Annotated in this window: 110 protein-coding genes, 2 tRNA genes and 1 rRNA gene (1 of these 113 running past the window's edge); 44 read left to right on the top strand and 69 right to left on the bottom strand. The window is 37.0% G+C overall.

Annotation, left to right across the window (positions count from 1 at the left end; translation table 11 throughout):
* The 23 genes from rpmD to rpsL all read right to left on the bottom strand — a co-directional run.
* A protein-coding gene (rpmD, locus tag HCO57_RS11760) for a 50S ribosomal protein L30 (RefSeq protein ID WP_136951213.1) crosses the window boundary here: on the bottom strand, positions 1 to 96 show its 5' portion. Its footprint begins 84 nt before the window's first position; the window shows 96 of its 180 coding nt (coding positions 1-96); the start codon lies at positions 94 to 96; its stop codon lies beyond the left edge, outside the window.
* A 4-nt stretch (positions 97 to 100) separates the two neighbouring features.
* The gene (rpsE, locus tag HCO57_RS11755) at positions 101 to 625 is read right to left on the bottom strand and encodes a 30S ribosomal protein S5 (protein WP_136951214.1); all 525 of its coding nucleotides are present in this window, start codon (positions 623 to 625) and stop codon (positions 101 to 103) included.
* 5 nt (positions 626 to 630) lie between these two features.
* Complete coding sequence (gene rplR, locus HCO57_RS11750; RefSeq protein ID WP_136951215.1) at positions 631 to 984, bottom strand: 50S ribosomal protein L18; 354 nt, start codon at positions 982 to 984, stop codon at positions 631 to 633.
* A 12-nt stretch (positions 985 to 996) separates the two neighbouring features.
* Positions 997 to 1,539, bottom strand: coding sequence for a 50S ribosomal protein L6 (gene rplF / locus HCO57_RS11745; RefSeq protein WP_167989183.1), 543 nt, complete (start codon positions 1,537 to 1,539; stop codon positions 997 to 999).
* Between the two features lie 22 nt (positions 1,540 to 1,561).
* Entirely contained in the window at positions 1,562 to 1,960 is a 399-nt protein-coding gene (rpsH, locus tag HCO57_RS11740; RefSeq protein WP_167989182.1) for a 30S ribosomal protein S8, read from the bottom strand.
* A 21-nt stretch (positions 1,961 to 1,981) separates the two neighbouring features.
* The gene (gene rpsN / locus HCO57_RS11735; RefSeq protein ID WP_136951218.1) at positions 1,982 to 2,251 is read right to left on the bottom strand and encodes a 30S ribosomal protein S14; all 270 of its coding nucleotides are present in this window, start codon (positions 2,249 to 2,251) and stop codon (positions 1,982 to 1,984) included.
* 1 nt (position 2,252) lies between these two features.
* Positions 2,253 to 2,804: a 50S ribosomal protein L5 gene (gene rplE / locus HCO57_RS11730; protein WP_136951219.1), complete on the bottom strand. Its 552-nt coding sequence runs from the start codon at positions 2,802 to 2,804 to the stop codon at positions 2,253 to 2,255.
* A 2-nt stretch (positions 2,805 to 2,806) separates the two neighbouring features.
* Entirely contained in the window at positions 2,807 to 3,112 is a 306-nt protein-coding gene (rplX, locus tag HCO57_RS11725) for a 50S ribosomal protein L24 (RefSeq protein ID WP_136951220.1), read from the bottom strand.
* A gap of 11 nt (positions 3,113 to 3,123) precedes the next feature.
* Positions 3,124 to 3,492 (bottom strand): 50S ribosomal protein L14, encoded by a 369-nt coding sequence (gene rplN / locus HCO57_RS11720; protein ID WP_136951221.1) that lies wholly within the window; start codon positions 3,490 to 3,492, stop codon positions 3,124 to 3,126.
* 2 nt (positions 3,493 to 3,494) lie between these two features.
* Positions 3,495 to 3,758 carry a 30S ribosomal protein S17 gene (gene rpsQ / locus HCO57_RS11715; RefSeq protein ID WP_136951222.1) on the bottom strand — a complete coding sequence of 88 codons (264 nt, stop codon included), beginning with the start codon at positions 3,756 to 3,758 and terminating at the stop codon, positions 3,495 to 3,497.
* 13 nt (positions 3,759 to 3,771) lie between these two features.
* Positions 3,772 to 3,963 carry a 50S ribosomal protein L29 gene (gene rpmC / locus HCO57_RS11710; RefSeq protein ID WP_136951223.1) on the bottom strand — a complete coding sequence of 64 codons (192 nt, stop codon included), beginning with the start codon at positions 3,961 to 3,963 and terminating at the stop codon, positions 3,772 to 3,774.
* A gap of 11 nt (positions 3,964 to 3,974) precedes the next feature.
* On the bottom strand, positions 3,975 to 4,394 hold the full coding sequence (gene rplP / locus HCO57_RS11705) for a 50S ribosomal protein L16 (protein WP_136951224.1): 420 nt from the start codon (positions 4,392 to 4,394) through the stop codon (positions 3,975 to 3,977).
* 20 nt (positions 4,395 to 4,414) lie between these two features.
* Positions 4,415 to 5,134 (bottom strand): 30S ribosomal protein S3, encoded by a 720-nt coding sequence (gene rpsC, locus HCO57_RS11700; RefSeq protein WP_136951225.1) that lies wholly within the window; start codon positions 5,132 to 5,134, stop codon positions 4,415 to 4,417.
* Positions 5,135 to 5,138: 4 nt separating this feature from the next.
* Positions 5,139 to 5,558 (bottom strand): 50S ribosomal protein L22, encoded by a 420-nt coding sequence (rplV, locus tag HCO57_RS11695; RefSeq protein ID WP_136951226.1) that lies wholly within the window; start codon positions 5,556 to 5,558, stop codon positions 5,139 to 5,141.
* Between the two features lie 6 nt (positions 5,559 to 5,564).
* On the bottom strand, positions 5,565 to 5,843 hold the full coding sequence (rpsS, locus tag HCO57_RS11690) for a 30S ribosomal protein S19 (protein ID WP_136951227.1): 279 nt from the start codon (positions 5,841 to 5,843) through the stop codon (positions 5,565 to 5,567).
* A gap of 10 nt (positions 5,844 to 5,853) precedes the next feature.
* A complete protein-coding gene (rplB, locus tag HCO57_RS11685; RefSeq protein WP_136951228.1) occupies positions 5,854 to 6,678 on the bottom strand; it encodes a 50S ribosomal protein L2 in 825 nt (274 codons plus the stop codon).
* A 9-nt stretch (positions 6,679 to 6,687) separates the two neighbouring features.
* A complete protein-coding gene (rplW, locus tag HCO57_RS11680; protein WP_136951229.1) occupies positions 6,688 to 6,978 on the bottom strand; it encodes a 50S ribosomal protein L23 in 291 nt (96 codons plus the stop codon).
* Positions 6,979 to 6,985: 7 nt separating this feature from the next.
* Complete coding sequence (gene rplD / locus HCO57_RS11675; RefSeq protein ID WP_136951230.1) at positions 6,986 to 7,615, bottom strand: 50S ribosomal protein L4; 630 nt, start codon at positions 7,613 to 7,615, stop codon at positions 6,986 to 6,988.
* 4 nt (positions 7,616 to 7,619) lie between these two features.
* Positions 7,620 to 8,237 carry a 50S ribosomal protein L3 gene (rplC, locus tag HCO57_RS11670; protein ID WP_136951231.1) on the bottom strand — a complete coding sequence of 206 codons (618 nt, stop codon included), beginning with the start codon at positions 8,235 to 8,237 and terminating at the stop codon, positions 7,620 to 7,622.
* Positions 8,238 to 8,404: 167 nt separating this feature from the next.
* A complete protein-coding gene (gene rpsJ / locus HCO57_RS11665; protein WP_010519396.1) occupies positions 8,405 to 8,710 on the bottom strand; it encodes a 30S ribosomal protein S10 in 306 nt (101 codons plus the stop codon).
* Positions 8,711 to 8,721: 11 nt separating this feature from the next.
* Positions 8,722 to 10,848, bottom strand: coding sequence for an elongation factor G (gene fusA, locus HCO57_RS11660; protein WP_167989181.1), 2,127 nt, complete (start codon positions 10,846 to 10,848; stop codon positions 8,722 to 8,724).
* 8 nt (positions 10,849 to 10,856) lie between these two features.
* Positions 10,857 to 11,333 carry a 30S ribosomal protein S7 gene (rpsG, locus tag HCO57_RS11655; RefSeq protein ID WP_167989180.1) on the bottom strand — a complete coding sequence of 159 codons (477 nt, stop codon included), beginning with the start codon at positions 11,331 to 11,333 and terminating at the stop codon, positions 10,857 to 10,859.
* A gap of 19 nt (positions 11,334 to 11,352) precedes the next feature.
* Entirely contained in the window at positions 11,353 to 11,727 is a 375-nt protein-coding gene (rpsL, locus tag HCO57_RS11650; RefSeq protein ID WP_136951234.1) for a 30S ribosomal protein S12, read from the bottom strand.
* A 425-nt stretch (positions 11,728 to 12,152) separates the two neighbouring features.
* On the opposite strand from rpsL, the gene HCO57_RS11645 reads away from it, so the two are divergent.
* The 3 genes from HCO57_RS11645 to rlmB all read left to right on the top strand — a co-directional run bounded on the left by HCO57_RS11645 (position 12,153) and on the right by rlmB (position 17,549).
* Entirely contained in the window at positions 12,153 to 15,380 is a 3,228-nt protein-coding gene (locus HCO57_RS11645; RefSeq protein ID WP_167989179.1) for a SusC/RagA family TonB-linked outer membrane protein, read from the top strand.
* A gap of 1 nt (position 15,381) precedes the next feature.
* Positions 15,382 to 16,725 (top strand): SusD/RagB family nutrient-binding outer membrane lipoprotein, encoded by a 1,344-nt coding sequence (locus HCO57_RS11640; protein ID WP_136951236.1) that lies wholly within the window; start codon positions 15,382 to 15,384, stop codon positions 16,723 to 16,725.
* 86 nt (positions 16,726 to 16,811) lie between these two features.
* On the top strand, positions 16,812 to 17,549 hold the full coding sequence (gene rlmB / locus HCO57_RS11635) for a 23S rRNA (guanosine(2251)-2'-O)-methyltransferase RlmB (protein WP_167989178.1): 738 nt from the start codon (positions 16,812 to 16,814) through the stop codon (positions 17,547 to 17,549).
* Here rlmB and HCO57_RS11630 read toward each other — a convergent pair.
* Positions 17,546 to 18,277 (bottom strand): rhomboid family intramembrane serine protease, encoded by a 732-nt coding sequence (locus tag HCO57_RS11630; protein WP_167989177.1) that lies wholly within the window; start codon positions 18,275 to 18,277, stop codon positions 17,546 to 17,548. The genes rlmB and HCO57_RS11630 overlap by 4 nt on opposite strands.
* Before the next feature lie 79 nt (positions 18,278 to 18,356).
* Here HCO57_RS11630 and HCO57_RS11625 point away from each other — a divergent pair, with 79 nt between their 5' ends.
* A complete protein-coding gene (locus tag HCO57_RS11625; RefSeq protein WP_167989176.1) occupies positions 18,357 to 19,637 on the top strand; it encodes a replication-associated recombination protein A in 1,281 nt (426 codons plus the stop codon).
* Here the strand turns inward: HCO57_RS11625 and HCO57_RS11620 are convergent.
* From HCO57_RS11620 to radC, 7 genes are all read right to left on the bottom strand, one after another.
* The gene (locus HCO57_RS11620; RefSeq protein WP_167989175.1) at positions 19,634 to 20,476 is read right to left on the bottom strand and encodes a hypothetical protein; all 843 of its coding nucleotides are present in this window, start codon (positions 20,474 to 20,476) and stop codon (positions 19,634 to 19,636) included. The two genes, HCO57_RS11625 and HCO57_RS11620, sit on opposite strands and share 4 nt — an antisense overlap.
* 11 nt (positions 20,477 to 20,487) lie before the next feature.
* Entirely contained in the window at positions 20,488 to 21,963 is a 1,476-nt protein-coding gene (locus HCO57_RS11615) for a DUF5723 family protein (RefSeq protein WP_167989174.1), read from the bottom strand.
* Positions 21,960 to 22,496, bottom strand: coding sequence for a hypothetical protein (locus tag HCO57_RS11610; protein ID WP_136951242.1), 537 nt, complete (start codon positions 22,494 to 22,496; stop codon positions 21,960 to 21,962). Before HCO57_RS11610 ends, HCO57_RS11615 begins: the two co-directional genes overlap by 4 nt.
* 58 nt (positions 22,497 to 22,554) lie before the next feature.
* On the bottom strand, positions 22,555 to 23,244 hold the full coding sequence (locus HCO57_RS11605) for a YjjG family noncanonical pyrimidine nucleotidase (protein WP_136951243.1): 690 nt from the start codon (positions 23,242 to 23,244) through the stop codon (positions 22,555 to 22,557).
* The gene (locus HCO57_RS11600; protein ID WP_317171161.1) at positions 23,237 to 24,487 is read right to left on the bottom strand and encodes a polysaccharide deacetylase family protein; all 1,251 of its coding nucleotides are present in this window, start codon (positions 24,485 to 24,487) and stop codon (positions 23,237 to 23,239) included. Before HCO57_RS11600 ends, HCO57_RS11605 begins: the two co-directional genes overlap by 8 nt.
* A 114-nt stretch (positions 24,488 to 24,601) precedes the next feature.
* Entirely contained in the window at positions 24,602 to 25,144 is a 543-nt protein-coding gene (locus HCO57_RS11595) for an isochorismatase family protein (RefSeq protein WP_167989172.1), read from the bottom strand.
* A gap of 51 nt (positions 25,145 to 25,195) precedes the next feature.
* Positions 25,196 to 25,894: a RadC family protein gene (radC, locus tag HCO57_RS11590; protein WP_167989171.1), complete on the bottom strand. Its 699-nt coding sequence runs from the start codon at positions 25,892 to 25,894 to the stop codon at positions 25,196 to 25,198.
* Positions 25,895 to 25,977: 83 nt separating this feature from the next.
* Between radC and HCO57_RS11585 the strand changes: the two genes are divergently transcribed.
* The 13 genes from HCO57_RS11585 (at position 25,978) to HCO57_RS11525 (ending at position 35,046) form a co-directional block, all read left to right on the top strand.
* On the top strand, positions 25,978 to 26,421 hold the full coding sequence (locus HCO57_RS11585; protein ID WP_136951247.1) for a DUF1569 domain-containing protein: 444 nt from the start codon (positions 25,978 to 25,980) through the stop codon (positions 26,419 to 26,421).
* On the top strand, positions 26,422 to 27,003 hold the full coding sequence (locus tag HCO57_RS11580) for a Crp/Fnr family transcriptional regulator (protein WP_167989170.1): 582 nt from the start codon (positions 26,422 to 26,424) through the stop codon (positions 27,001 to 27,003).
* A 2-nt stretch (positions 27,004 to 27,005) separates the two neighbouring features.
* Entirely contained in the window at positions 27,006 to 27,722 is a 717-nt protein-coding gene (locus HCO57_RS11575) for a hypothetical protein (RefSeq protein ID WP_167989169.1), read from the top strand.
* 120 nt (positions 27,723 to 27,842) lie between these two features.
* Entirely contained in the window at positions 27,843 to 28,226 is a 384-nt protein-coding gene (locus HCO57_RS11570; protein ID WP_167989168.1) for a hypothetical protein, read from the top strand.
* A gap of 186 nt (positions 28,227 to 28,412) precedes the next feature.
* Positions 28,413 to 28,832, top strand: coding sequence for a hypothetical protein (locus HCO57_RS11565; RefSeq protein WP_167989167.1), 420 nt, complete (start codon positions 28,413 to 28,415; stop codon positions 28,830 to 28,832).
* Positions 28,833 to 28,910: 78 nt separating this feature from the next.
* Positions 28,911 to 29,324, top strand: coding sequence for a UPF0158 family protein (locus HCO57_RS11560; RefSeq protein WP_167989166.1), 414 nt, complete (start codon positions 28,911 to 28,913; stop codon positions 29,322 to 29,324).
* Positions 29,325 to 29,469: 145 nt separating this feature from the next.
* The gene (locus HCO57_RS11555) at positions 29,470 to 30,573 is read left to right on the top strand and encodes a hypothetical protein (protein ID WP_167989165.1); all 1,104 of its coding nucleotides are present in this window, start codon (positions 29,470 to 29,472) and stop codon (positions 30,571 to 30,573) included.
* A gap of 128 nt (positions 30,574 to 30,701) precedes the next feature.
* Positions 30,702 to 31,376, top strand: coding sequence for a hypothetical protein (locus HCO57_RS11550; protein ID WP_167989164.1), 675 nt, complete (start codon positions 30,702 to 30,704; stop codon positions 31,374 to 31,376).
* A gap of 804 nt (positions 31,377 to 32,180) precedes the next feature.
* Positions 32,181 to 32,870, top strand: a complete 690-nt coding sequence (locus HCO57_RS11545) for a DUF6624 domain-containing protein (protein ID WP_167989163.1) — start codon at positions 32,181 to 32,183, stop codon at positions 32,868 to 32,870.
* A gap of 168 nt (positions 32,871 to 33,038) precedes the next feature.
* Positions 33,039 to 33,551 (top strand): GNAT family N-acetyltransferase, encoded by a 513-nt coding sequence (locus HCO57_RS11540; protein ID WP_167989162.1) that lies wholly within the window; start codon positions 33,039 to 33,041, stop codon positions 33,549 to 33,551.
* A gap of 103 nt (positions 33,552 to 33,654) precedes the next feature.
* On the top strand, positions 33,655 to 33,993 hold the full coding sequence (locus HCO57_RS11535) for a YciI family protein (RefSeq protein WP_209066155.1): 339 nt from the start codon (positions 33,655 to 33,657) through the stop codon (positions 33,991 to 33,993).
* Between the two features lie 11 nt (positions 33,994 to 34,004).
* A complete protein-coding gene (locus HCO57_RS11530) occupies positions 34,005 to 34,526 on the top strand; it encodes an SRPBCC family protein (RefSeq protein WP_167989161.1) in 522 nt (173 codons plus the stop codon).
* Between the two features lie 118 nt (positions 34,527 to 34,644).
* Positions 34,645 to 35,046, top strand: a complete 402-nt coding sequence (locus HCO57_RS11525; protein ID WP_136951646.1) for a DoxX family protein — start codon at positions 34,645 to 34,647, stop codon at positions 35,044 to 35,046.
* Between the two features lie 59 nt (positions 35,047 to 35,105).
* Here HCO57_RS11525 and HCO57_RS11520 read toward each other — a convergent pair whose 3' ends face one another.
* Positions 35,106 to 36,458, bottom strand: a complete 1,353-nt coding sequence (locus HCO57_RS11520) for a UDP-N-acetylmuramate--L-alanine ligase (RefSeq protein ID WP_167989160.1) — start codon at positions 36,456 to 36,458, stop codon at positions 35,106 to 35,108.
* A gap of 76 nt (positions 36,459 to 36,534) precedes the next feature.
* On the opposite strand from HCO57_RS11520, the gene HCO57_RS11515 reads away from it, so the two are divergent.
* Both HCO57_RS11515 and HCO57_RS11510 read left to right on the top strand, forming a co-directional pair.
* Positions 36,535 to 36,846: a cupin domain-containing protein gene (locus HCO57_RS11515; RefSeq protein ID WP_167989159.1), complete on the top strand. Its 312-nt coding sequence runs from the start codon at positions 36,535 to 36,537 to the stop codon at positions 36,844 to 36,846.
* Between the two features lie 4 nt (positions 36,847 to 36,850).
* Positions 36,851 to 37,636, top strand: a complete 786-nt coding sequence (locus HCO57_RS11510) for an SDR family oxidoreductase (protein ID WP_167989158.1) — start codon at positions 36,851 to 36,853, stop codon at positions 37,634 to 37,636.
* On the opposite strand, the gene HCO57_RS11505 is transcribed toward HCO57_RS11510, so the two are convergent.
* The 8 genes from HCO57_RS11505 to HCO57_RS11470 form a co-directional block, all read right to left on the bottom strand.
* Positions 37,637 to 38,371, bottom strand: coding sequence for a LytR/AlgR family response regulator transcription factor (locus tag HCO57_RS11505; RefSeq protein WP_136951650.1), 735 nt, complete (start codon positions 38,369 to 38,371; stop codon positions 37,637 to 37,639).
* On the bottom strand, positions 38,368 to 39,441 hold the full coding sequence (locus HCO57_RS11500) for a sensor histidine kinase (protein WP_167989157.1): 1,074 nt from the start codon (positions 39,439 to 39,441) through the stop codon (positions 38,368 to 38,370). Before HCO57_RS11500 ends, HCO57_RS11505 begins: the two co-directional genes overlap by 4 nt.
* 23 nt (positions 39,442 to 39,464) lie before the next feature.
* A complete protein-coding gene (locus HCO57_RS11495; RefSeq protein WP_167989156.1) occupies positions 39,465 to 39,749 on the bottom strand; it encodes a hypothetical protein in 285 nt (94 codons plus the stop codon).
* 3 nt (positions 39,750 to 39,752) lie between these two features.
* Positions 39,753 to 39,941 carry a hypothetical protein gene (locus HCO57_RS11490; RefSeq protein ID WP_167989155.1) on the bottom strand — a complete coding sequence of 63 codons (189 nt, stop codon included), beginning with the start codon at positions 39,939 to 39,941 and terminating at the stop codon, positions 39,753 to 39,755.
* Between the two features lie 303 nt (positions 39,942 to 40,244).
* Entirely contained in the window at positions 40,245 to 42,554 is a 2,310-nt protein-coding gene (locus tag HCO57_RS11485; RefSeq protein ID WP_167989154.1) for an alpha/beta hydrolase family protein, read from the bottom strand.
* Between the two features lie 143 nt (positions 42,555 to 42,697).
* Positions 42,698 to 43,222, bottom strand: coding sequence for a DUF4136 domain-containing protein (locus tag HCO57_RS11480; protein WP_136951655.1), 525 nt, complete (start codon positions 43,220 to 43,222; stop codon positions 42,698 to 42,700).
* 58 nt (positions 43,223 to 43,280) lie between these two features.
* Positions 43,281 to 44,282 carry a GTPase ObgE gene (gene obgE, locus HCO57_RS11475; protein WP_167989153.1) on the bottom strand — a complete coding sequence of 334 codons (1,002 nt, stop codon included), beginning with the start codon at positions 44,280 to 44,282 and terminating at the stop codon, positions 43,281 to 43,283.
* Positions 44,283 to 44,307: 25 nt separating this feature from the next.
* Entirely contained in the window at positions 44,308 to 45,414 is a 1,107-nt protein-coding gene (locus tag HCO57_RS11470; RefSeq protein WP_167989152.1) for an adenylate kinase, read from the bottom strand.
* Positions 45,415 to 45,533: 119 nt separating this feature from the next.
* Between HCO57_RS11470 and HCO57_RS11465 the strand changes: the two genes are divergently transcribed.
* The 5 genes from HCO57_RS11465 (at position 45,534) to HCO57_RS11445 (ending at position 53,285) form a co-directional block, all read left to right on the top strand.
* Entirely contained in the window at positions 45,534 to 46,688 is a 1,155-nt protein-coding gene (locus HCO57_RS11465; protein ID WP_167989378.1) for a 5-(carboxyamino)imidazole ribonucleotide synthase, read from the top strand.
* Positions 46,685 to 47,176 (top strand): 5-(carboxyamino)imidazole ribonucleotide mutase, encoded by a 492-nt coding sequence (gene purE, locus HCO57_RS11460; RefSeq protein WP_010519358.1) that lies wholly within the window; start codon positions 46,685 to 46,687, stop codon positions 47,174 to 47,176. Before HCO57_RS11465 ends, purE begins: the two co-directional genes overlap by 4 nt.
* 80 nt (positions 47,177 to 47,256) lie before the next feature.
* The gene (locus HCO57_RS11455; RefSeq protein WP_167989151.1) at positions 47,257 to 49,287 is read left to right on the top strand and encodes a M3 family metallopeptidase; all 2,031 of its coding nucleotides are present in this window, start codon (positions 47,257 to 47,259) and stop codon (positions 49,285 to 49,287) included.
* Positions 49,288 to 49,489: 202 nt separating this feature from the next.
* Positions 49,490 to 52,885 (top strand): PAS domain-containing protein, encoded by a 3,396-nt coding sequence (locus HCO57_RS11450; RefSeq protein WP_167989150.1) that lies wholly within the window; start codon positions 49,490 to 49,492, stop codon positions 52,883 to 52,885.
* The gene (locus HCO57_RS11445; RefSeq protein ID WP_167989149.1) at positions 52,878 to 53,285 is read left to right on the top strand and encodes a two-component system response regulator; all 408 of its coding nucleotides are present in this window, start codon (positions 52,878 to 52,880) and stop codon (positions 53,283 to 53,285) included. Before HCO57_RS11450 ends, HCO57_RS11445 begins: the two co-directional genes overlap by 8 nt.
* Here the strand turns inward: HCO57_RS11445 and HCO57_RS11440 are convergent.
* Entirely contained in the window at positions 53,282 to 55,852 is a 2,571-nt protein-coding gene (locus HCO57_RS11440) for a toxin-antitoxin system YwqK family antitoxin (protein ID WP_167989148.1), read from the bottom strand. The two genes, HCO57_RS11445 and HCO57_RS11440, sit on opposite strands and share 4 nt — an antisense overlap.
* Positions 55,853 to 56,147: 295 nt before the next feature.
* On the opposite strand from HCO57_RS11440, the gene HCO57_RS11435 reads away from it, so the two are divergent.
* The 4 genes from HCO57_RS11435 to HCO57_RS11420 all read left to right on the top strand — a co-directional run bounded on the left by HCO57_RS11435 (position 56,148) and on the right by HCO57_RS11420 (position 59,593).
* A complete protein-coding gene (locus HCO57_RS11435) occupies positions 56,148 to 58,016 on the top strand; it encodes a sensor histidine kinase (RefSeq protein ID WP_167989147.1) in 1,869 nt (622 codons plus the stop codon).
* Positions 58,006 to 58,422 carry a response regulator gene (locus tag HCO57_RS11430; RefSeq protein WP_136951664.1) on the top strand — a complete coding sequence of 139 codons (417 nt, stop codon included), beginning with the start codon at positions 58,006 to 58,008 and terminating at the stop codon, positions 58,420 to 58,422. The genes HCO57_RS11435 and HCO57_RS11430 overlap by 11 nt, the downstream gene beginning before the upstream one ends.
* 383 nt (positions 58,423 to 58,805) lie before the next feature.
* Positions 58,806 to 59,360, top strand: coding sequence for a sigma-70 family RNA polymerase sigma factor (locus HCO57_RS11425; protein ID WP_167989377.1), 555 nt, complete (start codon positions 58,806 to 58,808; stop codon positions 59,358 to 59,360).
* 5 nt (positions 59,361 to 59,365) lie between these two features.
* Complete coding sequence (locus HCO57_RS11420) at positions 59,366 to 59,593, top strand: hypothetical protein (protein ID WP_136951665.1); 228 nt, start codon at positions 59,366 to 59,368, stop codon at positions 59,591 to 59,593.
* On the opposite strand, the gene HCO57_RS11415 is transcribed toward HCO57_RS11420, so the two are convergent.
* Positions 59,588 to 60,415 carry a hypothetical protein gene (locus HCO57_RS11415; RefSeq protein ID WP_167989146.1) on the bottom strand — a complete coding sequence of 276 codons (828 nt, stop codon included), beginning with the start codon at positions 60,413 to 60,415 and terminating at the stop codon, positions 59,588 to 59,590. The two genes, HCO57_RS11420 and HCO57_RS11415, sit on opposite strands and share 6 nt — an antisense overlap.
* Positions 60,416 to 60,543: 128 nt before the next feature.
* Here HCO57_RS11415 and gcvP point away from each other — a divergent pair, with 128 nt between their 5' ends.
* The 4 genes from gcvP (at position 60,544) to HCO57_RS11395 (ending at position 66,040) form a co-directional block, all read left to right on the top strand.
* Complete coding sequence (gcvP, locus tag HCO57_RS11410) at positions 60,544 to 63,384, top strand: aminomethyl-transferring glycine dehydrogenase (protein ID WP_167989145.1); 2,841 nt, start codon at positions 60,544 to 60,546, stop codon at positions 63,382 to 63,384.
* Between the two features lie 163 nt (positions 63,385 to 63,547).
* On the top strand, positions 63,548 to 64,606 hold the full coding sequence (locus HCO57_RS11405) for a 3-oxoacyl-ACP synthase III family protein (RefSeq protein ID WP_167989144.1): 1,059 nt from the start codon (positions 63,548 to 63,550) through the stop codon (positions 64,604 to 64,606).
* A 55-nt stretch (positions 64,607 to 64,661) separates the two neighbouring features.
* Positions 64,662 to 65,186: a methyltransferase gene (locus HCO57_RS11400; protein ID WP_167989143.1), complete on the top strand. Its 525-nt coding sequence runs from the start codon at positions 64,662 to 64,664 to the stop codon at positions 65,184 to 65,186.
* A 2-nt stretch (positions 65,187 to 65,188) separates the two neighbouring features.
* On the top strand, positions 65,189 to 66,040 hold the full coding sequence (locus HCO57_RS11395) for a glycosyltransferase (RefSeq protein WP_167989142.1): 852 nt from the start codon (positions 65,189 to 65,191) through the stop codon (positions 66,038 to 66,040).
* A 46-nt stretch (positions 66,041 to 66,086) separates the two neighbouring features.
* On the opposite strand, the gene pafA is transcribed toward HCO57_RS11395, so the two are convergent.
* Complete coding sequence (gene pafA, locus HCO57_RS11390; protein ID WP_167989141.1) at positions 66,087 to 67,760, bottom strand: alkaline phosphatase PafA; 1,674 nt, start codon at positions 67,758 to 67,760, stop codon at positions 66,087 to 66,089.
* 113 nt (positions 67,761 to 67,873) lie between these two features.
* On the opposite strand from pafA, the gene HCO57_RS11385 reads away from it, so the two are divergent.
* Positions 67,874 to 68,611, top strand: a complete 738-nt coding sequence (locus tag HCO57_RS11385; protein ID WP_136951672.1) for an MlaE family ABC transporter permease — start codon at positions 67,874 to 67,876, stop codon at positions 68,609 to 68,611.
* Positions 68,611 to 69,378, top strand: a complete 768-nt coding sequence (locus HCO57_RS11380) for an ABC transporter ATP-binding protein (protein WP_167989140.1) — start codon at positions 68,611 to 68,613, stop codon at positions 69,376 to 69,378. The genes HCO57_RS11385 and HCO57_RS11380 overlap by 1 nt, the downstream gene beginning before the upstream one ends.
* A 30-nt stretch (positions 69,379 to 69,408) precedes the next feature.
* On the opposite strand, the gene HCO57_RS11375 is transcribed toward HCO57_RS11380, so the two are convergent.
* Genes HCO57_RS11375 through HCO57_RS11365 form a run of 3 tightly spaced genes read right to left on the bottom strand, consistent with a single transcriptional unit; the run spans position 69,409 to position 72,555 of the window.
* Entirely contained in the window at positions 69,409 to 70,857 is a 1,449-nt protein-coding gene (locus HCO57_RS11375) for a DUF389 domain-containing protein (protein ID WP_167989139.1), read from the bottom strand.
* 3 nt (positions 70,858 to 70,860) lie between these two features.
* The gene (locus HCO57_RS11370) at positions 70,861 to 71,940 is read right to left on the bottom strand and encodes a mannose-1-phosphate guanylyltransferase (RefSeq protein ID WP_136951675.1); all 1,080 of its coding nucleotides are present in this window, start codon (positions 71,938 to 71,940) and stop codon (positions 70,861 to 70,863) included.
* 9 nt (positions 71,941 to 71,949) lie between these two features.
* A complete protein-coding gene (locus HCO57_RS11365; protein ID WP_167989138.1) occupies positions 71,950 to 72,555 on the bottom strand; it encodes a SprT-like domain-containing protein in 606 nt (201 codons plus the stop codon).
* Between the two features lie 118 nt (positions 72,556 to 72,673).
* Between HCO57_RS11365 and HCO57_RS11360 the strand changes: the two genes are divergently transcribed.
* The gene (locus HCO57_RS11360) at positions 72,674 to 73,528 is read left to right on the top strand and encodes a metallophosphoesterase (protein ID WP_136951677.1); all 855 of its coding nucleotides are present in this window, start codon (positions 72,674 to 72,676) and stop codon (positions 73,526 to 73,528) included.
* Positions 73,529 to 73,579: 51 nt separating this feature from the next.
* A complete protein-coding gene (locus HCO57_RS11355) occupies positions 73,580 to 75,961 on the top strand; it encodes a glycogen debranching protein (RefSeq protein WP_167989137.1) in 2,382 nt (793 codons plus the stop codon).
* 14 nt (positions 75,962 to 75,975) lie between these two features.
* On the opposite strand, the gene HCO57_RS11350 is transcribed toward HCO57_RS11355, so the two are convergent.
* The 6 genes from HCO57_RS11350 to porV all read right to left on the bottom strand — a co-directional run bounded on the left by HCO57_RS11350 (position 75,976) and on the right by porV (position 82,235).
* Positions 75,976 to 76,656: an SDR family NAD(P)-dependent oxidoreductase gene (locus HCO57_RS11350; RefSeq protein ID WP_136951679.1), complete on the bottom strand. Its 681-nt coding sequence runs from the start codon at positions 76,654 to 76,656 to the stop codon at positions 75,976 to 75,978.
* Positions 76,657 to 76,662: 6 nt separating this feature from the next.
* Entirely contained in the window at positions 76,663 to 77,709 is a 1,047-nt protein-coding gene (locus HCO57_RS11345) for a M28 family metallopeptidase (protein ID WP_167989136.1), read from the bottom strand.
* 77 nt (positions 77,710 to 77,786) lie between these two features.
* On the bottom strand, positions 77,787 to 79,427 hold the full coding sequence (locus HCO57_RS11340; RefSeq protein WP_167989135.1) for a pyruvate dehydrogenase complex dihydrolipoamide acetyltransferase: 1,641 nt from the start codon (positions 79,425 to 79,427) through the stop codon (positions 77,787 to 77,789).
* 4 nt (positions 79,428 to 79,431) lie between these two features.
* The gene (gene pdhA / locus HCO57_RS11335) at positions 79,432 to 80,430 is read right to left on the bottom strand and encodes a pyruvate dehydrogenase (acetyl-transferring) E1 component subunit alpha (RefSeq protein WP_136951682.1); all 999 of its coding nucleotides are present in this window, start codon (positions 80,428 to 80,430) and stop codon (positions 79,432 to 79,434) included.
* Between the two features lie 81 nt (positions 80,431 to 80,511).
* Positions 80,512 to 81,003 (bottom strand): cytidine deaminase, encoded by a 492-nt coding sequence (gene cdd, locus HCO57_RS11330; RefSeq protein WP_167989134.1) that lies wholly within the window; start codon positions 81,001 to 81,003, stop codon positions 80,512 to 80,514.
* 71 nt (positions 81,004 to 81,074) lie between these two features.
* Positions 81,075 to 82,235, bottom strand: coding sequence for a type IX secretion system outer membrane channel protein PorV (gene porV, locus HCO57_RS11325; protein ID WP_167989133.1), 1,161 nt, complete (start codon positions 82,233 to 82,235; stop codon positions 81,075 to 81,077).
* A gap of 329 nt (positions 82,236 to 82,564) precedes the next feature.
* Here porV and gldJ point away from each other — a divergent pair, with 329 nt between their 5' ends.
* The 3 genes from gldJ (at position 82,565) to HCO57_RS11310 (ending at position 86,014) form a co-directional block, all read left to right on the top strand.
* Positions 82,565 to 84,217, top strand: coding sequence for a gliding motility lipoprotein GldJ (gene gldJ / locus HCO57_RS11320; protein ID WP_167989132.1), 1,653 nt, complete (start codon positions 82,565 to 82,567; stop codon positions 84,215 to 84,217).
* 67 nt (positions 84,218 to 84,284) lie between these two features.
* Positions 84,285 to 85,559, top strand: coding sequence for a UDP-N-acetylmuramoyl-tripeptide--D-alanyl-D-alanine ligase (locus HCO57_RS11315; RefSeq protein WP_167989131.1), 1,275 nt, complete (start codon positions 84,285 to 84,287; stop codon positions 85,557 to 85,559).
* Between the two features lie 83 nt (positions 85,560 to 85,642).
* Positions 85,643 to 86,014 carry a thiol-disulfide oxidoreductase DCC family protein gene (locus tag HCO57_RS11310; protein WP_167989130.1) on the top strand — a complete coding sequence of 124 codons (372 nt, stop codon included), beginning with the start codon at positions 85,643 to 85,645 and terminating at the stop codon, positions 86,012 to 86,014.
* Between the two features lie 2 nt (positions 86,015 to 86,016).
* On the opposite strand, the gene HCO57_RS11305 is transcribed toward HCO57_RS11310, so the two are convergent.
* From HCO57_RS11305 to HCO57_RS11260, 10 genes are all read right to left on the bottom strand, one after another.
* Entirely contained in the window at positions 86,017 to 86,973 is a 957-nt protein-coding gene (locus HCO57_RS11305; RefSeq protein WP_167989129.1) for a hypothetical protein, read from the bottom strand.
* A 190-nt stretch (positions 86,974 to 87,163) separates the two neighbouring features.
* Positions 87,164 to 87,238 (bottom strand) — tRNA-Val (locus tag HCO57_RS11300).
* A 25-nt stretch (positions 87,239 to 87,263) separates the two neighbouring features.
* Positions 87,264 to 87,674 (bottom strand): 6-carboxytetrahydropterin synthase, encoded by a 411-nt coding sequence (locus HCO57_RS11295; RefSeq protein WP_136951689.1) that lies wholly within the window; start codon positions 87,672 to 87,674, stop codon positions 87,264 to 87,266.
* A gap of 127 nt (positions 87,675 to 87,801) precedes the next feature.
* On the bottom strand, positions 87,802 to 88,512 hold the full coding sequence (locus HCO57_RS11290; protein WP_136951690.1) for a gluconate 2-dehydrogenase subunit 3 family protein: 711 nt from the start codon (positions 88,510 to 88,512) through the stop codon (positions 87,802 to 87,804).
* A 2-nt stretch (positions 88,513 to 88,514) separates the two neighbouring features.
* Entirely contained in the window at positions 88,515 to 90,236 is a 1,722-nt protein-coding gene (locus HCO57_RS11285; RefSeq protein ID WP_136951691.1) for a GMC family oxidoreductase, read from the bottom strand.
* A 19-nt stretch (positions 90,237 to 90,255) separates the two neighbouring features.
* Complete coding sequence (locus tag HCO57_RS11280) at positions 90,256 to 93,546, bottom strand: VCBS repeat-containing protein (RefSeq protein WP_167989128.1); 3,291 nt, start codon at positions 93,544 to 93,546, stop codon at positions 90,256 to 90,258.
* Positions 93,547 to 93,691: 145 nt separating this feature from the next.
* Positions 93,692 to 95,179, bottom strand: coding sequence for a SusD/RagB family nutrient-binding outer membrane lipoprotein (locus HCO57_RS11275; protein ID WP_167989127.1), 1,488 nt, complete (start codon positions 95,177 to 95,179; stop codon positions 93,692 to 93,694).
* A 6-nt stretch (positions 95,180 to 95,185) separates the two neighbouring features.
* Positions 95,186 to 98,290, bottom strand: coding sequence for a SusC/RagA family TonB-linked outer membrane protein (locus tag HCO57_RS11270; protein ID WP_245167585.1), 3,105 nt, complete (start codon positions 98,288 to 98,290; stop codon positions 95,186 to 95,188).
* A 294-nt stretch (positions 98,291 to 98,584) separates the two neighbouring features.
* Positions 98,585 to 99,751: a family 10 glycosylhydrolase gene (locus HCO57_RS11265; protein WP_245167584.1), complete on the bottom strand. Its 1,167-nt coding sequence runs from the start codon at positions 99,749 to 99,751 to the stop codon at positions 98,585 to 98,587.
* A complete protein-coding gene (locus HCO57_RS11260) occupies positions 99,732 to 100,805 on the bottom strand; it encodes a carbohydrate-binding family 9-like protein (RefSeq protein ID WP_245167583.1) in 1,074 nt (357 codons plus the stop codon). Before HCO57_RS11260 ends, HCO57_RS11265 begins: the two co-directional genes overlap by 20 nt.
* 77 nt (positions 100,806 to 100,882) lie before the next feature.
* Between HCO57_RS11260 and HCO57_RS11255 the strand changes: the two genes are divergently transcribed.
* Both HCO57_RS11255 and HCO57_RS11250 read left to right on the top strand, forming a co-directional pair.
* Complete coding sequence (locus HCO57_RS11255; protein WP_167989126.1) at positions 100,883 to 101,998, top strand: sensor histidine kinase; 1,116 nt, start codon at positions 100,883 to 100,885, stop codon at positions 101,996 to 101,998.
* A gap of 3 nt (positions 101,999 to 102,001) precedes the next feature.
* On the top strand, positions 102,002 to 102,697 hold the full coding sequence (locus HCO57_RS11250; RefSeq protein WP_167989125.1) for a LytR/AlgR family response regulator transcription factor: 696 nt from the start codon (positions 102,002 to 102,004) through the stop codon (positions 102,695 to 102,697).
* Between the two features lie 63 nt (positions 102,698 to 102,760).
* On the opposite strand, the gene HCO57_RS11245 is transcribed toward HCO57_RS11250, so the two are convergent.
* The 6 genes from HCO57_RS11245 to nhaD form a co-directional block, all read right to left on the bottom strand.
* A tRNA-Val gene (locus tag HCO57_RS11245) sits at positions 102,761 to 102,838 on the bottom strand.
* 65 nt (positions 102,839 to 102,903) lie between these two features.
* Positions 102,904 to 104,115, bottom strand: a complete 1,212-nt coding sequence (locus HCO57_RS11240; RefSeq protein WP_167989124.1) for a bifunctional folylpolyglutamate synthase/dihydrofolate synthase — start codon at positions 104,113 to 104,115, stop codon at positions 102,904 to 102,906.
* A 2-nt stretch (positions 104,116 to 104,117) separates the two neighbouring features.
* Complete coding sequence (locus HCO57_RS11235) at positions 104,118 to 105,017, bottom strand: energy transducer TonB (RefSeq protein WP_167989123.1); 900 nt, start codon at positions 105,015 to 105,017, stop codon at positions 104,118 to 104,120.
* On the bottom strand, positions 105,017 to 105,403 hold the full coding sequence (locus HCO57_RS11230) for an ExbD/TolR family protein (protein ID WP_136951699.1): 387 nt from the start codon (positions 105,401 to 105,403) through the stop codon (positions 105,017 to 105,019). The genes HCO57_RS11235 and HCO57_RS11230 overlap by 1 nt, the downstream gene beginning before the upstream one ends.
* Positions 105,404 to 105,413: 10 nt before the next feature.
* The gene (locus HCO57_RS11225; RefSeq protein ID WP_136951700.1) at positions 105,414 to 106,106 is read right to left on the bottom strand and encodes a MotA/TolQ/ExbB proton channel family protein; all 693 of its coding nucleotides are present in this window, start codon (positions 106,104 to 106,106) and stop codon (positions 105,414 to 105,416) included.
* A gap of 57 nt (positions 106,107 to 106,163) precedes the next feature.
* On the bottom strand, positions 106,164 to 107,492 hold the full coding sequence (nhaD, locus tag HCO57_RS11220) for a sodium:proton antiporter NhaD (RefSeq protein ID WP_136951701.1): 1,329 nt from the start codon (positions 107,490 to 107,492) through the stop codon (positions 106,164 to 106,166).
* 226 nt (positions 107,493 to 107,718) lie between these two features.
* On the opposite strand from nhaD, the gene HCO57_RS11215 reads away from it, so the two are divergent.
* The 3 genes from HCO57_RS11215 to HCO57_RS11205 all read left to right on the top strand — a co-directional run bounded on the left by HCO57_RS11215 (position 107,719) and on the right by HCO57_RS11205 (position 115,147).
* Positions 107,719 to 108,861, top strand: a complete 1,143-nt coding sequence (locus HCO57_RS11215) for an acyl-CoA dehydrogenase (RefSeq protein ID WP_167989122.1) — start codon at positions 107,719 to 107,721, stop codon at positions 108,859 to 108,861.
* Positions 108,862 to 109,166: 305 nt separating this feature from the next.
* The gene (gene gltB / locus HCO57_RS11210; RefSeq protein ID WP_167989121.1) at positions 109,167 to 113,672 is read left to right on the top strand and encodes a glutamate synthase large subunit; all 4,506 of its coding nucleotides are present in this window, start codon (positions 109,167 to 109,169) and stop codon (positions 113,670 to 113,672) included.
* A gap of 8 nt (positions 113,673 to 113,680) precedes the next feature.
* Entirely contained in the window at positions 113,681 to 115,147 is a 1,467-nt protein-coding gene (locus HCO57_RS11205) for a glutamate synthase subunit beta (protein ID WP_167989120.1), read from the top strand.
* Positions 115,148 to 115,258: 111 nt separating this feature from the next.
* Here the strand turns inward: HCO57_RS11205 and rrf are convergent.
* Positions 115,259 to 115,343, bottom strand: a 5S ribosomal RNA gene (gene rrf / locus HCO57_RS11200); the annotation flags it as partial.

The following is a 115,343-nucleotide window of genomic DNA, read 5'->3' as shown; positions in this document are numbered from 1 at the left end:
GCCTAATTTCCTTAATCCCAATGCCTCTAGAGTTCTCTTTTGGTTCTGAGGTCTCTTGATTGCACTTTTTAATTGCTTAACTCTAATCTTAGCCATCGTATTATCCTTTAAAAACTTTATCCAGACTTACACCTCTCTGCTCAGCAATAGTACCCGCATCTCTTAGTTGTAATAATGCATCAAAAGTCGCCTTTACAACGTTGTGAGGATTAGATGAACCTTGAGACTTAGAAAGTACATCATGAATACCTACAGCCTCCAATACAGCTCTTACAGCACCTCCAGCAATAACTCCAGTACCCTGAGATGCAGGTTTGATAAACACTTTTGCACCTCCATACTTACCTTTTTGCTCATGTGGCAATGTAGCCTTATTCAAAGGAATCCTTACCAAATTCTTTTTTGCATCTTCTACAGCCTTGGCGATTGCAGTAGCAACTTCTTTAGATTTTCCAAGACCGTGGCCAACTACACCGTTCTCGTCTCCTACAACAACGATTGCAGAGAAACCGAAGGCACGACCACCCTTAGTTACTTTAGTTACCCTTTGTACACCAACAAGGCGATCTTTTAATTCTAAACCACCTGGTTTAACTAGTTCTACGTTTTTATACTTCTGGTACATATGATTTAGAATTTTAATCCACCTTCTCTGGCACCTTCTGCCAATGCTTTAACTCTACCGTGGTATAAGTTACCTCCACGATCAAAGGCAACAGTTTCTATACCAGCTTTCAATGCTTTTTCTGCTATGGCTTTACCAACAGCAGCAGCAATTTCTGTCTTAGTTCCGCTAAGCTCCAAACCTTTATCTCTAGAAGAAACAGAAGCCAATGTTTTACCTGCATTGTCATCTATTACCTGAGCATAAATTTCTTTATTACTACGAAACACGGATAAACGTGGACGAGCTTCCGTACCAAAAGACACTTTTCTTATCCTTCTTCTTATCCTTAATTTTCTATCAGTCTTTGATAATCCCATTATACCTTGTTATTAAGCTGATTTACCTGCTTTTCTTCTAATAATCTCTCCAACAAACTTGATACCTTTTCCTTTGTAAGGCTCAGGTTTTCTAAAAGATCTAATCTTAGCCGCAACCGCTCCAACCAGTTGTTTGTCATGAGATGTCAACTTCACGATTGGGTTTTTACCCTTTTCAGAAACGGTTTCTATCTTTACCTCTGGAGCTATATCCATTACGATGTTGTGAGAAAATCCTAAAGCCAAATCTAGTTTTTGACCTTGATTACTTGCTCTATAACCTACACCTACCAACTCTAGTTCTTTGGTCCATCCTTTAGAAACACCTTCCACCATATTATTGATTAATGCTCTATACAAACCATGCTTAGCTTTTAAGTCTTTAGAATCAGATGGCCTCTCTAAAACCACATTACCTTCCTCTACTTTTACTTCTACACCAGCAAAGTCTTGGCTTAATTCTCCAAGCTTACCTTTTACAGTAACTACGTTGTCCTTAATTTCAACGGTAACACCTTCTGGAATCGCTACTGGACTATTACCTATTCTTGACATCTCTCTAGTTCTTTTTTACTTTTTAGTATACGTAACACAATACCTCTCCTCCAACATTCTCTTGCTTAGCTTGCTTGCTAGTCATCACCCCATGAGAAGTAGATACAATTGCAATACCTAACCCATTTAATACCCTAGGCAGCTCATCTGCATTAGCATATTTTCTAAGACCAGGCTTACTTACTCTCTGTAATTTCTTAATTATTGGCTCTTTGCTCAATTTATTATACTTTAAAGCTATTTTAATGTTTCCCTGTACGGAATCATCTTCAAATTTATAGCTTAAAATATAGCCTTGATCAAAAAGAATTTTGGTCATCTCCTTTTTCAAGTTGGAAGCAGGAATGTTCACAACCCTATGACCCGCTCTACTAGCGTTTCTTATTCTTGTTAAATAATCTGAAATTGGATCTGTTAACATTTTTCTGTCTATTTATCTAAATTACCAACTTGCTTTCTTAACTCCAGGAATCAAACCTTTGTTTGCCATTTCCCTAAACATAACCCTAGAAATTCCAAAAGTACGCATATACCCTCTTGGCCTACCAGTTAACTTACATCTATTGCGCATTCTTACTGGAGATGCATTTTTAGGAAGTTTCTGCAACGCCTCATAGTCACCAGCCTCCTTAAGCGCCTTTCTCTTTTCTGCGTATTTAGCTACAGTTTTTGCCCTTTTTCTTTCACGGGCTTTCATTGATTCTTTGGCCATCTTAATTCTTTTTAAAAGGTAATCCTAGTTGGGTCAACAATGATTTTGCTTCTTTATCAGTTTCAGCAGAAGTAACAAAGGTAATATCCATACCATTAATTCTATTGATCCTGTCTATATTGATCTCTGGAAAGATGATTTGCTCAGTAACTCCCAAGTTATAATTTCCACGTCCATCAAAACCAGTAGCCTTAACACCTTGAAAATCCCTAACCCTAGGTAATGCCGAAGTAATCAACCTGTCCAAAAATTCGTACATACGTTCTCCTCTTAAGGTTACCTTAGCACCAATTGGCATTCCCTTTCGCAATTTAAAAGTAGCAACATCTTTCTTTGACATTGTAGCAACAGCTTTCTGCCCAGTGATATTACTCAATTCTTCTACAGCGTGATCTATCAATTTCTTGTCAGCTACAGCAGCACCAACCCCTCTACTAACCACAATTTTGTTTAGCTTAGGAACTTGCATTACATTCTTGTAACCGAATTCTTCAGTAAGCGCCTTAATTACACGCTCCTTGTATTCTTGTTTTAGTCTTGGAATATAACTCATGACTAGATAATTTCTCCTGTTTTTTTGGACACCCTTACCTTTTTGCCATCTCTAACCTCAAAACCAACTCTAACGGATTTACCGTTTTCAATTAGTGCTAAATTAGAAATATGGATAGGCGCTTCTTTTTCTACGATACCACCCTGTGGGTTTTGCGCACTAGGCTTTTCATGCTTTTTGACCACATTTACACCTTCAACGATTGCCTTGTTTTTCTCAAGGTCTACGCGCAAAACTTTTCCTTCAGAACCCTTGTGGTCACCAGCGACAACTGTTACCGTATCTCCTGTTTTTATCTTTAATTTCATCGTCTTAACTTTTAAAGTACCTCAGGGGCCAATGAAACAATCTTCATATACTGCTTATCTCTAAGTTCTCTAGCCACAGGACCAAAAACCCTAGTACCTCTCATCTCCCCTGCAGGGTTCAATAAAACGCAAGCATTGTCATCAAACCTAATGTAAGAACCATCCGGTCTTCTAACCTCTTTTTTAGATCGTACTACAACAGCAGTAGACACAGAACCTTTTTTTACCGTACCATTAGGCGTAGCCTCTTTTACTGTAACAACGATCTTATCTCCTAAAGATGCATATCTTCTTTTTGTTCCTCCAAGTACACGGATGGTAAGCACTTCTTTAGCACCAGTGTTGTCCGCAACTTTTAATCTTGATTCTTGTTGTACCATGATTACTTAGCTCTTTCTAGGATTTCTACTAACCTCCAGCATTTTGTTTTACTTAGAGGCCTTGTTTCCATAATTCTTACCGTGTCGCCTTCATTACAGTCATTCTTCTCATCATGGGCAACATATTTCTTGGTCTTCAAAACGAACTTACCATACATAGGATGCTTCACTCGTTTTACTTCAGAAACAACAATGGACTTCTCCATTTTGTTACTGGTAACAACCCCGATTCTTTCTTTTCTTAAATTTCTTGTATTTTCTTCCATAAGGCCGAATCCGTTATTGTAGTTCCCTTTTAGTTAACTCAGTTGCCAACCTTGCGACAATTCTTCTTGCTTTTCTAATCTGCATTGGATTTTCTAATGGAGTAACCGAGTGCGCCATTTTTAAATCCGCATATTCTTTCTTCAATTCAGCCAACTTCTGCTGAATCTCCTCTACCGATAATTCTTTAATCTCTGTTTGTTTCATCTCAGATCAGTTTATCCAGCGTAATCTCTGGCTACTACGAATTTTGTTTTTACCGGCAACTTTTGTGCAGCTAAACGCAAAGCTTCCTTTGCAATATCGTGTGGCACACCAGCAACCTCAAACATGATTCTACCTGGTTTTACAACTGCCACCCAATATTCGGGTGCACCCTTACCCTTACCCATACGCACCTCTAAAGGCTTTTTGGTAATAGGTTTGTCCGGGAATATTTTAATCCACAACTGCCCTTGCCTTTTCATATATCTAGTAGCGGCGATACGCGCAGCTTCTATTTGGCGAGAAGTAATAAAATGAGAATCCAAAGATTTGATACCAAACATACCATTAGACAACTGATGCCCTCTTTGGGAGTTCCCTTTCATTCTTCCCTTCTGGGCTTTACGAAATTTTGTTCTTTTAGGCTGTAACATCTTACCTGCTCTTTACTCTGTTATTTTCTACGACGTTGTCTTTTACCACCGTCTTGTTTTCCTCCTCCTTTGGAATTTCCTTTAGAAAGACCTACAAGTGGCGATAATTCTCTCTTACCATATACCTCTCCCTTCATAATCCATACCTTAATACCCAATCTACCATAAGTAGTGTGAGCCTCTTCTAAAGCATAGTCTACATCTGCTCTAAAGGTAGACAACGGAATTCTTCCATCCTTGTAAGTTTCTGAACGCGCCATTTCTGCCCCATTTAACCTACCAGAAATCTGAACTTTAATTCCTTCCGCATTCATTCTAATAGCAGCCGCTATAGCCATTTTAATAGCTCTACGGTAAGAAATTCTATTTTCTATTTGCCTTGCAATACTAGCAGCAACAAGGTTAGCATCCAACTCAGGTCTTTTAATTTCGTGAATGTTGATTTGAACCTCTTTACCAGTAATTTTTTTCAACTCTTCCTTCAATCTATCAACCTCTTGCCCACCTTTACCAATAATGATACCAGGTCTTGCTGTTGTAATTGTAACTGTAATTAATTTTAGCGTACGCTCTATAATTACTCTAGAAACACTAGCCTTAGCTAAACGAGCATTGATATAACGTCTGATTTTATCATCTTCCGCCAACTTATCTCCATAATCATTTCCTCCATACCAATTGGACTCCCATCCTCTGATGATTCCTAAACGATTTCCTATCGGATTAGTCTTTTGTCCCATATTCTTATGCCGTTGTTTCTGAAGTTATTGTATTCTTAGCACCCAAAACCAAAGTTACGTGGTTAGAACGCTTTCTAATCCTATGAGCTCTACCTTGCGGAGCTGGACGCAAACGCTTCAACATAGTACCGCCATCCACACGAATTTCCTTAACAATTAAATCCGCATCTTCAATACTAGCATCTTCATTTTTAGCCTCCCAGTTAGCAATAGCAGAAAGCAAAAGTTTCTCTAATCTTCTAGAAGCTTCTTTTTGGTTGAATCTCAAAATAGCTAAAGCCATTTCTACTTTCTTACCACGAACTAAATCAGCTACTAATCTCATTTTTCTAGGCGAAGTAGGACAGTTATTAAGCTTAGCAAACGCCATGCTTTTTTTCTCTTCCTTAATTCTTTCCGCCATTTGTCTCTTACGAACTCCCATAGCTTATTACTTTTTTCCTTTATTTTTAGCTCCAGCGTGTCCACGGAATGAACGCGTTGGTGAAAATTCGCCTAACTTGTGACCCACCATATTTTCCGTAACATAAACAGGAACGAATTGTTTTCCGTTATGTACTGCTATAGTCTGACCAACAAAATCAGGAGTTATCATTGAAGCTCTAGACCAAGTTTTAATTACAGTCTTCTTACCAGACTCAACATTTGCCTGAACCTTCTTTTCTAAACTAAAATGAACGTATGGTCCTTTTTTTAATGAACGTGCCATTTGTTATCTTTTATTTCTTTCTACGTTCTACAATATACCTGTTGCTATCCTTAGTTAAAGAACGAGTTCTATAACCTTTAGCTGGGATACCATTCTTAGATCTTGGGTGACCACCAGAAGCTCTACCTTCACCACCACCCATTGGGTGATCTACAGGGTTCATAGCAACCGGTCTTGTTCTTGGTCTTCTACCTAACCATCTACTTCTACCTGCCTTACCAGACACTAGCAATTGATGGTCAGAATTAGATACTGCACCAATAGTAGCCATGCAAGTCGCTAAAATTAAACGGGTCTCACCAGAAGGCAACTTGATTGTCACAAACTTACCGTCTTTCGCCATTAATTGTGCAAAAGTACCAGCACTTCTTGCCATCACCGCACCTTGACCAGGACGCAACTCAATACAAGAAATAATTGTCCCTAAAGGGATTTGCGACAGAAATAAAGCATTACCTATCTCTGGAGCAGCAGCATCACCAGAAACTATCTTCTGACCTACCTGCATACCATTTTGAGCAATAACATACCTTTTTTCACCATCAGCATACTGCACTAATGCAATAAAAGCTGTTCTATTTGGATCATACTGTATAGAAACAATTTCCGCTTCTACACCATGTCTCTCTCTTTTGAAATCGATTACACGATATCTTCTTTTATGACCACCACCTCTGTGACGCATGGTCATTTTTCCTTGACTGTTTCTACCTCCAGACTTTTTTAACGGAGCAAGTAAACTTTTCTCCGGCTTATCAGTAGTTATCGCGTCAAATCCGTTAACTACTCTAAAACGCTGTCCAGGAGTGATGGGTTTTAATTTTCTAACTGACATTACCCTGTTTTATAGATTACTATAGAAATCAATAATATCTCCTTCCGCAACATCAACAACCGCCTTCTTTCTCAAGTTGGTCTTACCATGTTGAATTCCAGTTTTTGTATACCTAGTCTTGCGGTTAGGACCATAATTCATTGTCCTTACTTTTTCAACAGAAACACCATAAGTTGCTTCTACAGCTTCCTTAATCTGCAACTTATTTGCAGTTGGATTCACGTAAAAACCATAGCGATTAAACAACTCGCTCTCCGCAGTCATCTTTTCTGTTATGATTGGCTTTATCAACACACTCATCTTGTTCCTATTTACTTAAATTCTCTTGAATTCCTTCTAACGCACCTTCTAAAACCACAATGCTATTTGCATTTAAAATTTTATAGGTATTTAATTCTGATGTTGTAACTACATCAGAACGCTTTAAATTACGAGAGGATAGATACAAATTACTATTAGCATCACCTAACACAACCAAAGACTTTTTATCCTGAATACCTAAAGAAGAAAGAAAAGCTTTAAAGTCTTTAGTTTTTGGGGTTTCAAAATTGAAATCCTCCACAACAACCAAAGCACTTTCTTTAGATTTAATACTTAAAGCCGACTTTCTAGCTAAACGCTTTAGAGACTTATTAAGCTTTTGACCATACAATCTTGGCCTAGGACCAAAAATTCTACCACCACCTCTAAAAACGGGAGATTTTATACTACCCGCACGAGCAGTACCAGTACCTTTTTGCTTTTTAAGCTTCCTAGTACTTCCAGCAATTTCTGCTCTCTCTTTCGCCTTATGCGTACCTTGACGTTGATGCGCCAAATACTGTTTAACATCCAAATAAATGGCATGTTCGTTAGGCTCTATTCCAAAAACATCATCGGAAAGTTCAACCTTCCTACCTGTGTCTTTACCTTTACTATCTAATACAGCTACCTTCATCCCCTTATTTTTCAATGGTTACGTAAGCATTTTTATGACCAGGAATTGCACCTTTAATAACAATTAAGTTTTTTTCTGGCACAACTTTTAACACTCTAAGGTTTTGAACAGTAACCCTGTCACCACCCATACGACCTGCCATCCTAAGACCTTTCACAACCTTAGAAGGAGTAGACGCAGCACCAATAGAACCTGGAGCTCTTAAACGGTTATGCTGACCATGAGTAGCTTGACCTACACCACCGAAACCATGCCTTTTAACAACACCCTGAAATCCTTTACCTTTAGATGTACCAACAACATCCACGAATTCTCCCTCCGCGAACAAGTCTACACCTACAGTATCACCTAATTTAAATTCCCCTTCAAAATCACGGAACTCGACAACTTTTCTCTTAGGCGATGCGCCGGCCTTTTTAAAATGACCTTGTTCAGCTTTGCTGGTACGCTTTTCTGCCTTGTCATCGAAACCTAATTGAAGAGCACTATACCCATCAACCTCTTCGGTTCTGACTTGGGTAACGACACAAGGTCCAGCTTGAATAACGGTACATGGAATGTTCTTCCCATTCTCGTCAAAAATGCTGGTCATGCCGATTTTCTTTCCTATTAACCCAGACATATTTATAATTTATTAATAATTCACTTTTAAATTCACACCGATATTTATCGGCAAAAAAATTGGGTCAAAAGAAAGTATCCTGTGACCCAGTTTATTTCTTTTTACCCGTTTTTCCTTCGCACAAAGCTCAGGACATGTAACACCTTTATCTTAAAAGGCGTGCAAAGTTACACTTTTATTTCGACTTCTACACCACTTGGAAGCTCTAATTTCATTAAAGCATCAATTGTTTTTGAAGAAGAACTATAAATATCAAGCAATCTCTTGTAAGAACTAAGCTCAAATTGCTCTCTAGACTTCTTATTAACGTGAGGCGAACGAAGCACCGTAAAAATCTTTTTATTTGTTGGCAACGGTATTGGACCAGTAACTACCGCACCTGTTGTCTTTACAGTTTTCACAATCTTTTCAGCAGACTTGTCCACCAAATTGTGATCGTAAGACTTTAATTTAATTCTAATCTTTTGACTCATCTTCTGAAAAATTAAGCAGTTACACCTTTAGCGGCTTTAATTACCTCTTCTGCAATATTAGATGGAGTTTCTGCGTAGTGAGAGAATTCCATTGTCGAAGTTGCACGACCTGAGGACAACGTTCTTAAGGAAGTTACATATCCAAACATTTCTGATAATGGAACATCTGCCTTAATTACCTTGGAGCCTGAACGATCAGACATGTTGTTCACCTGCCCCCTTCTTCTGTTCAAATCCCCAACAATATCACCCATGTTTTCTTCTGGAGTTAAAACTTCCAGCTTCATAATTGGCTCCATTAATACCGCCTTCGCTTTCTTAGCAGCAACTTTGTAACCTAACTTAGCCGCCAATTCGAAAGATAAAGAGTCAGAATCCACAGGGTGAAAAGAACCATCCTTAAGAGTAACCTTCATACTATCCATCTCAAATCCAGCTAAAGGACCATTTTTCATAGCCTCTTTAAAACCTTTCTCAACAGACGGAATATATTCTCTTGGTATATTACCACCCTTAATTTCGTTTACAAACTCAAGACCAGCTTTACCGTCTTCAGAAGGCTCCATAACGAATACGATATCCGCAAATTTACCACGACCACCAGTTTGCTTCTTATAAGTCTCTCTGTGATCAGCAACAGCCGTAAGCGCTTCTTTATACTCAACCTGAGGTTGACCCTGATTCACCTCTACCTTAAACTCTCTTCTTAAACGATCCACAATAATATCCAAGTGAAGCTCACCCATACCGGAAATAATTGTCTGCCCAGATGCTTCATCTGTTTTCACCTGAAAAGTAGGGTCCTCTTCAGCCAATTTAGCTAAAGCCATACCCAATTTATCTACATCAGCCTTAGTTTTAGGCTCTACAGCGATACCAATTACCGGATCAGGAAACTCCATGCTTTCCAATACAATAGGATGTTTTTCATCAGATAAAGTATCCCCAGTCTTGATATCTTTAAACCCTACAGCGGCACCAATATCCCCAGCTGAAATACGCTCTATAGCATTTTGCTTATTAGAGTGCATCTGATAAATCCTAGATATACGCTCCTTATTACCAGAACGGTTATTTAATACATAAGAACCAGCTTCAAGAGTACCAGAATAAGCTCTAAAGAATGCTAAACGCCCCACGAATGGATCCGTAGCAATTTTAAAGGCAAGAGCAGCAAATGGCTCTTTCGGATCCGGCTTTCTTGCAACCTCTGCACCTGTATCTGGATTCTCACCAACAATAGCTTCCTTATCTAATGGAGAAGGAAGATATCTACAAACAGCATCCAATAAGAACTGAACACCTTTATTCTTAAATGCAGAACCACATATCATTGGTATGATACTCATATCCATTACCGCAGCACGTAACGCAGCATGAATCTCATCTTCAGTTATTGAATTTTCATCTTCAAAGAACTTCTCCATTAAGTTCTCATCATATTCCGCAACAGCCTCAATTAGCATAGCTCTATACTCACTAACTTCAGCTTTCATATCTTCAGGAATATCGATTACATCAAAAGTAGACCCAAAGTTATCATCATGCCACACAATAGCACGATTCTTAACTAAATCTACAATCCCCCTAAAATCAGCTTCTTCACCAATTGGCAATACAATAGGAACAGCATTAGACTTCAACATTTCCTTAACCTGCTTACACACGTTTAGGAAATTAGAACCCTGTCTATCCATCTTATTTACAAAGCCCATACGCGGAACTTTGTAATTATCCGCCAATCTCCAGTTGGTCTCTGATTGCGGCTCAACACCATCAACAGCACTAAAAAGGAAAACCAATCCATCTAAAACACGTAATGAACGATTTACCTCTACCGTAAAATCAACGTGTCCAGGAGTATCAATTATATTAAAGTGATAACCTTTAGCATCAGCCGTAGGCTTACCTTGCTCTGTAGGAAATTGCCATGTACAAGTGGTAGCTGCAGAAGTAATCGTGATACCACGCTCTTGCTCTTGCTCCATCCAGTCCATTGTTGCAGCACCATCATGAACTTCCCCAATTTTATGGCTCACACCTGTATAAAATAAGATACGCTCAGTAGTTGTGGTCTTACCCGCATCAATATGCGCTGCAATTCCAATATTTCTTGTAAGTTTTAAATCTCTAGCCATTGGTCAAATTAAAATCTGAAGTGTGAAAATGCTTTATTGGCTTCTGCCATTTTATGTGTATCAACTCTTTTCTTCACCGCAGCACCTTCTTCCTTTGCAGCCGCTAGAATTTCAGAAGCCAATTTCAAAGCCATTGACTTTTCATTACGCTTTCTTGCATAACTTATCAACCACTTCATAGCCGTAGAAATTTTACGGTCTGGCCTAATTTGCATTGGAATTTGAAAAGTTGCACCACCAACACGCCTACTTCTAACCTCAACGTGCGGCATCACATTAGATAATGCATCTTTCCACAACTCTAAGGCTGTTTTTTCCTCATCAGTTTTCTTTTGATCAACTATATCAATAGCATCGTAAAAAACCTTGAATGCAACGGATTTCTTTCCGTCCCACATCATCATATTAACAAAACGTGTCACCAATTGATCATTAAATCTAGGATCTGGTAACAACGGTCTCTTTTTTGCCTGTCTTTTTCTCATCGCTTCTTAATAAAGTTGATTACTTCTTAGGGCGTTTAGCACCGTACTTAGACCTTCTTTGTGTTCTACCAGCTACACCAGCAGTATCCAAAGCACCACGTACAATGTGATACCTTACTCCAGGTAAATCTTTTACCCTTCCACCTCTTACCAATACTATCGAGTGCTCTTGGAGGTTATGCCCTTCTCCCGGGATGTATGCGTTCACCTCTTTACCGTTAGTCAACCTAACCCTTGCAACTTTACGCATTGCAGAGTTTGGTTTTTTAGGCGTAGTAGTATATACACGCGTACAAACACCCCTTCTTTGTGGGCAAGAATCCAAAGCAGCCGATTTGCTCTTCTTGGCAATTGTGCTCCTTCCTTTTCTTACTAATTGTGAAATTGTTGGCATTAAATTACTATATTTAAATACTTATAACCCTCTTTTTGAGGGCTGCAAATGTAGTAATATTTCTAAACTATTCAAATACAGTAGTCAATATTTTATTTTTACCCAAATTTTAAAATAGGCAAGCAAAACACAAAAACACCAATCCTTACCCTTCCCATATTGATTAACGATAGTTTTCAATAATTTCAATTCAAGAAGAATTCAACTATTTAGTTTTCATTAACACCACACAATACATCATAAAAGATAGCCTCTTTTATGAAATCCCTATTTTAATTGCTAAATATTAATTATTTACCAATTACTCCAGTCCCAAATTTTAAAAATTTAATATTTCTAAATATTCCTAAAATTTAATGAATATAGCTTGGATTATTAACATGAATTTAGGACTTTAGTCCCCAGCTAATTCAAATAATTTTAAAATGAAAACAAAATTAAGTGGAATTTTAACGCTACTCATGGCGTTAATTGTGCACATTTCGTTTGCACAAGAAAAGACGATTTCAGGTACGGTTACTGATGCCGATGGTCTTCCATTACCTGGAGTTAATGTCCTAGTAGAGGGTACTTCTAATGGAACCCAGTCTGACTTTGATGGAAAATACACCATCAATGCCAGTACTGGCCAAACATTATTGTTTACTTACATTGGACAGAAAAATGTACGAAAAGCTGTTGGAGCAGGAAATACCATTGATGTCCAGATGGTAGAAGATGCTCAGGCTTTAGAAGAAGTAGTTGTTACTGCCTTGGGTTTTGAAAAAAAGAAGGATGACGACATATCTTCATCTACTATTATCAAAACTGACAAAATTTCTAGATCTGGTGAACCAAACTTAGTACAAGGTCTTGCAGGAAAAACTTCAGGTGTTAACATAACACAGAACTCTGGAGACCCTGGTGCAGGGGCATACATTCAAATTAGGGGGCAAAACACAATTTTAGGAAATAGCTCCCCATTGATTATTGTAGATGGAGTACCAGTCTCCAATAGTGCTTTCGGAGCTGGCACCGCTGGTGTTGTACAACAATCAAGACTTAACGACATACCAGCTAGCGATATTGAAAGTGTTACGGTCTTAAAGGGTGCTGCAGCTGCAGCAGTTTGGGGTACAGGTGCAGCAAATGGTGTGGTAGTCATTAAAACAAAAAAAGGCAGCGGAATTGGCAAAATGTCTATAGATGTTACTAGTAGCTTAAGTGTTGATGAAGTTAATAGAGAACACGAAAAGCAAGGCATCTATGGACAGGGAGCAGGCGGCTCATGGAGCTCAAATGCCAATGGTCTATCTTGGGGTGATAAAATAGCTGATAGAACTGGTGGAAGTGATGTCTTTGATACATCTGGAGCTTACTTTGTTGGAAACCAAACAGGAAATACTTATTATCCAGTTACTACGAAAAATAGCCAAGAAGTTTTCAACGCTGTCAACAGAGACCAAATATTTAGAACTGGTGTAACCCAAAATTATTCGGCAGGTATTAGCTTTGCTGAATCTAATTCCAACACCTATTTAGGTTTAGCAAGAGTTGACCAAAAAGGTATTATTAATGGTCAGTCTGATTATGAGAGAAATACTGTTCGTCTTAACCATTTTAGAATGATGAGCGATAAATTTTCGATTAGATTCAATACTTCTTATGCCCACTCAAATTCTAACAGAATACAAACAGGTTCAAATTTAAATGGTTTATACTTAGGATATTTAAGAACATCTCCGGATTTTGACAACACCGATTACGAGGGCACTTATTTTGCATCAGCTAACGATCCTGTTGGCGCATCCAATAGTCATAGATCTTATAGAGCAAGACATCTAGGAGAGGCTTCCGCCATATATAATAATCCAGGATGGACTATTAATAATATATCCAATCCAAATACTGTAAATCGTTTTACCTTAGCGCCTGAATTGAATTATAATTTTAATGAAAGCTTAGGACTTACCGTTAGATATGGATTAGATTTCTATTTAGATAAGAGAAACACATATTTCCCTGTTAATTCTGCTGGGGATTTTTCTCAAGGTGCTTACTTTAGAGATGACTATTCCGAAAAAATCGAAAATTTAAATATTTTCTTTAACGGGAATTTTGAACTAAGCGAAACGTCCAATATTAATTGGATTCTTGGTTACATGTTAGAATCTACACGTTATAGTAGATTTAGTTCATCAACGAACATTTTCCTTAACCCTGATCCGGTTAGACAGCTAATGAGCAATGCTACCAACGAAAACATATTAGCTTCAGAATTCAATAGTTTGAACAGAAAAAATGGTGCTTATTATTCTTTTAACCTTGGGTATGGAGGTCTATTATTTGAAACAACAGGTAGGATGGAAAGAGCCACAACAGTGGAAGATTTGAACTTCTTCCCCTCTGTATCTTTAGGTTACGACCTGACGGAAAATTTAATAGATTCTGATTTTTTATCATTTGCAAAAGTTAGAGCCTCTTACGGTCAAATTGGAATCGAACCACAGTTATATCTTGCAAGAGACGTATTCTTCTCTTCCACAGCAGGAGCAGAGGGCTGGGGAGATTACTTAGACGGAGCAAATTACGGAGGAACTGTTAGAAGAGGTGCTGTAAGAGGTAATCCAGACCTAACAATCGAAAAAATCAAAGAATTTGAGGTAGGAGCTGACTTTAGATTTCTTGAAGACAGACTTAGTCTAGGACTAACCTATTATGATAGATTAACAACTGATGCAATATTAGAATTAGAATTACCTGCATCTACCGGTTATTCTTCTACGTATGAAAATGCAGCTGAAATTTCTAACAAAGGAGTTGAAGTAGATTTTAGTTACTCTATTTTAAGAAATGAAAATTGGAAACTGGACTTATTTGGTAACTGGACTACTTATAAGAATATAGTGGAAAAACTACCAAATGTATCTAGATATATTCTAAATGGATTTACATCTACATCTTCAGCGGTTGTAGAAGGGGAACCTTTTGGAGCTATCTACGGTGGACGTTATTTAAGAGACGACAATGGCACAATCCAGTTAGATGCGGACGGATTTCCTTTGATTGATGCCGAGCAAGGTGTCATTGGAGATCCTAATCCCGACTGGAGAGGTGGTTTGGGAATGTCTTTAGACCATAAAGGATTTAAGTTCTCATTCTTATTTGAAACAAGTCAGGGTAACGATATGTGGGGAGGAACCAATGGAGTATTACATTATTTTGGAATACACCCAAATACAGCAGTTGAATCTGTTGCTGAAGTAGATTTACCAAGATATTCAGGTGGATTTGGAGGAGTAATTCCAGCTGGAACAACTTTTAGAGGATCGGTTGCTGACTTTGGAGGCGGACCTGTGGCATTAGAAGAAGGATGGTATAGAACCAATGGAGGTGGATTTGGAGACCTCGATGAACAATTTGTTCAAGACGCTTCATGGACAAAATTGAGAGAGGTAAGTCTATCCTATTCTTTCCCGGAAAAAATGCTTGACAAGACTTTCTTAAAAAATTTGGAGGTAGGAATTGCCGGAAGAAATTTATTGTTAATTACTGATTTTGAAGGTGTAGATCCTGAGGTTAATCTAACAGGTGCCTCAAAGGGTAGAGGTTTGGATTACTTTACAAACCCCGCAACAAGAAGTATTATTTTAAATGTAAAACTTGGACTTTAAGATGAAAACGAAATTTTTATACATCATTACGGTATTTCTAATGCTTTCATCATGTGAAAGCGTAGTAGAAGATTTGAATGAAGATCCTAATAACTTCAATGACACTAGTTTGTCCCTAATTTTAAACCATGCAATTTTAAATGTTGTAAGCGTTGCTGAATCTGACATGGCCAGATATGCAACCATTTTTACCGATCAGTTTATGGGGGTAGACCGTCAATATGGAACTTTGAATGGATACAGTGTAACACAGTCCAATTTTGATGAGCATTGGGAGGATTTATACCAACGTGGTATTACCCAAGCGCAAATAGCTAAACAAAAAGCAATAGAGGCAAACAATACTGCTGCCGAAGGACAGGCTTTAATTCTTGAAGGTTATTATTTTGCAGAAGCTGCACTTCTATTTGGTGACGTACCATTTTCTGAGGTTAACAACCCTGAAATTGCTGACCCGGTTTATGAAAGTCAGACAACAGTTTTAAACGGTGCTATTAACCTAATCCAAGAAGGAATATCAAAAGCCAGTAGTATATCTGCTGCTAATAATGTATTCTCAACAAATTCATCTTGGGGTCAAATTGGAAATGCGTTATTAGCGAGATATTATCTTGCACAAAAAGAGTACGGTCTTGCAAATCAAGCCGCTAAAGATGCAAACTTTTCTTCCAACAGCGATGATTGGTCCATCAATCATTCTCCAGCAAATTTTGGAGAAAATCTATTTTGGCAATTTGAAGTTGAACAACGAGGTGACTATTTAAAAGTAGCTGCCCCTGGTGAAGATGATAATCCACCAAATTTTTCTTATATGCTTGAATTATTAGATGTTAACCATCCAAATTACAAAGGAAATTCGAAAACAACTGAAGCTGCTAGATATAGCTATTACGCAGATGGTGAAAGTATTAATACTACTGATGGATTTGCGGCACAAACTGCATCCTTTCCCGTTGTTTCTTTCGAAGAAATGCAATTGATAATAGCGGAAACTGAGATATTGGCCAATTCTGATAATGGGGCTGCTATCGATGCCTTGAACCTTGTACGTGCAAACAACGTAACAAAATACCCAGGAAGTCAATATGATCCTTACGTTGAAAGTGACTTTACAGATACAGAAGATTTGCACATTGAAATTTTAAAAGAAAAATTTTGTTCTGTAATTGGAGTTCCAACTTTCCATGACACAAATAGAACGCAAAACCTGATAGGTACAACCATTAAGAACAGTACTCAAACTACAATTCCACAGCGATTTTTATATCCATTAACGGAATCTTCTTCAAATGCCAATGCACCTGAAGTAATAGGTTTATACGTTCCTACGGCCGTTAACAACTAGTCGGACCTTATTATTATATAAAACCGCCTTTAACAAGGCGGTTTTTTTATTTCTCATTACAAACAATCTTCTACTATCTTTGCCCCATGAGCAAAGACCACATCATCTACGGAATTAGAGCTGTTATAGAAGCTATAGAAGCAGAACAAAGCATCAATAAAGTTTTCCTCCAGAAAGGATTAAAAGGTGAGTTGTTTTCTGAGTTAGAGTCTTTAATACGTAAAAAGGGTGTAAGCGCTTCTTATGTACCTTGGGAAAAACTAAATAGAATTACCCAAAACAATCACCAAGGCGCCATTGCGCAGATTTCTCCTGTAGATTTTCAAGACTTTAATACGCTTATTGAAGCTATTTTAGAAAAGAAAGAAAAGCCCCTATTACTGCTTTTAGACCAACTTACTGATGTTCGAAACTTTGGTGCTATCATACGTACTGCAGAATGTGTTGGTGTAGATGCGATCATCGTTCCTAAAAGTGGCTCTGCTCCTATAACTAGTGACACCATTAAAACAAGTGCCGGCGCTGCTTTTAATGTCCCTATTAGTAAAGTTGACCATCTAAAAGATGCTATATACTACTTACAAGGTTCTGGATTTAAACTAGTAGCTGCTACAGAAAAAACAGAGGATTCAATTTATGATGTAGATTTTAAAGAGGCTACCGCTATAATTATGGGTGCAGAAGACAAGGGGATATCTGATTCTATCTTAAAACTTGCTGACCAAAAGGCAAAGCTTCCTTTGATGGGGCAAATAGAATCGTTGAACGTTTCTGTTGCTTGCGGGGTATTCTTATATGAAGCTCTTAGACAACGTTTAGCTTAGTCCGCTTCTTCTTTATTGGGTTTGTATTCGTAATTTATGGATATTTCACTAAGTGGTTCCTCTGCTAATTTTTCTATAAAATTACCATCAGCATCAAAATGTTGTAGAAACTCATCCTCTTCTTCATTGTAGTCTTCTTTTTCCCAGTCGTACTTCTTTTTTTCAGGTAAACGCATCGTAACCAATTTTGCCAAGACCAAACCAGAAAGAAAACCAGAGAGGTGGCCTTCCCAAGATATCCCCTCTTCTACAGGAAATATATACCACAGCATACTACCATAAATAAAGACAACCGTTAAAGAAAGTGCAACTAGACGATAATACTTTTGAAATACACCTTTAAAAAAGATAAAACTTGCCAACATATAAATAAGTCCACTTGCCCCAATATGATAACTAGGTCTACCCAAAAGCCATGTCAAAATACCCGTAACAAGCCATCCAATGAATAAAACATGCCACGCTTTTTCTTTGTAGAAGTAGAATAAAGCTAAAGAAAGAATAAACAAAGGTAAGCTATTGTTAAACAAATGCTCCACAGAACCATGAATAAATGGACTACAAAAAATACCCCCTAAGCCTTCTAGCGTTCTTGGGTATACGCCTAGAAAATTTAAATTAACTCCCCATTTGATTTCTACCCAGAATACAACCCAAGCAGAAAACACCATTAAAAACGGTGGCAACAATTGTTCTATGGAAAATTTAAAATAGTTTTCTTCCTGCATACACTTCAACCCTTAAAAGTATACCAAAATCTGTAATTAAGATAAATTGTCATCCTTTTAAAAGTTCTAATTTTGTACAATGAGTGAACCTTTAGCAGAACGAATTAGACCAAAAACGCTTGAGGCTTATATTAGCCAAAAGCATTTAGTAGGAGAAAAAACAGGCTCTCTTTATCAGCAAATTAAAAGTGGTAATATCCCCTCTTTAATCCTTTGGGGACCTCCTGGTACAGGTAAAACAACTTTGGCCAATATAATTGCTACAGAAAGCAAACGCCCTTTTTACACCCTTAGCGCCATTAGTAGTGGGGTAAAAGAGGTTAGAGAAGTTATTGAAAAGGCAAAACAAAGTGGTGGACTGTTCACAACAAAAAATCCTATTCTATTTATAGATGAAATTCATAGATTTAGTAAATCGCAACAAGATTCTTTACTTGGAGCTGTAGAAAAAGGATGGGTTACTTTGGTTGGCGCTACGACAGAAAACCCAAGCTTTGAAGTTATTCCTGCCTTGCTGTCTAGATGTCAGGTTTATATTTTAAATCCTTTTGATAAGGAGGATTTAGAGGCATTACTCCACAGAGCACTTAAAGAAGATACCGTTTTAAATAATAAGGAAATAGAACTCAAAGAAACAGAAGCGTTATTAAAATTATCTGGAGGTGATGGAAGAAAATTGTTGAATATTTTTGAACTTATCATCAATTCGGAGGCAAGCAACAAACTTACTATCACCAATGAACTGGTATTAAGTAAGGTGCAAAAAAACACGGTCCTCTATGACAAAACAGGAGAACAACATTATGATATAATTTCTGCCTTTATCAAATCTGTAAGGGGTAGCGACCCAAATGCCGCTGTATATTGGTTGGCGCGAATGATAGAAGGTGGCGAAGACGTAAAATTTATTGCAAGACGTATGCTTATTCTTGCCTCTGAGGATATTGGCAATGCAAACCCTACAGCATTGGTACTTGCCAACGCTACTTTCCAAGCTGTGACTGCCATAGGTTATCCTGAAGCTCGTATAGTGTTAGGACAATGCGCAACCTATTTAGCCAGCTCTCCTAAAAGCAATGCAAGTTATATGGCCATTGGCAAAGCACAACAAACGGTAAAGCAAACTGGAGATTTATCCATACCCTTACACCTAAGAAATGCGCCAACAAAATTAATGAAAGATTTAAGCTATGGTAAAGATTATGCCTATAGCCATGATTATCAAGACAATTTTGTGAATCAAGAATTTTTACCAGACGAATTATCTGGAACTACTTTTTACAAGCCTGGCAATAATGCCAGAGAGAATGCTTTCCGTGATTTTTTAAAAAAACGCTGGAAAGATAAGTACGATTTTTAGAATTTAATATTCAATGGTTGAGGCCCTGCTTGGCCACCATCAAACTCTATAAACCATGTATTATCTTTTTTGTAAACCACCCCATTTTTACCTTCTTTTTCAACAATAAAAACATCTGGAGCTGCGGTCGACTTTAAAAAGTAAATTACCTGTGGTGTACTATCTACCAATTGATAGCCGCCTTGCTTGGGTTGTGCATATAAAATATCTCCAACCTCTTTTAAAATGGGCGTAGAAGTTGAACCTACCGCAGTAGTTGCAGTTTGCTCAATTCTTTCTATCGCTGATTCTGTCGCAACGGGAGTTTTAATAGTTTTAGCAGAATTATCAGCTAGGGTAATAACAGGTTCTTCTTGCACTTGCGTGGTAGTCGTTGTTGCACTTACACTAGGTGTAGAAGCAATTGTTCCCTTATCACCATTATAATTGTAAGGTATGCCTCTTAGCCCCTCTAAAGCTCTAGAAATTGCTTCTTTATAAGCTTCTTTAAATTCTTTTATCTTGCTTTTTCCTTCTAGACTAGTATATACTTCTACTCCATTACAATCTTTAAAAACCAGATTTAATTTTGTAGTGAACATAGATGAGCTGTCATCAATATCTGTGGTTACCCCAAGGCATCGATTCATTTTTAATTCTGGAGGCAATGCATCATCATACACAACCGTATACCCAAATTCCGTAAGATTATGTTTTATAAGTGTACTGGTTAAATACTGATTTTCTTGTTTAAAAGCTTCGAACTTTTTAGGTACGATAATATATTTATAATCATTGAATTGTGCGTAAAACATGCTGCTTGTTAACATTGCCACAAGCATTAAGATAGATTTTTTCATACTACATAGAATCAATTACTGTTCCAAGATAAAATATTAAATCCAAATTGAAAAGAAGCATAATGACTATCTGCGATATTACTATACGCTAAAAGGTTATCCCCTAATATATAGAAATTAACAGGACCTGCTTGGAAGTTTAACCCTAGACCTATATTAGACAAAGAATATTTATCTACCGTGTAGGTAGTTTTTAGGGCTAAGAAGTTCCCTAGTCTACGTTGATAAAAAGCTGTTAATGCTGCTTGTGGACCTTTAGGTCTGTTAATTACAAATAATTGCCCTCCTACGGCATTTTTATAATCACCAACTTGTTGGTCGTTAGCGGAACCTCCTCCCACGTTGTATGCACAACCACAATTATCTCTTCTGGTACGCCCGCCTCCGGTACTTTGCTCACCAAAATTATATCTAAAAGAAGAATATAATTTAATTGGTCTTAAAGATAACCAGCTAGCTTGATTGGTACTGTAATCTACCTGTTCTTCTAAATCGTCTATTAATTCTTGCCAAAGTTGGTCATTAAAATTAGCCAAGTCATCTGGTAAGCGTATCTCTAAACCTTCGTTAGACGCACTACCTACCACCTGATAATTTTTAACGGCATTGCTATGATACACAAAACCTAAGTCTAATAAGCTAGCTGTAAAATAACTGTTAGCTCCTAGGCTCTTGGTAAAACCTAAATCTACTCCTACCCCTAGATTACCGCCAAAAAGGGACCTAGAAACAAACCTATTCATTAAATCTACTTGGGTAGTACCTGTATCTTCATCAATGATATCTAAAAACTCTTGCAATCCAGAGGTTTTTAGCTCTACATTGGCAACCACAGAATTTCTTAGAATATTGTCTTGTCCTTGGGTTGTTTCAAAATAACCTGTATTCCCTTTAGATTTAAACTCTAATACACTTGAGTATAATTTTGCTCTTGCACCAACGGTCCAATCTTGGTCTAATTGCTTATTAACGCCAAAATGTAATACATTAACTACTTCACCTTGGGTAGTTAAATCGCTAAAATTGAACTGTCTATTGAGGTTATTCGCATTACCCTCAAAAGCCAAAATGGCTAAATCTTTAGGCCAAAATTGCGATAAATAGCCTTCGCCATACATTCCGAAGGAATAATAAATATCCGGATTATTTCTACTGCGAAAACCTGCATTAAATAGTTCTAACTGGCCGCTTAAACTAAACTCATCTCTTTCTGTCATAGAGTTTATAACGCGTTCTCTAACTTTGGCTGTAAAATCTATCCCATCATTAGCAAACAAATCGTTCACGGTAACCCCACTAGAACCGGCTTGTAAATTAAATGCCGATAAAACAGGCACGCCCACATGCCATTTAAAGGAGGTCTTAGTTCCTGGATTCAACAGTAAAGACTGCGGAATCTCGTTAAAATCATAAAGCAACTGCTTGTTCTGAGCGCTTATGGATATAAGTCCAAATGCTACAAAAAGTAATACTAGTAACTTTCTCATTCCACACTAAGGCTAAGAGCTGCACTAGATTTAAAAATTACCTTAGGGTCTGTTCCAGAGACCCCCGTAGTAGAATCTCCTTGGTTTTCCCCATTAATCCGTATGCTTTTTGTGTTTCTTAAAATATCTAAGCTTTTGCCACTAGGACCATAATTAACAATAGTCTCTAAAGTTGTTGTTGGGTGCGGTTCTAAAGAAAATGGTTGACTATCTAAAGGGTTACCAGCTTCGTCTAAAAACTCCACTATTATACGTAATGCTTTATTTGTAGTATTTTCTAGTTGATAGGTAAGTTCTGCTTCTACCACATTGTCTTGTATAAAAGACTCATTAAAAGCTTCAAAAGTAAATTCTTGAGAATAAAATGGTCCTACACCCGCTAAATCAATGGTATCTTCATTAGACTCAAAATAAAAAATACTGGAAGCTATGGTGGGTTCTAAAACCAAATCATCTATTTGGTCAAAATCTTGCTCCTCTGAACAAGAGCATAGCAAGAATAAAACTAAAAGTGAAGCAAATATCCTTTTCATGTGTACAACTATAGTTTTTTAAGCAACAATTATCGTGCCTACTTACCCTACTATAACTCTACAAATAAGTTTTTATTTCTTCTAGTTTGTAAATGATATCACAAATCTGATGCTCCTCTTCGCCATTGCTGTTAAAATGTAGGGTATGGAATCCTAAATCTTTGGCGCCCAGAATGTCTGCCTCTAGATTATCCCCAATCATTAAAGCGTTTGCTGGAGCAACCTTAGCCATATCTAAAGCCATTTTAAAAATTTTTGGATTAGGCTTTTTAACACCTGCCATTTCTGAATTAACTACCACATCAAAAAAATCTTGAATATTAGCATTTCGTAATTTCTTAGCTTGGACCTGTCCAAACCCGTTAGTGATAATATGCAACTTGTAATTAGGTTTTAAATAGTCTAAAACTTCTTGCACTCCTGGAAAGGTGTGGTTAAAAGAGGATAAATGTTCTATATAGCCTTCGGAAAGTAAATCTATTTCTTTGTCTGTAGCATTATATCCTACAGCATCAAAAGTTTTCTTTAAGCGTTGGTAACGTAGTTCTTCTTTAGCTACTTTTTCTTCTCTAAATAGCTTCCACATTTCAAAATTTATAGGCACATAGGCCTGTAGAAATACGGTTAAGTCTACTGGTATATTATGCTCCTTAAATATATGTTGAAATGTAAGTTCGGAGTTCTTTTCAAAATCCCACAGGGTATGGTCTAAATCAAAAAAAACATCGGTAACAATGCCTTTAAACATAATAGCGTTTTAATATATTCTGATACAAGCGCAACCAAGGTACACGTTGTCTTTCTCCAAACAATTCATTAGAAAATACCACAGTAAAATTACCCCTTACTTGTTTTACTTGTTGGTACATTTGGTCTAAGCGTTGTATTACTTCATCTTGTTTTTTGTATTTACGTAAAGCATAGTCCGATACCGCAAAAGGATGCACTTTAATGGGTTGTTGTACTTCTAAATTAATATCATAAAAATGGAATGGTGTGCATGTTCCGGCTCTAAAACCAAGGTGATGGGTATACCCCATAGAGAAATCATCTGTAAACTCTGCTTCTATTAATTCTCTGTAGGTATGTGGCACCAGCACCCTATTATAGCGCATTCTGGCATATTTTATAGGCCGATGTATAAGTTGACTTAATCTTGCTTTCTCTTCTTTTAACACCTTCAAATCTGCGCCAGCTGCCATAGAAGCACTTAAAGAAACCACACTGTAATCCGCAACCGATTTAATTAAGTATCTAAACTTACTACGATGAATGGAAATATTCTTATCGTGCTCAGAATATTCCGCAAACTGAAAAAAGAACATGGTTTTTATGCCCTTGACCTCTTTATGAATCTCCATAAGACGGTCAAAATTATCATAGGGGTCTTTTTTAGGGTTAATCCAAACCGCCATACGTTTTCCTAATCTACGCAATTGAAATTTAGATAAATCTTTGACCATACCTCCAATGCTTCTTCCCAATCCACGCATAGCATAAATATGAGAAGTGGTTACATTAATAATACTCGTAAAAGCGTAGATTCTTTGTTTATTTTCTAGTTCTGGAAACTTTTCTTTGAGAACAGCTAAAAACCGAAATGCCCAAATATCTACAACTGGTTTATCTAAAAATTGATGTTGAAATGCGATACTGGTTTCTGGTGGAAAACGCCCCAACGAATCCTTTACATGCGGTAAATACTCTTCATATCTACTCAACAAATAAAAACTAGCAGAGAAAATATCAAAAGGTATACCGCTCTTTTCTCCTGATTCAAAAAAACAGGGAACACCCTCCCAATCCTGTACCTTTATTTCAATATCGTTAATCCCTTGCTCAAACAATAAGTCATTGCTGCGTATAAAAAGTTCATTCTGTAAGGGCTGCTTAGTGTAAGTAATCTTAGGCCCTTTATGCTTTATAAAGTCTTCTACCTTAGTGGTAAAACCAACTTCCAAACCCAAGATTCTACCCAAAACCTGATTCATGGTATAGGTAAACCGTTTGGTTATTTTATGGGTATAAATTAATAGCATAGAGTGCTAAGGTACATTAAAGATTATTGAGAAAGAAGATTAGCCTTTCTAGAAAATAATACACGCCTACTCGGCTGTTAGTTCCGCTACCGTTTTTACCACTACGCTACCCTTGGTAGCTATCATGTCTTGCCACACCCAATTATAATGTGCTACTACTTGCTCCGCAGTAAGGTTTGGCCTATTGCCCGTAGTGTGCCCATCTGCCACGGCCACTACGTTAAAATCTTTAATTAAAGCAGATTGTAACGTAGAAGCTACACAAAAATCTGTTGCACAGCCGGTTATACACACTTCTTTTACGCCATTTTCTTTAAGAAGAGATTCTAAAGCGGTATTGTAAAATGCATCGTTAGCTGTTTTGTCTAAAAAAATATCGGTTGGTTTGGTTTGTAAGGCATCTAAATTCTCCCATGTATTAGAATTTTTTTCATAAGCACCACCTAACCCACCATCATGCTGAATTATGATAACTAGATTTTCTTCTTCTCTAAACTTAGCAGCTAAGGTGTTTATTCTTTTTACCACGCCAGCTTCATCTAAACGGGGTGTTTCTACCGTAAAAGATGCCTTTTGCATGTCTATCACTAAAAGTGCTTTTTTAGGCATTGGTCAGTTATTTCTAGATTAATTACAAAGGTAGCAAAGTCATGGTAGGTATTACAACACCCCCTCATCTGCAAAACTAAAATAAGCGGTTTGTGTTATGATTAAATGATCCAATACTTTTATATCTAGCACTTCCGCAGCCGATTTTAATTTTTGGGTAATTTGCTTATCTGCAGTGCTGGCTTTTAATGTGCCCGAGGGATGATTGTGCGCTAGAATAAGACCCACTGCACCTTGCTCCAAGGCATTTTTCATGACCAACCGTACATCTACCAAGGTTCCAGTAATGCCGCCTTTACTTAACTGCTCTTTAAACAACACTTTATTACTGTTGTTTAGGTAAACAATCCAAAACTCTTCATGAGGTAAATCGCCCAGCAATGGTTGCAACAATTCAAACACATCTTTACTACAGGTAATTTTTGTAATTTTTGCTGCTGCTTCTCCCCTACGTCTACGCCCTATTTCCAAAGCTGCAGCAATACTAACAGCCTTAGCTTCGCCAATCCCTTTAAATTGCATCAGTTGTTTTATGCTAAGTTTTCCCAATTCGTTTAAATTGTTATCCGCAACCGCTAAAATACGTTTAGACAATTCTACGGCAGACTCTTCCCTACTCCCAGAACCAATAAGTATGGCTATGAGTTCTGCGTCTGAGAGTGCTGTTCTTCCTTTAGCTACTAATTTTTCTCTAGGCTTATCATCGTCTGACCAGTGTTTTATGGAAAACGATTGTGCTTTTTCTTGCATGGGCTAAATATAACCGAAATTTAATTTTTGCCCAGATAATTTATCGCTATTTTGTAATTTGAAGCTCTAAATACCAACACCTTATGAAATCTATTTTTGATACCGAAGCTTACGAAGAACTAATGGCTAGAGCCGATAAACTAACCCCAGATTCCCCTCGTGGTTGGGGTAAAATGAGTGCCGCACAAATGGCTTGGCATTGCCAATACCCGCTACAACTAGCGGTAACGAATAAAAAGACTAAGGTGAACGGTAATTTTTTAGTTCGATGGTTTTTTAAAAAATCATTATATAATGATAAACCCTGGCGTAAAAATCTACCAACGGCGCCAGAACTTAAAGCTAAAGAAGAGAAAGATTTTACTACGGAAATTGAAAAGCTAAAAGCGCTAATAACCGATTGCCACGAAGTAAAAACAAGAGAAACATGGAATCCGCACCCACTTTTTGGCGCTTTTACCAAAGACCAATGGGGACAATTGGAGTATAAACATTTAGACCATCATTTTAAACAATTTGGTGTGTAAATGGATACTCACTGTTTCTTGCATCAAATTTTTAAGCCTGAGAATTTTTCAGTAGCAGATTTACAACTAATCACCGAACAATTTACGGAAGTTGACTTTGCTAAAAATGACACCTTGATTGAGAGTGGTAAACCCGCCAATTACTATTATTTCTTGGAAAGCGGTTATTTACGGTCTTCTATTTACGATACCCACGGTAATGATATTACCACCAAATTTTTCTGCCCACTGGATATTGTAATTGATTGGAATTCCTACTTTTTAAAACAGCCCTGTAAAGAGCGCATAGTAGCGCTTACAGAAGGCAAAGCGTGGCGCATCACCTTCAACAATTTTATGAAATTATTTCATATTGAAGCCTTTAGAGAAGTGGGCCGCACCCGATTAGTCAACAGCTATTTTGAGCTAAAAAGTCATTCCCTAGCAGTAATTGCAGAACCCGCAAAGGATAGGTATTTGCGTTTAATGCAGCAGCAACCAGCGTTGCTGCAACATGCCCCCTTAAAACATTTGGCAACCTATCTAGGTATTACGGATACGTCTTTAAGTAGAATTAGAAAAGAAATAGCAAAATCACCTTAACCATGATTACAGACCAAGTTCCGTTTGAGCTAAGCATTTTATTTTTAATTGCCTTTTTAGCTCCGCTAATCTTAATTGTGCAGCTGGTACGCCAGTATAGCAGTAACATCAATAGCGTATTGGTACTGTTGTTTTATCTCTTTTTTCTATTGGGCGTGCTCCTACTACAATACAACGGGTATTTTAGTGTGGTAAGCTTACCTCCCAGAATCATTGTATTAACCACGCTACCACTTTTAGCTTTTCACCTTGTAGTAATCCATCAAACCACATTTTATAAAAAACTAGTACAAAACACGCCATTAGCTGCTTGGGTACAATTGCACATTTTTAGATTAATTGGAGGTTTTTTTCTTGTGCTTTGGGCCTTGGACACGCTACCCAAAACGTTTGCGCTTATTGCTGGCACGGGAGATATTATAACCGCATTGAGTTCCCTTTATGTAGTTAAAGCCATAAAACAACAGAAAAGGTATGCCAAGCGCTTAACTTGGATTTGGAACACCTTTGGCCTATTAGATATACTTGCTACCTCTTTTACGGCGGTGTTATTGACCAAATGGAATATAAAAACGGGTACCATGGGAGTGGATATTCTTACCACCTTCCCCTACTGTTTTATCCCCGCCTTTGCCCCAGCCACCATTATTTTTCTGCATGTTACTATTTACAAAAAGCTATTGAAATGGGAAACTACTATGGATGTATCAAAACCGTAACTAAAAAAAGGAGCGTTTGCCAACTTAAATTTTAGTAGTTTTATACGAAAGAGGTATTCGTTAAACGACGGATATTTTGTTGTTGTGCGCAAGCCGACAAAACAATTCGGAATTTTAAAAATGACAGACGATTTTACACCACCAATTAAATCAAGAGCAACGGATGAGTTGTTACAAATTGTTGGAGCTCCCGATAAGTGGAATCCGAAAGCTGTTCACCTTGCAAATAATGAGTTAATTAATCGGAATGTTGAGTCGAAAAAAATCGAAACAGCAAAATATCTCTCAAAAAAGAGAGACCGAATTGAAAAGAAAAAAATGGCAAATGAAAGTTATCATATCTGTGATTTTATTTTAAGTCCATTTCCGACACTATTTGAGATTATTTTTTCGTGGGAATTAAAGAAGGATGGATTTGACCGAAAGGCAAGGCAACAGAAATATTTTAGAATTATAATTGGACTGATAATTTTGCTGTGTGTTGCCTACTCTTATCTAACTTGAATAACAAATAAAAAATGAAAAGCCAGCGCACAACAATGTATAACCGCAATTACGGCGGATTTGACTCGCGTCCAAATCCATCCGAAATTGCTACGGTCAGTGCTTAAACAAAATGTAGTACATTTAAGCCCGTAACTGACGGTTATACTAAAACGTTAGCAAAAAGCGATAAACCGAAACGCAGAAATGAAAATAAAATTTAAAAAGAAAAGATTGTACTTAAATCTAATTCTCGGATTAGTATGGTTTGCATTAGGAATTTTAAATCTGACAGAAGATGATAAAATAAGGTGGACAGATTATGGATATTTATTAGCTGGAATTTTATATATAGGACATTTTTTATACGATTTGACAAATCAATATCTGACTATTGAAAACGGAACTATTCGAAAAAATGGACTTTATGGATTTGGAAAACGGATAAACTTGAATGATATAAATTGGATTAAAAAATTTGCTGGAGATTACACACTGAAAACAGAGCAAAGGGAATTGAAAATCAATACAGAATTAATTGACAAAGACTCGCTAACTGAACTGAATAAAATACTAACGGAATTGAATTTACCATCTGAAAAAAACCCATTTGCCAACAATATATAACCGCAATTACTAAACCAAAAATAATCGCTAATTTAATCCTTAACTGACAGCTATACGAGACCGCCAACATATCAAAAAATGAAATTGAGCGAAGAAAATTTAAAAAAAATTAGTGAACTTCTAGATACCGGTATGGATTGTTTTTATCATCCACAAACCGGACAAATTGAATACCATCCAGATGTGAACCATCCTTATTTTGAGCCCGAACATTGGACCGATGTCATCCAAAGAATTGATAGTGAAAAGGAAAATTATATTCGATTTGAAAAAATGGATACAAACCAAAGTTTCAAGGTAATGGAAGACTTTGCCAAATCCTTGGAAGATTCCCTTTTTAAAAGCAAGTTGCTATTGGCATTGACCAAGCCTAAACCCTTTAGGAATTATAGAAATTTAATCGATGCGTCTGACTTTAGAAACCAATGGTTTGATTATAAGAATAAGATTTATATAGAATTTGTGAGGCAACAGGCCGAATTACTAAAATAAAAGCTAGTGCTACACACATATACCCTAATTCACTAGGGTTAAATTTGCTCCAATGCAAATCCTATTTTTTAAGTAACCTTTAGTTTTAAGACGTAATTTTCACTACGTAAAATTCCACAACATTTGCCACATTAAAAACTGCAGCATGAAACAACTTAAAATTATACTTCTCCTTTTTTTAAGTGCCTACGCTTTAGGACAAAAAGTGACTTACAACTACGTGGTAGATGCAACAGATGCAGAAGCTAATGAGGTTCTTAAGCTCTTTGAAAACTACTTAGCTTCTAATCCCCAGAACAAAGAAACAAACCCATATTGGAATTTTGAAGAACAAGAGAAACATACAAATTTTGACTTCTTGGAGGGTGAATTTCAACCATCACTTTACATGGGGTTTCCCGTTCATATTTTAAGCTTAACATCCATAAACGGCACCTATCAAATTAAAGCACAGTTTTCGTATTGCAAAGAAGATGGCAGCCCTTATGTTTTAGCAATAGCCAACTATTTTGCGAAAAAAGAAAATGGAACGTTTAAACTATTTAATGCCTTGACCATTAATAAAGAGACTTGGCAATGTACAACCGTTGGCATTGTGGACTTTTACTACCCAATATCTCATCAATTTAATTACGATAAGGCTGAAGAACTCAACGATTTTGTAAATATAACTTGTACGCACTTTGGTATACAACCAAAACCATTTGAATACTACCTTGCTCATGAATACGATGAAATCCAAAAACTAAAAGGCTTAGATTATTATCTAGGAATGGGTGGCCCCTCAAAACCAAGTGGTAAAGCTACTGACGATAAAGTGTATTGCGGAGGTTTAGGAGAATACTATCCGCACGAAGCTTTTCATGTTCAAATAGACGAGCACTTTCCAAATATGCATTTTTGGGCTTCCGAAGGCATAGCCACACTATTGGGTGGAAGTCGTGGAAAAAGCTTGGATTGGCATATAAAAAAAACAAACCGCTATTTACAGCAACATACAGAGATAGACCTAAACCAAATGCTTTTACTAAAAAACTTGGATAACGAAACCGCTTATCATTATGTAATAGGGGGGTTGATAGCAAAAAAAATAGTAGATAAGGGAGGTTGGGGTTTACTCACAAAATTTATGTCTAGCGGTAAAACTGATGAGGACTACTATAAAGCTATTGAAAAGCACCTAGGAATACCTAGGTTTCAATTAAACGACTATGTTAGAAAACAATTACAAATTGAGGCTAGACAGTAACAATTGTTTACCAAAACCTAAAGTTTAAAAATGTATTTTTTACCGCTTTAAAATTTAGTAGTTTTATACAAAAGAGGTATTCGTAAAATAACGGATACTTGGTTGTTATACGCCATATCGTTAAAATTATGAGAAAACTATTTTATTTCATTATCCTTCTTAGTCGTTTAGGGTTTGCACAAACTGGATTCATTGAAATAGAAGTGAAAGATTCTATTCATTTGAAGCCAATCCAATTTGAATATCAAGTAAAAATAAACTATGACAGTTTCGCCGATTATAGGGAAAGTTCAACTGGAATAACAGAATCAAAAAAAAAAGAAATTAGGTCAAAACTTGAGGAATTAGAAAGTTTCCTTAAATCTAAGAACTATGACTTTCGACCATTGAACGAAGAGAAATACCAAATAAATGGTTATTCTGGAATTTGGAACTTAGGCTTTTCCATTAGTCTATTAAAATCTAGCGAAATAGATAATCTTACCGCCGATTTGAAAAAATTTGATTTCATAACAGGTAATGTTGGACAAATAACATTCAATGAAAACGATTCGTGGGAAGAAAGACTTTTCGAAAAATTAGTAAAAAAAGCTAAGCTAAAAGCGAAAAAGTTTTCTGAATTAACTGGACAAAAATTAGGCAGAATTATCGAATTAAAAGAAGGAAAATTCAATGAAGATTTTGGACTTAATATTAAAGATATTTATCTAGTAGCAGCAATGGGTGCGGATTGGACAATGGAAAAAGACAAAATCTTCGGAAATAGATGGAAAACAGTTTCTTTCAAGTTCGAAACGAGATAAATACGACGTACAACAACGCCTATAAGTAATGCGGGCTAATGTTTTAGACGAAAGTGATTTTCTAACAACAACGCTCACAATTTTGTAAATTGATTTCCAACAATAAACCAATTCAAAAATGGTTCGTTTGGGTTCTTGCCAAATTGAAGACTAGCGCTTTTCAACCCCGAACTTTTCGTAGCCAAACCGTTGCCTTTCATTAACAAACAAACAGAAATAAATAAAAAATATAATGGAAAAAATCACAAAGTATCTATTCTTAATAGCTGGAATAATTAATGTTGGGTATTTAATTGGAACTTTTTTCGGAGGTCAAAGTCCGCTATTCAATAATATTAATATTTGTGTTCAAAGATGGCTTTTAGTAATTTTAGCTGTTGGGTTTATAAGTTCATATAAGAAATAGAAAACCAAATAATGATTGTAATGACTAAGGCTGCTAAATTTATTCCGTTTATATTATTAACACTATACCTTATATTCATAAGGAGGTTAGATATTGAATGGAATTTAAGATTAACGATTCTAATAGGAATGATTGTTATAAGTCTCATTACTCTCTTTAAGACAAGAGAAAATAGTATCCCCAAAAAAAACATTTGGTACTTGTTATTAGGGGTGTTGAGCACTATTCTGATATCAATATATTTTATCAAAGTGGCATAACATGGTATAAAGGCAATAGCGGTTGAGGCACATACCCTGACCGCTTTGTTTTTAAGCCAATATCTGCACAAATGGAAGGTTCTGTTTACTAAACCCGCTACTACGCTTATACTCACCGTTATGCATAATTGGAGAAAAATGAAATCCTTTAAAATTATTTTCTTAACCCTTTTAACATTAATTTCTTGTAACAGAAATGACAAAAAAGACAATTCTGAAAAGGAAAACATTAACCTTGAATTAAAAAGCACACTTGAATCCATTTTATTAAAAGACCAAGGAATAAGAGAAATTGTAAACGGAAACTTATCTGATAAAAGAAAAACTGAACTACTCACTCAAATGAACTTATCTGAAAATGATATAGACGGAAATAGAAAGTTCAACTTAATGCGTAAAATTGACAGTATCAATATAGTTGAAGTTGAAAACATTATAGACAAATTCGGATATCCAAGTAAATCACTTGTTGGAGAACCTGCTAATAAAGCTATATTTTATGTAATTCAACACTCGAATAAAATAAACAAATATCTTCCACTGATTAGAGAAGCCACAAAAAATGGAGACATCTCTCAAACTTCTTTAGCAATGATGGAAGATAGAAATTTAATGGAACAAGGGCTTGAACAGATTTACGGAACTCAGATAAAAGGACAAGCCAATAGGAAAGGTGAATGGATATATTTTCTTTGGCCTATTAAAAATGTGGATTCAATAAATGTCTGGAGAAAACAAGCTGGATTTGTGCAAACTGTTGAAGAATATTTAAAAGAAATGGATGTTGAATTTAAGTTATATGAAATTAACGAATTAAGTGAATTGTAAAAACTGGTTACAACATTGGATAAAAGTAATTGCTTGTTATCGTCTACTTTGGAAATTCCTACGGAATTTCCAACTTGGTGTGTACTTGTAAAGTTTAGTGCCAGCCCACGCAACTACTCATAGTGCTAACAGTTGGCTGTATGCTAAAAAAAAACCGTGCGACAGTAAATGAAAATCAGAAAAGTAAATATTCAGGATATTGAAAAACTAAAAGAAATAGGAAAATTAACTTTTGCCCAAACTTTTTCTTCAGAAAATAGCGAAGAGAATATGAAAGAATATTTGGAAAACGCATTTTCAACAGAAAAACTGGCTGCAGAACTAACGGACCAAAACGCTGAATTTTACTTTGCGGAACTTGACAAAAAAATAATCGGATATTTAAAAATAAATGTTGGAGATTCTCAAACCGAAATTAAAGATAAAAACGCACTCGAAATAGAACGAATTTATGTACTAAAAGAATTTCACGGAAAAAAAGTTGGACAGATTCTCTATGGCAAAGCAATTGAGTTGGCGAAAGAAAATAATGTGGAATATGTTTGGTTGGGAGTTTGGGAACAAAATCCAAGAGCTATCAGATTTTATGAAAAAAATGGATTTAAAGCGTTTGACAAACATATTTTCAGGCTCGGAAATGATGAACAAACTGACATTATGATGAAACTAAAAATAGACTAAATCCGGTAGCTAACAATAAACTATACTACTTTCTTGTCTTATGACAAGTTTTTTCTGTTTACGCTCTTCTAGTTTTGGCTCGTAATCATTTAAAAACAATCAAATGAACAACGAGACTTTATTTATGATGCTTTTTAAGTATCAACCAGACGCAGTAAAACTATCTTCGGAAGAAGAAGAAACAGTAGCTAATGCTTGGGGGCAATTTATAGGTACCATCGCCCTAAAAGAAAAATTAGTGAGCACCCATCAATTAGGGCAACCCTTGCAATATGTGGGCCATACCCCAAATAGCGGTATAACATCCAAGGAAATAATTGGCGGCAACATGGTAATTAAAGCCAATTCTATGGAAGAAGCTTGTGCTTTAGCCCAAAACTCGCCCATACTACAACTGGGTGGTTATGTAGAAGTAAGAACTATAATTCCAATGCAAGATTAAAAATGAAAAAGATGATGTATATCCTAATCGCCATATTGCTGACAGGTATTGTTTTTGTATTAATAGCTGCTAACGCTACCAAACATATTTACTTAGAAAACAGCATTACCATACAGGCTCCTTTAGAACGTGTATTTAATCAGGTACGGTATTTAGAAAAATTCCCAGAGTGGAGCCCGTTTTTAGAGGTAGACCCTAACCAAAAGATAACCGTAACCGGTACAGATGGTACTATAGGGGCACAATACCATTGGGTTGGCAACCAAGGTAAAGATATAGGCTACCAAGAATTAACAGCTATGGAAGAACAAGCCAAGCTGGTGTTTAAATGTACTATAGAAAAGCCCTATACGGCAGCACCCCAATTTACCTACCTATTTGTACCTGTCGGTAACGCCACCAAGGTTATTCAAAAATTTGAGCTAAAATCAGGAACTATGAATGCCATCTTCATGTGGCTGTTTGGAACAAAAAAGCAAATGCAACAATTAAATGCAAGAGGTTTACAGCTTTTAAAGGCCTCTGTAGAATAGCGTAAAACCATTCATCTATCCTTTTACGCCATTGACCTTCAGTAATGTAAATTACAACTACACCATACTTACTAGGGAGCTTTTACTGTGTAAATTGGTAATCCCAAACCTTACAGTTATGAATAATAAACTAATCTATCGGTTAAGCTTAGGCCTTTTTTGTCTGGCCATGTTAGGAGCAGTTGCCAATTCTATTGTTAATTACGATGTAGTGGCAGAAACTTTTGTAAAACTTGGATACCCTACCTACCTTATAGAGATTTTAGGTGCAGCACAAGTTTTAGGAGTAGTGTTGTTGGTTTTTAATAAAGGACAATGGTTTATAGAATGGGCGTACGCTGGGTTTTTCTTAAATCTAGTGTTAGGCTTTATTGCACACCTAGTGTCTGATTTTGGCAATGGTGCCTCCGCAGTACTCTGCTTAATACCGCTATTGGTCACTTACATACTTTACAAGCGTGTGGAGCAGACAGAGGAAGATGTAGAAGAAAAAAAATCGCTTGTTTGGCATAGAGTTTAAAAAGCAGTTCATTAAACTCTAAAAAACCCGTTCAATTGAGTCTGAACGGGTTTTATGTTTTAAAATAACTTAGAAACTTCTTTAAAGTCCAAACCGCCGTAATTACCAGAGCTCATTAAAAGCAAGACCATATTTTCCATCGGTTGCGAAAAAAGAAACTCTTTAAAGTCTGCTGGATCTGTATAAATGTTCAAATCTTCTCTTGCAAATGCCGCTGCAATATCTTGTTCAGAAACTTCTTCTAACTGTTTTATTTTTACAGCTTCTGGCGAATAAAAAACCACAGCTTCATCTGCTGCTTGTAAAGCCCCTTTGTATTCCTTTAAAAATTCGGCATTTAAACTACTATAGGTATGCAATTCTAGGCAAGCCAACACCTTTTTATTGGGGTATTGCTCTTTAACGGCGTTGGTTGTCGCTTTTACTTTACTGGGCGAATGTGCAAAATCCTTAAAAGCTACTGCATTTTTATTCGCTCCTATTTTTTCTAAACGCTTACTCGCCCCTTTAAAAGTTGAGATAGCCTCGTAGAAATCCACTTCATCTACCCCCATTTGTTGGCAAATCCATTTGGCACCGGCAAGATTGTTTAAGTTATGTTGTCCAAATATTTCTAACGGCATGGGGCCATCTTCTGTCTCTAAATACGTTGTGCCATCCGCTACCGTGTATGCTGGTGTTTCATAAGGAAATTTACGAATGGTATTCTCAGAAGCTTTTACAACATCTTTTACCGCTACATCTTCCGTATTATAGGTAATACTACCACCACGCACAATGCCATCTACAAAAATTTTGAATTGCTCCACATAGTTTTCGTAAGTAGGAAAAACATTAATGTGGTCCCAAGCAATGCCAGACAGTAGGGCAATGTTAGGTTGGTATAAATGAAATTTAGGGCGCCTATCTATGGGTGAAGATAAATACTCATCGCCCTCTATAACTATAAAATCGTTTTCCGTGGTAAGGTGCACCATTCTATCAAAACCGTCTAATTGTGCCCCTACCATGTAATCTACCGCTATGTTATTATACGCCAATACGTGTAAAATCATAGAAGTGATAGTGGTCTTACCATGACTACCGCCTATAACTACTCGAGTTTTGTCTTTAGACTGTTCGTATAAAAATTCGGGATAAGAATAAATAGTCACACCCAATTCCTTAGCTCGCAGTAACTCTGGATTATCTGGTTTGGCATGCATCCCTAAGATGACAGCGTCTAAAGATTCGGTTATTTTTTCTGGGTACCATCCAAATTCTAAGGGTAGCAAACCCTTGTTTTCTAACCGACTTTTAGAGGGTTCGTAGATGATGTCGTCACTGCCTGTTATCTGGTATCCTTTATGCTGTAAGGCTAAAGCTAGATTATGCATAGCACTGCCCCCAATAGCGATAAAATGTATTTTCATTGAATTCTAATTATAACCCAAAGATAACCAATGCGTCTTAGGATTATTTTTATCTTGATGGCTAAATAACACCAAAATGAACTTAAAAGACATAACTGCTAAAGAAATTATACCAGGTCTACATGGTAAATTAATCCATGGCGATGCGTTGAGCTGGGCCTTCTGGGAGGTTGAAGCTGGCGCCATAGTACCAGAACATCACCATATTCACGAACAAATTATGCATGTGGTAGCAGGCCAGTTTGATTTTAGCCTTAACGGTGAAAGCAAAACCTATGTTGCGGGAGATGTAGTGGTAATTCCTTCTAACGTACCACACGGGGGAAAAGCCATAACTCCTTGCAAACTCATGGACGTATTTACCCCAGCAAGGGAAGATTATAAGTAAGCATATGGAAGTATCAGTTAAAGGAAAAAAGGCATTGGTGGGTGGTAGCTCTAACGGTATTGGTTTGGCTATTGCTAAAGAGTTAGCCGCAAGTGGAGCTAGTGTGACTTTAATGTCGCATCGTGTAGAGAAACTCCTAGCAATTTTAAAAGAACTGCCTACGGACCAAGGGCAACAACATCAATATCTTTTAGTAGATTTTACCGATTTTGAGAATTACCAACGAATCATAAACACCTATTTTGAACAAAACACCGTAGACATTCTGGTAAATAATACGCAAGGACCCGCTGCTGGCGGTGCGTTAGAAAAAACGGTAGCCGATTACCAACAGGCATTTGATTTGTTATTTAAAACGGTGGTCTATACAACAGAAAAAGCCTTACCCAAAATGCAAGAAAATGGTTGGGGTCGTATTATTAATGTGGCCTCTATTTCTGTAAAAGAGCCTTTAAACTATTTGGCGTTAAGCAATACGGTACGGGCGGCCGTGACCACATGGGCCAAAGGTTTATCTTTAGATGTTGGCCAGTTTGGTATAACTGTAAACAACATCCTTACGGGGTATTTTGATACGGACCGTATAGCCCAATTAAATGCAAAAAAAGCAGAAAAGATGAATGTTTCTCAAGAAGAAGTACGCCGTACTATGGAGGATATGGTTCCTGTAAAGCGTATTGGCAAGCCAGAAGAATATGGTTACTTGGTTACTTTTTTAGCATCAGATAAGGCCGCTTTTTTAACGGGCACCAACATTCCGTTAGACGGTGGGCTCTTAAAAAGTATGTAGTTACAAGCTCAACTTGTCTTTAAACAAATACGATTGGCGGCGAGATACTTCTATCTCGTCTCCATTTTGCATGCTTAGCTTTAGCTTGCCATTAAACCACGGAATTACCTCCTTTATAAAACCAATATTTACAATTTGCTGCCTGCTTACCCTAAAAAATTGTTCTTGTGGCAGCTTATCTTCCACTTGTTGCAAAGATTTATACAACATCGGTTTTTGGTCCTGGAAAAAGACACGGGTATAATTGCCCACTATTTCAAAATGCGATATTTCTCCAATCTTTAACAACCAGCATTTTTCGCCATCTTTAATAAAAATCTGACTTTGTAGGTTTAACCGCGCCTCTTGCGCATTGGTGGGTTCCGTCGCCTGTTCTTCTTGCAAGATTCCCTGTACTTTTTCTATACTCTTATCAAACCGCTTTTGGTTTATGGGTTTTAAAAGATAATCAAGAGCGTTGTATTCAAAAGATTTAATAGCGTACTCATCAAAAGCGGTCGTAAAAATGGTGATGGGCACCTCATCCAACATTTCTAACAACTCAAACCCATCTTTTTCTGGCATGTTAATATCTAAAAACAGTAAATCTGGGTTGGTTTCATTTATCAATTTAAACCCTTCGTCTACATTTTCTGCTTCTCCTAAAAGCTCTATATCCTTGTGTTTTTTCAATAGCTCTTTAAGCTCATTACGTGCCAAACGGGAGTCTTCTACAATGACTGCTTTTATCATCATATCAAAGGAATTTTTATTAAAGCCACAACCTCATCTCCATCTTCCGTAAGCGAAAAACTGGCTTTGGCGCCATACAGCAATTGCAAGCGTTGCCTAATATTTTTTAGTCCTAAATGAGTTCCCCCTTTTGCCAGTTGTAACTTTCCAGAATTACGTACCTCTATAAGCAAATCAGTAGCTTCTTTTTTCGTGATTAGGGCGATGGTACCGCCGTTTTTTAAATTAGAAATACCGTGTTTTGCGGCATTCTCTACCAGCAATTGAATAATCATTGGAGGTATTTGCAAACTCTTGGTTTCTGGCGCTATGTTAGTCACAAATTGCAACCGTTCTTCAAACTGAATTTTAGACAAATCGATGTAATTAGCCACCATTTCTAGTTCTTCTTCTAACGCTATGGAGTTTTTAGCATTCTGTGTTAAAGAATACCGAAGCATCTCGGACAGTTTGGTAATCATTTCCCTAGAACGTTCTACATCTTCTAACATCAACCCCCTTATGTTATTTAAACTATTGAACATAAAATGTGGATTAATCTGTCCTTTAAGGGTATTCAACTGCGCTTGTTTTAAATTGCTGTTGAGTTCTGTACGCTCTAAATGGTCTTGGTTAGATTTTAACATCAACTTTATGGCAAAATAGAGCATGGTCCAACCAAAAATAGTAATGAAAGAATTGGCAATAAGCACGCCCCAACCGGCGTTTTTGTAGATATCCGGAACTTTAGTAACGTCAGATTCAAAAAATCGATGCGATAAATAGCCCGCAGCGTAAGAAAGTAACGCATAAGCGGCAGCACAAACTATAACGCTTATAAATATCCAGAGCCAGTAGCGCTTTTTAAAATCGTTGAGTTCAATTTTTCGCTTTAAATAAGCTCTAAGCAATCCAGTACAAAACAGTCCAATTACAAAGCTGGTTGCTAAAGAAAATTTTAAAAAGCCAGAAGATTTAAACCCGTCTACATCTGGTGTAAACACATAGGCAAAACCTAAAATAGCACCCCAAGAAATTACTTGAATGCTCCAAAACAAAAGGTTTCTATACCTATCCCAAACGCTTTTTGCCATGTATATGAGTTACCGTTTTCTAATTATCCTATCCAAAGATAGGCAACTTTACCTACTGCCGTACCAACGCCAAAGCACAAGGCCGCCAAAGCGATTATCACTAAAATCTTACGATAGATATTCCCCTTTGTTATTAAACAATGCAAAGCCCTTTTGTCTTTAAAAAAAGTATACACCAGTGTACCTATACCACCCGAAAGCATCACAGAACTAATAATAAGCTCATTATTAGCTACATTAGAAAGTAAAACAGCTGCCAACAAAATGGCAGCTGCCAGTAGTAAGGATTGGTTGATGGTTAATTTCATAAACTATGCTTTTGTATAATTAGTTATACCGTCTTTGTGCAATAGTACGCTGCCAATAAGTATACAACCGGTGTAGATAGCAAACGCTACTGTCATTGTTGCCGCACCGGCAAAAATTCCGAAAGTTCCTGAAAGGATAGCTAAACTACCTATACCTAATACTGTTCTCTTTGTGATGTCCATTGTTTTCATGATGACTTGTTTTTTGATGATTAATGATTGATGATTGTTGATTGTTGATTGATGATTGATGAATTACATAAAAATGCTTAGTACTAAGCTTACTATTATTTTTACAATTGTTACCATGCTGTCCGTTTTTAATTATACAGCTAAACTACTACCACGATGCTGTTTTTGAAACTAAATTATGACGAATGGTAAGTTCCCTTGCCCGAACGGTAAGCTAATTATACCCAGTTGAAAATCAGCCATTTTACAAAACAAAAAAAGGGAGCCGTAGCTCCCTTAAATATTTTAAAAACCCTGTATTTACTAGCCTTTTACCGCTTTTTTAATGGGTTGTTGGGTATTTAAATGTTCTGCAAAAAAGCCCATCATAGCCTTGTACAATTCAATACGGTTTTCTTCTTTGCCGAACCCATGGCCTTCATCATACTTTACCATATAAGGTACCGCTTGGCCTTTAGCTCTTAAGCCCTCTACTATTTGGTCAGATTCGTTAATATTAACTCTTGGGTCATTGGCACCCTGCACTACAAACAAGGGCTTTTTAATTTTATCTATGTGATTAACGGGAGAAACCTCTTCCATAATTTTCTTTTCCTCTGGAACATTAGGGTCGTACCAAATCTCTTGTACAATCTCTAAATAAGGCTTCCAATACTCTGGAAAAGAATCCATAAACGTAAACAGATTAGACACTCCCACATAATCTACACCGCAGGCATACAAGTCTGGTGTTTTGGTTAGCCCACGTAGTACCGCATAACCACCATGGCTACCTCCATAAATGGCTGCCTTATCCTTATCTACCCAGCCTTGGTCTACCACATACTGTAAGCCATCTTCTACGTCGTCCATAGCTTTTCTACCAATTTGCTTAAAGCCAGACTCTAAAAATTCTCTACCGTAACCTCCAGAAATTCTAAAATTAACCTGTAAAGTAGCGTAACCTCTACTAGCAAATAACTGAGCTTCTGGATTAAAGCCCCAACTATCTCTAATACCTTGTGGGCCACCATGTGGGTTTACTATTACCGGTACTTTCTGGCCTTCTAAAGCTGCTTTGGGCAAGGTAATATAACCGTGTATGGTTTTACCGTCCCTACTTTTGAACGTTATTGGCCGCATTTCTGCCATGTCTTCTTCCTTAAGCTGCGGCATTAAATCAAACAGAAAGGTAAATTCGTCTTTAGCTACATCATAAGAATAGTATTCGCCATACAACTTATCACTTGTAATGTATAACAACACTTGGTTTTCATCTTCCGTAGCATCTGTAAGATAAAATTGTTGATTCGGAAATTTTTGAGCAATGCGTTTGTGTAGTTTTTTAAAAGACGTACTAATAGGTACTAGCTGGTACTTATCTCCCTCGTAGGCTACATAGTCTAACTCGTACCCACGCTTTTTAGAAATAGACAAATTGGAAACATCATAATCTGGATGTTGGTATACCTCTTCCAAGGTTTTACCCGTCTTAAAATCGAACTTTATAATTTTGGTCTTATCGCTCTCCAAGTTGGTAAGTACATAAGCATCATCTGGATTGTCCGTAGCATAGTCAAATGCCAAAACAGAAAAAGTATCTTTCCAATTTAACTCTTTAAATAGGGTATACCCGCCGTTACCATCTGCATAATAATACTGCATATCTACCCCATTTACCATTTTAGCATAGCCCTTAAGGTTTCCATCTTTATCAAAGTCGTACCCCATAATTGGGTTTTGTGGGTCTTCGTTCTTAAACAATTGCTCCAAAGCTCCGGTTTCTATATTCACCTTAAACGGTTCAAAAACTTGTGGGTTGTTTTTGTTCATAGAAACAATAATGTGGTTTTTGTCTTCTTTCAATAAATTAGAAAACTCTGCCTTAACCCCTTCAAAAGGAGTTAAATCCATAGTATTACTGCCATCCAGATTGGCGGCATATACATGGTAATTTTCATCCCCACCTTTATCCATTAAATAGGCTAAACGATTGTTGTTTAACCACGCATAACCTCTAATGAGCTCTTCCTTTTCCTCCACGGCCATCTTAACATCACCGGTGGCTACATTTTTAACCATTACATGGCGTTTACCTTTAGCGTCTTTTTCCATGTAAGACATATATTTACCGTCTGGCGAAAAGCGGAAAGAAGAAGCTTTGGGTCTTGCAAAATAATCTTCTACACTGTATTTGTAATCTCCTTTATCTAAGGCTTGCAATTGTTGTAAATCGGCCTCCGAACTTACTAAAGCCGGATTACCAGGAATTGTTTTTTCTGTCTTCATAAGCATTAAAGGGAACTCCATTCCGCCTTGGTAAAAAGTACCATTAATATTGGCATTATCCCATACACCAACGTACTTAATTCCCCCTTGTTTAAATTCTATTGTTAATTCTTTATCGCTTAAAGTGGTAACATCCATGGGGATGCCCGTTGCGCCCTGTGTAGGACTATCCATGGTACTGGATAGTTCACCAGAGGCATTTGTGATGTTAAAAATTAAAGGTAATTCCGTACCCTGTACCTCTAAATTTCCCTTCCAGCTACCTGCAATGTCTTGTGCGGCTAGGCTAAACGCGCTAAGCATACAAAACAATACTATTACTGCTTGCTTTTTGATTGTGTTCATAGTGTTACTTTTAATTGATTGTGAATATGAGTAGGTAAAATGATTGATTTGTTACCCACTATCTAAAATTAAAAGTACTAGAAAGTTATTGGCTATAACATGGATTTATGAGCAGCGGTAATTTTAAACTAGTGAACGGAAAGTTATTTGGTATAAGGCGGAAACTTTTTAAAGACCTTGTCTACCACCGCTTTTAGTTGTTGTTCCCTTACCGAAGGTGAAGCATTATCTCTAAAAGATTGCTCTGCGATAGCCTGCCAAAACAGCTGGTCTTTGGCTACGTCTACAAAATCAAATTGTATGCTCCGTTGCATACCGGAATTACCAATAGGCAAACCGATGGATATGCCCCCACCAACGTTTCTGCCCGTACCCCCAACACCTACACCTACATTATTCTGCGGTGGAGTGCGATATGAAGAACTCGATACATTAACATAAAAATCTGGTTCCTCTGCCATTATAAAACCTTTAGCTAAAAGGGTAGAATCTAAAACACGAAGTAATCTTTTTTCATCTAACTGACTAAGGCCAGATTCCATTTCTGGATAATAAGTATACCTTGCATAATTTGTAAAATTTGTGGTTTCATCATAATCGTATACCACTCGTGTTCCTGCACAAGAGGCAAAAACAATTACAATTAAAAGTAGAAGTACTCTTTTCATAACTTACTTTTAGACAAAGTACAAATAATGATGAGTTCTTGGGATACTGTTTATGTTATTAATTGTTAAGCATAGCCCACAGCTTATCTTTTAGCTCTTGAATTCCTTTTTGAGCAACGGAAGAAATAAAAATGTATTCCACATCTTTAAAATCTTCTTTCAATAAGCCATCCATTTCACTAATTAGCTCATCATCTAACATGTCTGCTTTAGAAATAGCCACTAAACGTTGTTTATCCAATAGCTCTGGATTGTATCTTCTTAACTCGTCCAAAAGTATTTGATATTCTTTTGATATGTCCTTACTATCCGCAGGGATTAAAAACAACAAGGTTGCGTTACGTTCTATGTGTCTTAAAAAGTAATGACCTAAACCTTTACCTTCTGCAGCTCCCTCAATAATTCCTGGGATATCTGCCATAACAAAACTTTGAAAATCACGATACTCTACAATACCCAAATTAGGTTTTAGCGTAGTAAATTCATAGTCAGCTATTTTTGGTTTCGCCGATGTTATTACGGAAAGTAAGGTAGATTTCCCCGCATTAGGAAACCCTACCAAGCCAACATCTGCTAACACTTTTAGCTCTAAGGTTAAGTGCTTTTCTTCTCCCGGCAAACCTGGCTGCGCGTAACGCGGGGTTTGGTTGGTTGCACTTTTAAAATGCCAGTTACCGCGCCCGCCTAACCCCCCTTTTGCAAGGATTTTTTCTTCTCCATCTTCCGCAATCTCAAAAAGAATGGCGTTAGACTCCGTATCTCTTACCACGGTACCCAAAGGCACTTCTAGATAGACATCTGCACCGTCTGCACCGGTACTACGTTGTCTACTACCGTGTTCTCCGTGCCCTGCTTTAAAGTGTTTTTTAAATTTGTAGTGTACCAGTGTCCAAAGGTTTTTGTTCCCCTTGATTATAACATGACCTCCACGACCACCATCACCGCCATCCGGGCCACCCTTGGCCACGAACTTTTCTCTACGTAAATGCGTAGACCCCTGGCCACCTTTGCCAGAGTTAACATGTACTTTTACGTAATCAACAAAATTCCCTTCGGTCATAACTTAACTAACTACTGCCCTATTTTTAAAGCGACTCTATTACCGTTCTTATACGCTCTGTAATAGCTTCTATTTCTCCAATTCCGTTCACGGAATGTAATTTACCTTGCGCCTCATAGTAAGCCTTTAATGGCGCTGTTTTTTCATTGTACTCATCAAATCGGTTACGGATTTTGGACTCATCTTGATCATCCGTTCTGCCGCTAACTTTACCGCGCTCCAATAAACGTTGCACCAAAATATCGTCTTCTGCTTCTAAGGCTATGGTAGCATCTACCTTCATGTCTTTAGACTCCAAGAAGTTATCCAAAGCTTCTGCTTGCGCTGTGGTTCTAGGAAAACCATCAAAGATAAATCCTGCTGCATCCGGATTTTTTTCTACCTCATCCTTGAGCATATTAATGGTAACCTCATCTGGCACTAATTCGCCCTTATCAATAAAAGACTTAGCCAGTGTTCCTAGCTCCGTCTGGTTTTTAATATTGTATCTAAAAACATCTCCAGTAGAAATGTGTTTTAAATTGTATTTTTCTTTTAAAAATCCTGCTTGGGTGCCTTTACCTGCCCCTGGCTTACCAAAAAGCACTAGGTTTATCATATTTGTTTGGTTTAGTGTATACACTTCTCTTAGGTTACGGCCAAGTTCATTGTAATCTAGTCCGTAGCCAACTATAAAATTGTTGGGTATGTCCATGCCAAAATAATCTATGGCATACTCCCCATTATAAATTTCGGATTTGTAAAATAAGGAAGCAATCTTAAACTCCTTTACATTGGTATCAGAAAACAAATGCACCAACTGCTGCAATGTACGGCCCGTATCTATAATATCTTCCAAAATAATTACGCTCTTACCCGCTATATCTTCAGAAACATCCAAAAGGGTTTCTACTATCCCTGTAGAGGTAAGGCCTTGGTAAGAACTTAGCTTTACAAAAGAAACCTCACATGGATGGGGATAGGCTTTAAGAAAATCTGACACAAACATAAAAGAACCGTTGAGCACACCAACGAACAAAGGCACTTCATCTTTATAATCTTCCGCAATGGCAAGTGCCATTTTTTCTACGGCATTGAGTATCTGAGCCTCGCTCAAATACGGCTTAAAAAATTTATCGTGCAATTGTATCACCTGTGTCCCCTGTTTTTGCAGTGGGCAAATATACTATTTTTTAATGGCCCTTAACGCCTAAAACTTCTTGCTTTAAAGGAATACCCGTATTTTTGCCAGCATTAAAATTAGATATAACCATGCACTTCTTTTCTTCGGATTTTAAACTGGGTATTTTAGGCGGTGGCCAATTGGGTAAAATGATGCTTTATGAGACACGTAAATGGGACATAACAACTAAAGTTATGGACGATTCTAAGGAAGCACCGTGCGCTATAGCCAGTAATGAATTTGTACTTGGCGACCTTTTAGATTATGATGCCGTGATGGAATTTGGAAAGGATGTAGACGTGCTCACCATAGAAATAGAAAATGTTAATGTTGATGCCTTAGAGACGCTAGAAGAACAGGGTAAAACTATTTATCCACAACCTAAAGTTTTGCGCGCCATACAGAACAAGGCTACCCAAAAGTTATTTTATAGGGATAGCGACATACCCACATCTGATTTTACTAGATATGCCTATACTTCTGAAATTAAAGAAAGTGTGCAAAATGGCGGTTTGGAGTTGCCTTTTGTTTGGAAAAGTGCGCAATTTGGTTATGACGGACAAGGGGTTAAAATTGTTCGTGAATTAGCTGATTTAGAAGGTTTACCAAACGTGGAGTGCATTGCAGAAGAGATGGTAAACTTCAAAAATGAATTGGCTGTAATTGTGGCTCGCAATAGTAAGGGCGAAACCAAGACTTACCCTGTGGTAGAAATGGAGTTTCATCCAGAGGCCAACCAAGTAGAATATGTAATTTGTCCAGCACGTATTCCAGAAGAAATAGCCCAAAAAGCGCAGGCCGTTGCAAAAAAAGTGAGCGAAGGTTTTGGACAGGTAGGTTTGTTGGCCGTTGAACTTTTTCAGACACAAGACGATGATATTTTAGTGAATGAAGTAGCTCCAAGACCCCATAATAGTGGGCATTATAGCATAGAGGGCAGCTTTACCAATCAGTTTGAGCAACACATACGCTGCATTCTTGGTTTGCCTTTAGGAAAAACCGAAAGTAAAGTAGCGGGTGTTATGGTAAACCTTGTGGGGGCGGAAGGCCATACAGGAGAAGTAGTTTACGAAAACATAGAAGAGGTTTTGGCCATGGACGGGGTTACCCCCCATATTTACGGTAAAAAAATGACGCGCCCTTTTAGGAAAATGGGACATGTAACCATAGTAGATGCCGATATGGCAAAGGCCAGGCAGGTAGCACAAGAAGTAAAAGAAAAAATAAAAGTAATAAGCAAATGAGCAAAGTAGCCATAGTTATGGGTAGCACTAGCGACCTACCCGTTATGCAAGATGCTATAGATATTTTAAAAGGTTTTGATATCGAGGTAGATGTAGATATTGTGTCTGCCCACAGAACCCCAGAAAAACTATTTGATTTTAGTACCAATGCACACAAAAACGGATATGCGGTAATCATTGCTGGCGCAGGCGGTGCGGCACACCTCCCGGGTATGGTTGCCTCCATGTCTCCCCTACCCGTTATTGGCGTACCAGTAAAAAGTTCTAACTCCATAGACGGTTGGGACAGTGTTTTATCTATTTTACAAATGCCTGGGGGTGTACCTGTAGCTACGGTTGCCCTAAACGGTGCAAAAAATGCCGGTATTTTGGCGGCACAGATAATTGGCGCAAGTGACCAGTGTGTGCTTGATAAAATTTTAGTGTATAAAGAAGGACTAAAGGAAAAGGTAATCAAAGGCGCAGAAGAGGTTAGAAATAAGTATTAGTTATTGGTTGATGGTTGATGGTTGATGGTTGATGGTTGATGGTAAGAAACTGAAGAAATTAAAATTTGAAAAAGAAAACTATGAAAAATCCTTTGTTAGAACCGTTTGATATGGCTCCGTTTTCCCAGATAAAAAACGAGCATTTTAAACCTGCAATAGAAGAAAGTATCTCTTTGGCAAAAGCAGAAATTGAGGCAATTGCCAACAATAAAGAAGCCCCAACCTTTGAGAATACCATTGCGGCGTTGGACTATGCGGGCTATCAATTAGATCGGGTTACCAGTGTTTTCTTCAACTTAAACTCAGCAGAAACCAATGAGCACATTCAAAAAATAGCTCAAGAAGTTTCTCCGTTATTATCTGCTTTTCAGAACGATATTACCTTAAACGAAGGCTTATTTAAAAGGGTTAAAACGGTTTATGAACAAAAAGACAGTTTAGACCTTAATGGCGAGCAACAACAATTACTAGACAAGCGCTACAAAGCTTTTAGCAGAAACGGCGCCAACTTACCAGAAGACAAAAAAGAGCGGTTGCGAGAAATAGATGCGGAACTGGCAAAATTAAAACTCACCTTTGGTGAAAATGTGTTGGCAGAAACCAACAAATTTAAAATGCATCTAACGGATGAGTCTGATATAGCTGGCTTGCCAGAAGGCGCCAAAGAGGCAGCCGCGCAATTGGCAAAAACAAAAGAATTAGATGGTTGGTTAATTACCCTAGATTACCCAAGTTACATTCCTTTTATGAAATATGCAGAAAACAGGGAATTGCGCAAAAAACTTTCTTTGGCCTTTGGCAGCAAAGGGTTTCATGGGGATGAACTAGACAACCAGGATAATGTTTTAAAGATAGCCAAACTACGTTTTGAGCGTGCCCAATTGTTAGGCTATGCTACCCACGCACACTATGTGCTGGAAGAGCGTATGGCGGAAACCCCAAAAAAAGTAAATAATTTTCTACAAGAACTATTGAGCAAAGCTAAACCTGCTGCCGAAGCTGAGTTTAAGCAATTACAAGATTTTGCCAAAGAAGTAGATGGTATAGACCTGCTACAAAAGTGGGACAGTGCTTTTTATAGTGAAAAGCTTAAGCAGAAGCTTTTTGATTTGGATGATGAAACGCTTAAACCTTATTTTAAGTTAGAAAATGTTATTGATGGTGTCTTTAAGGTTGCCGAAAAACTATTTGGACTTACGTTTAAGGAAGTAACCAACATAGATAAGTACCATGAAGATGTAAAAACCTTTGAAGTTTACGATGCTAATGATGATTTCTTATCACTTTTTTATGCCGATTTTCATCCTAGACCAGGCAAACGTGGTGGCGCTTGGATGACCTCTTTTAAATCCCAATTTAGAAAGGACGACAAAAATGTGCGACCACATGTAAGTAATGTTTGTAATTTTACTCCCTCTACAGCTAGCAAACCGTCCTTATTAACGTTTAATGAGGTTACTACCTTATTCCATGAATTTGGCCATGGTTTACACGGTATGCTGGCAGACACCACCTACCCTAGCCTTTCTGGAACATCTGTATATTGGGATTTTGTGGAGTTGCCAAGTCAGGTTTTTGAAAATTGGTGTTATGAGAAGGAAGCGCTAGAATTGTTTGCCCATCATTATGAAACAGGGGAATTGATTCCTATGGAACTGGTGCAAAAAATAAAAGAATCTGCCACCTTTCAAGAGGGGATGCAAACCGTACGCCAATTAAGCTTTGGTTTATTGGACATGGCTTGGCACGGTCAAGACCCAACCCAGATTACCAATGTTAAAAGTTTTGAAAGCAAAGCTTTTGCAGGCACTCAGTTATATCCTGAAACGGCAGAAACCTGTATGAGTACTTCTTTCTCCCATATATTTCAAGGGGGGTATGCTTCTGGGTATTACAGCTACAAATGGGCAGAAGTTTTAGATGCGGATGCTTTTGCATATTTTAAACAAAACGGGATATTCAATAAGGAGATAGCCACAAAATTTAAAGATTACGTACTTTCTAAAGGAGGGACAGCAAACCCTTTGGATTTGTATAAGAAATTTAGAGGTGCCGAACCTAAAATTGAAGCACTTTTAGAACGAGCAGGATTACTAAACAAATCGGCTTAAGGATAACGCAAACTCCCTTACTTTAATTCTTGCGGAGTTTGTATTGCCACTTTTCACGGAATATTTCCTGTCAATATACCATAGGTTTTTTACATCTAGTAGTAATTTTCTTATTAATCTATAAATATTAACTTACATTTATAGTAGATGTATATCATAAACAATAAGATAATTAATACGTTAAGTTGTCGTTACTAACTACATGTTTAGTCTTCCTAAAATACATACGGATAAATTTAAGCAAGCAGGTAAAATTGCCAAGGTTGGAATATTTGAATATGAAATTGCCACACAGGAGCTATTCTGGAGTGATGGAATCCGGGTGATGACGGAGACAGAAATGAATGTTACCCCTAACCTACCACAGGTATTCTCTTTATTACAAGGTACCCGTAATAAGTATTTACTACGTAATGCTTTTACTAAGGCCATCAGTAAAGGTATAATGATGAACGTAGATTTAGAGATACGCACGCCGAAAGGCAATCAAAAATTTGTATGGTGTATAGGTGAAGTAGAATTAAAAAATGGAGTCCCCACCAAAATATATGGTATAGCTCAAGATATTACCACGCGTAAACTCCTTGAAAAAGACTTAAAAACCCAAAACCAACAATTACAATTTGCCGAAAAAACGGTTGCAATTGGGTATTGGAAATGGACTTTGGAGACCGATGAAGTTATTTGGTCTAAGAATTTATACACTATTTTTGACGTAGCCCCTGGTACTCCACTTAAGTTCAATGATGCCGTTGCAAAAGTGCATCCCGATGATGTAACCCATGTAGAACAATGTACACATCAAATTGTAACAACAGGGCAATTTAATAAGTTTAACTATCGTATCGTACTAGATGATGGCACGGTAAAACATATAGAATTGCAGGGCCATACTACAGTAGATAAAAATAACAAGATAACCCAACTAGTAGGCACGGCTCAAGACATTTCCTCACAAATAGCCAAAGAAACCGAATTATTCCAAAAAAACTATCAGCTGAATAAAGCAGAAAAAATGGCCCGTATTGGGCATTGGACTTGGAATTTAGATGAAGACATTGCCCTATGGTCAGACAATCTGTACGACATATATGGTGTAGAGAGGGACACCACTATCAGCTTAGATAAATTTACAAGTTTTATAGCAGAAGAAGATAAAGCAAGAGTTAATCAGGTTATAGAGACCGCTATTAAAACCAAAGTTTTTAAAGATATTGTTTATACTATAAACCTTGAGAGTGGCGAAACCAAAATCATAAAAACAGTAGGTGAAGTAAAAGTTATTGCTAATAACCGTGTAGTAGAAATGATTGGCACATGCCAAGACATTACGGAGCAGGTTAGTAAGGAAAAATTACTCATACAAAAAAACCATCAGCTTAATCTAGCAGAAGAGATGGCCATTGTGGGGCATTGGTCATGGTTTCCATCTATCAATAGGGTCACATGGTCTAACAATTTGTATAAAATTTACGAGCACGAACTTGGCACTCCCATCAGTTATGACACCTATATTGGCTACGTTCACCCTCAAGATAAAAAGGCCGTATCTGATAAAATAAGAAAAGCTTTTGACACTGGAATTTTTGAAAAGCAGGTCTATCGTATACAGCTTAAAAGTGGCACTATTAAGACAATCAGATCCGTCGGAAAAGTAATTTTTGATGAAGATGGTAACGTTACAGAGATGTTAGGCACTTGCCAAGATATATCAGAACAAGTAGTGCAAGAACAAGAATTAGTAAGAAAAAACAACTATCTAACCTTTGCGGAACGCCTCACTAAAATTGGTTACTATCAATGGGATACAGTAACGCATGATATTTTATGGTCAGATAATCTTTATACTATATTTGAGCACGAAAAAGGCGCTCCCATTACGTTTGAAACATATTATAATTACATTCACGAGGACGACCGAGATTATGTACAAAAACAGGTAGAGCTAGGTTATGGAGGCAAAAAACACCATGACGTATTACACAGAATACAATTACAAAATGGAGCTGTAAAAAATATCCGTTTAATAGCGGTTGGCACTTATAACAGTAACAATGAGTTGGTAGAAGTGAATGGCACCTTACAAGATGTTACTGAGCAAGTACAAAGAGAACAAGAACTAATCTTAAAAAACGAATTACTAAACAGAGCAGAACAAGCCAGCAGTGTAGGCTATTGGCGTATGCAGGCAGAAAAAGGTGGTGCTGTTGACTTATCTGACAACTATTACCGAATTCTTGGTTTTGAGTTAGGCACTCCTATGGAGTTCGATACTCTATTAACAGTTGTATTGCCAGAGGACCGACATATTTTAATAGAGGCTAAAAGAGCCATTTTTAAGGACAAGCTCTTTCCCAAACATGTTTATCGTATAAAAACTCCAGATGGCATAATTAAAACTATTGAAAGTGAAGGCTCCTTAATTTTGAATGAGGAAGGGCGCATTGACGATATTATTGGAACCATAAAAGACGTTACTTTAGAATTAGAAGCCGAACTAAAATTTAAAGATTTACTAGCTTCTACCCCTGACGCTTTGCTCATTGCTAATGAGGCGGGAGAAATACAATTGGTAAATAAACAGGCAGAATTATTTTTTGGCTACTCAGAAAAGGAACTAAAAGAAATTATTGTTGTAGACCTTGTGGCTAAAGGATACAAGCGCAAAAGTGTAGCCTATTACGAAGAGTTTTTTAGAAATCCGCAAAACATAACCCTAACTGATTTTGACGACTTACATCTTATAAATCGTAGAGGTGACCGTATTCCTGCCACTGTAACCTTAGGTCCGTTTAAAACAAACAATGAGGTTTTAGCTATTATCACCTTAAAAGATATCACCTTGCAAAAGCAACAAGAAGCCGAACTACTTACCGCGAATACGGAATTAAAAGCAAGTTCAGAAAAATTAAAAGAACAAAACAGACAGCTAGAGGATTTTACACATATTACCTCTCATAACTTACGCTCTCCTGTAAACAATCTTAATACCTTAATTAAATTCTATAATGAAACGGATGAGCAAGAAGAAAAAGACGTTTTGTTTGATAAAGTTACCATTGTTGCCAATCACCTAAACGACACCTTAAACACCTTAATTGAGTGTCTAATGATTAAAAGTGACACCAATATTGAAAGGCAGCAATTAGATTTAAATGCTGTTTTACAAAAAACCAAGGAACTACTCGCAGCAGAAATAAAGAAAACTGGAGCAGTGATACAGGCAGATTTTAAAGCCATATCTACTGTAGTTTACAACGATATTTACTTAGAAAGTATCTTTTTAAATCTTATTGGCAACGCTATAAAATACCGTTCTCCTGAGCGTAGTCCTATAATTAATGTAAGTACCAAATGGGAGCAAAACAGCGCATTTCTATATTTTAATGACAATGGACTAGGTATAGATTTGCAAAAACATGGTCATAAAGTTTTTGGCTTACACAAGGTTTTTCATAAAAATCCAGAAGCTAGAGGCATTGGCCTGTATATGACAAAAGCTCAAATAGAAGCCATGGGTGGCTCTATTGCAATTAAAAGTGAAGTGAACCAAGGAACCACATTTAAAATCGATTTAAATCTATCTCTTGATGTCTAAAAAACCAAGTGCTTGCATTATAGATGACGACGACATCTATCAATTTACCATGAAAGCTATTCTTAAAAAAAGAAACGCTTTTGAACATATCTATATTTTTGACAACGGTGATGAGGCTATGAGCTATTTTTTGGACCATTGTGACGCAACAGATAAATTACCAGATGTAATCTTCTTAGATATTGACATGCCTGTGTTAGATGGTTTTCAATTTATGGAACAATATAATCTGTTAAAACCAAGAGTAAAAAAAGACATCATTATTTATATGACTTCTTCTTCTTTAGACCCTAAAGACTATGAAAAAGCTACTAAATTACAAGACATAGTAGAATACATTGTAAAACCAATAGAAGACAGTAAGCTTACACAAATAATAGAAAAATTGCATAACGTTTAGTATAAACTAGATTCATTGATATAGTCTACTCCTAAATTTAAGCTGTTAGAAAATGTACCTACAGCTCCGAACAGCATTTTTTCTTTAGATTGGAACTGTAACGCATGGTCTGCATCATAAATTTCTATCGTTAGAAAGTCGTCTTCTATTGCCAAAATGTAATAGCTAAAGCTTTTTTGACCACTATATGTATTATTTAGGTACAAGCTACCTTGCACCAACTTATTGTCTTTAATGGTTGCTTTAACCAACGGATTACCTTCTTTGGCATACCGAGTAACAACTCCTGTCAACACTCCGTCTTTTAAAGTATAATCAAGTTTTTTCGCCATAGAATTTGGGTAAAACCGGGTACAATGAGCCGTTCCCCCTACAGCATAGTCCTTTACCAATCTCCCTTCTTTATCCGTAGAATCTTCTTTGGTTAACATACCGTCTTTAAACGTTTGTATAACCAAAGAACGACCATAAGACAATGGTTTTTCTCTAACACCATGGTATGGCTTACCCATTTTATACTCCATCTTACCAATTACGGCGCCCTTATCATCATAATAAATAGATAAACCATCTAACTCATCGTCTTTATAATGCAATTCACTTTGCAACTGACCATAATTAGAATAGGTTTTAAACACACCCTCTCGTTTGTCGTTAACGTATGTACCCGCTGTCAAAACATTTAAATTGTAACTCAATTTTTGATAGACACCGTGGCGTTGACCATCTTTTAACTCCCATTTTTCTTTTGTACTTGGCAAATAAGCTGTGCCGTTCCAAACCTTCCCGTTCTTAAACGTAGCTTCTGCTATTAATTCGCCCTCTTTGGTATAAAATACAGCACAGCATTCAATATCTACTTTTTGAATTAGCACAGGGTTTATTTCTCCATAACTGCTAGCACTGCCGTAATCGTACTTTTCTAGGTACACTTCTTTGCCATTTTTGTATTTGGCTATTTCCTTTACCTTATCTGATTCACTAAAAAATTTATATAGCGTTCCATCCTTTTTTACATAATCGTATGCACCCAAAACTGTAGCATCTAAAGCGTAGAAAGTCCCAGATTCTTCCTTATAATTTTTGAAGTAGATATCACTTTGTTTATTACCGTTGCTATAAAAAAACTGCTCTCTAACCTTACTCCCGCCAGTTTTATCAAAATCCGTAATCTTTTTAAACCTCTTGGTTTCCTTCTCTCCTATTTGGCGTTTTACCCATGTAATCCGTTGTTGTAAAACGCCATTTTTGTAGTTTGCTATTTCTTGTACGGAATGGTCTTGGTAATCCAATCTATAGCGTTGACCGTTTAAAGGTTTGCCATATGTACCTTCCCCTTCTAATTCTAAAATACCTAGTTGCTCCCCTTGATAATCAAAATACATTTCTTTCCCAGGTATAGTTTTCACCTTTATCTTATTTGTTCCGAGAAAATATTCTTTTCTTTCTATTAGTTTACCTTCTTTATAAATAGTCCTAAAATTTCCGCTAATTTCTGTGCCAGTTACAGGCGCATAATTTTCATACGTAATAGATGCATCTTCCGTACCATCTTCTAGATAACTGGTTTGTGATTTTTTAATACCATTATCAAAAATGTTAACAACCTTTAATTGCCCGTTAGCATAATATTCTTTGTGGACCACTTGTTTACCCTTGTTATATGTAATTGCTGTTTTTACATCTTCTTCTGTAAACCCGTCTTTACTATAATTATTCCCATACTTAAATAGCGTACCACTATCTACTTTTCTACCATATTGGTCAAAGGTGTAAACGACAGCCCCTAGTTCTTTTCCATCCTTAGTATAAAATGTTTCTTTAAGTTGTGGTTCTTGAGTCAGTGCTATCTTTACATTTCCGTTGTCGTAATACAAGGTTTGCCCTAAATAGATTCCTTTTTTATAGTAATTGATAGCATGTACACGCATGGGGTTATAATTATAAAAAACTTCTATACCATCTATTCCAAAGTTGTCTAGCTTTACTTTTTTACCTAAATATTTTCCGTCTTTACCATAGTAAACTGCAGCTATTTCATATTCCTTTTGAGTACCAATACGTACCCTACGTATACCTTTAATATCATCTTCATACTCTATTTCCTTAATGGTATCACCTTTAACTTCTATGTAGTTGCCTCCAAAGCCTACTGTAATGGTATTTCTTTTACCTGCAATCTGTTTGTTATTTTTATATGTAGCTATCAGCTTTTCTCCACCTAAATAACTAATGTATGGTCCTTCTAATCTTCCATTTACATACGCCGCTTGTTGCAACACTGCACCATTTTCTTTATACCATGTTACTGTACCTTGCCATATTTCTTTGGTAGGCGATGTGGAAGTTGCTTCCATCTGTTTTTGTCCGCTCATATAAAAGTCTCTGTAGCGGTATAAATCTCCTTCTTTAATTACTGGCAATCGGTAATAACTTGCTATACTTTTACTGGCAACTGGTTTCCATTTTGCATCAAAATAAACAGTATCTTTCTGATTATTAGATTGGCTGTTTGCAAAACTTACCATACAGAAAATAAAAAAGACGGACAACTGGTTAAACTTCATTTTTGTTCTCAAATTTTGATTCAAGCCAAAGATAAAAAACCGTGAAATCGATTACCTCCCCGTTTTCAGGGTTTCTCTAGCAAAACCATACTAAACCCTACATAAACGACGTTAGCATAAGAGACTTCATAAAACGTGAGTAGGAAATTTATTGTTAAATTTTATTAAAGAGGAGATTAATTTATTTAATTTGCAAGGCATCTCCGCTTTACAAGCTGAGTATCAAAACATAAACACCCAAAAAGACTAGTCATACGCTAATAAACACCTTGACCTTAAATAAAGAACAATGGTAATGGACAGCTATTCCGAATTCACCGGAAACATTATTGAAGAAACAAATCATATTGCGAGAATAGGGATTTGGTATTACGATTTGGTTGAGGAAAAACTGCATTGGAATAATATTATAAAAGACATTGCGGAAATACCGCACGACTTTGAACCTACCTTACAAACCGCTTTTGGTTTTTATAAAGAAGGAATTAACAGAGATACTATCTATGCTTCTTTTATCCATACCATTAAAACAGGTGAACCCTTTGATGTTGATTTAGAAATAGAAACGGCTAAAGGGAATCAACGTTTTGTACGCTCCATTGGACAAGCAGAACATATTAACGGTCGTTGTGTTAAAGTATATGGTATTTTCCAAGACATTACAGAAAGGACAAAGAATAAGATTCTTTTAGATAAAAAGAACAAGCAGCTCACTTTTGCAGAAGAACTGAGCATGATTGGTTATTGGAATTGGGATTTAGTGAATGACAATTTGACCATGTCTGACAACCTTTATCTCATGTACGATTTGCCATTAGGTAAACCCTTAAGTGTTGCAGATGCTTACTCTAGGGTACACAAAGAGGATTTAAATGGGGTAAACAAGCACTTGACTAAAGTTCTTAGAACCAAAAAGTTTGAAAAATACATTCATAGAGTAGTTAAACAGGATGGTACTATAAGATATTTAGAGCTTATTGGTAAGACCGTTACGGATGAGAATGGCAAAGTAATTGAACTTTTTGGTTCTTGCCAAGATATCACGGAGCAACGTATGGCAGAAATTAAATTCCGGGGATTAATGGAATCCGCTCCGGATGCTATGGTCATTACAGATGAGCGGGGGCGTATACAACTTATAAACAATCAAGCAGAATTACTTTTTGGTTATTCTTTACGAGAGCTTTTTAAAAAACCGGTGACACTACTAACTCCCACCAGTTTAAGAGATTTAGAAGTATTTTACGGTAAAGATTTTTATAAAAATCCTAAGAATATTCTATTTAAATCTAGTCATGATTTATTCATTACTAACAAAGAAGGCAAATACATCCCTGCACAGATTAGTGTTAACCCTGTAGCCACTGCAGAAGGCACTTTAATTTCTATAGCCATCAGAGATATTACCGAACAAAAACGGGCTGAATATAAAATTCTTGAAACCAACCAAAATTTAAGACATACCACTACAAAATTAAAAACTCAGAATAAACAATTAGAAGATTTTACACATATCACCTCTCATAATTTACGTTCACCTGTAAGCAATTTAAATACGCTTTTAGGTTTTTACAAAGAAGCTGAAGACGATGAGGAACGTGCTCTTATCTTTGAAAAGTTTGAAACCGTTGTAGACCATTTAACAAGCACATTAAACACTTTAATTGACTCCTTAACTGTAAAAAATAACAGAGGTGAAGTATTAGAAACCTCTATGAGCCAAACCTTTAAAAAAACCAAAGAGATGCTTGGTCCAAATTTACAGAAAACGGGCACCTCTATAACTGTAGATTTTTCACAATTAGATACTTTAAGATATAACCCCATTTACTTAGAAAGCATATTCCTAAATTTAATGAGCAACGGAATCAAGTACCGTTCACCCAATAGAGCTGCTCATATTAAAATACGTACAATATTAGAAGGTAGTAAAGCGTTTCTAGAATTCGCCGATAATGGTCTTGGGATAGATTTACAGCGTTACGGCCACAAAATATTTGGCCTAAATAAGGTATTCCATAGAAATCCAGAAGCACGCGGCGTAGGTTTGTTTATGACCAAAGCCCAGGTAGAAGCCATGGGCGGTTCCATTAGAGTAGATAGTAAAGTAGATGTAGGAACCACATTTACCATAGATTTAAATTACACCCTTGATGACAAATAATCTTAATGTTTGTATAGTAGATGATGATGCAGTGTACCAGTTTACAATGACTTCAATTTTAGAAAAACTAAAGTCTTTTGATAAAATTTTGGTTTTTTCTGACGGAGAAGAGGCTATAGAATATTTAATTTCTAACCTAGACAATAATAAACAATTACCAGATGTTATTTTCTTAGACCTAGACATGCCTATAATGGATGGTTTTCAGTTTATGGAAGAATACATAAATATTAAGCCACGAGTGGGTAAAAAAATAACCATTTACATGGTCTCATCTTCAGTAGACCAAAGAGACATTGATAAAGCCAATTCTATTAGCGAAATATCGGACTACATTATAAAACCTATTAGACCGGTTAAATTAAAAGCTATTGTAGAAGAATTACGCTCCACTGGTAAACTGTAATTGCTAGGGCAAAGTTTCAACTCCTATAGATACCATTCTAAAAGCTACCCATAAAACGACTAATACCGCTACCAACGCAACAATTCCTTTTCTGTATTTAAATACCATAGCCAAGGTTTTGCTTTCAATTTATCACAATTTGTGAAATATTTAAGAGATTAAAGAAAAAATAATAACCTTTATTTCAATTCTATTTTTTGTAGCTGCTCAAAAAACACGCTAAGAAAATTGTTTAATCCTAGGAAAATCAATAAAATAGATGAACAATGTTTTAGGGTAATGCTGTGAGAGTTTTGTGAACCTTGGGGTGCAAATTTGTAGTCTAACTAAAGAATGTACCACATTCCTTAAATTCACTACATTTGGAATTACGAAAAAAACACATGCCAGTTAACCATTTAAACCCAAATATGTGGGTGGATAATTACGCGGACTATCTTTTTAATTACGCAGTTAGTCGTGTTAATGACACCGAAATAGCCAAAGATTTGGTACAAGAAACCTTTATGGCCGGCTTAAATTCTGCCAAAAACTATAAAGGTGATGCTGCCGAACGGACTTGGTTAATTGCTATATTAAAGCGAAAGGTGATAGACCACTACCGCAAAATCAACTCTAAAAAAGGTAAAGCAGAGGTAAAAGTTAACTTTGTTGCTAACGATGAGCAAGAAGGCGATTGGTTAGAAGAAAAAGTGGCAGATCCATTTTCTTTAAGCGGTGATGATGCTATGGAAAATGAAGAATTGGGTGTAGCTATTTATAATTGCTTATCTAAATTACCTAAAAAGCAAAGCGATGTTTTTAGGATGAAAACCATTCAAGGAATGGCTACAGAAGATATTTGTAATGAATTAGGAATTAACCCGTCTAATCTTTGGGTTATGATACACAGAGCCCGAACATCCCTAATGGGTTGTTTAAATCAAAATTGGTTTTAGTACTTATGATTTCTTGCGATAAAGCTGCCGAAATTTGTAATAAAAGTCAGTATGATGAAGCTGGCTTTTGGGAAATTTTAAAATTAAAAATACATGTGTTCTATTGCAAACACTGCAAAACACATTCTAAAAAGAACACCCAACTTACAGCGCTTTGTAATAAGGCTAATTTGCACACAATGAGTGTAAGTGATAAAGAAGCACTTAAAAAGACCTTAGAAAAAGAATTATAACGCACTTTTGTACAACATCGTAAATAAGGCCATTACTATCGGTATTGCCTCTACCCATAATGCTGCATAGTTATTTTTCTGCTGTATACGTGTAAAAAAAAGTGCAAGGAATAAAAGAAAAATCCAAAGTACATCTTGCCAGTACCCTATAGTTGATATTCGCCGTTCTATTAGCGCTAAAAGTACGTAGAACAACAGCAAACCGTAACCTATTTGCTTTGTTTTAGCAATCCCAAACCGTTGTGGTAAGGTCCTTAGCTCTAAAGCATCGTATTTTAAGTCTCTAATTTCAAAAGGTATCAATAACACCAATACTAATACGAGTTGTTGTAAAAACAACCACAAAATGGTTAAATCAAATACTTTACAATCTGCCAATATAGGAATCCAAAGCGTAAAGCCTGCCCAAACCAAAGCCACCAGAAAAATTTTTAACCCCCCTAAGCTTCGTAAATTTTTTGCCCTCGGCAAAAAAGGAATGGCATATAGGGCAGAGATGACCGCCAAGATACAAAGCGGCAGGTACAACTGCGTATCCACATAAACAAACAGAACGTAAAACGCTAAAAAACCAACTATAAAACTAAATAACTGTATAGTTCTGTGGTGTGGAGTAGACACTAGAATATACTTTCTAGCTTCTACCCCGTATTTTATAAAATTATAACCAACAATCGTAGCACTCCATAAAAAGATTGCATACCAAAAATCAAAAGAAATGTTTAGCTTTTCTAGTGTTACATAGTACAAGGAAGAAACCGCCAAACCTACATGGATACTAGCATCCAAATAAAATTGTAGTAAGCGCCTAAACGTTTTCATTAAACAAAAGTAGCCAAAGCTTTTAGAAGGTTAATTCTTGGTTAACAACTTTAGATTTGCCCTGTCGCCAATTTGCCAATTATAAGTGAATTAATCAGTAATTTTGATCACTTTATTTTTTGGGTACTATGAATACAGAACTATTTGCAGCCCGCCACATTGGGGTTAGGGAACAAGACTTGAAGAAAATGCTTCAAGTAATTGGGGTACAAGATTTAGAAGAATTAATGTACCAAACCATTCCAGATGATATCCGCCTTAAAAAGGAATTGGATTTACCTACTGCCCTTAGCGAGCATCAGTTTTTGGAACACATTCAAAAACTATCAGAAAAAAACAAAGTATTAAAGACTTATATTGGGCTTGGTTACCACAATACCCTAACGCCTTCCGTAATTAAAAGAAATATTTTAGAGAATCCAGGATGGTATACCGCCTACACACCGTATCAGGCAGAAATTGCTCAAGGTAGATTAGAGGCTCTTCTTAATTTCCAGACTATGGTGTGCGATTTAACCGGAATGGAAATTGCCAATGCTTCTCTCTTAGACGAAAGTACGGCCGCGGCAGAAGCAATGACTATGCTTTTCGATTTAAGAAGCAGACAACAAAAGAAAGAAGGCATACTCAAATTTTTTGTGTCAGAAGAAATACTACCACAAACCCTAAGTTTACTGCAAACCCGTGCCATTCCTCTAGAAATAGAACTTGTAGTTGGCAACCACCAAACGTTCGATTTTAGCACAGAATTCTTTGGCGCCTTACTACAATATCCGGGTAAAAACGGAATGATTTATGACTATACAGATTTTGCCAATAAAGCTAAAGAACAAGGTATTAAAATAGCTATTGCTGCAGATATTTTAAGCCTAGTATTACTTAAAGCTCCTGGCGAATGGGGTGTAGATGTAGTAGTAGGTACCACCCAACGTTTTGGTATTCCTTTAGGTTATGGAGGTCCGCACGCTGCATTTTTTGCTACCAAAGATGCCTACAAAAGAAATATTCCTGGGCGTATTATTGGTAAAACCAAAGATACAGATGGCAACCCCGCTCTGCGTATGGCATTACAAACCAGAGAACAACATATAAAAAGAGATAAAGCAACTTCTAACATCTGTACGGCTCAGGTTCTTTTAGCTGTAATGGCAGGCATGTATGCGGTATATCATGGCCCGGAAGGGTTAAAATATATTGCAGAAGGTGTACATAGAAAAACTAAAAAATTAGCAACAGCTCTAACAGAAAAAGGATTTGGTTTAGCTAACGCAAATTTCTTTGATACCATAACCGTTACTGTTAAAGATACTGAGGCATTAAAAAATAAAGCTTTAGAACAGGGAATTAACCTAAATTATTGGGATGCTACTGCAGTAAGTATTGCCTTAAATGAAGCAACTTCTGAAACGGATATTGAAGAGCTTATTGCACTGTTTAATGACAATTTAGCAAATACGCAAAAGTCCGCTGTAATCGGTATTCCAGAAAATCTAGAAAGAGATACCCCCTATTTAGAAAACGAAGTTTTTAACAGCTACCATTCAGAAACCGATTTAATGCGTTACATTAAAAAATTGGAACGTAAAGATTTGGCGCTAAACCATTCCATGATTTCTTTGGGTAGTTGTACCATGAAATTAAACGCCGCTTCTGAAATGTTGCCGTTAAGTTGGGCTAATTGGGGTAATATACACCCTTTTGTACCATTAGACCAAGCTGCTGGCTACCAAGAAATGCTGAAGAACTTAGAGGACTATCTTACAGAAATTACTGGTTTCGCGGCAACCTCGCTACAACCAAACTCAGGAGCTCAAGGAGAATTTGCCGGTTTAATGACCATACGTGCATACCATGAAGCCAATGGGCAAGGACATAGAAATATTTGTATAATACCAGCATCTGCGCACGGTACTAATCCTGCCTCTGCAGTAATGGCTGGAATGAAGGTAGTGGTTACCAAAACAGACGAACGCGGTAATATAGATGTGGCAGATTTAGAAGAAAAAGTAAAATTGCACTCAGAAAACCTGTCTTCTTTAATGGTAACCTATCCATCTACCCACGGTGTTTTTGAGTCGTCTATTAAATACATAACCAACCTAATACATGAACATGGCGGTCAGGTTTATATGGATGGTGCAAATATGAATGCGCAAGTAGGCTTAACCAATCCAGCAACAATTGGGGCAGATGTTTGCCATTTAAACTTACATAAAACCTTTGCCATTCCACACGGAGGCGGTGGTCCTGGTGTAGGTCCTATTTGTGTAGCAGAACAATTAAAACCATTTTTACCCACAAATCCTGTGATAGCTACTGGCGGTGAAAATGCCATAACTGCTATTTCTGCAGCTCCCTGGGGTAGCGCACTGGTATGTTTAATTTCTTACGGCTACATACGTATGTTAGGAACTAAAGGTGTAACTAATGCTACCAAGTACGCTATCTTAAACGCCAATTATATTAAAGAAAAACTAACGGGTAGTTATGAGGTATTGTACACAGGAGAAAGAGGAAGAGCTGCTCATGAAATGATTATTGATTGTAGACCTTTTAAAGCGAATGGTATTGAAGTTACAGATATCGCAAAGCGATTGATGGATTACGGTTTTCATGCTCCAACGGTTTCTTTTCCTGTAGCAGGCACCATGATGATAGAACCTACTGAAAGCGAAGGTATAGCAGAACTAGACCGTTTTTGCGAGGCTATGCTTTCTATAAGAGCAGAGATTGAAGCTGCAGATGTAGATGAACCTAATAATGTCCTGAAAAATTCGCCACATACAATGGCTATGGTTACGGCAGATGTTTGGGAGTTTCCTTATAGCAGGCAACAAGCCGCATATCCTTTAGAATTTGTGGCTGATAATAAATTTTGGCCATCGGTTAGAAGAACGGATGAAGCTTTTGGAGATCGTAATTTAATTTGTACTTGTGCGCCCATAGAAGCGTATGCAGAAGCTCAATAAGCCCTTATAAAACTGGGAGTTACCTAAAACTATAGTTTATAAAACACCACTTTCTTTTTTAATGAATAGTGGTGTTTTTATTTTTTGGGCATAATACATTTTATTATGCATGCATAGTATTTAATGGTAGTTTTCGGTATCTTTCCCTGTAAGACTAAACTGAATGAATATTACTATTACCGGAACGGGTAGTTACATTCCCGAAACTGCCGTACCAAACTCAGATTTTTTATCTCATGCATTTGTAGATGCTAATGGAATGGCGATTGCTGCTCCAAATACTGAGATTATTTCAAAATTTGAAGCCATCACGGGCATTAAAGAACGTAGGTACGCCAACGTAGAACAAAAGGCTTCGGACTTGGGATATTTAGCAGCAGAGAACGCCATAGCAGATGCCAATATAAACAAGGAGTCCATTGATTATATTATTTATGCACACAACTTTGGCGACCTTGCTCCGGGCAAACCTCAAGGAGATGTACTACCGAGTTTAGCCAGTAGAGTAAAGCATCTATTGCAAATCCAAAATCCTAACTGCGTAGCATTCGATTTAATATTTGGCTGCCCAGGATGGTTAGAAGCTATGATACAAGCCAAAGCTTTGATAGCAAGCGGAATGGCAAACACATGCCTACTAATTGGCGGTGAGACCCTATCACGAGTAGTAGACACCTATGACAGAGATAGTATGATTTTTGCTGACGGTGCAGGAGCTACAATTCTACAAAAAGATGGTGGCAATGGCAGTATTCTAGCTCATGCAACACAGACCTACGCTAATGATGAAGCGTACTTTTTATACTTTGATTCTAGTTATGAGAGTTCTGCAAAAAACGAACAGCAGTATATAAAAATGCATGGCAGAAAAGTATATGAATTTGCTTGTATTAAAGTACCCAAAGCCATGAAAGCCTGTTTAGACAAAAGTGATGTAGCCATAGATGAGGTCAAAAAAATTTTTATACATCAGGCAAATGAAAAGATGGATGAGGCCATCATTAAGCGCTTTTACAAGCAATACAACATGCCGGTACCAGATGGCATTATGCCCATGAATATTCAGCAACTAGGGAATAGCTCTGTTGCTACTATACCTACGCTGTTAGATATGGTACGTAAAGGGCAATTAGAAAACCATGCTTTGCAAGAAGGAGATGTTATTCTGTTTGCAAGTGTTGGGGCAGGTATGAATATAAATGCAATGCTTTACAAAGTTTAGCGTTTTTTAGCGCACAAATTTGGAATATGTTTACGGAAATTTGAATCTTTACCTTATGTACGAAGGCAAATTTCCGCATAAACGCTATAAACATACTTTAGCATTCTTGCAAAAACACATTACAAAAGACCAAAGCCTGCTAGACCTTGGTGTAGAAAATCCGTTTACCAAAATAATGATCAAGGCAGGTTACACAGTAGAAAACACCAAAGGAGAAGACCTAGACGAAGATTTTTCTAGTGTTGAAAATAGTGATGCTCCAGTAGTTACAGCTTTTGAAATTTTTGAACATTTAATTGCCCCCTACAACGTTTTAAAAAACATTAAAGCCGATAAGTTGGTAGCGAGCATACCCATGCGCTTATGGTTTGCCCCCGCATACCGTAGTAAAACTGACCCTTGGGACAGACACTATCACGAGTTTGAAGATTGGCAGTTTAATTGGTTGTTAGAAAAAGCAGGATGGGAGATTAAAGATAGTGCCAAGTGGACTAACCCAACCAAAAAGATTGGTGTACGCCCTTTACTTAGGTATTTTACCAACCGCTATTATATTGTCTACGCAGAGCGAAAAAAATAGACATGCAAATAAGCATCATCATCCCTGCTCATAATGAAGCTAAATATTTAAACGCTTGTTTAGCATCCTTTGTAGCACAAACACAGCCTCCAGACGAGCTCATTGTAGTGGACGATAATTCCACCGACGAGACGTACCAAATTGCAGCTTCTTTTGCTACCAGACACCCTTGGATTACCATAGTGCAACGTAAGAGTGAAGATGTACACATTCCCGGGAAAAAAGTGGTAGACACTTTTAACTTTGGCTTGCAAAAAACCAAAATTGCGTACGACTTAATTGGTAAGTTTGATGCTGATATAATTCTGCCTCCCAATTACTTTGAAGTAATGCGCAACCGATTTAAAGCCAACTGGCTATTGGGCATGTGCTCGGGAGTTTTGCATTTAGAAAAAAATGGCGTTTGGCGGTTTGAGGGTATCGCTAATAAAAACCATGTACGTGGTCCTATTAAATTGTATTACCGCCAGCTTTTTGAACTCATGGGAGGGCTAAAACCTGGTGTTGGCTGGGATACCGTAGATACGCTGTTATGTACGTTTCACGATTTTCAAATAGAAACAGATGAAAACCTCATCGTAAAACATTTAAGACCTACTGGACATGGGTACTCTGTTAAAAGCTATCAACAAAAGGGAAAAGCACTTTACCAAATGCGTTATGACGTCGTGCTAGCAAAAATCGCGTTGTTAAAAATGGCGCTACAAGCAAAATCTCCCCTACTCTATTTACAAGGAATTGTAGGCTACTTAAAAGCATTTTTTACGAGCACAAAACCTTTTGTTACCAAAGCCGAAGGCAAATACATTAGAAAGCACCGCTGGAAAGGTGTTCTTTCTAAATTAAGGATATAAAAAAAGTCGCTCTAAAGCGACTTTCTTCTTATTCTATCAATACACCTTATTCTAACACTTCTTCTATCGGCGTTCCAGTAGCTCCATTAGGAAAAGAAATGCCTAATAAAACCGATAAGGTAGGGGCTATATCTGGTATCTCTGTACGGTTAGCCGTTTCCCCTTTTTTAAATCCTACACCATAAAATAAAAGCGGTGCATGAGTATCATAAATAAAAGGAGAACCATGCGTGGACCCTGTCTTAGAATAACTAATGTGCGCAGGTTTAGGCACATAAATTACATCCCCAGAACGTTTTTGGTGCCATCCATTTTGCAAAATGTAAGGTATGCCTTTGGTATAATTTTGTTGCCACATTTGGCTGCCTGTGTATACTTTATCTATATCACTGTAACTCAAAATCTCATAGGCAATTTCTTCTTGAACGTCTGCCAATGCTATATCTAAATTATTAACCACTTTATGGTCTAAGAATATTTGCTCATTACTTATATTCTTTACAATGTCTGTAGTTCCGTAACGGTATTTTAAAAACTCCTGAAATTGAGTTTTAATCGCATCCATTTCAAGGTACCCGGCTGGCACTTTTTGGTCTTTTAAATAGGCTGGCACAGGTATTGCCGCATGGTCTGCAGTTAGGAACAAAGTATAATTACCTGCACCAACTTTAGCATCCAAACCATTTAACAATCGTTCTAAATCCTTATCTAATCTTAGATATGTATCCTGTATCTCTTTGGAATCTACCCCAAATTTATGACCTACATAATCTGTGCTAGAAAAGCTCACCGCTAAAAAATCGGTATCGCTATCCGCACCTAAAGCTTCGCCTTCTAAAGCTGCTAAGGCAAAATCTGTAGTAATACTATTGCCGTATGGCGTACTACTCAAAATACTAAATTGCCCATTTTCTTCCCAAAGTGCTGGCAAATCATATGGGAAGGTTGTAGTATCTTTACCTCTAAACTTACCCTCGTAATTATTGGCATCTACAACACTTTCTTTATAAGTTGCGATTGGCTTAAGAGTTTCCCATGGTTTTTTATAGCCCTCAACAATAGAAGATGCATTAAAATCTTGTACCCATTTGGGCAATTGATTCATATAATAAGAACTGGTAATAAAGTTACCCGTAGTACCACCTTCAAACCAATAGGCTGCATTTGCCGTGTGGCCACCAGGCAAGACAGCTCCTCTGTCCTTAATAGCTACTGCAATGGTCTTACCTCTCATTTGCGTAAACAACCTTAACTCATCTGTAATGGTGGTTGTCAACATTCTGTGTGGAGACATTTGTCCTTTAGCAGATGTTGTACCTATAGAGGTATAACTGTCATCAGCAGCGCAGTAAACAGATTTATCTGTTTCTTTATCGTACCAATTATTGCCAATTACACCATGTACAGCCGGTGTTGTACCAGTGTAGACCGATGTATGTCCAGGCCCAGTACTTGTGGGAGCGTAATTAAAGTGATGGTTTTTACAATTAAAACCATTATTTACTAATCTTTTAAAACCGCCTTCTCCATAGTGGCTCCAAAAACGAGTAAGATAATCGTAACGCATTTGGTCTACAATAATACCAACTACAAGTTTTGGTTTTTGAGTTTGGTGAATTTCTGGTGTCTCCTTAGCATTCTTCTTCCTCCTTTGTGCTGATGTGGTCCAAGTTATTGCACACAGTAATAGTAGTACAATACACAATCTGTGTTTATTCATAATTATAAATTATCCCATGCAAAACTATTCAATAAACCGTGTTAATGGATTAAAACAAGGTTAAAAGCGCAGCATTATTCTTATTTTTACCAAAGGATATAGACATTCGCTGCATGAATTACCTTGCTTCTATTGGAAAATACTTTATTATGGTTTGGGAGGTTTTTAAAAAACCTACTAAGTGGTCCATCATGAAGACTTTGATACTCAAAGAAATAGATGAACTTATATATGGTTCTCTGGGGATTATAATATTTATAGCCTTCTTTATTGGCGGGGTGGTAACCATACAAACCGCTTTAAACCTTACTAACCCATTAATCCCAAAAAGTCTTATTGGTTTTGCCACACGGCAATCTGTTATTTTGGAGTTTGCACCAACATTTACCTCTATTATCATGGTAGGAAAGGTGGGTTCTTACATTACCTCTAGTATTGGTACCATGCGGGTTACAGAGCAGATAGATGCCCTAGAAGTTATGGGTGTAAACTCTTTAAACTACTTGGTTTTCCCAAAAATTATTGCCATGCTTTTTTATCCATTTGCAGTAGCTATTGCCATGTACACCGGAGTATTAGGAGGTTGGGTAGCAGCTGTATTTGGAGATTATGCCCCTAGTGGAGATTACATTATGGGCTTACAGTTAGATTTTATTCCTTTCCATGTGTATTATGCCTTTATAAAAACATTACTATTCTCTTTTGTCATAGCAACAATGCCCTCTTATTTTGGGTATTATATGCAAGGGGGAGCGCTAGAAGTTGGTAAAGCAAGTACCACAGCATTTGTCTGGACCTCTGTGGTACTAATTATTTTAAATTATGTTTTAACCCAATTAATGCTTGGCTAATGATAGAAGTAGACAACATCCATAAAACGTTTGGTGAGAACCATGTATTAAAAGGGATTAGCACCACTTTTGAGCAAGGAAAAACCAATTTAATCATTGGCCAAAGTGGTTCTGGTAAAACTGTTTTTTTAAAATGCTTGTTAGGATTATTTTTTCCTGAACAAGGCGCTATACGCTATAGTGGCCAAGATTATTCCCAGTTGACAAATGATGAGCAACGAGATTTACGACAAGATATGGGGATGGTTTTCCAAGGCAGCGCTCTATTTGATTCTATGACGGTTGAAGAAAATGTACGCTTTCCTTTAGATATGTTTACCAAACAGGGTAAGTCTGAAATGCAAGACCGTGTAGATTTTGTTTTGGAAAGGGTTCGTTTGAAAGACGCGCATAAAAAATATCCCTCAGAAATTTCTGGAGGTATGCAAAAAAGGGTTGCCATTGCTAGAGCTATTGTAATGAAGCCTAGCTATCTATTTTGCGATGAACCTAATTCTGGTTTAGACCCCAAAACAGCTATCATTATAGATAATCTAATTCATGAAATTACGGATGAGTACAATATTACCACAGTAATTAATACGCACGACATGAATTCTGTAATGGAAATTGGAGAAAAAATTATTTTTCTAAAGAATGGTCATCTAGAATGGGAAGGCACCAATAAAGAAATTTTTAAAACAGAAAATGAAGCGGTTACAGACTTTGTATATTCTTCTGAACTGTTTAAAAAGGTACGCCAAATGTATATTGAAGAAAGGAACTGATTTAAAAAACCAGCTCCTTTTACTATAGATTTATAAACGTCTTATCTGCAAAGTACTATCTTGCAAACGCTGTTTTAACCATTTAGACAGTTTTTGCTGTTCTTTGTCTATATGGGAATTTTTTAATTTTTCATCCCACTTAACTTCAAATACAGGCACGGTATCTAGCTTCTTAAAGTTAGATTTGATTTGATATGCAAAATTGATTTCAGTTAAATCCTCATAATTAATTTTAGCTTCAGCCGTAATTTCGCTAAAAGGAATTTGCTTTCCTACATTTCTACTCAAACGGGCCACTTCTGCCTCTAAAAAATGTATTCGCTCTTCTCTGGTTAGCAATTCTGCCTTTTTAGCTTCGTATAACTCGGTTACGTAGTTAAATTTTTCTTCAGAATCATCCTTACCACCCTGTATTACGTGTAATTCCGCATCTTTAAGCTTACTAAAATTGTTCTTTTTAGTACGCCAAGAATTGATGATGTTTTCTGGGATTTCCTCAGTACCCATACAAACAATCTCTATAACACCACCATCTTTCTCATACTCTAATTTAGTAAGGTTATCTACATACCTACCATTATTAGAAAACTCATAAGACTCAATAGTATCTCCTAAAAATTCCTGCGCTTGCTTTTTAAACATACTCTCATTAAAAGCCATATAAAAAGTATAACCCGCTGGGAGCATTACTAAAAAACCTACGGTGGATGCAATACGTGCAATAAAACGTCTTCTTTGGCTATTGGCATACTTAACCATAGGAAAACGAAGGTATTTTACTACCAAGAAGGTTGCTAAGCCTATAAAAATTGTATTAATTATAAACAGGTACATAGCCCCTAACGCATACCAATATTTACCAATAGCCAAACCAAAACCAACAGTACATAGTGGCGGCATTAATGCTGTGGCTATGGCTACTCCAAAAATTACACTTGCAATGGTACCTCTTTTAGCACGTGCAATAACCAATGCCAAACCACCAAAGAATGCAATTAATACATCTCTAATATCTGGTTTTGTTCTAGCTAAGAGCTCAGAACTTTCATCTTGTATAGGAAAAACATAAAAGAAAAGAAAGGCGGTAATTACACTAAGTACCACCATGACCACAAAGTTTTTTAAAGATTTGCGTAAGGTCTCCACATCATTAATGGCTAAGGATAACCCCATACCCAATATAGGGCCCATAAGCGGAGAAATTAGCATTGCTCCAATAACCACTGCTGTAGAATTGGCGTTTAACCCAATAGACGCAATAAATATAGAACAGATAAGAATCCAAGATGTATGGCCTTTAAAAGGTATATCTTGTATAATAGATTCCTTTGTGGCTACAGCATCTGTATTACTTCTAATCTCTAAAAGCTCTGACAAGAACTTTTTTACACTACCTAGTAAACCTTGAAAATCCTTTTTAACGTCTTCCGAATTAGATTCGGTTTTGTGGTCGTCTTCTTTAAATAAATTTTGACTCATATATTATGCGAATTCGTCTCCAAACGCATCACTAACCTGCCCTCTTACTTGCTTTATATCTTGCTGTTTGGATTTTGGGTAAATTAACAACACATCATCTTTATCTACAACAATATAATCATCCAAACCATCAATCACTACTATTTTACCTGCTTTAGTACTAATCATATTTCCTTTAGCATCGTTTAGTACGGTATTGGCATTTACTGTTGCGTTATCTTGTGGGTCTTTTTCTAACTTATCGTATAAAGCGCCCCAAGTACCTAAATCATTCCAATCAAAAGTAGCAGGTAAGGTATAAATCTTTTTGGCCTGTTCTAAAATAGCATAATCAATAGATATGTTTTCTGCCTGTGGATAATGTTCGGCTATAAAATCTTTTTCCTCGCTATTATTATAGCAAGACAAACCTTTCTCAAACAAGTTATATTGCGATGGCTGGTATGCTTTAAAGGCATTTACAATAGTTTCTACGCTCCACATAAAAATACCGGCATTCCATAAAAAGTTACCTTGTTCTATAAATGACTTTGCCGTTTCTAAATCGGGCTTTTCTCTAAACTGTGCTACTGGCTTTAAATCTTCTGTGGCCGATTTTTCAAATTCAATATACCCAAATCCGGTATTAGGAAAAGTAGGCTGTATCCCCAGCGTACATAATGCATCTTGTTCTTCACACTTAGCAAAACAAGCTTTTACGTCTGCCTCAAAAGCAGCTTCGTCTTCTATCCAGTGGTCACTCGGTGCTACAATCATCACCGCATTCGGATTCATTTTCTGAATCTTTAACGATGCATATAAAATACATGGTGCGGTATTACGCATTGCAGGTTCTAGCACCACCTGTTCTTGCTTTACTGCTGGGAGTTGTTCTAACACCAAATCATTATAACGTTCATTGGTGAGAATTAAAATATTTTCTGTGGGTATAAATTTATTTAAACGGTCAAATGTTTTTTGTATTAAGGACTTTCCAGTTCCTAACATGTCATGGAACTGCTTTGGATTATTGGTTGTACTTACCGGCCAAAAGCGTGATCCTACGCCACCAGCCATTAAAACGGCATAATAATTTTTATTCATGGTCTATATTTAGTCTTTTAATACTTCTACTTCAGCATTGGGCTGAAACAAATACATCCGTCCCGTTGCCACCTCCAAACACTCATAGCGTTTGGTTCTTTTTTTACCCTTTTTAAAGATTTTTCCATTATAAATGCGAAAAACACTTCCCATAGGTAATTCAAAAACGTAAGAATTTTCTTTATGTTGCACTGCATCATACTGTTTCAATGCAACGGCCAAATTAGTATCTGTACTGCTACTTGCCTTTGGATTTCTAAAATGATTTGCAATTACCGGCAGCAATTTAGAAGGGAAAACTTCTGGTCTTATAAATGGCACCATTAAATTTATAAAGGTTTGTTTCCACTCCACCCCATGCGGTTTTATTCGCCTACCATATTTTTCAAAAGCCACCAAATGCGCAATCTCATGGATTAGCGTAATTAAAAACTGGTACTTATTACTTGTGGCATTCATAGTAATTAGATGTTGTCCGTTAGGCAGCCGTCTATAATCCCCATGCCTAGTTACGCGTTTGTTCACAATCTTTAAATGAACTCCAAACTGCTTAATTAATTCCAAACAAGGTGTCACAGCCATTTCTGGCAAATACTTTTCCAACACTTGGCTCATGCAACAAAAATAGAGATTAGAAAGCTACTATTTTAAGACGTAGCGATAAAATAATGAGAACTTTACAAACGTTAAGAGGGTGTATTTTAATTTTATTCGTGTAAATACAACCAACATTATGGTAAGCAGAAGGAGATTTTTGAAGGGAGCAGCAGCACTTGCCGGCACAGGAGCAATAATGGGCTTGTATTCCTGGCAAGTAGAACCACATTGGTTAGAATTTGTACACAAACGTATGCCTGTTGCCAATTTACCTAAACCGCTCGTTGGCAAAACTTTATTACAACTTAGTGACATCCATGTTGGACCTAAAGTAAATCAAAAATACCTATTAGATGCAGTTGCAAAAGGCACAAGCTTAAACCCAGACTTTGTAGTTTACACAGGAGATTTTATCCATTTTGAAAACAACGACACCTTTTTAGATTTAAAAAAAGTTTTACAAAAAGCACCAAAAGGAGCCTTGGGCACCTATGCTATCCTTGGAAACCATGATTATGGAGAACAGTGGTTAGATGCAGAAATTGCGGATACTATCACAGACTTATTAACGCAAGAGGGTATTACCGTTTTACGTAACGAACAGCAAAATATTCACGGGCTAAATATTATAGGCATAGACGATTACTGGGGCACTAACTTTTTCCCTAAAAATGTATTGAAACAGTATGATGCTTCCCAAGCTAATATTGCCCTATGCCACAACCCAGATGTGTGCGATTTAGATGTATGGAATGGTTATCAAGGCTGGATTTTATCCGGACATACCCATGGTGGGCAATGCAAATTACCTCTTTTAGAACCCCCAATACTTCCCGTACAAAATCCTAGGTACAGTGCTGGTGAAATTGACCTGTTTGATGGCCGTACGCTATATATCAACAGAGCCTTAGGACATTTGCATCAATTACGATTTAATGTTAGGCCAGAAATAACGGTCTTTACCTTGGAAGAACTAAATTCTTTTGGTTAAAAAAATCTGAATTTTAAAACAACTCTAAGTACATTTAGTAAAACTGAATGTATGAAGCTCCACGTATTAGTTTTTTTATCGCTACTATGCTTTGCTTGCAAGAAAAACGACATTTCTAGTAACATAGCTGCATTAAGTACCGAGATAGAACATATCCAAGGAAAGTCTGCGTATTTAGATTCCCCTTTTGTAACTGCTGGCAATCGAGTATACATGGTAGGGCATCAAAATGGGAGTTTTCCTGATTTAGGATGGCACATTAAAGGAGAAATGGGCGGCATATGGAACCACCCAATAAAACTAATGGATGGTTTTGAGCTTTCTATTATTTTGGATAACAAAGAGTATGCTTTAACTCAAGCAGATATTTTTACCAATTATCCTTTTTACAATCAGCACACCTACAATTTAGAAGAACCACAGCTCCAAATAGAACGTTGGCAATTTGTTCCCGATGATACAGAAGGAGTTTTAGTACAAGTACTGATAAAAAACAAAAGCAAAACTCCTACAGCTATAGACTTAAATTTTAAGACAACCTCTGACCTAAGACCGACATGGCTTGGAGAGCGTACTGATATGATTGATGGTAAAGACCGTGCTGAGTTTGATAGTACCATTGACGGTTTTTTAATTAAGGACGAAGCAAATTCATGGTTTACCGCGTTTAATAGTTCAGAAAAATCAACAGGAAATACTACCGAAGTAACGATAGACAACACCTCTTTAAATTCTCTGCAATATGAATTCACCATAGGCGCGCAAAAAGACAAGCTTATTAATTTTGCGATTGCAGGTTCTTATACTTCTAAAGAAGCTACTCTTAAAACTCTTAAAAATATTCAACAACATTGGCACCAGGCTTTTGTAGCTAAGAAAAGTAGATACCAAGCTTTGGCACAAAAAACCAAACTTACTATACCAGATAAAGATATGGAACAGGCTTTTAGATGGTTAAAATATAATTGTAATTGGTTAATACGTAATGTACCAGAAGTAGGTAGTGGAATTACAGCAGGCTTACCAGATTATCCTTGGTGGTTTGGTGTAGATAGTGAATATGCTTTACAAGGCTACATGGCGGTTGGTCAAACCGATGCGGTTTACAATACCATAAGACTTTTAGATAGTGTTTCTGAAAAAGTAAATGGCAATGGCAAGATTATTCATGAAATGTCTACCAATGGTGCTGTTTTTAATCCTGGAAATATCAACGAAACCCCACAATTTGCCACCTTACTTTGGCGCGTTTATCAATGGAACGGTGACAAGGCTTTTTTAAAACGCTACTTTCCTACCGTTAAAAAAGGATTAGCTTGGTTATTAGCCCACAATGATTTGGATAAGAATGGTTTCCCTGAAGGATTTGGTATGATGGAAATTCATGGATTGGATAGTGAAATGATAGATGTAGCAGCCTATACCCAGCAAGCATTTGCCGCTGCTGCGCAAATGGCAATGGAATTAAATCAAATTGATTTAGCCAAAGACTACCACAAAAAAGCAACCGAACTTACAACTAAAATAAATCAGGAATTTTGGTCAGATGATTTTAATAGTTATGCTGATTTTATAGGCACAGATGAACAGGCGTTGCATTTGATAGATGATGCCATTATCCGAGCGGATACTTTAAACAAACCATGGGCTATTAAGGAGTTGAAAAATACAGCTGATTTCATTAAAAAAAATCCTTCGGATACTCCAAGACCTTTTGTATTGCACCACAATTGGGTTGTAAATACACCAATGGAAGTCGGCATTGCAGATACAGCCAAAGCATTGAAAGCGCTACAAACCGCAGAACAATTTGTGAATCCGTTTGGCGTATTTGTAACAGGTATTGACAGGGATGCTTCTGCAGGTGCAGACGAAAACACCTTTGTAGCGCCTAAAGTCTTTTCCTATACAGGTGCTGTAATGACTTTACCGACAGGTGTACAAGCCATTGCTGAGAACAATTACAACAGGCCAGATAAAGCTTTGGAATATCTAGAACGGATGACCAGAAGCTTTAGTTATGCATTACCTGGAAGCATGTATGAGGTTTCTCCAGATTATGGTATGATGACACAGGCATGGAACATTTATAGCTACGCCTATCCAATGGTTCATCAATTTTTTGGTATTCAACCAGAAGCACAAAATAAAACCGTACATATAAAACCCAATATGCCGTCAAAATGGAATAAGGCTAGTCTAGAAAATGTACAGGTGGGTGATGGTGAAAATAGCGTATCCGTTTATTTTGAAAGAAAAGGCGATACAATAAAATTAAAGGTAACACAAATCAACACAGATTGGACACTTTTAATAGATGCTCCCAGAGGATTTAAAAAAATAACTGCCAATTCTAATGAAGCAAAAGCAAATAACTCAGAAAAAAGACTGACTTCTAATGCTAAAGAAATCAGTCTTACAATATCTAAATAAGTTTTTCTAGTTTTCTATGGTGTAGAGCTACTTACTTGTAACACTTTTCCATTGTAAAATCTATTGCCAGTCAAAGCGAAGTCTTTAATATAATTTGCCATTTCTAAAGCAGTAATTGGAGCTTTATAACCCGGAAAAGCCTCTTCTAGCATCTCTGTTTGTACCGCTCCTAATGCTAAAACATTAAAAGAAGGACCGTTTTCTTTGTATTCTTCTGCTAATAATTCTATCAATGTAATTACAGCTCCCTTACTGCTGCTGTATGCAGCTAGTCCAGGAAACTTCATACTTCCTTGGATGCCTCCCATGGAACTAACGGTGACTACATGGCCATCAGCATTCATTTTGGGAAGTACTGTTTTAATTAATTCGGCTACGCCAAAAACATTAACCCGATACACGGCTTCAAAATCTTCAAAAGACAACTTTTCAAAAGGTTTGTTCACTAAACTACCGGCATTGTTAATGACCACGTCTACAGAATCCCAATCGCTAATAAATTCAGTTACTTTTTGGTATTCTTCTACCTTGCTTAAATCAAACTGAAATGTGGCAATATTAGCGTGATTCAAGTCCAAAACTGGTCTAGGATTTCTAGATAATGCTAACACTTTGTGCCCTTCATCAGCAAAAAGTTTTGCCATTTCTAAACCAATTCCTCTGCTGGTTCCAGTGATAATAATATTTTTTGCCATCTGTATTTAGTTCATTTTTAATTCGCCCTTAGGTCCATTAGCAATACCTTCTACCATTGGTGTAAATTTATTTATAGTGTTAGCCATGTGCGACATATCCATTTGCTCTACTTCATCATCTGGTTTATGGTAAAAGTTAAAATTGGTAAAGTCAAAGGTGCAATACGTATGGCTTGGAATTTTAAATTCGTTGTAAAATGGATAATTATCAGACCTAGCAAACAATCCATTTTTTTTTGCCGTTGGCAAATAACCCACCAAATTAGCACCAGAATATGCATTACTTATTTCTGCTAGATTACTCTTTTCGTAACCTGTTATATATACTTCATAATTTTTGTTTTGCAGGGGCACTCCAATCATTTCAAAATTTAGGACTGCATAGAGATTAACGCCTTCCTTTTTCATCCGTTTTGCTAGATGGGCCGAGCCTAATAACCCTTTTTCTTCTGCACTAAATAAAGCAAAAATTATAGTTCGTTTATTGGTCTTATGCTGTCCAAAATACTTTGCCATTTCCAAAACACTTGTAGTTCCAGAGGCATTATCATTGGCCCCATTTGCTACTTTATCCCCAGCCACAGGACTCATAGTACCTATGTGGTCATAGTGTGCTCCGACTATGATTACTTCATCTTTAAGAAGTTCATCATTACCAGGCACTATTCCCAAAACATTGAAAGCTGGCTTGTTATAATTGCTCAGCTCGTCTCTATACGTCTCATAATACGGAGCAACATCATTCGCTTTAAAATGATTTTCGATAAAAACGGCAGCCTTTTCAATTCCTTCAGAACCTGTATCTCTTCCTTGTAGCTCGTCAGAAGCCAAGAAACCCATAATTCTACCCACCTCTTCGGAAGTAGTTACAGGGTAAGATTTAGCTATCGCAGTATTAAATTTTTCTGTATCCGCTTTTAAGCCATCTGGTCCAGATTGCAAAGTAGTTTCTTCCCTTGCAGGCTGCACATCTTCTGGGTTTGTTACCACTAATTTTGGAGTTCCGCAGGCCAAAAAACTTAACCCTAATATATATATTGATACTCTTTTCATCTCTATTGTATTAAATTATAAAGATAAAAAAAGCACCCTGTAAAGGATGCTTTTAAAAATTTATAAGTCTTAAATGGTTATGCCAACATAGTTACTGGGTTCTCCAAGTAAGCTCTTAACGTTTGTAAAAACTGAGCTCCCGTTGCACCATCTACCGTTCTATGGTCACAAGCCAAAGTAACTTTCATAGTACTACCAGGTACAACTGCACCATTTTTAACCACTGGTTTTTCTATTATTGCACCAACACTCAGTATAGCAGAGTTTGGCTGATTGATAATAGAAGTAAACTCTTGTATGCCAAACATACCTAAGTTAGAAACCGTAAATGTGCTACCTTCCATTTCATCAGGCTTAATCTTCTTGTTTCTAGCTTTACCAGCTAAATCGCGAACAGAAGCACCAATCTGAGTTAAGCTCATTTGGTCTGCAAATTTTAAAACAGGTACAACCAAACCTTCGTCTACCGCTACTGCTACACCCATATGTACATGATGATTGTAAACAGTAGTATCACCGTTCCAAGAGGTATTTACTTGCGGGTGCTTTTTAAGTGCCATAGCACATGCTTTTAGCACCATATCATTAAAAGATACTTTAATATCTGGCAATCCGTTAATTTGTGCTCTAGAAGCCTTAGCGTTGTCCATATCTACCTCTATGGTTAGGTAGTAATGTGGCGCTGTAAACTTAGATTCTCCCAGACGTTTAGCAATTACCTTACGCATGGTAGAGTTTTTAACCTCTTCTGAACGTTCTTCTCCTACGGGTAAGTTTATTGGCGCAACCGAAGCAGGCGCAGCACTTGTGCTAGAAGTAGCAGTAGCTGGGGCAGCAGCTTGTGCGCTTGGCGTAAAGTTTTCTACATCTTTACGTACAATGCGCCCATTATCTCCAGTTCCCTTCACGGTTGCTAAATCTATACCTTTATCTGCAGCAATTTTCTTAGCCAAAGGTGATGCAAAAATACGACCACCAGATGCTGAGCTTGAGCTTGCTGTTTCGGCTTTCCTTTCTTCTTTAGGAGTTTCATCTTTTTTAGGCGCTTCACTTTTAGCTTCTGATGTTCTTTCAGAAGGTTTTGCATTTAAAATAGCATCCACATTAGTCCCTTCTGGACCAATTATAGCCAATAAAGAATCTACAGGAGCTCCTTCCCCTTCTTGAATACCTATGTGTAATAAGGTACCTGAATAAAAGGACTCAAACTCCATTGTAGCTTTATCTGTTTCAATTTCAGCTAGGATATCTCCCTCCTCAACTTCATCACCAACCTTTTTTAACCAAGAAGCAACCGTACCTTCCTCCATGGTATCACTCAGTCTTGGCATGGTAATAATTTCAACACCTTCTGGAATATCAGCAGCTTCACCTGTAGATGCTACTTCTTCTTTCTCTTGGGATGTTGTTTCTTCTTTTTCTTTCTCCTTTTCTGAAGTTGATGCTCCTTCACCATTTAGCAATCCAGAAATGTCTTCTCCTTCTTCGCCTATAATGGCTAGAAGAGAGTCTACTGGAGCCCCTTCTCCTTCTTGTATACCAATATGAAGCAAGGTACCTTCATTGAAGGATTCAAACTCCATAGTGGCTTTATCAGTTTCTATCTCTGCTAAGATATCTCCTTCTTCTACGTGGTCCCCAACATTTTTTAGCCATTTAGCAACGGTACCTTCTTCCATGGTATCGCTCAATCTTGGCATATTTACTACTACTGCCATGAGTCTATAATTTATGTTTTAAGAATGGGTAATCTTCTTGGGCGTAAACCACATCGTACAATTGCTCAACTGGAGGAAAGTCTGATTCTTCTGCGAACTTCTCACACTCAGTAACAAGCTTTTTCACACGCTTATCCATTTCCTTAATCTCTTCTTCGGTAGCGTATTTTTTCTCCAACAACACATCTTTTACCTGCGTAATTGGGTCTATTTTTTTGTATTCTTCAACTTCTTCTTTAGTTCTGTAATGCTGAGCATCAGACATGGAGTGACCTCTGTAACGGTACGTTTTCATTTCTAAGAATGTTGGCCCGCCACCACTTCTAGCGCGTTCAATTGCCTTAGAAACTTCTTTAGCTACAACTGCTGGATCCATACCATCTACAGGCGCGCATGGCATCTCGTAACCCAAACCTAGCTTGTAAATATCTGTGGAGTAAGATGTTCTAGCTACAGAAGTACCCATGGCGTACCCGTTGTTTTCACAAATAAAAACTACTGGCAATTGCCATAGCATTGCAAGGTTAAAGGTCTCGTGCAATGACCCCTGTCTTACCGCGCCGTCACCCATATAACATAATGTTACAGCGTCTCGTTTAAAATATTTATCTGCAAATGCCAAACCAGCACCTAGTGGAATTTGACCACCAACAATACCGTGCCCTCCATAAAACCCATGTTCCTTAGAAAAAATATGCATAGAGCCACCCATACCTTTAGAGGTACCTGTTACCTTACCATACAATTCTGCCATTACTTTTTTAGGGTCTACTCCCATACCTATGGGCTGTACGTGGTTACGGTAAGCAGTAATCATTTTATCTTTAGATAGGTCCATTGCATGTAAAGAACCTGCTAATACCGCTTCTTGACCGTTGTACAGGTGCAAGAACCCTCTTACCTTTTGTTGAATATAAACTGCGGCAAGCTTGTCCTCGAACTTGCGCCAAAAAAGCATGTCTTCATACCACTTAAGGTATACCTCTTTTGTGATTTTTTTCATGAGTATGTATTGTTAGATACTACGCCCTCCGTGAGCAAGGAACAAAAATACGTATATATATGTTTTTGGAAAAAATTTGATTTAAGAATCACCCAAAAAAGAACCATCGAATGATAATGGTAACAAATTACCCAATGATTCGCTTTTATATACTGCACCTTCAGCCCCTTGCATTAGGATACTAATAGGGGTTTGTTGTTTTACCTCATATTCCAAAATTGCCTGTCTACAGTTACCACATGGTGCCGCCGGGCGGTCTACCATATGTAATTGTGAGGCCACGCTTATAGCTATACCCATGATTTTTTTATTTGGATAATTAGCTCCTGCTGCAAAGATGGCAACCCGCTCTGCGCATAGGCCAGACGGGTAACTGGCATTTTCTTGATTACTCCCCTTAACTACAATTCCATCTTCTAAAAGTAAGGCTGCACCCACATTAAATTTAGAGTACGGGGCATAAGAACCATCACGTGCATCAACGGCGGCTTGCATTAAACTTTTATCATTTGGCTGTAGCGCCTTTTCACTTTCATAAACCTCTATTTCGCAGCTAATAGTTTTCTTAATCATCAGGTATAATTATGTGCTAAAAATAAAAAACCCCGACATAAAGTCGGGGTTTCAATGTAACATCTTTTTTGTTAATCGTTATAGAATTCTTCACCTAAATTAAAGGTCAAAGAAAAACGCAACGTATTTTCTAAAGGACTTCTTACCTGAGAAGTAGAGAATAAATAAGACAAATCTACTTGAGCCGCTTTAAATTTAAAGCCTGCTCCTAACGTAAAGAAGCTTCTAGCTCCTTTGTTTTCATTCTCATTAAAATAGCCTGCTCTTAGCATAAATGCTTCTTGGTATTTGTATTCTGCACCAAAAGCAAGGGTTGTTTCTTGTAATTCTTCTTTAAATCCATCTGGTGCGTCACCAAAAGATTCAAACACCCCACTAAAAAAACCTATTTGTTGGTAAATGTCTGTGTCCGCAGCATCAATATCTCCCCCTGGTGGATCACCTTCCTCATTTACAAAGTTCCTTGGAGTTGGCACTAACAATTTGTTAATCTCCGTATAAACACCAAGAACGTTGTCTTGATCCAGGATAAAATCGAAACCACCCCCTAATCTAAGATTGGTTGGTAAAAAGTTTTCTTGTCCACCTTCATCATACTGAATCTTTCCTCCTAAGTTAGAAATATTAAATCCTGCTCTCCAACGACCGTCAAAGTTATTGTAAGCTATTTCTCTTGAACGATAAAACCCAGATACATCCACAGCAAAACTATTTGCCGCTTGAGAATCTTGTGTACCTTCTTGAAATCTGAGGTTAGAACTTATAAAGCGCCCACCTACTGACATGGAAAAGGTTTCACTTAGTTTTAATGCGTAAGAACCATCAATAGCAAACTCATTAGGTTTTACCAAGGTGGCTTGATCACTAGCATTTTGGCGCAACTCAATCTCTCCTAAACCAAAATAACGGATGCCAACCCCAAAAGCGCTATTTTCATTTATCTTGTTGTACATATTGGCACTTAATAAAGAAATATCATTTACGATACTTTCTAAATATGGAGTATAACTTACCCCAATTCCAAATTTACGTTCTGCAAATGCATATTTAGAAGGGTTCCATTGCTGGGAAAAAGCATCTACCGAAGTAGCTACACCCATATCTCCCATACCTGCTGCTCTAGCGTCAGCGGCAATATTTAAAAATGGAACTGCAGTAGTAATTGTTCTGTCTTGTTGTGCCTGTACTTTACCCAATCCAACAAGTACGGCAATAAGAATAAGTTTTCTCATTTGGTTGTGACTATTATATAGTGTTTCGAAATGTCAAACAAATAGACTCTAAGGTCAAATTTCTTAGACGTATGACCATTAAAACGGTTTTTTTGTTCAAATCTTATACTTGTACTATAAAATTTATCTTTTTTTAAATGACATCATACTTAGGACCAAAGATATGCGTTATAATTTGTCCAGATTGCTAAGTTTCTCCAATAAAATTTGAGATAAATAAAATATTGTGAGGATCTTTGCGTTCTATTTGCCGAAAGCGATTTATAAAATCAAATGAAACTAAAGTGTCGAATGTGAATTGCATCGACTTTTGAACTCAAGTCTTTATTATGAAAAAATACTTTAAAGTAGCACTTTCTTCTGCATTGGTTATTGGAAGTTTGGCCAGTTGTAAAAACTCATCTGGTGGCGGAGACGTTTCTAGGGCCACAGGGTGGAATATCAATGGAAAGGATGGAGGTTTTGAACATAACTCCGATTTTAAAGAACAAGAGACACCTCCAGGAACTGTATTTGTAGAAGGAGGAACGTTTACCAAAGGACAAGTACAAGACGATGTAATGCATGATTGGAATAATTCTCCTACGCAACAGCACGTACAGTCTTTTTATATGGACGAAACTGAGGTTACCAATGTGATGTACATGGAGTACTTGGACTATCTTAAAAAGGTGTATCCACCAGAAAACCCAATGTATGAGAACATTTACAAAGGTGCTTTACCAGATACCTTAGTATGGAGAAACCGTTTAGGATTTAACGAAACCATGACCAATAACTACCTAAGACACCCTGCTTATGCGGAGTATCCTGTAGTTGGTGTTAACTGGGTACAAGCTACCCAATATGCTGAATGGCGTACGGATCGTGTTAACGAAATCATGTTGGTACGTGACGGATTTATAGAAGAAGACGCTATGTATGGGGTTCTTAACGGAGATGTTGATGGTACGTTTAGTACTGAAGCTTATCTTAATAATCCTGAATCTGTTTACGGTGGACAAATAGACTCCCTACAAGGAAAAAAGCAAAAAGATTCTGTTAATGTATTCGCCAAGCGTTCTAGCGGGGTAATTACTCCAGAATATCGCCTACCAACAGAAACAGAATGGGAATATGCTGCGCAAGCGCTTATTGGTTCTAGAGAGTACAACAATTATAGAGGTAGAAAAAAATACCCTTGGGAAGGTGATTATACGCGTAACGGACAACGTTTAGGACGTGGGGACCAATTGGCTAACTTTAAGCAAGGTAAAGGAGATTATGGCGGTATAGCCGGATGGTCTGATGATGGTGCTGATATCACTGCTCAAGTAAAATCTTATAAGCCTAACGATTTTGGTTTATACGATATGGCTGGTAATGTAAGTGAATGGGTTGCTGATGTTTACCGACCAATTGTAGATGATGAAATAAGTGATTTTAACTACTACCGTGGAAATATCTACATGAAAAAAGCCATTGGAGAAGACGGAAAAGTAAAAATCTTAAGAGATTCCATTGTATATGATACTTTGCCTAACGGTAAAATTGTAGCAATGAATTTACCAGGAGAAATAAAAGAAGTTCCTGTAGGAGAAGAAGAAACCTACTTAAGAACTAATTTCTCTTCTAGCGATAACAGAGGATACAGAGATGGTGACGCAGGTTCTTCTAGATTCTTTAATAGATTTAGTGAAGAGGAAGAGGACCAACGTAAAATGTACGATGCTCCTAAACACAAAGTAGAAAGAGATTCTTCTGGAAATTTAATTAGACAGTACGATACCTCTAACTACAGAACATCTTTAATTAATGACGAAGTAAGAGTCTATAAAGGTGGTTCTTGGAGAGATAGAGCGTTCTGGTTAGATCCTGCTCAAAGAAGGTATTTACCACAATACATGGCAACTGATGATGTTGGCTTTAGATGTGCCATGTCTAGAGTAGGCTCCAAGTCTAAGTCTAAAAACAAGACGGTAAGACATAAAAAAGCAAAATAAGACAATTTAGTTTCAAAATAGAAAAGCCCTTGGTCTTAACCAAGGGCTTTTTTTATATATTCGGGCCATGGATTTAGCCCTTATTCACCAGCATTTTTTAAGCTGCGACAGTGTCTCTACAGACACCAGAAAAATTACGCCTAACTGTATGTTCTTTGCTTTAAAAGGACCTAATTTTAATGGTAATGCTTTTGCAGAACAAGCATTAGCACAAGGTGCCAGTTTTGCTTTAATAGATGAAGAAAACTATAAAATTTCTGAAAAAACAATTTTAGTAGATAATGTATTAGAAACTCTGCAAAAGCTATCCATCTATCATAGAAACTATTGCAAAACTAAAATTGTATCCCTTACAGGTAGCAATGGAAAAACTACTACAAAGGAGTTGATACACGCTGTACTCTCCACCACCTACAAAACTATTGCAACCATCGGTAATCTCAACAATCATATTGGTGTACCCCTTACCTTGTTAAGACTAACTCCAGACACCGAAATAGGCATAGTAGAAATGGGCGCCAATCACCAAGGAGAAATAGCTTTTCTATCTAACTTAGCACAACCAGATTTTGGCTATATTACCAATTTTGGAAAAGCTCATTTAGAGGGTTTTGGCGGTATTGAAGGAGTAATTAAGGGTAAAAGCGAATTGTATAGCTACCTTAAAAAGCATGACAAACTTATCTTTTTAAATGCTGATGACCCCATCCAATTAGAAAAATTGGCACCCTACATAAAGAAAATCGGTTTTAGCCAAGAACTGCAAGATTATTACCAAATTCAATTGTTAAGTGCCAACCCTAAAGTACGGTTGCAATTTGAAGATATAACAGTACAAACCCAATTAATCGGAGCATATAACTTTACCAATTGCTGCGCCGCTATCACCATTGGAAAATATTTTAATGTACCTAAAAAGTCCATCAAAAAAGCTTTAGAAAATTATAACCCAAAAAACAATCGCTCTCAGTTACTAGAAAAAAATGGCCACCATGTAATATTAGATGCTTACAACGCCAACCCTACGAGCACTAAAGCTGCGCTAACAAGTTTTGCAGCTTTACCCAATCAGTCTAAAATTGTTTTTTTAGGAGATATGTTTGAAGTTGGAGCAACTGCTCACCAAGAACACCAAGCCATAGCAGATTATTTACTAGAATTGGGGCTGAACAATGCATACTTAGTAGGTGAAAATTATAATAAAGTTAAAACCATGGCGCTTCAATTTAAAAATTTTGAAGCTTTAAAGAAGCACCTTAACGCTCAGGTGATACCCAAGAGCACACTATTAATAAAAGGGTCTAGAGGAATGGCAATGGAGCGTATCTTAGATTTGCTGTAAATCTTAAACTTTAGCCAAATATTACTTTAGGTTGAAATGACTTCCTTGGTCCTGCGTACAAATTAATAGAAACCCAGACCGTTATGGAGGAACAAATTATAATTTTTGATGGTGAATGTAACCTGTGCAATGGTGTTGTAAGTTGGTTACTTAACCGCGATTCTATACAGCAATTTAGATATGTACCTTTTCAATCGCCTAGAGGGCAAGCGTTACTAACAACCCATCAATTTCCTACAGCTAGGCTTACTACCGTTATTTTAATTAAAGATTGTACAGCTTACACCCATTCAGACGGATTTCTTAAAATCTTAGAACAAGTACCTAGATTTAATACCATTGCCAAACTCTTACAATGGGTGCCATTATGGGTAAGAGATAATGTGTACAACTATGCTTCAAGCCAACGTCTTGCTTGGTTTGGTAAAAGCACTAGTTGCAATCTATCCATCTAACATTACATACCAACAAGATATTTGATAAAGAAAACCACACCAATACTTACCAATAATCCAGCCAGAGCTTTAAATAAATCGTTTCTTACCACTATTAATATCGCTTTATTACTTATACGTTGCATTACAAAAGCAATAGCTAGTTCTCTACCTGCTAACAAGCCAATAAACGTCCACGTTGTGCTCATGGGAACCGAATTTACATTACCATAAAAAAACAATAGCAAGGCATACAACAAATCTATTATTGTAGCTGAACGTATATGCTGCGTATTTGTTTTTTTAGCGACAATTTCTTGAATTTTTCCTCCTCGTTGCTTAAAAATTAGCGCCATAACAAAGAGTATAAATACCAATGCTAAAAAAAGTTCTAGTATCGAAAGTTTTCTAGGTAAAAAAACAAAAATATTAGCAAAATCTTGAATTAACCATTGCGACCATAGAAAACCAGTAGTACACCATTGCGCTATTAACCAAAAACGATTTTTATTTGGGTTCTCTACTTTTTCTAGCGAAGTTTTGCTCTCTAAAAATTTTGAAACTATGAGGTATAAAATAAAAGCAGTTACAAAAGCTATAGCATAGCCCAATATCGATTTTATAACTATTTGACTAACAAAATGTTGAGATGAAAAAACACTTAAAATTAAAAAAGTGGTGCTCACCGGCATACCTAACCTTGTTAGAATAAGCAACGCCAAAGGAGCCAACAAAAATGACCAATGCAATTGTTCTGGCAATGGAATTTTGTCTAACCTTTGATAAGATACATCTCCACCATTAAAATACCAGCTATAAACTAAGGTTAATGTTAAGATAACACCAGCAAAACCCCATAACAAAGACCAATGATAAGCTTTATTAGATACGATAAAAGTGCCTAAGGTCTGTATAACATCATTTGCTACAACAGCATATCCTGCCAGTAAAAAACCAATAAGCATTATGCCTATTTCCATATTTATAATTTGGCGGCAAATGAAATCTAAAATTGGATACAAATTGAAATTAGGAACCTAATTTCAAAAACTTTCAGGAAGATTTAACAGTTTATAAAACAACGCGTTGAACAAAAAAAAAGAAGAAAGAACTATTACTTAGGAATTAATTTACAGTATAACTTAAAAACGAAATAAACACCTTAAAAAGTGGAGTATACTGGATTCGAACCAGTGACCTCTGCCCTGTCAAGGCAGCGCTCTAAACCAACTGAGCTAATACTCCTAAAATAATTATAGATTACAATAAACTACCAATCTCCATACTCGGCAGAATTCTTAGTAGTTTCATGTAAGGTGATATGTAATAGCTGCCCTGTAGTAAGCTTAGGTTTTAGAATATCATAAATTACTTTCACAAAGTATTCTGTAGAAGGTAAAATATCTGCAAATTCTGGACAGTCTTCATTTAGATTTTTATGGTCAAATCGCTCTTCAATTTCGTTTTTAATCAGGCTACCCAAAACAGCCAAATCCATAACAAATCCAGTATCTGGGTTTACTTCTCCACGGATTCTAACTTCTAAATCAAAATTATGACCATGGTAATGTGGGCTATTGCATTTACCAAAAACCTCAATATTCTTTTCATCACTCCATTTAGGATTATGTAAACGGTGTGCCGCATTAAAATGAGCTTTTCTACATATGGTAGCAATCATGGTACTTCATTTAAGGTTGCAAAGATAATCCACTTTCTTGTATCGCCAAGCAATTACCTTTTTAAACATAAAAAACCCTTTCTTTGGCTATTGCCTTCAAAAGGGTTCTTTTACTAAACAAATTATACTAAGTGATTAAATTTCCGTTTTCATCCCATTCTGCCACGTCATTACGCTTACTTTGGTCTACGCATTTAGCAATCCATTCCGGATCATAAGAAACTCCATGTTGTGCTAAAACATCTTCTGGCACACCGTTCCATACATTTGGTGAATTGCCTTTATAACCCAGTTCTTCTATCCCAATTTTAGAGGTATAAAAACCTGTCATAGTTAGGTTTCTGATCAACGAGAAAAAATTAACCCCAAAAGGGCGTTCTCTAGATGGAGTATCTGGGTCGTAGAAAGCAATTTCGTCTAAAATTGATTTTTGTTGCTCTTCTGTCAATTTCTTAAACTCATTTTCATAGGCCGTATTACTGGTATGGTCTAACCACATTAAACCACCGCGTAAATCTCTCTGCATGTTGGGCATATCCTTAGCGATAAACTCTATAAAGTCTGCAACAGCAGCATCAGAAGCTCCCTTGTAGGTATCACTAGAAGGTAATATTAAATCGCATAAAACTGTTATGGTTTCCATTTCATGTGCATTAAAAAATTCTTCTGCCATGATTTCTTCATCACGCTCCTTCTCTTTAGGCGTTCTACCATAAAAAACCTCAGCGCTTTTGGTTACCTGTGCTGTCTCTTCTGCTGTGGGCGTGCAGCCATGTAAAGCTAAACCTGTTGCTACTGAGCCTAAAACTATTGACCGTAAACTATCTCTTCTATCCATGACTACAAATTCTGTTTTTTAAGTTGGTCCACTATATAATCTGATGCTCTCCACGATAACGCTAGAATTGTCCATGTACAATTTTTATCTGCCTGTGATACAAAGGGGCCAGCATCTACTACAAATACATTATCAACATCGTGCAATTGTTGGTATTTATTGGTTACCGATGTTTTAGGGTTATCTCCCATTCTTGTAGTACCTACCTCGTGAATTATTCTACCTGGAGCATGCAAACCATAATCTACATCTTTACCCGGTTTATCCCCTAGAGGTTCTCCACCCATATTTATCAAGATTTCTTCAAAAGTATCTTGCATATGTTTCGCCTGATTTCGTTCTAAATCTGACCATTTATAGTTAAAACGCAATACTGGAATACCCCATTCATCTACTACATTAGGGTCTATTTCACAATAATTTTCTTTTCTAGCAATAGACTCACCTCTACCACTTAAACCGACTACTGCTCCATAATATTTTTTAGCATCACTACGTAAAATATCGCCATAACCACCAACCTTAGTTCCAAAGAACTTATTGAACTCATTAACATTAAATCCAAAGCCATAACCGGGCATACCCATACCGCCCCATATTTCTATATGGTAACCTCTAGGGAAATCTAATTTAGAATTATCGCCCCACCAAGGTGAGTATACGTGCATACCGCCCACACCATCTTCATTATAAGATATTTTCCTGTTCATTAAATCTGGAATAAAAGCTGCTCTATCTGCCCCTGTAGAATCATGCAAATACTTACCAATATGGTCACTGCTGTTCCCTAATCCATTGGGATGTTGTTTGCTTTTTGAGTTTAATAATATACGCGCAGAACTACACGCTGAGGCTGCCAAAATAACGACTCTACCTTTTAATTTGTATTCTTTTCTATCATCTTTACTTATGTAAGAAACGCCTGTAGCCCTACCTTCTTCATTTGTGGTCACCTCTCTAACCACAGAATTTACAAATAGGTCTACTTGTCCTCTACTCTTTTGTGCTGGAAAAATTAAACAAGTACCCGCAGAGAAATCCGCATATACTTGGCACGCTCTACCACACTGTCCACAATAAAAGCAAACGCCTCGTTCATTGTTAATTCGCTTTGTAAGCATTGACATTCTGGAAGGATACACCGGAATACCAGTTTTCTTTGCTCCGTTTATATAAAACAACTCGTGTAATCTTGGTTTAGGTGGCGGAAGAAAGAAACCGTCTGGATCATTTCTTAAACCTTCATTAGTTCCAAAAACTCCAATTAATTTATCTACACGGTCATAGTAAGGCTTAACATCATCATAACTTATAGGCCAATTATCTCCATACCCATCTATATCTTTGTGTTTAAAATCGTCTGGTCCAAACCTAAGTGATATTCTACCCCAGTGATTAGTTCTCCCTCCTAACATATGACTCCTAAACCAATCGAACTTAGTACCTTCTGCACGAGTGTATGGTTCACCTTCAATTTCCCAACCTCCGTAAGCAGCATCAAAATCACCAAAAGGTCTTGTAGTGCCTGCACCTCTACGAGGACTCTCATATGGCCATTTTAATTGTGTCTGTTGTTTTGGGTCTGCTGGGTCAAAAAATGGTCCTGCTTCTACTACGGCCACTTTGAGCCCGGCATCTGCCAACACTTTGGTCGCCATACCACCACCTGCACCGGAGCCAACAATAATAGCATCGTAAAAGGTTGATTTTTCAATTATTTGCATTCTATTTTATTTTCTGTTGTTAGTTTGTATTTATCCATGTAAAAAACTGTAGTGCATCATTATTATTAGCTACTACAATTGTAGACTTGTACCCTTTTTGCATTAATGTGATTTGCTTGGCATCCTTGGCTGCATAAAAACCACTTTCTTGATATTCTTGAGCAGTGAAATTTCCTTTGCCATCACCAAGCAACAAGATACCAATTCCTGCGTCGTTTTTGGGTGTTTCGATTTCAGCAACCCATAAATTCCCAACACCAAGAACATCTAAATTTCCATCAGCATTAAAGTCTCTCACTAAAAAATTGTTCCAATTGGTTAGTTGCGCCTTGTTAGGTAGGGGATGCATTTTAAAGTCTCCATTCCCTAAATTTTCTATGTAAACTGATGCAAATGTATCTGCCTGTAAATGCAAGGCATTGTTAAGATTAGCCGCTCCATATATTTGTTCTATGTCCATGGCCGCAAATATGTCGTACTTTTTTATTTCCTTTTTAAGAGAAGGTATTTGTTGGGAAGAACATGAAAATCCGCGTAGTGGAAAATGTGTATTGCCATTATGGTACCCTAAGACAATATCCTTTTTGCCATTGCGATCAAAATCATCATAATAGACATCAAAAGGGGCATCTTTACTTGTTTTGTATTTATAATTAAGTCCTAAATTTCCTGCAATAAAATCTGGGTCTCCGTCCCCATCAAAATCCCCAGAGGTCAATCCAAACCACCAACCTCTGCTTGCAGAAAGCCCTGGTGGAGAAATCTTTTTTAACTGACCTTTTGTATTCACAAATACGGTTATTGGCATCCATTCCCCAACCACCATCAAATCTAAATCTTCATCACCATCCACATCTGCCCATTGAGCAGCTGTAGCCATTCCTAAATTTTCTAAATCTGGAGCTAAAGTTAGCGTCTTGTTCTGTAGCTGCCCCTCTATATTTACATACAAGGTACTGCTTGCCGCCGTTGGATATGCATAAGGCGTATGCCTACCTGTTACAAAAACATCTACATCCCCATCATTATCATAATCTGCGACTGCAATTTTACCGCCACTCTCTCTGGTAACCCCTAGCAATGCCCCTTTTTTGAACTTCCCTTCAATATTCATATACAGGCGGTCTGTATAGTGAAAATCGTTTTCAGGATATGCATTACCACCACTTGCCACGTATAAATCTAGAAAACCATCGTTGTTCACATCTATAAATACTGCATCTACATCTTCATAAGGAGCTTCTTTATTCCAAAATGAGATTTGAGTAGGTCTTAAACTACCATCTATTTCTTGTAGTAACAATTGTGGTTTAAATCCGCTTGCACCCCCTAAGAAAATATCGTCTAACCCATCATTATTTATATCTGCAACCGCCATTGCCGGCCCAAATTGAGACATTTTATGAGGCAGCAATAGCTGCTTTTGAAAATCATCAAACGTATTTTCTGTATGCTTAATTACGTGCTGCATCTCCTCTTTAAACAAACGTTTAGGGTGCTTTTTTTTAGGCTGATATGTGGTGGCCAAACTAGCATTAGCCACCCAAACCGTATTGGCTGGAACCTCTTTTTGAACCAATCGTTTACCGTCTGGAAAAAACACTTCTACACTATCTATTTTGCTCATTGTTCCTATCCCAAAATGAGCGGTTTGCTCACTTGTAGAATAAATGCCTCTTACATTCGTAAGTTCTATTAACTGTGTAGCTCCTCCATAATGTGCATACACACGGCTGCCCAAAGTAGTTTTGTGCGTATCATCCTGAACTATAACACGTAAATAATTTGCCTTATTTTGTTCAGATGAATTGTTACGGTACACAAATGCTGTAGCATTTATATTATTTACTACCATGTCTAAATCACCATCATTATCTAAATCTCCGTAAGCGGCACCATTAGAGAACGACTTGTGGTCTAAACCCCAATCCGCAGCAACCTTGTCAAAACTAAAATCGCCCTTATTTTTAAACGCATAATTCTTTAAAGGCTGAGAGGGAATCATGTTTAGAATAGTGTCTAAATGTATAATTTGAAAGATATCTTCCAGATTACCACCCTCTGGGTGTTTTTGCAGCCATTTAAAACGCTGTTGATTAATATATTCTGACACTTTTTTATCTGCGTCTGTGTTACGGATATCTCGCAAAAGTCCATTGGTGATGTATACATCTTTTAAGCCATCATTATCAAAATCCGCAATAAGATTGCTCCAGCTCCAATCCGTAGCTTGCATGCCAGAAAAATTAGCCACGTTACTAAAAGTACCATTACCGTTATTTTTATGAAGCGCGTTATACATATATTGGTAATGACCGCCATTATCCACCACATTCCAAAAGCTAGCGATATCCATACCACTCATATTAGACTTTTGTCTAAAATTGTCTTCGGCTACCATATCTAGCACAAAAACATCTAAATTTTTATCATTATCCATATCAGCCACGTCTACTCCCATGCTATAAAAAGACATCTGGGGTAACACTTTATTGCCGACACTGGAAAAAGTACCGTCTTGATTGTTGAGAAATACAAAGTCCGGCGCTTCAAAATCATTGGCCACAAAAATATCTGTGTAGCCATCATTATTAATATCACTTGCAGATACCGCATTAGGAAAACCGGTAAAGGCTAAACCTGTTTTTTGGGTTACATCTACAAAACCATCTCCGGTATTTTTATAGAGTTTAAGTTGATGTTCTTCTGTTAAAAGTGAACTCCCCGAATAGGAAGATAGACTCCCCGGATTGGGAGGCTGGGTAAGCAAAAATAAATCTAACGCACCATCTTTGTTATAATCTAGAAAGGTGGCATGCCGTGTTCTTTGATTGTTGGCAACACCCCACTTCTTGGCTTGTTCTTTAAATGTTGCATCGCCATTATTTATATATAGCAAATTGGTTCTTGCTTTTGTATCATCATCATACAACTCCCTACTTACATATATATCTAGGTATCCGTCTGCATTTACGTCTGCTACAGTTACGCCTGTAGACCATCCTAAGTCTTGTAAAATATTGGCTTCCTTAGATGCATCTGTAAATTTTAAATTGCCTTGATTTAAATACAATTTATCTGGCACTATATTACCTGCAAAAAAGACATCTAACAAACCATCATTATTGAAATCTCCTAAGCCTACGCCTGCACCACCATAAAAGTTAGCATATTTAAGAATATTATGTTTATTCGTCTCTTTTAGTTCATTCATAAAATTGATACCTGTATCTACAGGCGGCAATAGTGTAAATAATTTAAGCGGCGCATCTGTTTTATTCTCTTTACAAGAAAAAAAACAAAGCACCATAAGAACAATTAGTATTGAATGAAACCGAAACATTTGTAAAAGAATAAAAGTCTTAAGTTAGATAAAGGAGAGTTTCCCCTCCTTTATCTTCTTAAAATAAACTAAACTAACCCATACTAGAATTAAGCATTATGAGCAACTATTTCTATTGCACATCCCACCAAACGCGCGTAGTCAATTGGTCTGGCCCCTGCGCGTCTACAGCTGCCTGATAATTGGTAGGATTATTTGCTTGTTCACTTTCTGAATAGGTAAGCCTTCTTGGGATAGTGCCACCCGTAACATTACCTGGATAACTAACTGGAGTTAATACCGGAAAACCAGTACGTCTCCAATTTGCAAAAGACTCATATTCATTTAAAAAAGTTGCTGCCCAATACTGTGTATTAATTTGCTCTAAAGCGTTTGCTGGATTAAAAGGTTTTATCAAAAGATATTCATCAATAGTCGCATCTTCTATTAGAGCATCTGCACTATAAATTGCTAACATTTTCATGGCTGCTCTTACTCCTGCATTATAGTGTGGTTCTGGATCACCACCTGCTAAACCCCATCGCTCTGCAGCTTCTGCAAGTAAAAAGGCCACCTCTGCATAAGTCTGAAAAAACATTGGAGCTCCCTCTCCAGTAATTATAGCCCTATTTGGTTCTGCATAAGCATCTGTATTCTCTTCGCCTGTTAAATCTAAAAGCAAGCTAGAATCCAATCCATTGGGCAGTCCTTTTAAATCGGAAATTTCTGTACTACCATCAGACCTTCTAGCGGCCAGAATGGGCAATCTTGGATCATCTTCTAAGAAGTTGATAAACGTCTCACTCATTCTTGGGTTTCCGTCGGCTGTAAAAACTTCTCCATTACCATTTCTATTGATACCTTCTGGCCCTGCTGTGTGTTGAATATATGCAATGTCTGCATTTGACTCCATCACTCCTCCGTTTATGGCTTTGGTCACCCATTCTTGAGCCGCTGTTGGATTTACTTTTATCAATCTAAATCCTAAACGAAGCATCATAGAATTTGCAAAACGCTTCCATTTTGCCAAATCTCCTTGGTACATAATATCTGCATCTCCAAATGAAGAAGTTCCTGAACCTAATACTGCCGCAGCACTCTCTAATTCACTTAACATATCTGCATATATCTCGCTCTGCGAATCATATACTGGGGTTAGGTTGCCCTCTATTACCGCTTTCCCTGCCTCAAAATAAGGTATGTTACCGTACAAATCTGTTAATCTATGAAATGTAAAAACTCTTAGCACCTTAATAATAGCTACAACTTCTTCTGGTTGCGATTCTGCTTCTGCCTGCACCAACATATCTTCTAATGTTTTAACAGGATTCTCGTAATAACGATCCATTAAAGAAGAGGCATAACCTCTGTTCCAAGTATATTTATCTCCACTCCAATACCCTGCTGTTGTAGCAAAGTGTTGCATTATAGTAGAGCAATAAATTAAATTGGCACGCCAATTATCATAACGTTCACTAGACACCTGCAACTGTGCTGTTGTCAATTTATTAGAAATAGCTATCTGACTTGCCTTGGTAGGATCAACATTGACATCCTCAAAACCTTCATCACAAGAAGATATGGAGAACATTACTATAAGTATATAAAGTATTTTTTTCATAGCAGTTTAGAATTTTACGTTTAAGGATAGACCGTAGCTTCTAGTTGGTGGCACACCAAAATATTCTAATCCTTGTGAGTTACCAGCATTGTAAGCTGCTTCTGGATCAATATTATCTACAGAACGTTTTATATAAAACAAGTTTTGCATGATGATACCGATATTGGCAGTATTTAAAAATGTCTTTTCCAAAATTTTGTCAGGAAAAGTGTAATTAAGACTTAATTGTCTAAATTTTATAAAATCTGCATCTTCTACAAATTCTTCTGCAATATCATTAACCCGACCATAGTAGGTTTGTAAGTTTTCTGGAGCTACAGTAGTTGTAAAGGCGTTACCCTCTCCATCTACTCCAGATACACTTAGTCCATTTTCTCTACCTTCTAGTGTTGCCTTGTGCAAGCCGCTACCGTAAGCAAAAGTATTTGTACCTGAGAATATTTGACCCCCAAACTTAGCATCTATCAAGGTATACAAACTAAAATCTTTAAATCTAAAAGTATTACTAAAACCAAAAGACCATGGCGGAACGCCTTCTCCTAAAATTTTACGTTCTCCTAGTAGAGCTAAAGGCACACCATCTTCGTCAATATCGTATACAATTCTACCTTGCTCATCACGCACATAAGACACACCTTTAATTACTCCATAACGCTCACCAGGTATGTGAGATATTCTTACATTTTGTGTTCTTGGTTCATCTAGGCCAATTTCTCCATCTTCTGGATTAGTTGCTACAATTGTTCCTTTATTATAAGCTCCATTAATACTTGTATTCCAAGAAAAATCTTGTGTTCTAAATGGTGTTGCGTTGATTAAAAACTCAAAACCTTTATTCTCTAACTCACCAATATTTGCTATTGCAGAAGAAAAACCAGAGGTAACAGAAGTCGTAACATTCACAATATCATCTGTAGTTTTATTGGAGTAGTATGCTAAGTCTAAAGACAATCTATTATTAAAGAATCTTGCATCTAAACCAATTTCATATTCTTGCTTACTCCACGGTACTAAACCAATATTAGGAACCCTACTACCGTTAATTCTACCCAAAGGTTGCCCTTGATGTCCTTGACCAAAAATTTCATACGTTAATGCTAATTGATACGCATCTTGTGCACCACCAGCTGTTTCTGAATATCCACCTCTTAGTTTAAGGAAAGAGATTGGTGCTGGCATTTGAAACAAATCTGACAAAATTAAACTACCATTAATAGAGGAATAGAAATCATTATTTGGAGAATCTTTCCCGACTAAAGAAAGTGTTGAAAACCAATCGTTACGTCCTGTATAGGTAAGATATAAAAAAGAATCATAGCTAAATTCTAAGGAACCATAAAGAGACCCTATTTCTCTTTCATTAAAACCTCTTGAGCGTGTTTGGGTAGCTAGATTAGATATATCTTCTAACCCTGGCACGATAAAATCTCTTCCCCCTAGAGAAAGCGATTCGAACTCAATCTTATTACTGTTTGCCCCTACAAACCCATTAAATCCAAGCTTGTCTGTTATATTCACTTGACTCCCAAGAATTAAATCTGCATCAATTTGGGTGTATCGTCTTTCTTCTTCTGTCATAGCTCCTCCAGGAATATATGCAGTACCCCAAGGCTCAATGGAGGTAGATTTTCTTGTCCAATGGTCCACACCTACTCTACCAGATAAATACAGCCAATCTATAATATCATACCTTAAATTAGTGGAGGCTATAATTCTGTTGGTTTTATCTTGATTACTAAAATTATACGCGGCCCAGTAGGGATTCTGAGAGAAAACATTACTAGAATATTGACGTTCTGTTCCATCCTCATTAGCACCTGGCTCCATAAAAGAGACATCTACATTTGCTGGCAATAATGCCACCGTAAAGTTAGCATTACCGGGCGCGTCTGATAATCGAGGCCTATTAGTTACATCTTGAACAATATACTTTACATTAGTTTGCATGGATAGCTTTTCTGCCATCATTGCATTAGCGTTTAAAGAAAATGTTTTTCTATTAAGCCCTGCATTAGGCACAATATCATCATTGCTTAAATCCGAAGCAGAAAAACGCATGTTCATTTTTTCACCACCTGTGGTTAAAGAAACTGTGTTGGTAAATGTTGCACCAGTTCTATAAAATGTTTCAGCATTATTACCTACATAAGAATAAGGGCGCTCTACACCATCCCATTGCACCACAGAAGAACCATCTAAACGCTCTCCCCATGAGCTTGTGGCATTATCAAACGCTTCTGTTTGCGTTACTGGCTTTCTACCCAAAATACCTTGACCATATTCTGTTTGAAAATCTAGAATGGAACTATCATAGGTATTAAATAACACACTACCGTTGTATTCTACACCTATACCCTCTTGCTTTTTTCCTTGCTTTGTGGTTATAATTATGACACCATTACCACCTCTAGAACCATATAGAGCACTTGCAGAACCACCTTTAAGCACACTTACGGACGCTATGTCGTCTGGATTTATACTAGAAATACCATCACCACCATCATTACCTCCCCATAAACTAGCGGAGCCACTATTTTCATTTGAAATTGGTATACCATCTACTACATACAGGGGTTGGTTGTTACCCGTCATAGTACTGTTACCTCTGATGATAACCCTACTAGAACCGGCTGCTCCAGTTGCGTTTTGAGATATGTTTACACCGGCCACCTTACCTTGCAAGGCATTAATCGCATTGGGCAACTTAATATTAGACACTTCTTCACCTTTAACCTCTGTCAAGGAATAACCGAGTGCCTTAGTTTCTTTCTTGATACCTAATGCAGTAACTACCACCTCATCTAAATTTTCAGCAGAAGGGACTAACAATACATTGATAGTTGTTCTACCATTAACACTTACCATTTGGTCTTGAAAACCTAAGCTAGAGAAAACAAGGACAGCATTGCTAGGTACAGTAATGGAATAGTTTCCATCAAAATCTGCCGAAGTTCCGTTGGGAGTGCCTTGCTGCACTACATTAACTCCTGGAACTGGAATACCAGTATCACTGTCTGTTACAACACCTGATACTGTTACATTCTGTGCAACGCCAACTTGCACCACTAATAGGGTGAGTAACGCAAACACAGCCTTAAACATGACATTCATAGAGTTTGATTTAATTGATTTAGTTAATTAATTGAGTTTTGTTTCTTGGAAATTGGATATATAATAAGGGATAGTGAAAGTTTTTCGACCAACAACAATTGCCAAAAGCCGAACAGCAGTAAAAAATTCACATAAATTTTAAGACTTATTTACGAATCTTTTCCACCTAAAAGGATTTAGAATAAGAATTTGATAATCAAAAAATTATCCCCGACAATTGCTTGCCGAGGATACACATCACTATCACTAAAACATTGGTTGGTATGGTTGTAATTGTGGTAGTTTAAGTTTTTTTTAAGGATTAAATTTTTTGCTCAATTTCTTAATCACCTGCAACTGATTATCCTTTAATGCTGGTCCATCAAAAACAGAAACCCCTTTAGCTCCGTTTTTTTTCGCTATTAGAATAGCTTTTTCTAAGGTTTTATCATCAAAATCTGGAAGATACAAACCGGTATGCAATTCGGTCTGCCTTCCTTTTAAGTCTGCCACACCCTGTTTTGTAGCATAGCCAATCCAATCTAATTCCTCGTTGTAAAATCCATGATAAATCATTGGTAATACAACATCAACATTCCATTTATCCCAGCGTTGACGTACCATATGGTCCGCCATTTCTGGATAGGGAAATACTGCAGAAGTAAGCAACTTGCCATTTTCGTGAGCAATTTCATACGCTTCATCTACTATGGATTTCACTTTATTAAGTCTAAAGTTTTTCCATTCGATGTCTATCTCTGGATGCTCAAAATCTTTTGGGTTTTTATGATGCTCTTCTTCAAAAGCTGCTAAACAAACATCGCAATAGCAAAAATCAAACCTTGGTAATTCTGTGTTTTGCTCTAAATTATATTTTGGCAATAATCCAATAGGCAAAAAGATATCAGAATATCTTATGTAATCCAAATGCACACTTGCTACACCATCTACAGCCGCCAAACCGCTAACCAAACTCAAAATATGGTCTCGTGATTCTTCTCTAGTTGGGCATAACCATTTGTAATAACCTACATAAGGTGGTTGGTCATAGCAAGATTTGCCATCTCTACTAACGGCATACCATTCTGGATGCTTTTCTGCTATTTTATCTCCAGGTCTATTTACGGTAAACATCCAAGCATGCACCTCTAACCCTACTTCTGTTGCAAAAGGAGCCACCTTCTTTAGCAAATCTGCATCTGTACCAGTATTAATGAGTACAGCATGAAAACCATTTTCCTTGTATTTTTTAAATTCCTGTCGGTAATAGGCATCGTCCTTAGTTTCATCTGCCGTAAACCATGTCCAAAATTTAAACGTAATTGCTTCATTTTCTGCAATAGTCACGTTTTTAGCTTCTGACTTGGTTTTAGCTTTCATGGGATTATCAAAAAAACCAACAGCTAATAATGCCAACAAGCCCACCAATCCTAACTGATAAAATTTAAATTTCTGTTTCTTGTTACCAGATGTATTTTCCATCTTCTTTAATTACTATTTTTTTATTTGAAAAGGGACTTACAGCAGTAAGATTCCAACCCGTTGCATGGGGCTCATAGTCCACTTTTATCGCTTTACCAAGAACATCAACGGTTATTGCCTTTCTACCCTTAGGTTGCGCCAACCAATTTCTATACACTGCATATAAGGCATACTTTAGTTGCTCATCTTTGTCTACACTAAAGTTGGTAATAGGTGCATCTGTAAAATAGACATACCCCCAGTGCTCTGGTTCATGCATATTAATAACCCACTGTGGGGACCACACCCAATTATATTCTGGTAAAAATTCTTCATTACCACCTTGCTTTCTTTGGTATTTTCCATTCTTCAGTTGAAAATCCCAATTGACACGGGAGAAATTGATACGCCAAAATTCGTTTTTAGGTGGACCTCCATGTAATGCTGCTTCAGATATAACACCCCACGGAATAGCTATTTCCAGAGACCAACCTTTATCTATATCTGAAGCCCTATTTAAGGTACCTTCTATGGATACGGCAGATTGCAATCCCTGAATATCCCAACTATCTAGAACTTTTCCTTGGTTACGATAGGGTTTTGTCAAGAATAAATCCCATTGTGTGTTTAGCGCATTTATCTCCAATTCATAATAATTATGAGTATCCCCATCTGGATCAATGAATATTTCAAAATCATTGTTGTAGAAAATAACCGTATCCCTTTGTTGTAAATGACCCCAAACATGAGGCTCTTCTAGTTTTGCAAATACATAAAAATAAGCATCGTCCCATGCCATTTTTATTTTAGTTTCAAAGTCTGGCTTTTTAGTTCCTTCTATATCAATAAAATCTTCTGTCCAAGGAATATTTTGCCAAGCATCGTCCATATTGCCATCTACTACAATGCTATCTATTTTTTGTGCTACATAAGTTTTAGGCATTGGATATTGCTGAGCATTCACTCCGCTTAAAAAACCATATAAAACTATAAAGCAAAGAAGAAAGTTGTATTTTGCAGACACCCTATACCCCCAAATATTTATTTTCTTCCACATAGCTTTGCTAATAATCATAAGACTAATATTCTTAAATTTAATAGTGTTCCATCCTAAAATTTAGACCAACAACAGTCACAAGCTCACCAACAACAATGAAAAATACAGTAAACTTACTTGCTAAAGCCTCTGAGGAACTTAAAAACGAGCAAGAACCGGGTAATAGTTCTTTTGACCCTTACGAAATTACGGTAAAGCATCATTTAATTTTCTGGCTTATTTACTTTGCATTCAACACCTTACGGTGGGGAAGTTATTTTGATGATTATGAATACTCTGTAAAAACAAATATTATTGGTTTTCCTATACATATGGCCTTAACCTATTTAAATATTTATGTGTTAATGCCCAAGTTTGTATATACCAGAAAATATTTGAGCTATACCATTTTAGTTATCTGCGCCCTTTTTGTAATGCTCCTAGCTAAATACAATCTTACGTATTACTTAGTGAGTACTAATGTTTGGCCAGAAGGACCAGAACCCATACAAAACTTAACTTTTAATTACGGCATACAAATGATGTTGGGCGAGTTGTATGTAGTTTCTTTTGTAACTGCTATAAAGCTTACCATAGATTGGTTGCGAGAACGAAATAAGTTGTATGAAATGGAGAAAAGACAATTATCTACAGAACTCCGGTTTTTACGTTTACAAGTTTCACCACATTTTTTCTTTAATACCCTAAACAACATATACTCGCTAACCTTAACCAAATCTGACAAAGCACCCATTGTTATATTAAAACTATCTGAATTAATGCGCTATTTACTATACGCTACAGATAAAAGACGACAATCTTTAACTAATGAAATTGAGTGCTTACAAAATTATATTGATTTGGAGCGTATTCGCTTTGATGAAAACCTAGAGGTAAACATTAGTATTTCTGGAGATTTGACTAACAAAGAAATTTCACCAATGCTTTTGATGCCCTTGATAGAAAATAGCATAAAACACGGAGTAAGTAAAAATCTAGGCAAAAACAAGATTAGTCTTGATATTACGGTTCTGGAAGATTTTCTTTATTTTGAGCTTACCAATTCCTGTCCACAAGACAGAAAACCAAACACAACAAGCAAGAATTTTGGTGGCATAGGCCTTTCTAATGTTAAAAAAAGACTAGAACTAGGTTATGAACCGGAAGACTATAAACTAAACCTTATAGATAAAGGACACACCTTTATTATCAAACTAAAACTGCGAGTATAACCAATGAAGTGTATAAATACAATCCTTATTGACGATGAACCTTTAGCGATAGAAATTTTAAAAGAATACGCAGCACAAGTTCCCCAAATTAAAATCTTAGATACCTTTACCAATCCTTTAAATGCCAATGCATACCTACAAGAAAACAAGGTAGACCTCATTTTTTTGGATATTAATATGCCTGTGCTAAATGGATTTAATTTTCTAGAATCGCTCAAAAAAAAGCCTATGGTGGTCATCACTACCGCATACGAAGCGTATGCCGTCAAAAGCTTTGAGTATGAGGCAATGGATTATTTAGTAAAACCTATTTCTTTTCCACGATTTCTTAAAGCGGTAAATAGAGTAACAAGAACTCACGAATCTGAAAATAGTAGCACTACAGACAACCAAAGTATTTTTGTTAAGGTTGATAATAAAAAGCTACAAAAAATTTATCTAAATGATATTTTGGTTGTGGAGAGTCTCAAAGATTACATCCGTATAATTACCAGAACAGACAAACACATTGTACACAAAACCCTAACAGGCTTTACCGAAGAATTACCTAGAGACAATTTTATTCGCATACACCGCTCCTATACTGTAGCTATTGATAAAATTAGCGCTATTGAAGGCAATAGTGTAGAAATAGAAGGGATACGTTATACCATTGGCAGAAGTTATGCAGAAGAAGTTAAAGGTAAAATTCTTAATTAAATATACACCTATTGAAAAAACTATGTAAAATAAAAAAGCCTCCAATTAATTGGAGGCTTTTCTTGGTGGGCGCGAAGGGATTCGAACCCCTGACCCCCTGGGTGTAAACCAGGTGCTCTGAACCAACTGAGCTACGCGCCCGTGTCATTTTCGGAGTGCAAATATAGAACCTAATTTCAATTAGCCAAACAAAAATTTAATTTTTTTTATAAAATTTCTGCTACTACAAATGTACTCCCCCCCACATAGACCATATCTTTCTTTTTAGCATTACGTTTTGCTTCGGCTAACCCAGTAGAGACGTCTTCAAAATAGCCTCCCTTAAGACCTTGATTCTCAGCATAATTTTTCAACACATCCAAATCCATACCTCTAGGCACATTGGGTTTTACAAAATAATAAGAAGCATCTTTTGGAAAAAGTGGTAAAATTTTAGCCACTTCCTTATCATTAACAAAACCTAAAACTAAATGTAATTTTTTATAGGATTGCTTTTGCACCTGTGCCATAACAAGAGAAAGTCCTTCTAAGTTGTGAGCGGTATCGCAAACTACTAAAGGTTGTTTCTGTAGAATTTGCCACCTGCCCAATAATCCGGTATTTTTCACTACCTGTTTTAAACCCCTCTTTATGCTCTTTTCAGCTACACTAAAGGAGCTTTGTTCTGTTAAACAAGCCAACACCCCTTTAACGTTTTTTTCTTGATAGCGCCCTTTTAAATCCATTTCATACGTTGGATAATCCTTTTCATCCGCAAAGGTTAAGGACGATTTTAATTGACTTGCAATTAATTTAAAAACCATTTCGGTCTTAGGATGCCGCTCACTTACCACGACAGGAACTCCCCTTTTTATGATTCCAGCTTTTTCCATAGCTATTTTTTCTAGGGTATCTCCTAGTATAGCTGTATGGTCTAGCCCTATATTGGTAATTAATGCTATTTCTGGGTTAATAATGTTTGTAGAATCCAATCTACCGCCTAAACCTACTTCCACAATAGCCACATCTACCTGTTCTTCTGCAAAAAATTGAAAAGCCATACCTACGGTCATTTCAAAAAAAGAAAGTTGATGATACTCTAAGAAAGGTTTGTTTGCACTTATAAAGTCTTTTACAAATTGTTTGCTTACTTTTTTACCGTCAATCTTAATTCGCTCTCTAAAATCTTTTAAATGTGGCGAAGTATATAAGCCTACTTTATAACCTTCTTCCTGTAAAATTGAAGCTAACATATGAGAACTAGAACCTTTACCATTGGTGCCGGCTACATGTATACTTTTAAATTTTTTTTCTGGGTGATTTAAATGTGATGCAAAGGCATTTATATTATCTAACTTCCCTTTAAAGGCAGTTGCCCCTTTTTGTTGATACATGGGTAATTGCTGAAACATCCATGCAATCGTCTCCTTATATGTCACGCCTATTGTCCAAGTTTAAAATTGACCACAACAAATCCTATCTGCTGAGAAGGAGCGTTAGAATCTAAATTCCATTTGTGCAGCATGGCTGTTTTTTGTGCGGGATCTAACAAGCATTGTGCATTATTTGTTGTTCCTTTTACACCTGGTGTAGCTTTGACCACTCTACCATTCCTATCTACAACGATACGCACTACTACTCTTCCTTCTTCGTTACATTCTTGCTGAACTTTACCCTTGCTCACTAATGATCGCCCATTGAGACCAAATCCTCCAGAACCACTACCTGGAGCCCCGTAGTAAGAAGTAGCATAAGGATTACCTTGCGGATTTCCCTTATCGCCAGGTGTAGCATCATCCCCTTCAGAACCACTTTCGGTTCCGTCAGATTTACCAATACCACCCATTAGCGCATCTAACTTTTTCTTTTTAGCTTCTTGTTCTGCCTTTTTACGAGCCTCTTCTAAAGCTTGTGCTCTTGCTTTACGTTCTGCTTCTGCTTTTGCCTTTTGAGCAGCATCTTCAGCCTTTCTCTTAGCTTCGTTTTGTTGTTTTATGCGGATGCTTTCTTCAGAATCTGCAGTCATCAGTTTTTCTGATGGCGCCTCTTTAACAACTTCTTCTGCCGGTGTAGTTTCCTTTACCTCTTGTTGCTCTTCTTGTACTTGCTCTGGTAGATTAGTAGGCTTAGGAATGTCTAATGGTTCTGATTTTATCTTTTTCAGCGGCTGTTGTTTACCTGCTCCAAAATCCATGGTTCCAAAGTTAACCGCAATACCCTGTTCTTCTGGAGGGTCCATATAAGTTAACCCAATATAAAAGAGAACCAATACCAGAATACTTAGTAGCACCGTGGTAAGGGTAAAAGATTTTTTCTTGTGTCTCGTGTTTAAAAAAGTCATTAATTAGGCCGCACTGCCAATATAACCTTATAACTATTTCTATTTGCAATATCCATTACGCTTACAGCTTCTTTGATAGCTACGCTTTCCTCTGCCCTTAGAATAATGGTAGGTTTTTCTTGACCTTCAAGTGCTTTTTTTAATTCAATTTCAATGTATTCTCCATTAATCTGCTGATTGTTCACAAAATAATTGAGGTTCTTATCTATAGTAACCGAAACATTTTGCGTGTTCGTGGATTTCCCTTTCGCCTTTGGCAAAAGTAAATCTAATGCATTGGGCGCATTGGAAGTTAGCATAAAAAATACCAATAACAGAAAAACTATATCTGTCATGGAAGACATGCTAAACTCTGGACTTACTTTGTTTCTTCCTTTAAGCTTCATACAGCTAATTTTATAAAGGTTCGTTCAATAAGTCTAAAAATTCCACAGCATGGGCTTCCATCTGGTGTACCACTTTATCCGTACGGTTTACTAAATGGTTGTAACCAATGTAAGCTATAATACCGACTACTAAACCAGCTACGGTAGTCGTCATCGCAGTATATATACCCGAGGCCAAAGAACCCATTTCTGCTTGTCCGCCACTGCTTGCCATTTCATGAAAAGCTAAAATCATACCAATTACCGTTCCTAAAAAACCAATCATTGGCGCAGCACCTGCAACAGTAGCTAAAATGTTTACGTTCTTTTCTAATTTATACACCTCTAAGGTTCCTGCATTTTCAATGGCTGTATTGATATCATCTAAAGGTTTTCCTATTCTAGAAACACCTTTTTCTGTTAAGCGTGCCACAGGAGAATCGGTTTGCGCACAAAGTAGCTTTGCCGCCTCTAATTTTCCGTTCATAACATGATCCCGAATCTGGTTCATGAAATTCTTATCTATTTTAGAAGCTGCACTTATTGCAAATGTGCGTTCAAAATAGATGTATAAGGCCACAAAAAGAAGGACGAACAGTACAATAACAATTATTGTACTGGCCGCCCCACCATTTATTATTAAATCTATTACAGAAAGTGTTTTTTCTTCTGATACTGCTTCGGCAACACCATCCGCAGCTACTTGATCTTGAAAATTAATCATAATGTGATTCCCAAATTTTATTGCAATAATAACGGGCTTTTCACAAATAAATTATAATTAAAGTACAAATTCACGCAATGCAATGAATACCAGACCTCCAGATACAAATCCAATGAAAGCTAACCAAGAAATCTTCTTTAAGTACCAGAAGAAATCTATCTTTTCCATACCCATTGCTACCACACCTGCTGCAGAACCAATTATTAACATACTACCACCTGTACCCGCAGAGTATGCGATAAAGTGCCATAATGGATGATCCGGTCCTTCTGAGAACATGCCCATACTAGCAGCAACCAAAGGAACATTATCTATAACGGCAGAACCAATACCTAATAACATTACCACAATATCTGTCTGTGGTATTGCTTCATTCATACTTTCAGCATATCTAAATAAGATACCCAAAGATTCTAATGCCGCAACTGCTAATAAAATACCTAGAAAGAACAGAATACTTGGCAATTCTATTTTTGTGAGTGCCGCATGTACAGGACTATGATGTGCACCTTCATGGTGATGCTCGTCTGTAGCAGAAGTTATACTAAACTTAGCATTACTATAAATTTCTGCGAAAGTTGCCACAATTGCGAGAGATAACATCATACCTACATAAGGCGGTAAGTGTGTAATCGTTTTAAAGAAAGGTACAAATACAATTGCCCCCAAACCTAAATAAAGCATAATTGATCCATATTTAGAACTTGGGCCTTCTATAGTTTCCTCCGCATCAACTTCACCACTAAAAGCTTTAAATCTGCTAGCTATAAAAGTTGGTATAACCATACACACAATGGAAGGCAATAGAACGTGAGTTACTAAAGAACCTGCATGCACTTTGTCTGCAATCCAAAGCATAGTTGTAGTTACGTCTCCAATAGGAGACCAAGCTCCACCAGCATTTGCATTAATAATAATTAAACCAGCAAACCACAAACGCGTTTCTCTGTCTTTAATAACCTTCTGTAGAATGGTTATTAAAACAATGGTTGCAGTTAGGTTATCAATAATAGCAGAAAGGATAAATGCTAAAATGGAGAATATCCACAATAATTTGCGTTTACTTCTGGTTTTTATATATCCTTTTATTGTCGCAAAACCATCAAAATAATCTATAATTTCTACAATGGTCATAGCTCCCAGTAAGAATACCAGAATTTCTGCCGTTTTTCCTAAATGATGCAATAAAATCTCCTCTATATGGGTAGGTTCCAACTCTTTTAGTTGGGCATTTACCTCAAATACATCCATATGGGTTAAGGCAATTATGGCCCAAAGCAAGGCCATCATGGCCAAAGCTGGGATAAGTTTATCTATTTTAAGATTGTGCTCAAGGGTAATTGCCAAATAACCCGCCAAAAAAACAATTATTACTATCGTCTCCATTAATCTGTTGGTTTAAAAGCTGTTATATTTATTGTGACTGTTGCCGACCAAATCTCACTTTCTCTGATCGATAAAACGGGCTAAATATAAGGATTGCCCAAAGAATCTCCCAAAAGGCAAGGTTATTTTTTAAATTGAAACATTGATGATTAAACAAAGATTTAATTAGAAATATGACATTCAAATCTTATATTTGTGTGAAAAAATTAATAATTCCATAATTAAGATGAATTTTTCCCTTACTGAAGAACAGTTGATGATTCAACAGGCTGCAAGAGATTTTGCCCAAAACGAACTTTTACCGGGCGTTATTGATAGAGATGAGGCCCAAAAATTCCCCAAAGAACAAGTTAAACAAATGGGCGAATTGGGTTTTCTTGGAATGATGGTGAACGAGAAATATAGTGGTAGTGGATTAGATACCCTATCTTATGTATTGGTGATGGAGGAACTTTCCAAAGTAGATGCTTCTTCTTCCGTAATCGTTTCTGTAAATAACTCCTTAGTATGCTGGGGTTTAGAAACGTATGGTACAGAAGAGCAAAAGGAAAAATACTTACACAGATTAGCTACAGGACAAATTATTGGTGCTTTCTGTTTATCTGAGCCAGAAGCTGGTAGCGATGCAACATCCCAAAAAACGACCGCAATAGATAAAGGTGACCATTATGTATTAAACGGTACTAAAAACTGGATTACAAATGGTGGCACTGCAGAGGTGTATTTAGTAATTGCCCAAACGGATAAAGAAAAAGGCCATAAAGGAATTAATGCACTAATTGTAGAAAAAGGCACACCAGGTTTTGAAATTGGCCCTAAAGAAAATAAATTAGGAATCCGTGGGAGCGACACCCATTCTTTAATGTTTACTGACGTAAAGGTTCCTAAAGAAAATCGAATAGGTGAAGATGGTTTTGGATTTAAATTTGCCATGAAAACGTTAGCAGGAGGTAGAATTGGTATTGCAGCCCAAGCGCTCGGTATTGCCGCTGGTGCATATGAGCTTGCATTACAGTATTCTAAAGTACGCAAAGCGTTTGGCACAGAAATCTGTAACCACCAAGCAATTGCCTTTAAGTTAGCAGACATGCACACCAAAATACAGGCTGCCAGACATTTAGTTTACCAAGCAGCTTGTGATAAAGATGCAGGGGAAAATTACGATTTATCTGGAGCCATGGCTAAATTATATGCCGCAGAAACTGCCATGGAAGTTGCAACAGAAGCTGTACAAATACATGGAGGTAATGGTTTTGTTAAAGAATACCATGTAGAACGTTTAATGAGAGACGCTAAAATCACGCAGATTTATGAAGGCACTTCAGAAATTCAGAAGATAGTTATTTCTAGAAGCATCTTACGCGACTAATATTTAACACACAAAGCCTAAGGGGTTAATATCAAATAACAATAAATATCTAGACCAGCCCCCTAAATTTTTAAGGGTAAACTCACAATTAAATATGTATTTAATGTGATTTTACCCTTTTCTTTTTTAGGTTATTGAAATTACCACCCCCATCAATTATCATTTCCATATAATAAACCCATCTAATTTTCATATTATGTTTTTGTTATCAAAAAATTACAGACGCTAAAATTTTTGTTGTGTTTAACATGCTTTATTGTACATAATTCATTGTTTATGATAAATTTGAGTAAATACCATATTCAATGAAGCCAGAGAGACAAGGATTGTACTTACCCGAATTTGAACACGATAACTGTGGCGCGGGGTTTATATGTAGCCTGCAAGGAAAGAAGTCTAACGACATCATTCACAAGGCCCTAGAGATATTAGTTAAACTTGAGCACCGTGGTGCCGTTAGTGCAGACGGTAGAACAGGAGACGGAGCGGGTATCCTTATAGATATACCGCACGAATTCTTTAAAAATGTCTGTAATTTTGACTTGCCAGAAGCAGGTGAATATGCAACTGGTAATGTGTTCTTACCTCAAAAAGACAACCAACGTCAGTTTTGCATAGATACCTTTAAAAGCAATATAGAAGAACAAGGTTTAGAACTATTGGGGTGGCGAGATGTACCGGTTAATAAATCTGTCCCAGGTAGTATTGCCAAAGAAACTGAACCTGCAGTTAAGCAAATCTTTATTGGCAAGGGCAACATTGAAGATGATTTTAAATTCAATCAAAAACTATTTGTAGCTAGAAAAAAGACAGAACATGAGATTGAGGCTTCCAAATTAAGCCAAAGTCAGTTTTTCTATCTTCCTAGCTTGTCTCAAAAAATAATCATCTTCAAGGGTTTATTAATGCCGCAAGACATTAGTAAATATTATGAAGATTTAATGGATCCTAGAGTGGTTACTCGTTTGGCTTTAGTACACCAACGTTTTTCTACTAACACTTTCCCAACTTGGGATTTAGCACAGCCTTTCCGCTATATGTGCCATAATGGAGAGATTAACACCTTAAGAGGTAATGTAGCTAGAATGCGATCTAGAGAAGAATTAATGGCAAGTGATTGGTTTGGAGAAGACATTAAAAAGGTAATACCTGTAATATTACCAGGTAAATCCGATTCTGCTAGTATGGATATGGTGGTAGAATTACTTTTAATGACGGGTCGTTCTTTACCAGAGGTAATGATGATGTTAGTCCCAGAGGCCTGGGAAAAGAATGATGAAATGTCTGAAAGCAAAAAGGCATTCTACGAATATAACAGCTGTTTAATGGAACCATGGGACGGTCCTGCCTCTATTCCATTTACAGACGGCAACTATATTGGCGCTGTATTAGACCGTAATGGGTTAAGACCTTCTCGTTATTCCGTTACCAAAAACGGATACGTTATCATGTCGTCAGAAACAGGTGTGGTAGATTTAGAACCAGAAAACATTGAGTATCACGGTAGGTTGGAGCCTGGTAAAATGTTTTTGGTAAACATGGAAGAAGGCCGTATTGTTAATGATGAAGAAATTAAGGAAGCTATAGCCAATAAACACCCATATAAAGAATGGCTCAATAAAAATTTAGTTCACTTAAAAGACATTCCCTATAACGACTGTCCAATATTCTTAGGCGAATTTCCATTAGACACAAGAACTGCTGCATTTGGTTACACACAAGAAGATATCAACACCATTATTATGCCAATGGCAGAACATGGTAAGGAACCTATTGGTTCTATGGGCTCAGACACGCCAATTGCCGTACTGTCAGAAAGACCACAATTAATTTATAATTACTTTAAACAATTATTTGCACAAGTAACTAACCCCCCATTAGATGGGATTAGAGAGGAGTTAATTACGGACATTAGCTTAACCTTAGGTAGTGACCATAATATTTTTGAGTTTTCTGAATTACATTGTAGAAAATTGAAAATTCAGAATCCAGTAATTTCCAAGGAGGATTTAGACAAAATAAAAAACCACGACCGTAGTCCAGATTATAAAGTTGTTTCAATTTCTATACTTTATGAAATTGAAAAAGGACACAATGGACTCGAAGAGGCTTTACAAAGAATTTTAAATGAAGCCTCTGAGGCAGCAAATAACGGAGCCAATATTATTATTTTATCAGACAGAATGGTAAGCAAAGAAATGGCTCCAATACCAGCACTACTTTCCTGTTCTTTTGTTAATAGTGGCCTAAGCAAATTAGGTAAACGCTCTAAGTTAAGTATCATAGTAGAATCTGCGGAACCTAGAGAAGTACACCATTTTGCACTATTATTTGGATTTGGTGCAAGTGCCATCAACCCTTATTTAGTGAATGAAATTATTGGCAAACAGATAGAGGAAAACAATATAACTGATTACTCTTTTGAAGATGCCATCATTAATTATAATAAAGCGGTTGGTAAGGGTATTCTTAAGGTGATGAATAAAATTGGAATCTCTACTTTAAATTCTTACCGCGGCTCACAATTGTTTGAATGTATTGGTATAAACACTAAGGTCGTAGATAAATATTTCCCAAATACCCCCACACGTATAGAGGGTATAGGACTGTACGAAATAGAAAAAGAAGTTGCTAAACGTCACAGACAAGCGTTTTATAATGACAAAATAGACGCAAATTTAGATTTAGAGATAGGCGGTGAATACCGATGGAGAAGAAATGGAGCTAAACATATGTTTAATCCAGAATCCATAGCCAAGCTACAAAAAGCAGTACGTAGTAATGAACCTTCTACTTATAAAGAGTATTCAGAACTCATAAATGAGCAATCTAAAAACCTGATGACTATTAGAGGGTTATTTGAGTTCTCTAACTATGACCCAATTCCGTTGGAAGAAGTAGAACCATGGACAGAAATTGTAAAGCGCTTTAAAACAGGTGCAATGTCTTACGGTAGTATTAGTAAAGAAGCTCACGAGAATCTTGCCATTGCAATGAATAGAATTGGTGGTAAAAGCAATTCTGGAGAAGGCGGAGAGGATGAACAGCGCTTTTATAAGAGTCCTACAGGAGATTGGCGTAACAGTGCCATTAAACAAGTTGCTTCTGGTAGGTTTGGTGTTACATCAAACTACCTAACAAACGCCAGGGAAATACAAATTAAAATGGCTCAGGGGGCTAAACCTGGAGAAGGCGGGCAATTACCCGGACCAAAAGTAAATCCTTCTATTGCCAAAACCAGAAATTCTACACCTTACGTAGGGTTAATTTCACCACCACCACACCATGATATTTACTCTATTGAAGATTTATCTCAATTAATATACGACTTAAAATCTGCCAACAGAGAAGCTAGAATAAATGTAAAACTAGTCTCCGAAGTTGGTGTTGGCACTGTTGCGGCTGGTGTTGCCAAGGCAAAAGCAGACGTTATTTTAATTTCAGGATTTGATGGAGGAACAGGTGCTTCTCCATTAACATCTTTAAAACACGCAGGATTGCCTTGGGAGCTTGGCATTGCAGAGGCGCAACAAACATTGGTTTTAAATGATTTGAGAAACAGAGTTGTTTTAGAGTGCGACGGACAGTTGAAAACAGGTAGAGACGTCGCCATAGCATGCTTATTAGGGGCTGAAGAATTTGGATTTGCTACTGCTCCACTTGTGGCATCTGGTTGTGTAATGATGCGAGTGTGCCACTTAAACACTTGCCCTGTGGGTATAGCCACACAAAATCCTGAGTTACGTAAAAAGTTTAAAGGAAAACCAGAACACGTAGTAAACTACATGTATTTTGTGGCTCAAGAACTTAGAGAAATTATGGCAAAGTTGGGCTTTAGAACCATAAATGAAATGGTTGGACAAGTTCAAAAATTAGACAGAAAAAAAGCTTTGGCACATTACAAAGCTGCGGGTATAGATTTAACTCCAATTCTTTATCAAGTAGAGGTACCAGAGGGTACTCCGTTGTTCAACACAGAACAACAAGTACATGATATCCATGGTTCTATTGAGTTTGATATTATTGCAAAAGCTCACCCAGCTCTTTTCCGAAAAGAAAAAACTAGTTTAGAATTTCCAATTTGTAATACTGACCGCGCAGTTGGAGCCATAATAAGTAATGAAATTTCCAAAATATATGGAGCAGAAGGGTTACCAGAGAACACGTTAAAACTAAATTTTACAGGCTCTGCAGGTCAAAGTTTTGGTGCCTTCGCAACCAAGGGATTGACCATGGTAGTAAATGGCAACACCAATGATTATTTGGGTAAAGGTCTTTCAGGCGCTAAATTAATCGTGAAAGTACCAGATGCGGCAACTATAGTTCCCGAAGATAACATTATCACTGGTAATGTTACCCTTTATGGCGCTACCACTGGGGAAGCTTATATAAACGGTAAAGCTGGAGAACGTTTCTGTGTTCGTAATTCTGGTGCAAAAGCCGTTGTAGAAGGTATAGGAGACCACGGATGCGAGTATATGACAGGTGGTGTAGCTGTTATCTTAGGTGAAGTAGGAAGAAATTTTGGAGCAGGTATGAGTGGAGGTATTGCCTTTGTTTATGATGCTAAGGAAACTTTTAGAAAACGTTGTAAAAACGAAGCATTAAACCTATTGGCTGTAGAAGAAGATAAAGACATTGCAGAATTAAAAGAATTAATAGAAAACCATTACAATGCTACCTTAAGCCCATTAGCACAAAGAATATTAGAAAAATGGGAAGAAAGTTTAGGCAAATTCATAAAAGTATTCCCAGAAGAATACAGACAGGCCTTAATTAGATTAGAACAGGAGAAAATGGAAACCATATAACAACCAACATGGGAAAGACAACAGGATTTATGGAGTATAAGCGTATGGACGAAAGCTATGCGCCTGTAGAAGACCGAATAAAAAACTATAAAGAATTTACTCAACCTTTAAAAGAAGAGGAGGTTAAAACCCAAGGTGCACGTTGTATGGATTGTGGAATTCCATTTTGCCATAGTGGTTGTCCACTTGGCAACTTAATTCCAGATTTCAACGATGCAGTATACCGAGGAAAATGGGAGAAAGCAGCAAGAATTTTACATTCTACTAATAATTTTCCAGAATTTACAGGTAGATTATGTCCAGCACCATGTGAAGAAGCTTGTGTATTAGGAATTAATGAAGACCCTGTTTCCATAGAAAATATAGAAAAGAACATTGTAGAAACTGCATTCAAAAATGGTTGGATTCAACCCCAACCACCATTAACTCGTACCAACAAAAAAGTAGCTATAATTGGCTCAGGACCTGCAGGCCTAGCGGCTGCACAACAACTAAATAGAGCAGGACACATGGTTACTGTCTTTGAGCGTGACGAAAAACCTGGTGGTTTACTTCGTTATGGAATTCCAGATTTTAAAATGGAAAAACACGTTATAGATAGACGATTAGAAGTATTAGAAAAAGAAGGTATTACATTTAAAACTGGGATTAACGTAGGTATAGATATTAAAGCTAACGAACTACAGAATGAGTTTGATGCAGTTGTATTGTGTGGCGGGGCTACCGTTAGAAGAAATTTACCCATTCCAGGCTCCGATTTAAAAGGCGTAGTCCAAGCCATGGAATTTTTGCCACAAAACAACAGACGTGTAGATAACATTTCCTTTACTGGTGATGAAATTTTGGCAACAGATAAAGACGTTATAGTAATAGGGGGTGGTGATACTGGTTCGGATTGTATAGGCACATCTATAAGACATGGTGCCAAATCAGTTAACAACTTTGAAATTATGCCTATGGCCACAACAGAAAGACCAGAAAATCAACCTTGGCCATTTTGGCCCATGCGTTTAAGAACTAGCACCTCTCATAAGGAAGGAGCAGAACGCTTCTTTAGCATCTCTACTAAGGAATTTAAAGGTGATGCTGAGGGTAATCTTACGGGTTTAGTAACTACAGAGGTTGAATGGGAATTTAAGCCAGGCCAGCGTCCTAATTTAAAAGAAGTCCCAGGAACTGAAAAAGAATGGAAATGTGATTTGGCTTTATTAGCATTAGGCTTTACCGGTTCGGAAACCACCCTAGCAGAACAATTTGGATTAAAATTTGACGGACGTACCAATATAGAAGCCTCAGAAAACGATTATAAAACAAACGTCCCTGGGGTTTTTGCTGCAGGAGACCAAAGACGTGGACAATCCCTAATAGTATGGGCAATCTCTGAAGGCAGACAAGCAGCACATCATGTAGATAAATATCTAATGGGCAAATCAGAATTACCTTTAAAAGGCCAAGGCGATCTTCCAAGGGTGTAATATTAACCTATTTGGATTAGCAAAAGGCAGGTTTAATACCTGCCTTTTTTTATTCATTCCAATTAGTCGATGGAATAAAAAAACCCCTTTACGAATTGTAAAGGGGTTTGAAGGAGGCGGCGACCTACTCTCCCACCTGGTGTGGCAGTACCATCGGCGCTATCGGGCTTAACTACCCTGTTCGGAATGGGAAGGG

Origin of the sequence: Croceivirga sp. JEA036 (assembly GCF_011882165.1) — a bacterium.
Classification (GTDB): domain Bacteria; phylum Bacteroidota; class Bacteroidia; order Flavobacteriales; family Flavobacteriaceae; genus Croceivirga.
The sequence above is the reverse complement of the archived record's forward strand: the minus strand, read 5'-3'. Positions and strand labels throughout refer to the sequence as shown.

Bases quoted from the DNA above. Each gene is read 5' to 3' on its own strand.
- rpsE (WP_136951214.1), bottom strand. From the start codon at position 625: ATGTACCAGAAGTATAAAAACGTAGAACTAGTTAAACCAGGTGGTTTA.
- rplR (WP_136951215.1), bottom strand. From the start codon at position 984: ATGGGATTATCAAAGACTGATAGAAAATTAAGGATAAGAAGAAGGATA.
- rplF (WP_167989183.1), bottom strand. From the start codon at position 1,539: ATGTCAAGAATAGGTAATAGTCCAGTAGCGATTCCAGAAGGTGTTACC.
- rpsH (WP_167989182.1), bottom strand. From the start codon at position 1,960: ATGTTAACAGATCCAATTTCAGATTATTTAACAAGAATAAGAAACGCT.
- rpsN (WP_136951218.1), bottom strand. From the start codon at position 2,251: ATGGCCAAAGAATCAATGAAAGCCCGTGAAAGAAAAAGGGCAAAAACT.
- rplE (WP_136951219.1), bottom strand. From the start codon at position 2,804: ATGAGTTATATTCCAAGACTAAAACAAGAATACAAGGAGCGTGTAATT.
- rplX (WP_136951220.1), bottom strand. From the start codon at position 3,112: ATGAAATTAAAGATAAAAACAGGAGATACGGTAACAGTTGTCGCTGGT.
- rplN (WP_136951221.1), bottom strand. From the start codon at position 3,492: ATGGTACAACAAGAATCAAGATTAAAAGTTGCGGACAACACTGGTGCT.
- rpsQ (WP_136951222.1), bottom strand. From the start codon at position 3,758: ATGGAAGAAAATACAAGAAATTTAAGAAAAGAAAGAATCGGGGTTGTT.
- rpmC (WP_136951223.1), bottom strand. From the start codon at position 3,963: ATGAAACAAACAGAGATTAAAGAATTATCGGTAGAGGAGATTCAGCAG.
- rplP (WP_136951224.1), bottom strand. From the start codon at position 4,394: ATGTTACAGCCTAAAAGAACAAAATTTCGTAAAGCCCAGAAGGGAAGA.
- rpsC (WP_136951225.1), bottom strand. From the start codon at position 5,134: ATGGGACAAAAGACTAATCCGATAGGAAATCGTTTAGGAATCATCAGA.
- rplV (WP_136951226.1), bottom strand. From the start codon at position 5,558: ATGGGAGTTCGTAAGAGACAAATGGCGGAAAGAATTAAGGAAGAGAAA.
- rpsS (WP_136951227.1), bottom strand. From the start codon at position 5,843: ATGGCACGTTCATTAAAAAAAGGACCATACGTTCATTTTAGTTTAGAA.
- rplB (WP_136951228.1), bottom strand. From the start codon at position 6,678: ATGTCAGTTAGAAAATTAAAACCCATCACTCCTGGACAGCGTTTTAGA.
- rplW (WP_136951229.1), bottom strand. From the start codon at position 6,978: ATGAGTGTGTTGATAAAGCCAATCATAACAGAAAAGATGACTGCGGAG.
- rplD (WP_136951230.1), bottom strand. From the start codon at position 7,615: ATGAAGGTAGCTGTATTAGATAGTAAAGGTAAAGACACAGGTAGGAAG.
- rplC (WP_136951231.1), bottom strand. From the start codon at position 8,237: ATGTCTGGGTTAATAGGAAAGAAAATCGGCATGACCAGCATTTTTGAC.
- rpsJ (WP_010519396.1), bottom strand. From the start codon at position 8,710: ATGAGTCAAAAGATTAGAATTAAATTAAAGTCTTACGATCACAATTTG.
- fusA (WP_167989181.1), bottom strand. From the start codon at position 10,848: ATGGCTAGAGATTTAAAACTTACAAGAAATATTGGAATTGCAGCGCAT.
- rpsG (WP_167989180.1), bottom strand. From the start codon at position 11,333: ATGAGAAAAAGACAGGCAAAAAAGAGACCGTTGTTACCAGATCCTAGA.
- rpsL (WP_136951234.1), bottom strand. From the start codon at position 11,727: ATGCCAACAATTTCACAATTAGTAAGAAAAGGAAGGAGCACAATTGCC.
- HCO57_RS11645 (WP_167989179.1), top strand. From the start codon at position 12,153: ATGAAAACAAAATTAAGTGGAATTTTAACGCTACTCATGGCGTTAATT.
- HCO57_RS11640 (WP_136951236.1), top strand. From the start codon at position 15,382: ATGAAAACGAAATTTTTATACATCATTACGGTATTTCTAATGCTTTCA.
- rlmB (WP_167989178.1), top strand. From the start codon at position 16,812: ATGAGCAAAGACCACATCATCTACGGAATTAGAGCTGTTATAGAAGCT.
- HCO57_RS11630 (WP_167989177.1), bottom strand. From the start codon at position 18,277: ATGCAGGAAGAAAACTATTTTAAATTTTCCATAGAACAATTGTTGCCA.
- HCO57_RS11625 (WP_167989176.1), top strand. From the start codon at position 18,357: ATGAGTGAACCTTTAGCAGAACGAATTAGACCAAAAACGCTTGAGGCT.
- HCO57_RS11620 (WP_167989175.1), bottom strand. From the start codon at position 20,476: ATGAAAAAATCTATCTTAATGCTTGTGGCAATGTTAACAAGCAGCATG.
- HCO57_RS11615 (WP_167989174.1), bottom strand. From the start codon at position 21,963: ATGAGAAAGTTACTAGTATTACTTTTTGTAGCATTTGGACTTATATCC.
- HCO57_RS11610 (WP_136951242.1), bottom strand. From the start codon at position 22,496: ATGAAAAGGATATTTGCTTCACTTTTAGTTTTATTCTTGCTATGCTCT.
- HCO57_RS11605 (WP_136951243.1), bottom strand. From the start codon at position 23,244: ATGTTTAAAGGCATTGTTACCGATGTTTTTTTTGATTTAGACCATACC.
- HCO57_RS11600 (WP_317171161.1), bottom strand. From the start codon at position 24,487: ATGAATCAGGTTTTGGGTAGAATCTTGGGTTTGGAAGTTGGTTTTACC.
- HCO57_RS11595 (WP_167989172.1), bottom strand. From the start codon at position 25,144: ATGCCTAAAAAAGCACTTTTAGTGATAGACATGCAAAAGGCATCTTTT.
- radC (WP_167989171.1), bottom strand. From the start codon at position 25,894: ATGCAAGAAAAAGCACAATCGTTTTCCATAAAACACTGGTCAGACGAT.
- HCO57_RS11585 (WP_136951247.1), top strand. From the start codon at position 25,978: ATGAAATCTATTTTTGATACCGAAGCTTACGAAGAACTAATGGCTAGA.
- HCO57_RS11580 (WP_167989170.1), top strand. From the start codon at position 26,422: ATGGATACTCACTGTTTCTTGCATCAAATTTTTAAGCCTGAGAATTTT.
- HCO57_RS11575 (WP_167989169.1), top strand. From the start codon at position 27,006: ATGATTACAGACCAAGTTCCGTTTGAGCTAAGCATTTTATTTTTAATT.
- HCO57_RS11570 (WP_167989168.1), top strand. From the start codon at position 27,843: ATGACAGACGATTTTACACCACCAATTAAATCAAGAGCAACGGATGAG.
- HCO57_RS11565 (WP_167989167.1), top strand. From the start codon at position 28,413: ATGAAAATAAAATTTAAAAAGAAAAGATTGTACTTAAATCTAATTCTC.
- HCO57_RS11560 (WP_167989166.1), top strand. From the start codon at position 28,911: ATGAAATTGAGCGAAGAAAATTTAAAAAAAATTAGTGAACTTCTAGAT.
- HCO57_RS11555 (WP_167989165.1), top strand. From the start codon at position 29,470: ATGAAACAACTTAAAATTATACTTCTCCTTTTTTTAAGTGCCTACGCT.
- HCO57_RS11550 (WP_167989164.1), top strand. From the start codon at position 30,702: ATGAGAAAACTATTTTATTTCATTATCCTTCTTAGTCGTTTAGGGTTT.
- HCO57_RS11545 (WP_167989163.1), top strand. From the start codon at position 32,181: ATGAAATCCTTTAAAATTATTTTCTTAACCCTTTTAACATTAATTTCT.
- HCO57_RS11540 (WP_167989162.1), top strand. From the start codon at position 33,039: ATGAAAATCAGAAAAGTAAATATTCAGGATATTGAAAAACTAAAAGAA.
- HCO57_RS11535 (WP_209066155.1), top strand. From the start codon at position 33,655: ATGAACAACGAGACTTTATTTATGATGCTTTTTAAGTATCAACCAGAC.
- HCO57_RS11530 (WP_167989161.1), top strand. From the start codon at position 34,005: ATGATGTATATCCTAATCGCCATATTGCTGACAGGTATTGTTTTTGTA.
- HCO57_RS11525 (WP_136951646.1), top strand. From the start codon at position 34,645: ATGAATAATAAACTAATCTATCGGTTAAGCTTAGGCCTTTTTTGTCTG.
- HCO57_RS11520 (WP_167989160.1), bottom strand. From the start codon at position 36,458: ATGAAAATACATTTTATCGCTATTGGGGGCAGTGCTATGCATAATCTA.
- HCO57_RS11515 (WP_167989159.1), top strand. From the start codon at position 36,535: ATGAACTTAAAAGACATAACTGCTAAAGAAATTATACCAGGTCTACAT.
- HCO57_RS11510 (WP_167989158.1), top strand. From the start codon at position 36,851: ATGGAAGTATCAGTTAAAGGAAAAAAGGCATTGGTGGGTGGTAGCTCT.
- HCO57_RS11505 (WP_136951650.1), bottom strand. From the start codon at position 38,371: ATGATGATAAAAGCAGTCATTGTAGAAGACTCCCGTTTGGCACGTAAT.
- HCO57_RS11500 (WP_167989157.1), bottom strand. From the start codon at position 39,441: ATGGCAAAAAGCGTTTGGGATAGGTATAGAAACCTTTTGTTTTGGAGC.
- HCO57_RS11495 (WP_167989156.1), bottom strand. From the start codon at position 39,749: ATGAAATTAACCATCAACCAATCCTTACTACTGGCAGCTGCCATTTTG.
- HCO57_RS11490 (WP_167989155.1), bottom strand. From the start codon at position 39,941: ATGAAAACAATGGACATCACAAAGAGAACAGTATTAGGTATAGGTAGT.
- HCO57_RS11485 (WP_167989154.1), bottom strand. From the start codon at position 42,554: ATGAACACAATCAAAAAGCAAGCAGTAATAGTATTGTTTTGTATGCTT.
- HCO57_RS11480 (WP_136951655.1), bottom strand. From the start codon at position 43,222: ATGAAAAGAGTACTTCTACTTTTAATTGTAATTGTTTTTGCCTCTTGT.
- obgE (WP_167989153.1), bottom strand. From the start codon at position 44,282: ATGACCGAAGGGAATTTTGTTGATTACGTAAAAGTACATGTTAACTCT.
- HCO57_RS11465 (WP_167989378.1), top strand. From the start codon at position 45,534: ATGCACTTCTTTTCTTCGGATTTTAAACTGGGTATTTTAGGCGGTGGC.
- purE (WP_010519358.1), top strand. From the start codon at position 46,685: ATGAGCAAAGTAGCCATAGTTATGGGTAGCACTAGCGACCTACCCGTT.
- HCO57_RS11455 (WP_167989151.1), top strand. From the start codon at position 47,257: ATGAAAAATCCTTTGTTAGAACCGTTTGATATGGCTCCGTTTTCCCAG.
- HCO57_RS11450 (WP_167989150.1), top strand. From the start codon at position 49,490: ATGTTTAGTCTTCCTAAAATACATACGGATAAATTTAAGCAAGCAGGT.
- HCO57_RS11445 (WP_167989149.1), top strand. From the start codon at position 52,878: ATGTCTAAAAAACCAAGTGCTTGCATTATAGATGACGACGACATCTAT.
- HCO57_RS11440 (WP_167989148.1), bottom strand. From the start codon at position 55,852: ATGAAGTTTAACCAGTTGTCCGTCTTTTTTATTTTCTGTATGGTAAGT.
- HCO57_RS11435 (WP_167989147.1), top strand. From the start codon at position 56,148: ATGGACAGCTATTCCGAATTCACCGGAAACATTATTGAAGAAACAAAT.
- HCO57_RS11430 (WP_136951664.1), top strand. From the start codon at position 58,006: ATGACAAATAATCTTAATGTTTGTATAGTAGATGATGATGCAGTGTAC.
- HCO57_RS11425 (WP_167989377.1), top strand. From the start codon at position 58,806: ATGCCAGTTAACCATTTAAACCCAAATATGTGGGTGGATAATTACGCG.
- HCO57_RS11420 (WP_136951665.1), top strand. From the start codon at position 59,366: ATGATTTCTTGCGATAAAGCTGCCGAAATTTGTAATAAAAGTCAGTAT.
- HCO57_RS11415 (WP_167989146.1), bottom strand. From the start codon at position 60,415: ATGAAAACGTTTAGGCGCTTACTACAATTTTATTTGGATGCTAGTATC.
- gcvP (WP_167989145.1), top strand. From the start codon at position 60,544: ATGAATACAGAACTATTTGCAGCCCGCCACATTGGGGTTAGGGAACAA.
- HCO57_RS11405 (WP_167989144.1), top strand. From the start codon at position 63,548: ATGAATATTACTATTACCGGAACGGGTAGTTACATTCCCGAAACTGCC.
- HCO57_RS11400 (WP_167989143.1), top strand. From the start codon at position 64,662: ATGTACGAAGGCAAATTTCCGCATAAACGCTATAAACATACTTTAGCA.
- HCO57_RS11395 (WP_167989142.1), top strand. From the start codon at position 65,189: ATGCAAATAAGCATCATCATCCCTGCTCATAATGAAGCTAAATATTTA.
- pafA (WP_167989141.1), bottom strand. From the start codon at position 67,760: ATGAATAAACACAGATTGTGTATTGTACTACTATTACTGTGTGCAATA.
- HCO57_RS11385 (WP_136951672.1), top strand. From the start codon at position 67,874: ATGAATTACCTTGCTTCTATTGGAAAATACTTTATTATGGTTTGGGAG.
- HCO57_RS11380 (WP_167989140.1), top strand. From the start codon at position 68,611: ATGATAGAAGTAGACAACATCCATAAAACGTTTGGTGAGAACCATGTA.
- HCO57_RS11375 (WP_167989139.1), bottom strand. From the start codon at position 70,857: ATGAGTCAAAATTTATTTAAAGAAGACGACCACAAAACCGAATCTAAT.
- HCO57_RS11370 (WP_136951675.1), bottom strand. From the start codon at position 71,940: ATGAATAAAAATTATTATGCCGTTTTAATGGCTGGTGGCGTAGGATCA.
- HCO57_RS11365 (WP_167989138.1), bottom strand. From the start codon at position 72,555: ATGAGCCAAGTGTTGGAAAAGTATTTGCCAGAAATGGCTGTGACACCT.
- HCO57_RS11360 (WP_136951677.1), top strand. From the start codon at position 72,674: ATGGTAAGCAGAAGGAGATTTTTGAAGGGAGCAGCAGCACTTGCCGGC.
- HCO57_RS11355 (WP_167989137.1), top strand. From the start codon at position 73,580: ATGAAGCTCCACGTATTAGTTTTTTTATCGCTACTATGCTTTGCTTGC.
- HCO57_RS11350 (WP_136951679.1), bottom strand. From the start codon at position 76,656: ATGGCAAAAAATATTATTATCACTGGAACCAGCAGAGGAATTGGTTTA.
- HCO57_RS11345 (WP_167989136.1), bottom strand. From the start codon at position 77,709: ATGAAAAGAGTATCAATATATATATTAGGGTTAAGTTTTTTGGCCTGC.
- HCO57_RS11340 (WP_167989135.1), bottom strand. From the start codon at position 79,427: ATGGCAGTAGTAGTAAATATGCCAAGATTGAGCGATACCATGGAAGAA.
- pdhA (WP_136951682.1), bottom strand. From the start codon at position 80,430: ATGAAAAAAATCACAAAAGAGGTATACCTTAAGTGGTATGAAGACATG.
- cdd (WP_167989134.1), bottom strand. From the start codon at position 81,003: ATGATTAAGAAAACTATTAGCTGCGAAATAGAGGTTTATGAAAGTGAA.
- porV (WP_167989133.1), bottom strand. From the start codon at position 82,235: ATGAGAAAACTTATTCTTATTGCCGTACTTGTTGGATTGGGTAAAGTA.
- gldJ (WP_167989132.1), top strand. From the start codon at position 82,565: ATGAAAAAATACTTTAAAGTAGCACTTTCTTCTGCATTGGTTATTGGA.
- HCO57_RS11315 (WP_167989131.1), top strand. From the start codon at position 84,285: ATGGATTTAGCCCTTATTCACCAGCATTTTTTAAGCTGCGACAGTGTC.
- HCO57_RS11310 (WP_167989130.1), top strand. From the start codon at position 85,643: ATGGAGGAACAAATTATAATTTTTGATGGTGAATGTAACCTGTGCAAT.
- HCO57_RS11305 (WP_167989129.1), bottom strand. From the start codon at position 86,973: ATGGAAATAGGCATAATGCTTATTGGTTTTTTACTGGCAGGATATGCT.
- HCO57_RS11295 (WP_136951689.1), bottom strand. From the start codon at position 87,674: ATGATTGCTACCATATGTAGAAAAGCTCATTTTAATGCGGCACACCGT.
- HCO57_RS11290 (WP_136951690.1), bottom strand. From the start codon at position 88,512: ATGGATAGAAGAGATAGTTTACGGTCAATAGTTTTAGGCTCAGTAGCA.
- HCO57_RS11285 (WP_136951691.1), bottom strand. From the start codon at position 90,236: ATGCAAATAATTGAAAAATCAACCTTTTACGATGCTATTATTGTTGGC.
- HCO57_RS11280 (WP_167989128.1), bottom strand. From the start codon at position 93,546: ATGGTGCTTTGTTTTTTTTCTTGTAAAGAGAATAAAACAGATGCGCCG.
- HCO57_RS11275 (WP_167989127.1), bottom strand. From the start codon at position 95,179: ATGAAAAAAATACTTTATATACTTATAGTAATGTTCTCCATATCTTCT.
- HCO57_RS11270 (WP_245167585.1), bottom strand. From the start codon at position 98,290: ATGAATGTCATGTTTAAGGCTGTGTTTGCGTTACTCACCCTATTAGTG.
- HCO57_RS11265 (WP_245167584.1), bottom strand. From the start codon at position 99,751: ATGGAAAATACATCTGGTAACAAGAAACAGAAATTTAAATTTTATCAG.
- HCO57_RS11260 (WP_245167583.1), bottom strand. From the start codon at position 100,805: ATGATTATTAGCAAAGCTATGTGGAAGAAAATAAATATTTGGGGGTAT.
- HCO57_RS11255 (WP_167989126.1), top strand. From the start codon at position 100,883: ATGAAAAATACAGTAAACTTACTTGCTAAAGCCTCTGAGGAACTTAAA.
- HCO57_RS11250 (WP_167989125.1), top strand. From the start codon at position 102,002: ATGAAGTGTATAAATACAATCCTTATTGACGATGAACCTTTAGCGATA.
- HCO57_RS11235 (WP_167989123.1), bottom strand. From the start codon at position 105,017: ATGACTTTTTTAAACACGAGACACAAGAAAAAATCTTTTACCCTTACC.
- HCO57_RS11230 (WP_136951699.1), bottom strand. From the start codon at position 105,403: ATGAAGCTTAAAGGAAGAAACAAAGTAAGTCCAGAGTTTAGCATGTCT.
- HCO57_RS11225 (WP_136951700.1), bottom strand. From the start codon at position 106,106: ATGATTAATTTTCAAGATCAAGTAGCTGCGGATGGTGTTGCCGAAGCA.
- nhaD (WP_136951701.1), bottom strand. From the start codon at position 107,492: ATGGAGACGATAGTAATAATTGTTTTTTTGGCGGGTTATTTGGCAATT.
- HCO57_RS11215 (WP_167989122.1), top strand. From the start codon at position 107,719: ATGAATTTTTCCCTTACTGAAGAACAGTTGATGATTCAACAGGCTGCA.
- gltB (WP_167989121.1), top strand. From the start codon at position 109,167: ATGAAGCCAGAGAGACAAGGATTGTACTTACCCGAATTTGAACACGAT.
- HCO57_RS11205 (WP_167989120.1), top strand. From the start codon at position 113,681: ATGGGAAAGACAACAGGATTTATGGAGTATAAGCGTATGGACGAAAGC.